We start from the raw sequence: 114,415 nt of genomic DNA on the forward strand, positions 1-114,415 counted from the left end.
CTTCCCGTGCTTGATGATTCCGTAGGCCTCGTCCATCACATCCCAAATGCCGGTCTTGATGTGCATGGGTGCGAGACACTGTCGACCGGCACCGCTGTCCGTCAGGCCGCCTCCGACACGAAGCGCCTCCACCCGTTGCGCCTCCTCCCGAATCTGCTGCGCCGTGTGATCGTCGTGGCGATGGCGCTCGGACAAACTCCCGGCGACTGACTCTGCCGCAAGCCCCCCGTCATAAATCGCGACCGCCAGACTTCCCGTCACGTGAGCCCCGACCCCGCCGGCCACCCACAATCCGGCCACACTGGTGCGCATCGAGTGCGGGTCCGACTCGATGCCGCCCTGCCGGTAATGCATCGTGGTGCGCGCTTCGACCTTGTCCCGCGTGATGTCGAGCCCCAGCTTCTCGAACGCCGAAGCGGCGTACTGGTAGCGACGCAGCACCTCCGCGTCGACATGGCGGTAAGACGTGTAGTAGCCGCCGCTGAAGCGCGCCTTTCCCGCAAGCACTTGTTGCGTGAGCCGCTTGACCTGAAGCGAATAGGGCGCGAGCGCGGCAGGTGCGTCGCGCGACTGCTCGAAGAAACACTCGCCCTGCGCGTTGTACACACGTGAGCTCTGGTCGGTGCCCACCAGCGGATTCGGATAGATATGCAGACGCTGCCATGTCGGCGGATTCGCAAAATCGCTGATGTGCCAGAACTGCATTTCCAGATTGGTCATCTCGGCGCCGGCGCGTAGGGCCAGCGCAATGCCGTCGCCGGTTTGTTCACGCGTGCCCGTGGAGCGACGCACCAGCCGGTCGGCGTGTCCCGTCGCCATGACGACTGCCTTCGCATACACCGCAAACATCTCGCCGCGCACATAGTCCAGCGCGGTCAGGCCGCAGACTTCACCGTTCGCGTTGCGCAAGAGTGCGGTCACGACACACTCCTCATGCATCGGAATGCCCCCGGCTTGCAGTTGCTTGCGCCGAATGTCCATCAGGAGGATGCCGGTCTGCCCCTGCATGGGAGCGACCGCCCAGCGCACGGGAGAATGGCTCATCGCGATGCCGCCGTCGGCGTCGCGCGTGAACAGCAATCCCAGCGATTCCATCTCCGGATAAAAAATGTTCTCGATCCAGTTTCCGGCAGCCGCCAGATACGACTGATCCACCAGGAAATGGCTGTAGTACTTAGCGAAGAACTCCAGCGAACTGGCAGCGTTCTGCTCGGTGCCGCCGAGCATCTTCGAGCCGACGATCACGGCGCCCGCCATGATCGATGCGCCGCTCTTGCCGACCAATCCCTTGGAGATCAGCATCGGCTTCAGGCCCAGATGGTGCAGACGCAAGGCGGCGTAGGTGCCCGCGCCGCCTCCGCCGACGACCACGACATCGCAATGGATCACCCTCATCGCAGCAGTGCCCTCCTCGGGTCAGTTGTGGGTCTGTGAGACCGCGGAATGCCATGGGTTCATTGTGGGCAGCGCGCCGGGCGCCGATGCAGCGATCGCGACACGCCATCCAGCAAAGCAGCCAAAGTGGTGGGCGGGCTGCGCGGTCAAGCCGGGCGAGCAGCGAAGACCGGCAAATGGATCGGAAGCCGCACGCGCCACCCGAGTGAAATTTTGTCCGCTTTGCGATATGTGTTGTCCCTTGCGCGGTGTGCGCAAGGGGAAGAGAGGCGCTAAGGTGAGTTGGGCCGTCAATCAAACAACAACGACCATCAGCTATCAGGAGACACACCATGGATGCGACCCTGCAAGCCGTCGCCCGCAACGAGCGCGGTTCGCCCGCAAAGTCGGTCATCTTGGGCGCGGGTATCGGCAACGCGCTGGAGTGGTACGACTTTGCCTCGTTCGTGCTCTTTTCCCGCTACTTCTCGACTCAGTTCTTCCACGCCGAAGATCCGACCGCCGCCTTTCTGTCGACGCTTGCCGTCTTTGCCGTCGGCTTTTTGTTGCGCCCCATCGGCGGGGTCTATTTCGGTTGGCTTTCCGATCGCCGAGGCCGCCGCAGTGCGATGGTGACCTCGATGGCTGTCACGGCAGCGGGTTGCCTCGTCATTGCGGTGTCGCCCACGTATGCGTCAATCGGGTTGATGGCCCCGGTGCTGCTCGTGTTCGGACGCTTGTTGCAGGGCTTCGGTCTGGGCGGCGAGATCGGTGCGTCGTTCACCTTCCTCGTGGAAAGCGCCCCTGTCCATCGCCGCGGCCTGTGGTCGAGTAGCATGTTCATCGCCATTACAGGTGGCTCGCTGCTCGCCACGGCCGTCGGATTGGTATTGACGCAAGTATTCTCGACCGAAGAGATGACACGCTACGGCTGGCGCATCCCGTTCTTCTTCGGCACCGCCCTTGGCGTGTACGCGCTGTTTCTGCGCGGCAGGCTCAAAGAAACGTCGGCATTCGAACAGGAACAAAGCGAAGCGCGCACCAGTGTGTCCCCACAACCGATGGCCCGGGCCATCTGGGAGCACCGCGCCTCGGTGCTGCGCATCATCGCGCTCACGGCCGGGCCGACTCTGACGTTCAACACCTGGATGTCCGGCGCGATCACGTTCGCCACGCACTTCAAAGGCGTCGATGCGCGAGACGGGCTTCTGGCGCTATGCATCGGCTGTCTGGTGTACATGGCGATACAGCCGGTCTGGGGCGCGCTCTCGGACCGCATCGGCCGCAAGCCCAACCTACTGATGGGAGCGGGTGGATCGGCGCTGGTCATCGTGCCGTTGCTCATGATCATCGATGCGTCCTTCGTGCGGCTAACGCTGGCGATCTGTCTCGGTCTGGCGGTCCTTGCCGCCTGGACTGCCATCGCGCCAGCGGTTTACGCTGAGTTGTTCCCCACACGCATTCGCGCCAGCGGCGTCGCCATTCCCTACTCGCTGACGGTGGCGATTTTCGGCGGCACGGCCCCCTACTTGCAGAACTGGCTGGCCGATCACGGGCATCTCGGGTGGTTCGCTGCCTATCTGATTGCGCTGAATCTGTTGACGGTTCTCGCTGTCATCTGGATGCCCGAAACGCGCGGTCGTGCGCTGGAATGAGACGCCTGAATGAGAACCCGGCGCCGGGGCGAGGCAACACAAATCGCCCCGAGCGTCGCCCTCTGGCCATCACAGGGCATTTTGTCCTGCCATACCCGAGTTAACCCCCATGTCGTGCATCTGAGGTTGAGGAAAGAATGAAACGGGCATTTCTTTCCCTTAGCGCCAAGGGGCACGTCATGCAGACACGGATCATCACCGCTCAGGATGTCGCGTTTTTCGAGTCGCGAATCTCGCCGGCCCCCATGGTCGGGCTAGCCTTCGCGTTTCCATCGGGCGGCGGTGTCGAACCCCATGTCCATCCCTATGGGCAGGTGTTGTTCGGTGGCGAAGGCATCATGTGCGTCGACACACCGCGCGGCACCTGGGTCGTGCCTCCACAGCGCGCCGTCTGGATTCCGCCAATGACACTGCATGCGGTGCGGCTGCGAGCCTCGTTTGGCATGCACAACCTGCTGATTTCGCCGCACGCCGTGGCGAACCTGCCCAAGACCTGCGAGCCGCTCGTCGTCTCCAATCTCATGCGCGAACTGATTCTGCGTGCGGCAAGCACCGAAGAGCCGCTGCAGCGCAAGCGTCACGTCGACAAGTTCTTCGAGATCATTCTCGACGAGCTCGAATTCAGCGACGAGATGCCGGTTAAGCTCGAAATCCCGCGTGAGCGACGCCTCGCGCGTCTATGTACCGAGTTTTCGCGCGAACCGTCCGATAACCGGACGCTGCAGGAATGGGGCGAACACGTCGGAGCCAGTGCGCGCACCCTGTCGCGACTCTTCACCCGCGAACTGAATCTCACCTTCGACGAATGGCGGCGCCATGTGCGCCTGCAAGAGGCGCTCTACCGCCTCGCGGAAGGCAGGGCTGTCTCCGCAGTGGCCAACGAACTGGGCTACGAAAGCACGACGGGCTTCATCGAAATGTTCCGTAAATCCCTGGGACGCACGCCCGGTCAGTATTTCGCCTAAGCCTAAGCCTGAGCCCGGTATTCCCCAATGAACTTTTCGTGCGCGCCACAACAAACCCTCCCGTTACCGATCTCCACGGGCCCGATACACACGGCCTGAGCCATCACCGAGCCGTCTCGCTGCGGAGCAACATTCGCCGTGTGCATCGGTGAGGCCAGCTTATCGCGGCAGTGCGGCAAAAGGTCTGTGAACTATCCGAGAGAATCGAGGCACGAATGCAATAGCGGGCACGTCCGAGCCATGCTTAAGACGAATACGATGCAAAAGATAGGACGACACCGTGAAATGTTGCGCGAAGCCCTCACAGCGCTGGTCACAGCTCGGCGTGCGGGCCGATAATGGTCACCAAATACATGGAGGACAAACTATGCGAGACATCACATTTCCCGGAGGCGAGGCCGTACCGGTGCTGGGTCAGGGCACATGGATGATGGGCGAGAAGCCGGAGCGGCGGCGCGAGGAAATCGATGCGTTGCGCCTGGGTGTCTCGCTGGGCATGACGCTTGTCGATACGGCCGAAATGTACGGCGAGGGCGCTACCGAACGTCTCGTGGGCGAAGCACTGGACGGGTTGCGCGACGAGGTGTTTCTCGTGAGCAAGGTCTACCCGCACAACGCCTCGCAACGTGGTGTGATCGCGGCTTGCGAGCGCAGCCTGGAACGCCTGGGCACCGATCGTCTCGATCTTTACCTGCTGCACTGGCGTGGCGAAGTACCACTCAGGGAAACGATTGCGGGCTTCGAAACCTTACGCCAGGCAGGCAAGATCCGGCATTGGGGCGTCAGCAACTTCGATACGGACGACATGGAAGAGTTGTTCGACACACCGGGTGGCAACGCATGTGCAACCGATCAGGTGTTGTACAACCTTTCGCGCCGCGGCCCCGAATATGACCTCGCGCCGTGGCTCGCCGAGCGCGGCATGCCGATGATGGCATATTCCCCCATCGAACAGGGACGGCTTCGGACCACGGGTGTACTGGCCGATATTGCGCGTGCACGTCACGTCGAGCCATTGCAGATTGCGCTTGCCTGGGTGCTGCACCGACCGGGCGTCATCGCGATTCCCAAGGCAAGCTCGCAAGCGCACGTGCGCGCCAACTATGCAGCGCACGACATCGATCTGACCGGAGAGGAACTCACGCAGCTCGATCACCACTTCGAAGCGCCCTGGCGAAAACGTCCGCTAGAGATGATCTAAGAACGTTCGCGAATTTTGAAGGTGCCCGGTCCCGCGCCTCCAACAAAGTACACTAGGCGCTTTCGCGCTTTTGCAGGACGGATTCATGAACGATTCACGTCCCGTCGTCGTTATCGGGGGCGGTTTGGTCGGCGTATGTACCGCCGCATATCTTCAACGTGCCGGGCATTCGGTAGTGATCGTCGACCGGCAGTCGGCGCGTCAGGCGGCATCGCTTGGCAATGCGGGCTGCATCAATGGCTCGTCGGTCGTCCCGATTGCGATGCCCGGCGTGCTCTGGCAAGTCCCCGGCTGGCTGATGCAACCGGATGGCCCGCTAGTGTTGCGATGGCGCTATCTCCCGCGCATGGTGCCATGGCTCATGCGCTTCGTCGCGGCGAGCCAACCCGCTCGGGTTGCCGCACAAGCCCACGCGTTGCGCGCGCTGCTCGGCCCCGCGCTCGACGCCTATCAGCCCCTGCTTGACGATGCGGGAGCGAACGATCTGGTCAAGCGCCGCGGTTATCTCATCGCGTACTCCAGCCCGAACGGCATGGCGGGCGACGAAGGCGGCATGGCGCTTCGCCGTGACAACGGCGTGCATATCGAGACGCTCGATGCGGCTGCGCTTCGTGAGTTCGAGCCGACGCTATCGCATGACTTCATCGGCGCACGATACATCAGCGAGACGGGGCATACCGGCGATCCGGGCGCACTTCTGGCGCGTCTGACCGCACAGGTGGTCGCACGAGGGGGGCGTGTCGTCGATGCGGCAGCCACGGCCATCGAGACCAATGGCGCACAGGCCGTCGCCGTGCACACCGACAAAGGACGTGAAGCTGCCAGTGCCGTGGTTATTGCGGCGGGGGCGTGGTCGGCACCCTTCGTGCGCCAGTTGGGAGACCGCATCGTCTTCGACACCGAACGCGGCTATCACGTGGAGATTCCGGCACCGGAAGAAATGCCGTCACGCCCCGTCATGTGGGCTGAGGGCAAGCTGTTCGCCACACCGATGAACGGCCGCCTTCGCGGCGCGGGTACGGTGGAATTGGCGGGGCTGCAAGCGCCGCCGAACTGGCGGCGTGCCGATCTGCTATTGGGTCAACTGCACAAGATGTTTCCGCGCGCCATGCAAGGCACGAAGCCGACGCGATCGGTCGACGGTGCGCGCTGGCAGGGCTTTCGCCCCAGCACCCCCGACTCGCTACCGGTGCTGGGCGCGGCGTCGAAAGTGCCGAATGCGTTTTATGCGTTCGGCCACGGTCACGTCGGCCTGACCGCCGCAGCGTCGACAGGTCGTACGATTGCCGGGCTGGTGGCTGGCGAACGGCCTGCTATCGACCTTTCGCCATTCTCGATCGGACGCTTTCGCTGAAGCACGCGAATGCGGCACGGCGCGCGCGGCGAGGAGTTGTCCGAGCGCGCCGTCATGCCGCCTCGCAAGCGCAACGCCCCTCAAGCCGTCAGGACCTGGCGACCGATGCAACGATGTCGCACGAGCGCAGTCGCAACGCGGGATCGTAGACATCGGTCACGAGCATCAACTCATCGGCCTGCGTGCGTTCGACCAGATCGGACAACCCTGCTTTCACTCGCTCAGGGCCACCCACGACGGACACGCCGAGGAAGGCTTCCACCGAATGCTGTTCGGCCGGGTCCCAACGCTCGTCCATATCGTTCACGGGGGGTTGCAGCTTCAGGCTTTGTCCGCGCATGAGCGCCAGAATCTTCTGTTGCGCCGACGTCGCGAGGAATGCCGCTTCCTCATCGGTCGGTGCGGCCACGACCGGCACACCGACCATCACGTAAGGCTTATCCAATACCGCAGACGGACGGAACAGCTCGCGGTACAGGCGTAGCGCATCGAACAGGAATCGCGGCGCGAAGTGCGACGCAAACGCGTACGGCAGCCCCAGATGCGCCGCGAGTTGCGCCGAAAACAGCGACGACCCCAACAACCACACGGGAATATCGCTGCCCGCACCGGGCGTGGCGACAAGCCGCTGCCCCGGCTGCGCCGGGGCGAGCAATGCGCGCAATTCGGCGACCTGCTCCGGGAAATCGTCGCCATTGGACAACCGATCGCGGCGCAGGGCGCGCATCGTCGCCTGATCGGCGCCGGGAGCACGTCCCAACCCCAGATCGATGCGTCCCGGATACAGCGCGGCAAGCGTACCGAAGTTCTCGGCAACGACCAGCGGCGGATGGTTCGGCAGCATCACACCGCCCGATCCCACGCGAATACGCGAGGTCTTGTCCGCAATGTGACCGATCAGCAGGGCAGTCGCCGAACTCGCGATGCCATCCATGTTGTGGTGTTCCGCCAGCCAGAAACGCTCGAAGCCTAGGCGCTCGACGTGCTGGGCCAGTTCCGTGGACTGTTTCAGGGCTTCGGCCACCGTGCCGCCGGCGCGTATCGGCACCAGATCCAGCATCGAGAGGGCCGTCTTCGACAAACTGCTCATGGGATTCTCCATTGTCCTGCGCGCACCTTTCCGGCTGTCGGGACCGCAAGGCCCTCTCACATCGGATGACGCGCACTACCGGCACAAAGTATAGTGACGAAGGGAAAAAATCCCCAGTAGGCACTCTTTAGTTGAATAGTTACCAATTGGTTACCATGAGCAAACCCGAACCGTTCGTTTTCGAAGAAACCTGCGTGCCGCGTCGCGTACTGGAACTCTTCAGCGTGAAGTGGACGAGCATGGTGCTGTACGCGTTGCAGTGTGGCACCACGCGCACGGGGGAGTTGCAGCGCCGCTTGCCGGGAATCTCCAAGAAGATGCTCACGCAGACGTTGCGCGAACTCGAGCGCGACGGACTGATTCATCGCGAGGTCTACGCCGTCGTACCGCCCAAGGTGGAGTATTCGCTCACGCCGCTCGGCGAGTTGTTCATCGAGCCCATCGAAATGCTTTACCGCTGGGGCAATCAACACGCTGATGTGCTTGCTCAACTGAGTCTTCGCCGCGGCAAACCCGTGCAGGTTGACTACGCCGACGCCGACATCGACATGACGCACGCCCCGGCCCCCGCAGGCACAACGCGCGCTGTCTGAACCGGCACGAACGTTCGCCCCGTCGGCTCGCCGGCCGACACGTTCTGACGGCCGCGACGCAGACCACCCGCAAACGAAACGGGCCGGCAAATTGCCGGCCCGCTGCCTAACCTCGGTGTCCCCGACGCTATCGTTGCGTCATCAGCGATCGAGCAAACGTCCCAGACGCATCATCGTGACGTTCACACCGAGATGGCGCATCGACGGCTGCACGATCACGCAGTTGTCGTAGGGCGTGACAATGACTTCGTCGCCATCGCGGGCAATCTCCGTCCCGGCCTTCTCGATCACTTCCAGGCCGGTGAACGGCTGTGAGAAGCGGAAGTCCATCGAGCGCGCCACGACCGGCTGCGTGATCTCCACAAACTTCTGACGTGCGGGCAACGCTTGCGTGAGGAACGGCGCCACATCGGCCTCGGCCACGACACCCGCGTGCAACAGGAACCGAGCGGCACTGTCGAGCGCCACGTCGCGCGCGCTCTTGGCGAAGTGCTGACCGGTTTCGATGAGCAGAGCGTTCTTCGGGCTGGCCGGATCGCCGAAGCCGCCGTAGTCGCGCATACGTGTGCCGTTCGCATGGCCCTTGTCGATGATGACGTGCTCCGGCGTGCCGAGTTCGGCGGCCAGTGCAATCGCCTTCTCGAGTGGCCCGGTCATCATCAACGGCGCGGAGGCTTCGTGCATCGAGTGGATGTCGAGCAGCAGATCGACCGTATCGATGAACGGGCGCATGGCGCGCGCACGCGACAACTCGCGGCTCTGGCGCTCGCCGTCGAGCGTCGACGGCGTCCAGACGCGGTTCATATCTTCGTCGAGGAAGCGAGTGGCATCGGCATTCTCGGCGCTGAATTGCTCGTACGCACCGATATTGCCGAAGCCCAGCGACAGGCGTCCTGCCGTGGGGCGCACACCGGCGGCGAGCAGCGCGTCGACGGCGATGGCGCCGCTCACTTCGTTGCCGTGCGTGAGTGCAAGAATCATCACATGTTTGCCGGGCTTGCCGCTATCGAACGAGTGCAGAAAGTCGATGCCGGTATTGCCTTCGCGCCAGCGGTTGATGTCGGGAAACGAGACTTCGATGGGGTACGCCGGCAGGGCGGCGCGAATCGCTTCGAGCGTGGTCATGAAAAATGCTCCGCAAGGGATGCCGAAAAAAGTGACGACGCCGCTGTAGGGGACAGCAGACGTCGTCGTTACGGCGAAAATCAGGTCATCGGATGAGGATGAGGTGCATTGTTGGCGGTTCGCCGTCGGCGCCGCTCAGGCGTTCGATGCGTGGGTCGAGCCATGCGCGATACCGGCAATCTTGCCGGCGCGCACACGGCGGCCCAGCGAAATCACGGCGGAAACACTGAGCACGGCGGTCGCCATCACGTAGAAGCTCGGTGCGAGCTTGTTTTGCGTGGCGTCGATGAGCCAGGTCACGATAAGCGGCGCGAACCCGCCGAAGACCGTCACCGAGAAGTTGTACGACAGTGCCAGCCCCGTGCCACGGGTGCTCGTCGGGAAAATGTCCGCCAGCAGGGCAGGCAGCGGCGCAAGGCTCACGGCGATGAGCAGCCCCACGAGCGCTTGCACCATGAGCAGCGTCTGGAAGGTCGGATAGCGGTTGAGCAGCACGAACAGCGGGTAGGTTGTCACGCCCACGAGAATCAGCGCCCAGAGCATCACGCGAATACGGCCGAACTTGTCTGAGAGATGGCCGACGACAGGCGCGGCGATCATCAGCATCACGCCGGTGACAACAGCGCCGATGAACGACGACGTCGCCGGAATATGCAGTTGCTTGACGGCATACGTCGGCATGTACAGCTTGTGAACGTAGTTGAATGCGGTCGCTGCGGCAACGACGCCGGCACCGAGCAGCATATTGGCGCGATCGCGGCCGAAGACTTCGCGCAGCGGCGACTTTTCGCGTTGCTTTTCGCCGAGCTTCTTGAAGTCGGCCGTTTCGTCGATGTTGCGGCGAATGTAAAGACCGACCGGGCCGATGAGCAGCCCCACGGCGAACGCGACACGCCATCCCCATGCGCTCAGTTGATCGGCCGTGAGCAGCATGCTCAGCAAGGCGGAAACGCCGGCGGCGAGCACCGTGGCGAGGCCTTGCGTGGACATTTGCCAGCTTGCGAAAAACCCGCGGCGCTTGGCATCGGCGTGCTCGACCATGAAGGCCGTGGCGGCACCGAACTCGCCGCCCGTCGAGAAGCCTTGCAGCATACGCGCGACGATGATGATGAGCGGCGAGGCAATGCCGATCTGTGCATAGGTCGGGGCGAACGCGATCATGGCGGTGCCGAGCATCATCAGGGCGATGGACACCGTGAGCGACGCTTTGCGGCCCGCGCGGTCGGCGTAGCTGCCGAGGACGATCGAGCCCAGCGGGCGCGTAACGAACGAGATACCGAAGGTGCCGACGGAGAGCAGCAGCGACGTGGTCGCGTCATGCGACGGGAAGAACAACTGGCCGATCACGATGGCGAAGTAGCCATAGATCAGCAGATCGTAGAACTCGAGTGCGTTGCCGATACTCGCGGCGCAGATTTCGCGCCACGGGTTGTGGGGTTTGGTGTTACTGGTCATGCCCTGCTCCTCTGGATCGCTGGCGTTGGGGATCAATGTGTGGCGGCCACGCGATACGCGCCCAAAGCGCGCCGAGGCCACCGGCCAGTCTCAGGAAGCGGAGTGTAGGCGGGAGAAAATCGAGCTTCGTGCCGATTCGGCACGCAAAGGTGCTGATTGAGGGAGGGGTGTCGCAAACGGTGATGCAAAACAATGAACTCCGTCACGGAACAATTAACTTCGTAACGGGAAGCCCGCTACGGCGTTCGCGGCCCGATTCATTGCAACGATATCGTCATGGCTGGGGTTCGGGCCGAGCTTCGCGAAAAGCTCGGGCATCCGATCTCGTTTCACGGAGGCCTCGCCCTTGATCGCAGCAGCGAGGCCTTTGCGCATCATCTCCGCACCGTAATCGCAGCAGTAGGCAGGTGTCGACGGCTCTTGTCTCCACGAATCTTCCAGCGAACCACCATTGACGGGATCGAAGCCGATTTGATTGACCAATTCCATGACGGTTTGCTTGCCATCGTCGTCATCGCCCGCAACAGCAACTGCCAAACGGTCGGGCGATCCTTCGGGCAGACCGAGATGCGCGAGTGAATACGCGAGAAGATTGTTGAAGGCCTTGATAACTGACCGGTCGAGTTGTCGGGATACCCACACACTCTCAGGCATCCCTTCGTCGATTTCGGGGATGCGCGAGTCACGCAGGCCGGGATAGTAGTTGCTGGTATCGATTACCGGAACATGTGAAGGAATCGAGTCGAACATGCCGGCCGGCAGTTTCGCCATTCCCGGTAGCGGGATCGCCAGGACGATCACGTCCGCGCCGGAAATCGCGCCCTTAACATCGGCCGCCGTCGCGCCGATTTCGTCCGCAAAATTCTCGACCGCTGCCAGCCCCTTCGAATTCGCGACGCGGATGCTGTGACCCGCGGCCTTCAGACGACGCGCAAGCGTGCCGCCGATATTGCCGGTGCCGATGATGCCGACTTCCATGATGTTGACCTCGTTTGTGAACTGGCTGTGCTTTCGAGTTTTATACTAAGGATTACCCCCCACATTGACAAGAACCTACCGAAAAGTGGGTAACACACCAAAAGGTATGTATGGGAAAAGTCCGGCAATGGAACTGCGACGATCCACAGCAACGCCTCGTATGGGCGAACGCGACCACGGAGGCGTTACAAGTGCTCGATGGGAAGTGGAAGATAATCATCCTCTGCCAGCTTTTTGCAGCCAAGGGCCCGATCCGCTTTTCCGAGCTGGAGCGGCTGATTGAGGGAGTCAATCAAAAGATGCTGATTCAACAGCTTCGCCAGCTAGAGAGAGACGGTATCGTCGAACGTACCGTCTATCCTCAGGTGCCCCCGAAGGTTGAATATGCGCTGAGCGAGATGGGGGTTGCGCTCGGACCATCAATGGAGGCGCTCATCGACTGGGCCGAGCTGAGGCGACAACGCTTGAGGAACGCTGGGACAAGGTAATGACGCGCCCGGGACCCCGATCACTCCGTACGGAGCCGCGCAGAAGCGCCTACCCGAGCCGGAATTTTTTCTGAGGCTTGCATCGGCCGCCCGCGATGCAGACACTGTCGAAAATGAGGCGGTAGATCGATTCGCTCACGTAGCGACCTCAGATCGAGGCAACGGACAGAACGTCCGAAATTGGCCGTTTGCTGTCGCTCATTACAGTCGACTTCCAACCCAAAGGGGCCGTTCTTTAGCAATAGATGGCAAGCGCATTCTTTCAACAAGTCTGGTCACCCCGCAGGATTGTCGCCATCATGCGCCTCACCTTGAACGGCTATGTACATGCACTTGAACAGCGCTCGTTCTGCGTTGCAGAGTCCGTCTTGCACCGGTGGGTCGACCACGACATCTTGACCTGATAGTCGAGTAGCGCGCGTGATGCCGAGCAGACCCGCAGGCTGGTCAAGGCGTTCCAGGATCGGTCGACGGTGCAGGCGGTGGCGTATCCGGTGACGGCGACAGCGAGGAGGATGCTTTCGTCGATATCGCCGCCGCGATTTGCGCGGCCGCGTCTTGCAGGGGCGGCACGAAGCGTCGCACGGCCTCTGCGGGACTCACGGCCTGATCGAGATAGATCACGTTCAGACTGGCGAGCACACGGCCTTCGGATGGGATAGCGACTGCCACGGCGCCGATCTTGCGCTGGTCGAGCCAGTCGCCGTGATTCGAGCCAAAGCCGTTGTCGCGCGTTTGTCGTACGAGGTTGCGGATAAAGGCGTCGTCGCAGGCGAAGCGCTGCTGCAACTCGCCACCAGCGCCTGTGCGCAGCAAGTCGAGAATGTCTTCGCGTTCCGTGTCGGGACACATGCCGAAGTATGCGCGTCCGGCGGCAGTGAACAGCATCGGCAGGCGACGGCCGACCATCGCACGATGAAACGACAGCGGGCTGAAGCGATGTGTTGTCTCGCGAATGATCATGGCGTCGCCATCGGGTGTGGTCAGGTCCGATGGCCATACGACGCGCTGCATTAACTGCCCCATGATCGGGGGAGCGACGGTCGCGACACGCTCGTCGTCGGTGAAGCCTTCGCTGAGTGAGCGCACGGCGAGTGCCAGCCGAAAGGTGTCGTCCGACGTGCTGCGTCTCACGAACCCGTCCTCCAGCAGGGTCTCGAGCAAACGCCGCACGGTCGTGCGATGCAGGCCGGTGGCTTCGCTCAGTTGCGCAGGCGTTGCGCGCCCCCGTTCCATGACGTTCATTGCTCGCAACACCAATAACCCGCGCGACAGTCCCCGCACATTCGAATACTTGTTCATCGAAAAATCCAATTAAATCAATGTTGTGCATTCTATGCACATTTTGGTGAAATTGTTGAGCGCATTTCGTGACCTGCCTAGACTCCACAGAAAATCAGAGCGCTAACGGAGACACCGTCCCAATCCGTCCGAACGACATTTGCCGAAGGCAAGTCGTTTGACAGCGGATCCCGCGGCCCGACCCGAGCCAACGAAGCGAAGACAAGCGGACACCACGATCCGCCGTCGATTGACCTACAGCAGCACGCCATCAGAACGCGCGAGACAGGCGCGGGGGCGCGCTTGTGCCCAAGAAAAGTAAAGGAGCGAGACACATGACTGTATCCGCCAATGCGTCCAATGCCGTGGCCGACATCACGACCGACGTCGCCATCGTTGGCGCCGGCCCCGTCGGGCTGATGATCGCCAACATCCTCGGCCTGCAAGGCGTGCGCGTCACAATCATCGAGAAGCTCGATCAGCTCATCGACTATCCGCGCGCTATCGGTCTCGACGACGAAGCGCTGCGCGTGTTTCAGGCGGTGGGCCTCACCGATGCCTTGCTCCCGCACACCACACCCGATCACTGGATGCGCTTTCTCACGCGCGACGGCCATTGCTTTGCGTCGATCGAGCCTCGCACCGACGAGTTCGGCTGGTCGCGTCGCAATGCGTTCATCCAGCCGCTGGCCGACCGCGTACTGTTCGACGGCCTGGCGCGCTTCGCGCACGTCCAGGTGCTGTTCGGTCATGGCGTGGAGGCCTGCACACAGGACGAGCGCGGCGTCACGCTGACCACGCGCATCAGTGATGGCGAAACGCGCACGGTTCGCGCGGCTTACGTCGTGGGCGCAGACGGCGGTAACAGCCTGATTCGCCGCCTGCTGCAAGTGCCGTTCGAAGGGCGCACCAAGCCGAACCAGTGGATCGTAGTCGACGTGCGTAACGACCCGGTTGGCTCGCCACACATATACATGCATTGCGACCACGAGCGCCCGTATGTATCGGCCGCGCTGCCGCACGGCATTCGTCGGTTCGAATTCATGGTGATGCCGGGTGAGACGGAAGAGGAATTGTCGAAGCCGGAAAATCTGGCGGCGCTGATCCGCAAGGTAGTCGCGTATCCCGACAAGGTCGACTACATCCGCAAACGGGTCTACACGCACAACGCGCGGCTGGCCGGAACGTTCCGTGTCGAGCGGGTGCTGCTCGCGGGCGACGCCGCGCACATCATGCCGGTGTGGCAGGGGCAGGGCTACAACAGTGGCATTCGCGATGCCAACAATCTCGGATGGAAGTTGGCGATGGTCGTGAAGGGCCAGTGCCACGGAGCGTTGCTCGACACCTACACGGCCGAGCGTCGTGCGCATGCCCGCGCCATGATCCATCTGTCCGAAGTGGCGGGAGACATCTTCGCACCGACCACGCGCTTCGGCGTGCGCTTTCGCGACGCCTTCGTACACAGCTTCAATTGGTTTCCGTCCGTCAAACGTTACTTCGTTGAGATGCGCTTCAAGCCGATGCCGCGCTACGAAGAGGGCGTGGTCCTGCTCCCGCCACCCACGAGCACCGGCGGATGGCTCGCGAGGCGGCTTGAGCGTTCGGGCAATTCTGCGCCGGGCCGCCTGCTCGGCCTGATGAGCCAGAAGCGCGAGTCCTGGCTCGGCAGGTGGGTGTACGGCCGAGATCCATCTGCCAACTCCCCGGCGGGGCGTCTCTTCATTCAGCCGCGAGTGCGAACCATCGACGGGGAAACTCAGCGACTCGACGACGTGATCGGCAATCACTTCGCCGTGATCGGCTGGGGGACCGATCCCACATTCGGTCTGACGCCGGAAGCACGCGCCGTCGCACAGAAGCTCGGCGTTCGTTTCGTGCTCGCCAAGCCGGACACCCAGCTCGGCTATATGGACGACGTGCCGGAAGGTGTCATCACGATCGGTGACGCGCAGGGTCGTCTCAAGGAATGGTTCAGTGCGCGCGCCCAGTCGGTGGTGTTGATGCGCCCGGACCGGTTCATTGCGGGGGTATGCGCGCCGCAGGAAGTCTCCGACTCGCTTGTGCAACTCGCCCGCAAGGCGGCGCTCGTCGACGACCCGATCCGTCTCGTGACGAGCGGACTCTCGCCGATGCCCCAGCGCGTCCAAAACGACATTGCCTTCGCCAAAGTTGCCGGAGCCTGAGAATGCCGATTCATCTCGAATGCCTGTCCCACACGCCGCTGCATGGCTATTTCGACCCTGCCGATGACGTGGTGTCGGAAGTGGGTCGCGTACAGGCGGCTGCGCGAGAGCGTGTGCGCCAGTTCGACCCGGAGCTCGTCGTCGTGTTCGCGCCCGACCACTTCAACGGCTTTTTCTATGATGTCATGCCGCCGTTCTGTATTGGCGCGCAGGCCACTGCTATTGGTGACTTCAAGAGCCTCGCAGGCACACTGCCCGTGCCGTCGAACACCGCGCACGCACTCACGGAGCACGTGTTGTCGGGCGATATCGACATTGCGCTGTCGTACCGCATGCAGGTCGACCACGGTTTCGCCTATGCACTGGAAGTCCTAACCGGCGGTCTCGATACCTATCCCGTCGTGCCGGTATTCATCAACTCGGTGGCGCCCCCGATGGCAACGCTTCGCCGCTCGCGGTTGCTTGGCGATGCGATCGGCCGCTTCTTCGCGCAAACGGACAAGCGCGTGCTCGTGGTCGGCTCGGGCGGCATTTCGCATGAGCCTCCCGTGCCCGAGCTCATCGGCGCAACCGAAGAAGTCGCCGAGCGTCTGATTGCCGGACGCAATCCGTCGGCCGAATTTCGTGCAGCGCGTCAGGCGCGCACCGTTGCCGCGGCGAAGGCCTTCACGGCGGGAGACAGCCATATGCACCCGCTCAATCCGCAATGGGACCGCGATTTCCTGCAAACCCTGACAGACGGCGACTGGCGCGCCGTCGACGCGATGAGCAACGACACCATTACGCGAGACGGCGGCAAGTCCGCGCACGAGATCCGCACGTGGGTTGCTGCATTCGCGATGCTCGCGGCCTACGGCGAGTACCGCGCGAGCGTCGACTACTACCGTCCGATTCCCGAATGGATCGCGGGTTTTGCTGCCATGCACGCGGTGCCGAAACCTGCGTTGGCCGCAGCGGCCTGATCACGAGAAACGGGACCAAACAAGAGGATTTCCCCGATGTCGAATGCCCAACTGATTCAAACGCTTGCTGACCGTCTTCGTCAGGCGGAAGCCTCACGTCAAGCCATTGCGCCCGTGCGCGGCGAGATCGCACTCGACGACATGGCCACCGCCTATGCGGTGCAGCAGCGCAATGTCGACGCACGAGTGGCCAATGGCGAGCGCATTGTCGGTCGCAAGATCGGCCTGACGTCGCTGGCCGTGCAAAAGCAACTTGGCGTGGACCAGCCCGACTTCGGCGCGCTGTTCGCGAGCATGGCATACGGCGATGCGCAGCCGATGCCGCTTACCAGCCTTATCCAGCCGAAGGTCGAAGCTGAAATCGCGCTTGTCCTTGAGCGTGACCTGACGTACGAGAAGCACACATTCGCTGACATTCTTCGCGCGAGCGCCTACGCCGTGGCGGCCGTGGAAGTCGTCGACAGTCGCATCGAGCAGTGGAATATCCGCTTCGTCGATACCGTGGCCGACAACGCGTCGAGCGCGCTGTTCGTACTCGGCAGCCGCCCCGTGAAGCTCTCGGACGTAGATCTCACGGCCTGCGCGATGACCGTGTCGCGCGACGGCGAGGTGTTCTCGCGCGGCAACGGCGCGGCGTGCCTCGGCAATCCGCTCAATGCCGCCGTCTGGCTCGCGGATCGCATGGCACAGCTCGGCACGCCACTGCGTGCGGGCGAAGTCGTGCTCACCGGTGCGCTTGGGCCGATGGTCCCCGTCACGGAAGCCGGCACGTTCGTCGCCGAGATCGAGGGACTGGGCAGCGTGCGTGCCGTCTTTGCGTGAGGCAGGTCGCGTCAGATATCCGATCCATCAGCGTTACAGGGCAACACCGGCATCACCCGCAATCAGGGTGATGTCGCCATCGACACCACGACCGCCATCAAGAGCGGACTTTGTGAATCTGGAGACTTAGCAATGAACGCATCATCCCAAGGCGTCGCGGCCTCGAAAGGAAGCCTCGCGACGATCGGTTTGTGTCTGGCCATCGCATTGCTCGAAGGCCTCGATCTGCAATCGGCCGGCGTGGCAGCACCGCGCATCGCAAAGGAGTTCGGTCTGAGCGTGGCGCAGATGGGGTGGGCGTTCAGCGCCGGCGCCATCGGACTGCTGCCGGGCGCGGCGCTAGGCGGACGGCTGGCCGATCGCTGGGGCCGCAAACGCGTGCTGATGTTGTCTGTCGCGTTGTTCGGCATCTTTTCGCTCCTCACGGCACACGTGTGGAATTTCGAATCGCTGCTGACAGCGCGCTTTCTCACCGGTCTGGGCCTTGGCGCTGCCATGCCCAACCTCATCGCGCTGTGTGCCGAAGCGGCGCCGCAGGGGCATCGCAACAGCGCCGTGGGCGCGATGTATTGCGGTATGCCGTTCGGTGCGGCACTCGCGGCCGTCATCGGCATCGTCAGCCCGAGCGAGGAGGGATGGCGTCATGTGTTCTACGTCGGCGGCTTCGGTCCGTTGCTGATGGTGCCGCTGCTCGGCCTGTGCCTGCGCGAGTCCGCGCAATTCGTCGAAACGCGACTCACACGGACATCGAGCGCCACACCCGGTGTAACGCACGCGCTGTGGAAGGAAGGCCGCATGCGCAGGACCATCGCGCTGTGGGTCAGCTATCTCGGCACGCTGATCGTGCTGTATTTCCTGATGAACTGGCTGCCGTCGATGGTCGTGGCCAACGGGTTGTCCCGCGAACAAGCGGGCGTGGCGATCATGATGTTCAACATCGGTGGCGGCCTCGGTGCCATCGGCATTTCGAACGTGATGGACCGCTTTTCGCCGCGCTTGACGGTGATCGGCATGTATCTCGGCATTGCGTTGTCGCTGGCTGGCCTGTCGAGCGCCATCGGTGCGTTGACGATGGCTTGCGGTGCGTTCTTCTGCGGCCTGTTTCTCGTGGGCGGACAGTCGGTGCTGTACTCGATGGCGGGACAGGCGTATCCCACAGAAGTTCGCGGAACGGGTGTCGGCGCAGCCGTTGCGATCGGCCGGCTCGGCTCGATTCTCGGGCCGCTGATCGCGGGGCAATTGTTTGCGTTGGGGCAGAGTGCGTCGATGCTCGTGTCGTCGAGCATTCCACTGATCGTGATCGCCGCCATCTCCGCGTTGACCGTCGTGGGCACGTTCGAGCCGCGCATCGTGGCGGGCGCAGTTCAGCCGGGACGTTAAATACGCGTTCCCGAAGTTTGCAATTTACAGGTTTTGAATTCTTGAATTTCTGAGTCTCGGATTCTCAGATTCTGATAAGGAAAGGTCATCATGACGGCAATCACTGAAGCGTCGACGAGTCGCTTCGTCACCATTCGCGACGCGGACACCGTGTTTCGCATTCATTACAACGACGCCGGCAGCGGTACGGAGACGGTCGTGATGCTGCACGGCTCGGGGCCCGGTGCCACGGGCTGGGCCAATTTCAACCGCAACGTCGAACCGTTGGTCGACGCCGGTTATCGCGTGCTGCTCGTCGACTGCCCTGGCTGGGGCAAGAGCGATCCCGTGGTCAACAGCGGATCGCGTTCGGAGCTCAATGCCCGTGTGCTTAAGGCCGTGCTCGACGAGTTGGACATCCAGCGAGTGCACATCATCGGCAATTCGATGGGCGGTCACAGCACGGTGGCATTTGCGTTGTCGAACCCGGCGCGCGTCGGCAAGCTGATTCTGATGGGCGGCGGCACTGGCGGTCCGAGCCAGTTCGTGGCAATGCCGACCGAAGGCATCAAGCTGCTCAACGGCTTGTACAAGGAGCCGACCATTGAGAATCTGAAGCGCATGATGAATGTGTTCGTCTTCGATGCCAGCGCGATCACCGACGATCTGATGCAGGCGCGGCTAGACAACATGCTCGCGTCTCGCGAACATCTCGAGAACTTCGTGAAGAGCCTCGCGGCGAACCCGAAGCAGTTCACGGACTACGGCGCACGTCTTGGCGAAATCGCTGCGCCGACGTTGATCGTCTGGGGACGCGAAGACCGCTTCGTTCCGATGGACGTCGGTCTGCGCCTGCTGGCGGGGCTGCCCAACGCCCAGTTGCACGTGTTCAATCGCTGCGGTCACTGGGTGCAGTGGGAGCACGCCGACGCGTTCAATCGCATGGTCCTCGATTTCCTGACGCATTGAAGTTGAGACGGTCAGCGCGGGCGCGATGCCCGCTTTTCGTCTCATATAACGCCGTGAAATTTCTGTGCCGCGACGCGCGACGGATCGTTACCGGAGTTCATTGGCAGCAGGGAGGACACTGGCAATGACATCCCCGGTGGGGACGAAAAATTGGCGATTCTGAAATGGCTCGCGACACCGGCCACGCATCTGTCGAAGATTCATGTGCGGATCGCGTCCAGGGACGACGGTACGTATGCAGGCCATATTCGCACGCTTAAGCCGAAATGGTGACCCTGCCACTCCGCTACCTGCCATTGAACCCGCGACAGCCGATCGGCGGCAATGGGTCGGGGCGGACGCTAGTGATCGACCGCAATCGGCCAGTTTGAGACGTTCGACGGTCGCGGCCAGACTGACAAGAGTCGTGGCATACGCAACCGCGAACCGGTCGATTGGACTGACAGCCGGAAGCACGCCTATTCGCCGACTGGCGGTTCTGACGAAGCGTTCCACTTCGCGCGTTATCTTGAAAATTTCCGATTCCTTTCCGAACGAACCGCTGGCTCGGATGCCAGTACTGGCCATACCAGTATCGGCCGTTGCCTTGTTCGCCGAGGTAAGCGTTGCGACAATCCTGATTCAATTCAAATATCAATGTTGCTCGCTATCCTTATTCTGAAAGGCATCCTCGATGAAAATTGGTAAATTCATCTTCACGTTTTTTGCCGGGCTGTTTGTCGTGAGCAATGCGATAGCAGGCGGTTTTGCAATCCAGAGCGATGACATTGCTGGCGGACACTTTGATAATGCTCAGATATCCGATGGCTTTGGGTGCCACGGCGGGAATATTTCGCCGGCTATCAGTTGGTCCGGTGAGCCGGCAGGAACCCAGAGCTTTCTTGTTACGATGTACGACCCCGATGCGCCTACCGGCTCGGGGTTCTGGCACTGGGTCGTAGCAAATTTGCCTGCGAGTGTCCACACTCTCGACCTTGGTGCCGGGAGCGAGGTCGGCAGACTTCCCAAAGGGGCAATGGCGGTCCGAAACGATACCGGCAAGGCAGCGTACCTGGGTCCCTGTCCTCCTGAAGGCGAGAGTCATCGCTACATCATCACGGTCGCGGCGCTCAAAGTTCCCAGTTTGCCCGTTGATAGCACTGCGACGCCGGCAGTGGTCGGCTTTGTCGCTCACTACCAGGAACTGGCAAAAGCGACAATTACGATCCAATACGCTCGCTAGCTCTCAGTCTGGAATGGCCGCTTCCGAGAGGAGCGAGGGGCCGGTTTGGGTTGTGGCTTCAACCGGTCGAAAGCTCAGCGGCGTTCACGGCGAACTTTTCGTTCGACATCCAAACTCACGCATCACCTCCACCACGGAAGCAAGTCGCGCACGTCAACAGTGACGGAGTTCATTGCTCCGTATCACACGAATGCGAGGCAGTCAGGTGCCGTCGCCAGCATCGACCAAGAGGCCTGCGCTGCCGCCAGCCGCCGCTTGGGTACCGGTTCGCCCTCCCATTCGTGGCCTTGCGCATGGTTGTCCGCAAAGCACCCGCGCCGTTTCGCATCGAGTTCGTGTGCGGCGCTCCCCGTTCAGTCGTTGACAGAGGGTCAAAACGAAAACGCTGCGGTGACGCTCACCGTCCTCGGCAAAGCCGGGATGACCTGGCCTCCCAGGAAGTAGGTGGAGGGCACGAAGGACTTCTTGTTTGTCAGATTGAAAATGTTCAGCCCGTAGCGCGCCCTTCCAATGGTGTAGGACGCCTGCGCGTCCCACACGGTGGTTGCCGGTGTAAAGAACGTGTTGGTCGAGTTGCCAGGAAGCTCCGAGTTGAACGTCATGCCGAGCCCCAGACCGAGACCAGCGAGCCACCCCGAGCGAAACTCGTAACGCGTTGCCAGTCGCGCCGTTTGCTTCGGCACATTGAACAACTGCTTGTCGACCAGTGCCGCAATGCCGTCGTCAACGATCTTCGCGGTTTGCTGGGAATACGCGGCAATCCACGTCCACGACGGCGTGGCTTGCCATCTCACGTCGATATCGATGCCTCGCGAGCGCTGCTTGCCTGCCTGGATGTAATAGCCTGCGTTGGCTGGATCGGCCACGGCAACGTTCTTGCGATTCAGGTCGAAGAGGGCCACTGTTGCGGTAATCCCGGCAAGATCCTTAAGACGCAGCCCAATTTCCTTCTGGTTGTACTCTTCGGGCTTCGGTGGCGACGCGAATAGATAGAACGCCGGCACTCTGATGCCTTCGCCGTAGCCTGCGAACGCCGATATCTTCGGTGTGATTTCGTAGACGGCGCCAACGCGCGGTGAGACCTTCGAATTGCGGCTCACGTTGTAGATCCCGTAAGCATAGTTGTTGTCGGTAATTCTGATGTCGGAATAGCGAACGCTACCCAGGAAGTGCCAGCGGCCTACGTCGATCTGGTCCTGCAGGTAGGCGACCGTCGAGATGTAACGGTTTTGCTGATCCGGTGTTAAAGGCGCAATGGGCTCGGACCAGGCCGGGTATACCGGATTGGTGAGATTTACGTTGTCGATCGACACAGGGCCGAGCCCGTTCGAATACGCCATGAATTCATCGTCGCGCGTGTACTCGTAATCCACCCCGAGATTCAACGTGTGCTTCAACGCGCCTGTCGCGAACTTGCCCGTGAGGCTTGGCGAGAGTGTGGTTGTCTTCAGATTTGCCCACATTCGCACGCCGCACATTGTGTTGTTGTACGGTGTCGCACTTCCGAAGGCGCCACAGCCCATCGGACTTCCCGAGTCCACCAGCCAAGTCCCTCGCTGATCGAGCCGCACTTCGTTATAAGCGCTCAACAGCGAGAAGCTCCAGACATCGGTCAGTCGCTGGGTCCATTGCAAATTGAGCCCCTTCGACATGCTGGTCGTATCCGGCTGCCCGGCGGCCGCAATATTGGTCTGCCTTGGCAGCGTGAAGATCGACGTATTCAGCGTGCCGTTCACCGGCAGCCCGCTATAGTCGAGCGTGCTGACATCGAGATAGCGGGCCCTGAGTACGACTTTGGTGTCGGCGCTCGGCGTCCACGACAGACTTGGGAATAGCGCTCGCTTCCTGAAGAAGACTCGGTCCGTCTCGCTGTCGCTGTTCGACGCCTCCCCCGTAATCCGAAGCGCCCAGACGGAATTCAGTGCCTGATTGATGTCGAAATCGATGGCCTTCTCGCCGTAAGAACCCGCTTTGAAGCCGACCTTTCGCACCGTCTCCAGCGTCGTCGGCTCGAGCGTGGTGATGGCGATGGTTCCTCCAGCGGTGTCGAACGCCCCCACCCCCTGCGCACCGAAGAGCGCGCCCGCCGGGCCTTTGACGACATCGATCCGGTCGACATTGACCAGACTTTCCTGATCCGTGAAATTCCCCTTCATCGCGACACCGTCAACGACCGTTCCCGAATGAAAGCCACGAATATTGAAGACCGTATTGTTGGCGTCGCGCGAGTCGATCGCATTCACGTTGCTGACGTTGCGCAGGGCATCGGAAAGCGTTCTCGCCCCCTGATCTTCGATCATCGTGCGAGGCACGGTCACAATTGACTGCGGAATATTCTCGATCGGCGTATCCGTGCGCGTCGCCGCGTTGCTCGACTCCACGTTGTAGCCATCGTCTCGCGCAGCGCTGACTTCGGTCGGCGCCAGTTGGACAACCTCTTCTGCTGACGCAATCGCAGAACATCCTGCCATCAGGGCGACGGCCAGCGTTGATTGCATCGCGATTCGAAACGCCGATGGATTGCTTCTTGCTCTTTCCACAGTATTCCCCGGTAGTTGACATTGAGCGCCACAACCAATTTCTATTAGGCTGACTTCCTATCTGGCCGCCGCTTGCGTCTCACCGGCTCCCTTGGCGCAGGCCGGTATAGCGCGTCGAACGCGTTGCGCAACCGGTGCATCTGACGTTCGTTTTTTCCGCTGTCGACGATCTCCCGGCAGGACAGAAGAGAAAGATAGGCAGCCACGCGAACGAGTTTTGCGATGTTCGGCAGCAAATGCGCGCCATCGAGCCGATCGGCCTTGATGCGCGCGAGTACCTCCTGGCGCCCGCCGTGACTGACATCGCACAGACCCGCCTGAAACGACGTGATCGCAGACTTTGCTGCCTTGCCGCCCCACACGCCGCTGCCGCCCAGATCACGGGAGATGACTGTGAACGCAGGCGGGCGCTGCTCGGCGCGCAGAAATCCGAGAACCTGCGCATCCGTGGCACAGCGCCGATACCACGCGCCCCGAGTGAAGGCGTCGAACTGCGCCTTGTAGATTGAGCATGCCGGGGCATAAGCCGCGTCCGATACCAGAGCCAGCAATCCCGAGAAGTGCTCAAGCGAAAGCCGCTGAAACGTTCCGAAGACACGTTTGCGCGCTGTGGCCCGCAGGTCGATATCCTGCAGCACCCCCTCACGTTGGGCGGTCCAGCGCAGGGCGAGCAACAACTCGTCATGCAGCGGCTGTGGGATCAATAACTGCGCGCCTGTGGCGTCGGCGCAAGCCGGCGTGGGCCGATGGCTTCGCACGTTCATCGCCATGCTCCGCCGCGCACGCCAGGGTGCATGCGGCGTCGCAAAAGGAAGCCTGTTGTCGAGTTCATGAGCGTTTCGATAAACAACCATGACGCCCGGCGCCAAACGCTGGGCCGGGAGTGAAAGCGGTCGATCAATCGAAACGCGGGGGCGCCCTGGGAAGCGGCGATGGCGGAAGGGCTTCGGCCAGTAATGTCGCCGGTGCTACGGAGAGCGAGCGTCGAAGCAAAAACCGCGCGGGTGAAATCGGGTCCGTGGTGCCCGGGACCGGCGAGAGATGGGTGGCAACCCAGCAATATCCGCAAGCCGGCGAAAGCAACCCATGATCTTGCGAACGACTATGTGCAGGCGAGAGCGAAACGTCCGCAACGCAAATCGCCGACGCCAATGCGTCGTCGAGCCCCGTTCGCTGCGCCTGACGCCATTGGCTAATACTTGGCGCAATCAGCACCAAAGCCATGGCGAACAACCCAAGCCAAGCGAGAAGACGGCGATGCCGCGAGCGGAGCATGCGAGACAGAGGAAATTAAGGGATGACCTGCTTACGGCCCGATGCAAATGGCAATTGCGACTGGGAAAACGCAAATTTACGGGCTATCCGGCAATGTTTGCATACTGATAAGTGCGGCATTTGGACGCAGGGTCTGGCACGCGTCAAAGCGTGAACGCCCCGGCGCGATTGAGATCCCGAGATACCCGAGCCCCAAATCCTCCAGGAATTGCAGGCCCGCCCCCTGGGGAGATATTCCCCGCCCACGTATAATGAAACTCATTATCGTTACCGTCATTGATCTCCATGCAATTGTCGGAATTGAAGAAGGGCGGCACCGCGACAGTCGTCGCTGTCGTCGACCGCGCGCCACCCGATGCTGTCGCTCGTCGTCTGCGCGAATTAGGTTTCGTGGCTGGCGAGCCGGTTCGTGTAGTCGCTCTCGCCCCGTGGGGAGGGAATCCGATGGTCGTGCAGATTGGCGCCACCCGCTTTGCGCTCCGACGCGACGAAGCCGCGCGTGTTCAGGTGCAACAGGGGTGAATCGAATGGCATCCACGTCGATGAGAATTGCGCTGATCGGCAACCCGAACTGCGGCAAAACGGCACTTTTCAATCAATTGACCGGTGCTCGTCAAAAAGTGGCGAACTATGCGGGGGTGACGGTCGAGCGCAAAGAAGGCGCCTTTGTCACCCCGGCCGGCAAGACGATCCGTGTGCTTGACCTGCCCGGCACCTATAGCCTTGCCCCGACCAGCCTGGACGAGAAGGTCACGCATGACGTGCTCCATGGCATCTACTCCGGGGAGTTGGCGCCCGAGTTGATTGTCTGCGTGGTGGACGCAACCAATCTGCGTCTGCATTTGCGTTTCGTACTCGAGATTCTTGCGCTGGGACGCCCAACGGTGCTCGCGCTGAACATGATGGATTCGGCTCGTCGCCGGGGCATCGAAGTCGATGTTCCCGCACTGGCGCGCGAGTTGGGCGTCCCCGTAGTCGAGACGGTGGCCATCGCGCGCCCGGGCGTGCGAGCGCTGACCGACACACTTGATGCCATTGCACAGGCTCGCGGCAGCTCGGATCATGCCGCCGTCCATAACACGACGCCTGACACACACGATCTGCATGCCGAAGTGCGACGCATCATGGGGATTGCGGTGCGGGTGCCCGACATGACCAACGGGCTCGACGAGCGGCTCGACAGAGTGGCTCTGCATCCAGTGATCGGGACGGTGCTGCTCGCCATCGTGATGTTCCTGATCTTTCAGGCCGTATATTTCATTGGCAAGCCAATGACCGACGCCATCGGTGACGGTTTCGGCTGGCTCGGCGAGCAAGCCGGTATTTATCTGCCCGATGGCCCCCTGCGCAGTCTGGTCGTCGACGGCATCTTCGGCGGTCTGGGCACGGTGCTTGGTTTCCTGCCGGAAATTCTGGTGTTGTTCTTCTTCATCCTCGTGTTGGAAGAGTCCGGCTATTTGCCGCGAGCCGCATTTCTGCTCGACCGAATGATGGTCGAAGTTGGTCTCACCGGGCGCTCCTTCATTCCCCTGCTTTCGAGCTTTGCGTGCGCGATTCCGGGCATTATGGGCACGCGCAGCATCGCCGACCCGCGACAGCGTCTCACCACGATCCTCGTCGCCCCCCTCATGACTTGCTCGGCACGTCTGCCAGTCTATGCACTGCTTATCGGTGCCTTCATTCCAAGTCGCCCGGTGCTCGGTGTCTTCAAGCTTCCCGGTCTGGTTCTCTTTGCGATGTACATCGCCGGCATTGCGGGGGCGATGGCGGTCGGCTGGGTCTCGAAGCGCCTGCGCGGCGCACGCTCGCAACCGCCGCTGCTTATGGAGCTGCCGTCCTACCGCATGCCGAAGGTGCGCAACCTGGCACTCGGCCTCTGGGAGCGGGGCTGGATGTTCGTGCGGCGACTCACGGGCGTCATTCTCGCGCTCACGGTCATCATGTGGTTTATCTCGACATTCCCATCTGCGCCCCCAGGGGCGACCGGCCCCGCGATCGACTATTCGTTCGCTGGTTACATCGGTCGCGCATTGCAAGTGATCTTCGGCACGCTTGGCTTCAACTGGCAAATCAGTATTTCGCTGGTACCCGCATTTGCCGCACGCGAAACGGCGGTCACCGCGCTTGCGACGGTCTATGCGGTGGCAGGCGGTGCCGACGACACAGCAGGACTGGCAGCGGCGTTGTCGTCGAACTTCTCCGTTGCAACGGCCCTCTCACTGCTGGCATGGTTTGCCTTCGCCCCGCAATGCATGTCGACGCTTGCCGTCATTCGGCGCGAAACGCGCTCCTGGCGCTACGTTCTGATCTCGTTCAGTTACATGTTTGGCTTGGCCTACTTCGTATCTTTCGTGACTTACCGTCTGGCGTCGTGGCTTCTATAGCGCCATGAGATGAATGCAATGTCACACGTCATTCAAAACGTTGTCATCGGTGCAATCGTCGCGGCGAGCGCGCTCAGCATCGTCAAACACCTGTTACCGAGACAGACGCGCCTGGTCACACAACGATCTTGGGACTGGCTCGCGCGGCGAGGCGTCGCACCTGCGCGTCGGATGCGCGACATCGCACCGCGCGCATCCGGTTGTGAAACCGGATGCGGATCGTGCGCATCGTCGCGCTGTGAAAGTCCAGCACGGGAGTCGCCTATCAGCATTCACAGACGAAATGCGAGCAAATCTCCTCGATGAGATCGGAAACGTTGCATCCATGCGTGCCTGAATGAGCGCCGGGAACACACCGAGCCATGGCTCGCCTCGCGGCATCAATGCGACGAAACATAGGTGGCACCGGCAAATGCCTCCGGAATGGCGAAGCTCTCGCGCATGCGCTTCGTCTCGGCACCAGGCGTCGAGCCGAAAAGGCGCTTGAACTCTCTGCTGGGCAGCGACGCGCTCAAACTCGTGCGGGAAAAGTGGTCGTTCATGGACGGAGATGTTGCACCGCGACTCAGTCGGACTTCTCGTGATCGGCCGCCTCGAACCCGGTCAAGTCTCGCGCGGCCCACTCCTGGGCCCATCCCTGTAGCGGCTGCAACGCGGTCCTCAGCCGTTTGCCCTCGGCACTCAGGCGATAACCGCCTTCGCCATGCTCGACCAGCCCCGACGCCTTAAGCTCAGTCAGTCGTGTATTGAGCAAGCGCGCATTCGTCTCGCATACGTCTTGCAGCGCCCGAAACGTCATCGGCGCACCGCGCAACTCCCACAGGATTCGCAACGCCGTGCGCCGCCCAAGCAAATCCAGCACGACCATGATAGGTCGTCCGGTCTTCGATCCGCGTACGGGCTTTCCGATTTTTGGCGTCGTCATGCTTTACAAAGTAAAGCGCTTTGCCTAAGCTGTCAATCGTTGGCACTCGCCAGTCCCCGTGCCGCTTCGTTCTGAAACAACGAAATTCATGCGCATCACTCATCGACGCCCAACGGCGGCACTTCAGCCGACCATCGACGGCATCCCGTTCGATACCGGGTGCCCTCTTCCCACAAACGAAGTTCGACGATGAACGCCACGCCGCTCACTGCCAGCCAAACCGCCGACAAAACCGCCGCACCGGTCGAATGCGCTTTGCCGCCCGCCAGCGAGCGCCTTGCGTATCGTTGTGCACAAATCGGCGAGCGCGCCTTTACCGCGGGAGACTACGGTGCCACCCCCATACGGCACATTGTGCTGCTGCGTTTTTCGAACGACGTGTCAATCGCTGCGCGGGAGCATATGATTGAGCGCTTTCTTCGCTTGAAGGACGAGTGCCTGCGCGATGGACGACCGTATATTCGCAGCGTCGAGCATGGCCGGCAGGAGAGCGGAGAAGGCAATGGGCTCGGTTTCGAACATGCGTTCCTCATGACGTTCGAATCCGAAGGGGATCGCAACTTCTATGTCGGCGAGCCGATCGTGCGCGACGCCACCTGCTTTGACCCCGTCCATCACGCCTTCAAGGCGGAGATTGGCCCGATGCTTGCGCCGCAGGGCGCACTCGTTTTCGACTTTTTTCCCGGCGTGCGGTGATGCGCCGGCTTGCCCGACCCGGAGTGGATGATGATCAGGCTGTTCCAACTCGCTCACTTGTTCGCACTGGCGAGCGCCCTTTTTCTGTCGACGGCGAGGGTCGCACACGCCGAAGAGATTTCCGTCACCCAATGGGGCAGCAGCCTATACGGACTGCCCTATGCGGTGGCCATGGACAAGGGCCTGTTCAAGAAGGCAGGCGTCGACATCACGGGCATCCTCAGCTCCGGCGGCGGCGGCACCACCGTGCGCAACATCCTGGCGAGCAAGACACCCTACGGTGAAGTTGCCGTCTCTGCTGCGTTGGCGGCCGCACGGCAGGGGCTGGACATCGTCATCGTGAACGTAGGCACGCGCAGCGTTGCCGAAGCGTCGATGGTCACGATGCCCGGCAGCGCCGTGCGCACACTCGACGATCTCGTTGGCAAGAAGGTCGCCATCACCTCGCCGAAGAGCGTGTCGGAAATGCTCTTTCTGATGGTCTTGCGCGAGAAGGGTATCGACGCATCGAAGGTCACGCGCGTGGCCTCCGGCGGCTATGTCAACGGCATGACCATGCTCGAACAAGGCGCGGTCGCCGGTGCGGTCGCCATCGAACCGCTGTCGATTCTGCGCAGGTCGCGATATCACACGCTCTATCGTGCCGGCGACGTACTCAAGCCGATGACCACGTCGGTCGGCATTACCACGCGTGCGTTCGCTCAATCGCATCCCGATACCCTGCGCGCGATCATTGCCGGGCGCCGCGCAGGCGTCGACGCCACCTACGCCGATCCGGCCGGGGCGGCCAAACGGCTTGCCGCACAGTTCAAACTCTCGCCGGAAGTCGCCACGGAAGCGGTCGACAACATGGTGCGCGCCCACATGTGGAGCCCCGGACAATTCGACCGCGCTGAACTGGACCGCGTCGCGAGCGGACTCAAACTGATCGGTGAACTCAAGGACGATGTCGACTGGGCGAAGCTGATCGATTCGCGTTTCCTGCCTGCCGACATTCGTGCGAAGGGTCAGCTATGACCTCCCATTGCCCGAGCCCGCATCTGCACCTGGTCGATGGCACCGAGACACCGCCTGCCGGTCGTGAGCCGCACGTCGTGCTCACAGGCGTGACGAAGGATTTCGACACGCCTGACGAAAAGACGACCGGAAAGACACGATTGCAGGCGCTCGGGCCCGTCGATCTGACGCTGCGCAAGGGTGAATTCTTCTCGGTGGTGGGGCCGTCCGGCTGTGGCAAATCGACGTTGCTCGAGCTGATCGCGGGACTCAGCGCACCGACTGCGGGGAACGTCAGTTTTGAAGGGCGAGCGGTCAGCGGCGTGCCCGAGGGCGTCGGCGTGGTCTTTCAGGAAGACGCCTCGTTCCCGTGGCTCACCGTGCGCGAGAATATCGGCTTCGGTCTTCGGATGGCGGGCGTCGACGGCGCAGAGATCGCACGCCGCGTCGGTTATGCCCTCGGCTTCATGGGGCTGCGCGATTTTGCCAATGCGCGTCCGGCACAACTCTCCGGGGGCATGCGCCAGCGCATGTGTATCGCACGCACACTGGTCATTGCGCCGCGTCTGATCCTGCTCGACGAGCCGTTCGGTGCGCTTGACCAGCAAACCCGCCTGCTGATGGGCGACGAGTTGCTGCGGCTTTGGCGAGAAACGTCCGCGACCGTGCTGCTGATTACCCACGCGCTCGACGAGGCGGCCGTACTGTCGGATCGCGTGGGCGTGATGTCGTCGCGTCCGGGCCGCTTCATCGACGTCATCGAGACGGGCTGGGAGCGTGAGCGTAACAGCCAGAGCGTTACCACACCCCGCTTCGGTGAAATCACCGCTCGCCTATGGGAGACGTTGCGTGCCGAGTCGCTCAAGGCCATGCAGGCCGACGAACGGCCCGGCGACCGTGACGACACGCGTTACCCGCGCGCTCGCGGCCGCTGATCGGGTGGTGAAAGACATCGTGATGATTCGCACCGAACGCTATCTGCGCCTGGCCATTGTCGCTGGCCTCGTGCTGCTCGTCGAAGGGCTGTGCCGGGCCGGCACGATTCCCGCTTCGGTCATGATGGCGCCCAGCGCGATGGCCGTCCACGCCATCGAAATCCTGCGGGAAGGGCGCTTCACAAACGATCTCGTCACGAGCTTCTCCAGCATCGTTATCGCCGCTGTGGGCGCCGTGGGACTGGGTTTCGCCGCCGGACTCGCGATACACGCCATGCCAGGGGTGCGCCGGGCGCTGGAGCCGCTCATTGCCAGCTACTACGCCGTGCCGACATTCGCGTTCTACCCCGTCTTCATCGTGTTATTCGGTGTCGGCTCGCTGCCGATCATCGCCATTGCCACCCTGCTTGCGATCGTCTCGATGATCACGGCGACAATGACCGGACTCGATCGGATTCCGCGCGCGTTCTCGAAAACCGCCCGGGTGATGCACCTGGATCGATGGCAAACCGTGTGGCACGTCAAACTGCCTGCCGCCTTGCCGCATCTCTTCAGCGGCGTGCGGCTCGCGGTGTCGCATGCATTCATCGGCGTCATTGCGTCCGAGTTCATTCTGTCTGGCTCAGGGATCGGTTATGCCATCAGCTACGCTTACAACAATTTCGAGAACGCCGACATGTACGCGCTGATGCTCCTGGTGCTGGTCACGGTGACGCTGGTCAACAGCGTGCTGAACCACGTCGATGCGCGCTTCCAGGCGCGCAGTCGCCGCTGACCGGATTCACGTCTCATGGAAACGAAGCAACCCAATCCGCTCGGCACGTTTGCCGTCCTGCTGGTGTTGATCGGGATCTGGCAGGCGGTGCACTTGCTCAACAGCGCCGCGCTCGGGTCGCCCGTGGCAACCGTGCAGGGGCTTTGGCAGATGATGGGCACGGCATCGTTCTGGGTCGACGCCACCGAGACCGGCCAGGCACTCGTCTACTCGCTGGTGATTGCGGTTGCCGGGGGTATTGCGCTGGGACTCGGACTGGGTGCGAATCAGCTCGCGGCGAAGGTTGCCGAGCCGATTCTCGTCAATCTGTATTCGTTGCCTAAGGTGACGCTGTATCCATTGGTCCTGTTGATCTTCGGGTTGGGACTCGCCTCCAAGGTGGCCTTCGGCGTCATGCACGGTTTGATCCCGATTCTGATCTTCACGATGAATGGTGTCCTGCAGATCAAGCCTGTTTATTTCCGTGCGGCGCAAGCGATGCATCTGTCCCGTCGACAGATCGCGTTGCGCGTTGTGCTGCCGGCGGTGCTGCCCGAGGTGCTATCGGGTGTCCGGCTGGGATTCTCGCTATCGCTGCTCGGCGTATTGATCGGCGAGATGTTCGCATCGCAGAAGGGTTTGGGACATCAGCTTTCCAACGCGATGAACCTGGGCAATATCGACACGCTCATGTCCATCGCACTCTTTCTCATGCTCTTCGCGTTGCTTGGCAATGCACTGCTATCGACGTTCAGCCGGCGCTATCGTACCGCTGGAGCATGAAGGGCTGGATGCTTTCCTGAAGCTATCGAAAGCACTCAGCTCACGCGCGAACTCCAGCGGATCATTCACTCGATTTTCCACGCCTATCGATGCGTCAAGCGTGACCCGATAGCCTCATTCAAGCCTCGTCAGCCGGCACTCGCCTCACCCGCCCTTGCGATCACCTTGATCTCGAACTGGAATCCGTAAAGCCACGTGACACCGACCGCCGTCAACGTCGGATGAGGCGCGCCGCCCCAATACTCCGGCACGACCTCCCAGATCCTCTCGAACGTCGCGGCCGGATCGACCATGAAAATGGTGACGTCGATCACGTCGTCGAACGAGCTGCCCGCCGCCGTCAGAATCGCGTTCAGATTGTCGAACGCGCGCCGGACCTGCGCCTTCAGGTCGGACTCAGGCGAACCATCGTCCCGGCTGCCGACTTGCCCGGAAACGAAAAGAAAGCCGTTGGACCGAATCGCCGGCGAATAGCGATTGCGCTCATAGAGCGCCTGACGCCCAGCCGGGAAGACAACATCTCGTTTTTCCATCGCAAAAACCTCTCAGTAAGCCGCCAAGCCGACATGGTGCTGGCGATGGAAACACTCTAAAGACACCTGGATTGCGAATAAACGCTCACATCTACCCTTCACTATTTGTAAAATCCAAACAATCCAAAGCCTATCCGGAGCCCCCATGGACCGTTTCGACGCAATGCAGGCCTTTGCCAGAGTGGTGGAGGCCGGCAGCTTCACCAAGGCGGCCGAGACCCTGCACATGAGCAAGACCACCGTCACGCAACTGGTCCAGCAGTTGGAGGCGAGGCTGCGAGTGAAGCTGCTGAACCGCACCACGCGCAAAGTCAACGTCACGGCCGACGGCGCGGTCTACTACGAGCGCGTCATCCGGTTGCTCGCCGACATGGACGACGCGGAGACCCACTTGCCCGGTGCGTCGGGGCTACCGAAGGGGCGTTTGCGCATAGACGTTCCCAGCCCGCTGGCCCGCATGATTCTGGTGCCCGCGCTACCGGCGTTCCATGCGAAGTATCCGGACATTCAATTCGATATGGGCGTGAGCGATCGCATCGTGGACCTGATCGATGAGAACGTGGACTGTGTCGTGCGCGGGGGCGAGCCAATCGATCAGTCGCTCGCGGCACGACATGTCGGCGACCTGCGGCTTGCGGTTTATGCTGCACCGAGCTACCTGAAACAGGCTGGCACGCCTACGCATCCGAAGGCATTGGAAGACGCGCGGCACCACGTCGTCGGTTTTCGCTGGGCGCGCACCGGCAAGCTCTTCCCGTACACCATGCATCGGGCGGACGAGCGCGTTGACGTGCAGGGCCACTACATCCTGGCGGTGGACGACGGGAACGCCTACCTCGCCGCCGGACTCGCCGGTCTCGGGGCACTCTGGCTACCGGACTACATGGCCAAGCCACACGTGTCGAGTGGCGAACTGGTACCCCTGTTTGAGGACTGGCAACTCCACCCGCTGCCGATGTACGTCGCGTATCCGCCGAACCGATACGTCAGCGCCCGCCTGCGCGTGTTCATCGACTGGGTGGTCGAACTCATGGCACGGCATGCACCGATCGCAGAACGGATCAAGGCTCGCGATGCGAAGGCGACCGATCGCGATAGCGTCGGGACAAACCCGAGGCCGCGCTGAGGACGCGCATGCCAACGTCACGCCGGACGGGCTTAAGCAGGCGCCGCAGTGCTAACCCCGATCGACCTCGGTGCAAATTGGGGTAGCGCGTTGCAAATGACTGACTACACTTCCTAAGTGCAGACGACGCGCTGAAACCGCGAAAGACGGTTCGTTATGCGAAGGTCGTGTGCGAAGGTCAAATGGGGCTGATGACGTAGCGTTTCCATTCCTTCACGGGAGGCATGTCCATGACGTGCCTAGGCAAATGGATGATCGGCGCATGTGTCCTCACGCTGAGCGGCGTGGCGATCGCTGATGGCGCCAATTCGAACTCATCCGAACAGATGATACTGGCCAATATTGGCCCAGCACCGCTCCCCATCAACGTACCGCCCCCCACCCCGCCGGTGTCTGTCGCTGTGGTTCCTGCCGTTCCCGTCACGTTGTATCCGTTCGGCCGCGAAGGTCTTGACACGACCGCCCGGCCCGACGACAACGCGCTTCTCTACACCCGCATCGAAGCGATCAACAGCGCCACGCTGATCGGCGAGAACCAGCATATGGGCTGGGTCGACACGTCGACCGAAAAGCCAGCGGTGCAACCTGCGCGAAGCTATCTGACCATCGGTCCATCCGTGACGCCGCGACTGTCTCTCGTGCAATGGGACAACGCCAACGACAAGCTCGGCTCCGATCCCAAACGCGGCCTATCGTTGAAGACCGACAACTGGTCCGTTTCGGCAACCGCCCGCGTACCGCTGCTGGGACAGCACAACATTGGTGCGACCGTGTACGTCAAACGCCGCTTCTGAACCCGCCTCCCGGCTCGGCTCGGGAGAGATGTGTGACCGGCGATAACGTGGCCACCCGGCCACGCATCGTGGTCGCACGGCTTATGCCGAACGGGTTACGCCGCCGGCTTCACCGCCGTGACGTCGATCTCGACGAGCCACTCCGGACGCGCCAGCGCCTGCACCACAATGCCCGTCGACACCGGGAACACCCCCTTGAGCCAGCGGCCCATCACGTTGTAGACGGTCTCGCGATAGCGCGGATCGACGATATACACCGTGACCTTGCAGATGTCCTCGAGTTGGCTGCCGCACTCGTCGAGCAGCATCGCCACATTTGCCATCGCCTTTTCGGTTTGCGCTGCAACATCGCCAATGCCCACGGACTCGCGCGTGTCGAGGTCCTGACCGATCTGTCCGCGCAAATAGATGGTATTGCCGGCGATCACCGCCTGACACAGGTCGTTGTCGAGCTTCTGTTCCGGATAGGTCTCGCGGGTGTTGAACTTTCGGATTCGGGTATGCGTCATGATGTTTCGGTATTAGCGTTGTGATGCGGGCGAAGCGCGCATTCAATGGGTCAGGATCTTCGAAAGAAAGCGTTTGGCGGCGGCACTGGCGGCGTCGTTGAAGAACGCATCGGTCGGACCGTCTTCGACGATGGCGCCGTCCTCCATGAACACCACGCGGTGGGCCACACGTCGCGCGAAACCCATCTCGTGCGTGACCACCATCATGGTCATGCCTTCCCGGGCGAGTTCCACCATCACGTCGAGCACTTCGTTGACCATCTCCGGGTCAAGCGCCGATGTCGGTTCGTCGAACAACATCGCCATCGGGTCCATCGACAATGCGCGGGCGATGGCGACGCGTTGCTGCTGGCCGCCCGAAAGCTGGCCCGGATACTTGTGCGCATGCGCCGACAGGCCGACACGATCGAGCAGCGCGCGCGCCTTGACGCGCGCCGCGTCGGCGTTCCTGCCCAACACGATCTGCTGGGCCAGCGTGAGGTTGCGCGTGATATCCAGATGCGGGAACAACTCGAAATGCTGAAAGACCATGCCGACCTTGCTGCGCAGCTTCGGCAGATTCGTCGTTGTGGCCGTGAGCGACGTCCCTGCCACGATGACGTCGCCCTTCTGAAACGGCTCCAATGCATTAACGGTCTTGATCAGCGTCGACTTGCCCGAGCCGGACGGTCCGCAGACCACCACGATCTCCCCCTTGCCGACATGCGTCGAACACTGCTTGAGCACGTGGTGTGTGCCGTACCACTTATCGACATCGCGGATTTCGATAATGGGTTGTGCGGTGCTCATTTGTCGAAGTACCCCGCACGAATCGACGCGCCGATCAGATTGAGAATGAGACGGCCGGCGGTCACGCACGAGATCAGGTTGGCGTCGTCCTTCTCGGGCTGAATCTCCACGATATCCATACCGACCACGCGCCCCTTGCGCACCAGCCCGTGAATCAGCTTGCGCGCCTGCACGAAGGTCACACCGCCCGGCGCCGGACCCGCCACGGCGGGCATCGTCGACGGATCGAGTCCGTCCGCATCGATAGTGAGGTAGTAGTTGCCGCCATCCGGGATGCGCGCAAGTACGGCGTCCATGCCGATGTCGTGCAGCTCGTACGCCGTCACCAGATCGGCGCCATAGGCACGCGCCGCGACGAGTTCTTCGTAACGGCCGCTGCCCTGCGCGCGCAGGCCGATCTGCACAATGCGATCGACGTGCGCCATCTCCGAGGCGCGGCGAATCGGGCTCGACAGCCCTTCGCGAACGCCGTTCACTTCGTCGCGCCAATCCAGGTGCGCATCGATATGCACGAGCGTAATCGGCCCCTTCTGATCCAGGCCTCGCAACACCGGCGTGGTGATGCCGTGATCGCCGCCAAGCACGATGGGCATTGCGCCACCGGCCACAATGCGCCGTACCGCCGCTTCGGCGCGGGCGTAATGCTCGCCCGGCCGGGTCAGGTCCGGGATGATGTCGCCGCAGTCGACAAAGCGAATATCCGTACGCCCCTGAAGCAGTGGGCCGTCGATGTCGAAGTCGTAATGGTCCGGACGGCGCGCCACGCGGTCCGTGGCCTGACGAATCGCGGACGGCGCGTTCGTCTGGTCGTTGCTGAAGTCCGACGGGGCGTAGGGCGCGCCATAAGGCATGCCCAGCACGGCGATGTCGGCCTTGAGATTGTCGATGTCGAGATCCAGCGCCGAGTACAGCAGGGTCGGATGCCCGATACGCGGTGCAACGGTATAAGTCGTCATGAGAGGGTCCTTTGGTGGGAGTCAGGGGGTCGTCAGGCGTGCCGGGTACGTCGCCCGACAACGGTTTCCAGACGTCGCCCCACGCCGGCCAGCAAAACGCTGCTGACCCAGTAGATCAATGCCGTCGTGCCGAGCACTTCGACGTATGCGAAGGTATTGGCTGTGAGCAGATTGCTCTGATAGGTCATCTCAGGCAGGCTCATCACCGAGAAGATGGCGGAGTCCTTGAACATCATGATCACGAGGCTGGTCGTCGGCGGAATCAGAAAGCCGAACAACTGCGGCGCGACGATGTGACGCTGGGTCTGCCAGTAAGTCATACCGAGCGAGAGTGCGGCGTGCGTCTGCCCGCGCGCCACGCTGCGCAGCGCCGCCCGCAGAATTTCGCAGAAATAACCGCCTGTGTAGAACGCCGTGCAGCCCACCGCGACCGCCATGGCCGACGCACTCACGCCGAGCTTGGGGAGTCCGAAGAACGATAGATAAACGAGGATCAGGTACGGGATGTTGCGCACCAACTCGACGTAACCCAGCGCGATAGGCCGCAAGACCGAGCGCGACTGCGCCGAATAGGCGGCGGCGACACCGATCGCGATACCGAGCGGAATGCCGATCACGCTCACGAGTGCCGTGACACGCAGGCCTTCGAGCAAGACGGGAATCGCTTCCCGGACGATGGAGACATCAATGGCCATGGGGCAGCATCCTCGAGACCCGGCGCTCGCACACACGCGATGCGGCCGAGATGCAGAACAGCAGGACGAAATACACGGCGGCGGTAATGGCGAACACTTGCAACGGCAGGTCGGTCTGCAACGTAGCATTGCGTGCGACGGTCGCCAACTCCGGTACGGCGATGATCGACATCAGCGACGACGCCTTGAGCAAGATCGTGAACTCGCTGGTGAGCGGCGGAATCGCCCGGTAGATGACCTGCGGCAACAACACGTGCCTCCAGACCTGCGAGGTTCGCATGCCCATCGCGTAAGCCGCCGCCCGTTGTCCGGACGAGATCGTGCCGAGTGCGCCGCGCAGAATCTCGACAATGTAGGCGCTGGTGTTGCACGCAAGCGCCGCGACCCCGGCCGTGATGGGCGAGATCGAAATGTCGAGCAGTGCCGGCACCATGTAGTACGCGATCAGCATGTGAATCAGTGCCGGCGTACCCCGGATCAGGCTCACCCACAACACGACGAGCGCGCGCAACGGCGCAAACGGCGAAATGCGTGCGAGCAGCAGCACGATGCCCAGCGCCAGACCAATGACAAAGGCGCCAGCCGAAGCGGCCAGCGTGATCGCCGTTCCGGACACCACACCTTCGAGAAACGGCGCGATCACGCCGCCCATACCGAGCCGGTCGAACATGGCGCCGGCCGTCAAATGGCGCCTTGCGGGAGATAGTTCTCGCGCGGCGTCTCCATCGGGCCGCCGAACCACTTCTTCTGCAGCGCCGCCAGCTTGCCGCTGGCACGGAATTCATCCAGCGAATCGTTGATGAATTTGCGGATCTCGAGATCGTTGGGATTGGCAACCCACGCCAGCAACTTCGGCTGTCCGATGGTGCTGGCGATGCGGAACACGTTAGGCTGCTTGCGCATCTGAACGGCCGCGATGTTCGACGGCATCAACGCCACATCGATGGTCTTGTTGGCCAGGGCGTTCGAAACGTCGGGATACGCCTGGAACAATCGCGTGCCCGCATAGCCTTTGCCCGTCTTTTCCTTCAATTCCTTCTCGAATTCATCTGCCACCGGCTGCGACGACGAGCCCATCTGCGTGCCGATGGTCTTGCCCGCAATGTCCATGTCCTGCTTGATCGCAACGTCGTCGGCGCGCACCATCAGGACTGAGCGCACGACACCCACCGGCTGGCTGAAGGCGAATCGCTTGGCGCGCTCCGGCGTAATGCCGACGCTCGTCGCAACGAAGTCGAACTTGTGCGACATCAAGCCGGGCAGCAGCCCCTGGAACGGCAGGTTCATCTGCTCGAGCTTCACGCCGAGCTTCGCCGCCATCAATTCCAGCACGTCGTGTCCATACCCGACCACCTGACCGTTCTCCACGAACTCGAACGGCTCGTAGGCCGCTTCCGTACCGACCGTCAGCTTGCCCCGCTTCTTGATGTCGGCGAGGGTACCGCCTTCGGCGTAGGCGAGCGTCGGCAGTGCCGGAAGCGCCAATGCGGCGCCGGATGCAAGCGTCGCCTTCACAAAGGATCGTCTGGACCAGGTCTTCATAGCTTGCCTCTCGCGTCGTGTGGGTGTCGAATGGGTCTGGTGCATCGGTGTGATGCGCCTGTGCAACCCAATGTATGCGGGCAAAAAGATCATGAAAAATGATTTTTTTATTGGTATGGTTTCAAAAAACGAAACCTTTTGAGACGAGCCATCCGCAACGGTTTGGGCGGTTCGTGTGGGAGTTAACCCTTGGCGAATCGTGACTTCAGCGAACGCGACCTGCGCTCGTTACGCATCTTCTGCGCGGTGGCGCAGGCCAGCGGCTTTGCGGCGGCAGAGAAGCAGTTGAACATGTCGAAGGCCTCAATCAGCCGGCACATCCGGGAGGTCGAGGAGACGTTGGGCACACGCCTTTGCGAACGCGGGCCGTCCGGATTCGTGCTGACACATGCGGGCAAGGTCGCGCTGGAGCTGGCGCGCGACGCACTGAAATCTCTGGAGCGAATTCGTCCCGAAATCGACGCGGTGCGAGGGGTACTGTCGGGCACACTGTCCATCGGTATGGTGGAGAACATCGTGTCCGACGTGGGCTGCCATATTCCCGAGGCGCTGGCAGCGCTCAAGGCGCGGGCCCCCGACGTGAAGGTCGAGCTGACCGTCATGACGTTCAACGAACTCGACCTCGCCTTGCGCGAGCGCCGGGTACAGATCGCGATTCGCGGCATGTACCGGCGCGAAGCCGGGTTTCACTACCAGCCGCTGTTCATCGAGCGTCATCAGTTGTACGTCGCGCGGCATCGGATCAAGGATGCGTCGACGTTACCGCTCGTGTATCGCACCCAGCCGTTCGTCCATGAAGCGCTGCACTCGCTGGGGTTGACGCGCGGGCCAACGGCGTCGGGACTGGAAGCGGTGGCCATGCTGGTGCTGTCCGGGCATTACGTCGGCCTGCTGCCGCAGTACTACGCGGCGTCGTTTCCGAAGCGCTACGCGCTCGCCCGGGTGCCGTCAGGCCCCGAGTATGAGAACTCGATCAGCGCCATCACCGAAGCCTCGCGCCCGAGAACGCGTGCGCTTGAGTTGTTTCTCGATCTACTCGCCCAGTTTCATACGAAGGTCTGACGGCCCCATCTGGCACGCGCCGGGCCTCGTGAGGACCTCACGACCACAAGGCCCGGCACTAAGCAAAGCAAAATCCATCGTTTGGGCCGACACCCCCAAGGCTTCTAGAATGGACGCGTCGTTCTTTCTCTGTTGGGAGCTGTCGTGTCTAGTCGTTCTGCCTCAGGCGCGCTAATCGCCGCCATTGTCGCCACCGCCGCCTTCCCCTGCCCTGCCTCCATCGCGCTGCCCCGTCGTCGGCGCACGGGAGGTCGGGCATGAGCCAGCTTCCCGCACCGGTGCTCGATCACGTTGTCATCAACGTCAAAGGCGAACTCGACGCCTCGGTGGACATCTACCGCCGTCTGGGCTTCGCCCTGACCGAGCGAGGCCACCATTCGCTCGGCACCAGCAATCATCTGGCGATCTTCGGGGAAAACTACCTCGAACTCCTCGGCTACGAGGCGGGCAAGTCGACGGCACGCCCAGACGTCACCCAAGCCCCTCTAGGTCTGACCGGGCTTGTGTTCAAGACGCAAGACTCGCACGGGCTGTTCGCCGGATTGCAGGCGCGCGGCGTCGGCGTAGAAACGCCCGCCGAATTCTTCCGCCCGGTGCGGTTGCCGGACGGCACCACGCAAGACGCCCGATTCCGGACGGTGCGTCTGGCCAGCGAACTCGTTCGCAACGGCCGCACCTTCTTCTGCCATCACTTCACCCCCGAGCACGTCTGGCGCGACGAATGGCGCGACCATCCGAACGGCGTGACCGACATCGTCGGCTTCGTGATCGCATCGCCGAACCCGGCGGTCACCGCCGCGCTTTACGACCGTGTCTTCGGCCCCGGCGTACTCTCGGCCACCGGTACGCTGGGCTATTCGTTCACGGCCGGCCGCGCACGTGTGCACTTCGTTACGCCCGCCGAGGCCGAGCAACGCTTCGGTAAGGTCGAGACGACCGACGACGGCAGCGAGCGCAACGTCGCCCTTATCCTGCGCACCCGTTCCCTCGCCCAGACCCAAGCCACGCTGCGAGAAAACGGCGTGCCGTGGACCATACTTCAGGACGGCGCCATCCTCGTGGCCGCTGCGGACGGCTTTCACGTGGCGCTCCAATTTGTCGAAGGGGATGACGCATGAGCGGACAACCGACCTGGTGGCAGGCGTTCGGCGTCGACTATGCTGATGCCCGCCAGCGCTTTCGTGCTGCTGCCGACCACGCAGGGGCCAGCCTGAGCACTTATGTTCACCCCGACGCCAAAGCCCCTGACGGCAGCGAACTGAGTATCGACGTCGCCCGGCTCGGTCCGGCTCACGCACCGCATCAACTGCTCGCCATCAGCGGCACGCACGGCCTCGAAGGCGGGGCTGGTTCTGCCGTGCAGACTGCATGGCTGGCACACGCCGCCAAGACCTTGCCCGCCGATGTCGCCGTGACCTTCGTGCATGCGCTCAATCCCTACGGTTTCGCGCACGCCACGCGCACCACCGAGCACAACGTCGATCTGAACCGCAACTTCATCGACCACGACCGGGCGCATCCGGCCAACGTTCACTACGCGTCGCTGCACGATCATCTGATCCCGGCCGAATGGACGACCGACGGTCTTGCCCAAAGCGCACTCGCCATCGACGCGTTCCGCAGCGAACACGGACCGGATGCGCTGTTCAATACGTTGGCAAGCGGCCAGTACACGCACGCCGATGGCCTCATCTACGGTGGACGCGCACGCGAATGGTCGAACGTCACGTTGCAGACCATCGTCGAGCGCGACCTGTCGCAAGCACAGCGTATCGGCCTGATCGACTGGCATACGGGCATCGGCGAGTACGGCGAACCGTTCTTCCTGTGTTTCAACGCCGAGGCCAGCTACGCGCAGCGCGAAGCCGCACGCTGGTGGGGCGCGCAGCGGGTGCTCGATCAACGGCCGCACGGCCTGCGCCGTCCCGACTACCAGGGGCTGGTGTTCCGTGGCGTCGAGCAGTTCGCGCAGGGGCGGCCGGTCATCGGCGCCGTGGTGGAATTCGGCACGCGAGGGTCGAACGCCAGCATTGCGAACCGTCTCGACCAATGGCTGCGCTCGCGCGCCAAGGCGCATCCCGACGCCGTGCGTGACCGCCAGTTGCGCGCCGACGTGCTCGATGCCTTCGTGCCCATCTCGTCCGTCTGGCGCAACAGCGTGCTCACGCACGGCTTGCAGATCACGGCGCAAGCATTGCAAGGACTTGCCACGGCGGCGTGAGCCGCATGAACGGCGTTAGCAGCGTTAGCGGCTAGCCGCACAACGCCCCAACCCACCCGTTTTTCAACTTGGATCGGCGACTGCCCGAGGGCGTCGCTCACCCTGAATTCGACTCTCGACTCAACATGAAAGCCATCGTATTGCGTGAACACGGCGACAACGACCGTCTGAAACTGGAAACCGACTTTCCCGATCCCGTTGCGGGCGAAGGCGAAGTGGTGCTGCGCGTGCGCGCGTCCTCGCTGAACTATCACGACGTGTTTACCCGCCGCGGCATGCCCGGCATCAAGCTGCCGTTCCCGGTCATCATCGGGCTGGACGTCGCGGGTGAAATCGCGAGCATCGGTCCCGGCGTGCAGGGCTGGTCGGTCGGCGATCGGGTGTTGGTCGATCCGATCAATCGTGTGACGGGTGGCCTCGTTGGCGAGACGACCCACGGCGGTCTGGCCGAACGGTGCCGCGTGCCCGAGCATCAACTCGTTCGTTTGCCCGACGGCGTATCGTTCGACGACGCCGCCGCGCTGCCTGTCGCCTACGGCACGGCGCTGCGCATGATGCATCGCATCGGTCAGGTCAAAGCCGGCGAGCGCGTGCTGATTCTCGGCGCGAGCGGCGGTGTGGGCGTATGCGCGGTGCAGCTCGCGAAGCTTGCAGGTGCCGAAGTCATCGCCTGTGCCGGGTCGCGCGAGAAGGGCGAACGCCTGCGCGAACTGGGCGCCGACGACATCATCTACTACACCGAGGAAGACTTCGTCGAGGTGGTGCGGGCGCGCTACGGCAAAGCGGCGCGCCGACGCGGGGCAGCAGTCAATGGCGGCGTCGACGTCGTTGTGAACTTCACCGGCGGCGACACCTGGACACGCTCGCTGCGCACGCTGCGTCAGGGCGGCCGCGTGCTGACCTGCGGCGCCACCGCGGGCTTCGATCCGAAGGAAGACCTGCGCTTCATCTGGACGTTCGAGTTGCAGATTCGCGGCTCGAACGGCTGGGAACGCGAAGACCTCCACGAACTGCTCGAACTGGTCGCCAGCGGCAAGCTGCGCGTGCTGATCGACAAGAAGTGGCCGCTGGAAGCAGGTGCGCAAGCCCTCGCCTCGCTGGAAAACCGCCAGATCGTCGGCAAGGTACTGGTGGGCGCATGAGCACGGCGACGACGACCCTGTCCGTCGAACAGGTACAGCAAGCCTTCGACAACTCGACCTTCATCGCCTGGCTCGGCATGCGCGTCACGGCGCTCGATCACGATGCCCAGACCATCGACGTCCATATCCCGTTTCAGGCCGCGTTCGAGCGCGGCGCCGGCACGCGTCAATGGCACGGTGGACCGCTCGCGGCCGTCATCGACACGGTCGGCGACTTCGCCGTGGGCATGCTCGTCGGACGCGGTCTGCCGACGGTCAATTTCCGCGTCGACTACCTGCGCCCGGCCATCGACACCGATCTGCGCGCCGTGGCCCGAGTGCGCCGTCTCGGCAAGAGCATCGGTGTAGCTGACGTCGACCTGTTCAACGCACAGGGCGCGCTGGTCGCCATCGGCCGCGCGAGCTACGCCACGTTGCCGCCCGCCTGAGACACGCGCGCGCGGCAACGATCACCGCTTTGAGTATCGAAGGCGCCGGCGGGAACGCACGGGCGCCGCGTTTTCCGGAGTTCATCATGCGTAATCCCCGGGGCCTTTCCCGACGTCAGTTCCTTTATCGCAGCGCCAGCGGTGCGCTGGCAGCCACCTCAGCCACCTTTGCGGGCACCGCGGGTTGGCTCGTCTCGCCTACCCAGGCGATAGCTGCGGATGCCGCGCCGCGTCGCGGCGGCACGCTCGTGGCGAGTTGGGGCGGACTGGAACCGCAGGCGCTCTTCGTGCCGGGCGGTGGCGGCTCCAGCCCGTTCATGACATCGACGAAGATTCTCGAGCGGCTGCTGAAGATCGACGAGAAGCTCGCGTTCCAGCCGGTGCTTGCCACGGACGTGCGGGCGTCGAGCGACTTCAAAACGTACACCGTCACGCTGCGCAAGAACGTGCAGTGGCACGACGGCAAGCCCTTCACGGCCGACGACGTCGTCTACAACGTGCAGGAGCACTGGAAGCCGATTGCCGCAGGTGTTGCACTCAAAGCGCTCAAGCGCGTGAGCGCGCCGGACGCGCACACCGTCAAGCTGGAATTCTCCACGCCGGTGCCGGAGTTCTTCTTCAAGTCGATTCTCGCCGGGCAGTATCAGGTGTTGGTGCCGAAGCATCTGTATGCCGGCAAAGACATCATTACGAACCCCCTGAACAACGCGCCCATCGGCACGGGCCCCTGGAAGTATGGCCAGTGGGTGCGGGGCAGCCACGTCGCGTACGCGCGCAACGAACAATACTGGAACGCCGCACAACCGTACCCCGACAAACTCATCATTCGCTGGTGGAGCGATCCGGCATCGCGCTCGGCCGCGCTCGAGACCGGTGAGCTGGGTGTCGCGTTTTCCAATCCGGTGCCAGCGCGCGACATCGACCGGCTCGTGAAGACGGGCAAGATCGCGGTGGAAACGAAGGGCTACGAGAATGCCGCGTGGACAGTGACGGTCGAGTTCAATCAGCGACGCGAACACGTCAAGCGGCGCGAAGTGCGTCAGGCGATTCTGCACGCCATCGACCGCAAGTTCATCATCGACACGATCTACTTCGGTCGCGGCAAGCCGGCCGTCTCGCCCATTTTCCGCAGCAACCCGCTGTTCTTCACCGACGACGTGCCTAAGTACCCGTTCGACCCCGCGAAGGCCAACGCACTGCTCGACGCCGCCGGTCTGCCACGCAAGAACGGCTCGCGCTTCTCGATCAATCTGGTGGCCGCCGCGTGGTTCGAAGAGAACGCCAAGCTCGGCCAGTATCTGAAGCAGGCGCTACAGGACGTCGGCATTACCGTGAAACTCGACTCGCTCGACCGCGCTACGTCGCTCAAGCGCATCTACAGCGATTACGACTACGACATCGCCGTGTCGAACTTCACCGCACCGCTTGAGCTGGTGCCGGTAGTCACGCAGCTTTATACGACGGACGGCATCGTCAAGGGCGCCGCTTTCCGCAATGCCACCGGGTATTCGAATCCGGCGATGGATACGCTCGTCGACCGTCTTACCGTCGAGACCGACAACACGAAGCGGCAGAAGCTCGCGCACGACTTTGCGCGTCTGGCCGCGACCGATGTGCCACTCGTGCCGCTGGTCGAGATGGAATCGTTCACGCTCTCGCGCACCAACGTGCGGCGTGCGACGACCAGCGCCAACGTGCAGGGCGACGCGCTGGCCGACGTCTGGCTCGCCTCGTGAGGAGACCGCTGTCATGGTGACGCGCTTGCTCTTGCGCCGAGTCGTGCAGGCGATTCCGCTGCTGCTCGGTGTGATCGTCATGAACTTCTGCCTGATCCAGTCGGTGCCGGGCACGCTGCTCGACGTCATGACCGCCGAACAGCAGGTCACGGACCCCGCGCTGATCGAACGTCTGCGCGTGACCTACGGCATGGACAAGCCGCTGTGGCAGCAACTGCTCCACTACATCGATGCGGTGGCGCATCTCGATCTCGGCTACTCGTATCGCCACAACCTGCCGGTGTTCGACGTCATCATGGCGCATCTTCCCGCCACGCTGGTGTTGATGTTGGCGAGCCTCGCCATCGCCGTGATCGTCGGCGTGACGGCTGGCGTCGTCGCTGCCGTCAACGTGAACACGTGGCGCGACACACTCGTGTCGGTCGCCGCCGTCGTGTGTTTCGCGGCCCCCAGCTTCTGGCTGGGGATCATGCTCATCATCCTGTTCTCGGTAAAGCTCGGCTGGTTTCCCGTAGGCGGCATGACGACCATCGGCATGGACTACGGCACGGGGGCCGCCGGCGCGTGGCACGCCTCGCTCGACGTGCTGCATCACCTTGCGCTGCCCGCGCTGACCCTCGGCCTGTTCTATGCCGCCACGTATGCACGCGTCATGCGCGCGTCGATGCTCGAAGTCGCTCGCCAGGATCACGTGCGCACCGCGCAGGCGAAAGGTCTCACGCGCCGCGCCGTGATTACCCGGCACATGGTGCGCAACGCGATGCTGCCGGTCATTACTCTGCTGGGGCTGCAACTGGGCACCGTGCTGGGGGGCAGCATCGTCGTGGAGGCCGTGTTCAGTTGGCCCGGCATCGGCGGGGTGCTCTTCGACAGCGTGATGAGCCGCAACTATCCCGTGGTGCTGGGACTGCTCGTGCTCAGCTCGGCGCTGGTCATCGTCGCGAACATCGCGGTGGATCTCGTCTACACACGGCTCGATCCTCGCATTCGCACGCACGCCTCTTGAATTTCCGCAGTGCTTTACCGTAACGAACCGGGCTGTCCCATGACGTCTTCCGCCGAACCCGCACACGACACACGCACTACGGGCGCATCGTCCGCCACGCTCGCCCTGCATCGTCCGTCACGGCGAAGGGCCGGCTTCTGGCGGCAATTCGCCCGCCACGGCGGCGCACTCGCGGGGGCGTTGTTGCTCGCCGTCGTTGTCTTCGTCGCGCTGTGCGCCGGATGGTGGTATCCGGGCGATCCGCTGCGCATCGTCGCTGCGCCCGAAATCTGGCCTTTCGAGCAATGGCAATACCCGCTCGGCACCGACGCGCTCGGCCGCGACATCGCTGCCATGCTCGTGCACGGTGCGCGCGCCACACTCGCCATCGGCCTCGTCGCGAGCGTGGCCGCTACCGTCATCGGTGTGTCCATCGGCGCCATCGCAGCCTGGTGGGGTGGCTGGATCGACGAAGTGCTCATGCGTCTGACCGAGTTGTTCCAGATCGTGCCGAATGTTGTCTTCGTATTGACGGTGGTCGCCATTCTCGGCCCGCACATCGAGAACACGATCATCGCCGTGGCGCTGGTGTCGTGGCCCGCCATCGCCCGCCTCACGCGCGCCGAATGTTTGTCGTTCAAGTCGCGCGAGTTCGCGCAGGCATGCCGCACCGTCGGACTCTCGCCGTGGCGCATCGCGCTGCGGGAGGTGTTGCCGAATGCGCTGCCGCCGGTACTGGTGATGGGCACGCTCGTGGTCGCAGGCGCGATTCTCTACGAATCGGTGGTGTCGTTTCTCGGACTAGGCGACCCGAACGTGGCGAGCTGGGGCCGGCAGATCGGCGAAGGCCGTACGCTGATCCGCTCGTCCTGGTACCTGTGTGCCGAACCGGGCCTCGCCATCATGCTCGCCGTTCTCGCGCTCAATCTCGTGGGCGACGGCCTGAACGACGCTCTGAACCCCGCGCTGCGAAAGCGCTGATTGCGCCTCCCGCGCCGGCCCCCATGTCCCTTTTTTTGCGCTTCCGATTCCTATGACTCACCGCTGGCATAACCTCGGCGATCTCGTCGACCGAACCCTCAACCTCGACTCGACGGCGATCATCGACCTTCGGGACGATCGTCAACCGCGTCACTACACGCACGCCGAGATCGATCGGCTGGCAGGCGGCGTCGCCACTGCGCTGCGCGCGCGCGGCCTGCCCGACGGCGCGCATGTGGCCATCGCATCGCTTAACCGCGCCGAATATCTGATCGCCTATTTCGGCATCATGCGGGCCGGGTACGTGGCCGTGCCGGTCAATATCAAACAATCGCGCGAGATTCTCGACTACGTGATCGACGATGCCGGTATCTCGCTCGCCTTTGTCGACGGTGCACGTCACGATGCGCTTGCCTCGCGCGTGCCGGTCATCGACTTCGACGACGACGGCCCCGAGGGCTTCGCTGCGCAGATTCCGCCGGCCGGCTTCGACTCGGTACGTCCCTCGCACGACGACGTCGCCCAAATGCTCTACACGTCCGGCTCGACCGGCAAGCCTAAGGGTGTGCCGCTCACGCATGCGGGGCAACTCTGGGCACTGGGCGCCACTTACATGCGCCCCGAAAACGCGGTGGATGAGCGCTATCTGCTTGCGCAACCGCTGTTTCATATGAATGGCCTTTTCATGGCGAAGCGCGCGTTTGCGGCGAACGGCACGCTCGTCATCCTGCCGTCGTTTGACGTGGCGTCGTATGTCGACGCGCTGGAACGCTATCGGATCACGGTGCTGACCGCCGTGCCGACGATGTTCGCCCGCCTCGTCAAAGATCCCCAGACGCTCGCCGGACGCGACGTGTCCGCTCTCAAACGCGTGATGCTCGGCTCCGCGCCGATGAGCGCTGCGTTGCTCGACCGGATTCAGGCCGCGTTCCCACATACGCACATCCACCATGGTTACGGCACGACGGAAGCCGGGCCGAGCATCTTCGGCCCGCACCCTGACGGCATTGCGCTGCCGCCGCTCGCGCTCGGCTACCCGCTCTCGCCAGACGCCGTGAAGCTCGTCGACGGCCCCGATGCGACTCAGGGCGTGCTGTGCATGCGCAACCCGGCGGTCATGCGCGGTTATCACCGTCTGCCGGAGAAATCGGCGCAGGTGCTCGACGACGGCTGGTACTACAGCGGCGACGTGATGCGGCGCGACGCCAACGGCTTCTTCTATTTCGTCGGGCGCGCCGACGACATGTTTGTTTGCGCGGGCGAGAACATCTATCCGGTGGAAGTCGAAAAGTTGCTCGAAGCGCACCCGGAAGTGCGGCAGGCCAGCGTCGTGCCGCTACCCGACGAGGAGCGCGCCGCCGTGCCCGTCGCCTTCGTGGTGCGTCAGTCGGGCAGCACGCTGAGCGTGGAAGCTCTCAGGCAACACGCGCTCGCCAACGGCCCCGCGTATCAGCACCCGCGCCGCGTGGCCTTCGTGGCCGAACTGCCGTGGGCGGGCACCAACAAGGTCGATCGCCACGCCCTGCTGCAACAGGCCCGCACGCTCGAAGCCTCTCGTGGATGGAGTGACGACCGTGACAACAACCTCGCACTTTCCGGAGCCCTCGCGTCATGAGTCTTCTGCCCGATACCACCGATCCGATCCGTCTCGACGGCAAGGTCGCGCTTGTGAGCGGCGCGAGCCGCGGCATCGGACGCGCCATCGCCACGGCACTCGCCGCTCGCGGTGCGACCGTCGGCGTGCATTACAACGCGGCGGCGAGCGACGCCGAGACACTCGTCGCACAACTGCGCGCGAGCGGTGCCCGTGCGTTTGCCGTACAAGCGGACCTGGCGTCTGTCGGCGGCGCGCTCGCACTGGTGGAGCGTTTCGCCGATACGCTGGCCGCCCATGACCTGCCCCCGCAGTTCGACATCCTCGTGAACAACGCCGGTGTGGGATTGCGCTCGCGCATCGATGGCGTGACGCCTGACGTCTTCGACCGCGTGCTGCAAGTCAACCTCAAGTCGCCCTTCTTTCTGATCCAGCACGCGCTGCGTCATCTGCGCGACGGCGGTCGCATCATCAACATTTCCTCGATGGGGACTCGCGCGGCTTACCCGGAGATGAGCGTCTATGCGCCTGCGAAAGCCGGCCTTGAAGCCCTCACGCTGCTGCTCGCCGCCGATCTCGGTGCACGAGGCATCACAGTCAATGCGGTGCTGCCGGGCGCCACGGCCACCGATCTGAACAAGCGCGCGAGCGATCCCGTCGCGCGCGAGGCCATTGCGCAGACCGTCGCATTGGGACGCGTTGGCGAGCCGCGCGACATCGCCGACATCGTGGCATTTCTCGCCAGCGATGCCGGCCGCTGGATCACCGGTCAATCCCTCGACGCGAGCGGCGGTCAGCGCCTCTGAGCGCCACGCTGCTTCGCTACCCGTTGCGAACCTTACGGACAGCCCACCATGACCACTCTGCTCGACGTCGAACATCTCACCCTCGACCTGCCGCCCAATGCAGATCGCCCGCAGGCACTGCGCGACGTCTCGTTCTCGCTCGCGCGCGGGGAGATTCTGTGTATGGTCGGGGAAAGCGGTTCGGGGAAATCGATGACCGCCAGCGCCTTGCTCGGCTTGCTGCCTTCAGGTGTGCAAGTCAGCGCGGGGCGGATCGCATGGGAGGGCGAAGGCAATCTTCTGACACTGGCCGAAGCCGAGCGCCGCCGCTGGCGCGGCGCGCGCATCGGCATGATCTTTCAGGAGCCGATGACCGCGCTCAATCCGCTGCGCACCATCGGCGACCAGATCGCCGAGGTGTATCGCACGCACACTCGCCTGCCGGGCAGCGCCATTCGCGCCCGCACGCTGGCGTGGCTCGACGCCGTGCACATTGCGTCGCCCTCGGAAGCCGCGAAGCGCTATCCGCACGAACTCTCCGGCGGTCAGCGTCAGCGCGCCATGATCGCGATGGCCCTCGCACTGGAACCCGAACTCCTGATCGCAGACGAGCCGACCACAGCGCTCGACGTCACCACGCAGGCGCAGATTCTCACCCTCATCCGCGAGCTTCAGCAACGCAAGGGCACCGGCGTACTATTCATTACGCACGACTTCGGTGTGGTGGCGGAAATCGCCGATCGCGTCGCGGTCATGCGGCATGGCGAGATCGTCGAGCAAGGTGCCGCAGATGCCGTCCTCACGCACCCCTCCCATGCCTACACACGTGCCTTGATCGCGGCGGTGCCTGCGTTGCCTTCCCCCTCGGGGCCGGTGAGTGCCACCACGACCCAACGGGACGACGGCACGCCACCCGTATTGCGCATCGAGCAGGTGCATAAGACTTACGCAAAGCATGGCTGGCTCGGCAAGAGGAAGCAGGCAGAGGCAGCGGCGTTGCGCGATGTCAGTCTCGAAGTGGGCAATGGCAAGACATTGGGGATCGTCGGCGAAAGCGGTTCGGGCAAATCGACGCTGGCACGCTCGATTCTCCGGTTGATGACGCCCGACGCGGGTCGCATCCTCTATCGCGACACCGATCTGGCCTCGACTGCGCTCGACGCCGGCGCGCGTCGTACGGCGCTCGATATCCAGATGGTGTTTCAGGACCCGTTCAGTTCGCTCAATCCGCGTCGCCGGGTCGGAGACATCGTCACGCAGGGACCGATTGCGCGCGGCGAACCGGCGCGCGTGGCGCACGAGCATGCGCTCGAACTGTTCGAACTCGTGGGCTTGAGCGCCGACGCGCTCGATCGCTTCCCCCATGAATTCTCGGGCGGCCAACGGCAGCGCATCGGGCTGGCACGTGCGCTGGCGATGCGTCCGAGAGTGCTGGTGGCGGATGAGCCGGTCTCTGCGCTCGACGTCTCGGTTCAGGCGCAGGTGCTGCGGCTGCTCGCCCGTCTGAAGGCAGAGCTGGGGTTGTCGATGATCTTCATCACGCACGACTTGCGCATCGCAGCGCAACTGTGCGACTCGCTCGCCGTCATGAAGTCGGGCAGCGTGGTCGAGTATGGCGACACTGCGGCGATTTTCCGCGCGCCGTCGCATCCTTATACGCGCACCCTGCTCGACGCCATTCCGGGCCGACGGCGGGAGCAAAGCGTACCGGCCGGCACGCGCTCCGCCGCATAAGGCGAATAGGGTGGGCGTACGGCCTGCCTATCGGCGAAGATCGGCAATCGAAAAGTACGGCAGCCAGGTGCCCGATGTCGAGAGACTGGCGAAAACCTGATCCTTGGTCTGCTGAAGAAAGGTCTCGATATGCTGCCGTGCGAGCGCTTCCGCGCGAGCGGCGTCACCCGTCACGAAGGCCGAGATGATGGCCCGGTGATCGTGCTCGATACGCGGGCGGATGCCCTGCACGCCGAAGCCGAGCGAGACAAGGCGCGCCATGTCGTCCATCAGCGCGGCCAGCGTGCGATAGAGCCGCGCATTTCCGCTCGCGGCGGCAATCGTCAGATGAAACTTCCGGTTGGTGTGCAGAAACCACTCGATCTGATGACCGATGGGTTCGTGGACGTGAGGCGCCTCGCAGGCGTCGTCCAGACGCTGGAGCAATTCGGTGTCCACGTTGCCGCAGGCGAGTCTTGCCGCCATCGGTTCGAGCTGTGCGCGCAAGGTGAAGATTTCCTCGACATCGGCCAGCGTGATCGGCGAGATGCGATACCCCTGTCGCGGAATTGCGCGCGCAAACCCCTCATGAACAAGCCTCACGAGCGCCACGCGGCAACTCGTGCGCGCGATGTCATAACGACGCATCAACTCGGCCTCGCTCACGATAGCGCCCGGCATGATGACGCAGGTCAGCACGTCATGCCGAATGCGTTCGTAAGCGTCGTCGCCGCGCGCTATCGCTGCGGTGTCATCGGTGTCGCGTGAGGCAGAGGGCATGGTGTCAGTACCCTCGCAGAGCGTCGTAGACGAATGGCAGCGGTGCGCCGCGCAGATGTGCACCCAGCACGTCGGCCACCTGACGTGCCCGCGCCGCATACGACACACTCGACGCGACGTGAGGGGTCACGAGAATTTTCGGGTGACGCCGCAACGCGTCGTCGGGCGGCAACGGCTCGATGTCGAACACGTCGACGACGGCCGAGCGCAGACGGCCGCTGTCGAGCGCGTCGATCAGCGCCTGCCGGTCGAGATGGGCCCCGCGCCCCACCTGAATCAGGCTGGCGCCAGCCGGCAGACGTGCAAACAGCTTGCGCCCGAGAATGCCTCGCGTCGCGAGCGTGTCGGGCAGCAGATTGACGAGAATATCGGTCTCGGCGAGCAAGGCGTCGAGTTGCGCCTGCCCGGCGAACACCCGCACATCGGCAAGCGCCTTCGGCGCACGCGCCCAGCCGCTGACCCGAAAACCATTGGCATGCAGACGGGTGGCGACGGCACGCCCCAGCTCCCCCAGACCGAGCACGCTCACACGCGTATCGCGGGCGAGGCGTCCGGTCAGCTCGTTGGCCCATCGGCCGTCTCGCTGCGCGGCAACGATGGCCGGCATGTCCCGCACGGCGGCCAGCGCGGCGAACGTCACGAAGTCGCTCATGCGCTCGCGTGTCTCCTGCGTCACCATCCGGACGATAGGGACGTCCGCCGGTAGCGCCGGGTCAGCAAGAATATGGTCGACGCCGGCGGCAGCGCTCAGGATCAGGCGCAGACGCGGATAGTGCGCAAGACGGCCATGCTCGGGCTGATAGACCAGCGCATACTTCACGCAGCGCGCATCGACGAACGGATCGTCCCATCCATATACGCGCAGGCCGGGCATCAGCCGCGCGAAATGGTGCTGCCACTCGGTCAGTGCGGCAGCGCCGCCCGACTTGATCAATAACGTATCGCCTTGCATGACTTCGGGAGGGGCGCCTCACGAAAAGGCGCGAGGCTTTGAGATATGCGGCCCCCGATCGTACCGGCCACGTGGTTCGCGTCTAAGCATTTCTTATCGAAATGCTTATGAATGCACCACAGAAATGCACACGACGTTCGCGCATAAGCCCACCGGCCCGCATGCGCCGTCGTGCATCCAAAAATATTTTTGCGGCTTTCAGAGGTCTTGGCCCGGCTATTGAAACGCCCCGGATGTTCGCGCAACCCGCCGTCCGGCGGGCACCATCACCATGCTGCGACGCAACAATCGACGCGATTATTTCAATATTCACAACAATCAATCCGGCATGCGGGCATTGTCGGCCCCCGCCGACACCCGCTATAGTGGCCCCGCCCCCGCGACGCGATAGTGGTTTGGTCATTCATATATGAAGTGCATATGAGGCAAACGCGACTCCGCGTCATGTTGCAAACGTAGTTATCAATGCGATACCCCATCGCCAGTAGAAATGAGAGACACAGCTACAGCCGAAGCCGCCATGGCCACCCAACCGCCCTCCCCGGAAGAAGTCCGCAAACGCGTGTTCGCGATTGTCGCGGCGTCGTCGGGCAATCTGGTCGAGTGGTTCGACTTTTACATCTATGCGTTCTGCGCGATCTACTTCGCCCCGGCGTTCTTCCCGAGTTCCGATCCCACCGCGCAGTTGCTCAATACGGCGGGGATTTTTGCGGCCGGCTTCCTGATGCGGCCTATCGGCGGCTGGATCTTCGGCCGGATCGCCGACCGCAACGGCCGCAAGAACTCAATGGTCATCTCGGTGACGATGATGTGCTTCGGCTCGCTGCTGATCGCGTCGCTTCCGACGTACGCCAGCATCGGCAACTGGGCTCCGGCGCTGCTGCTGCTCGCGCGTCTGCTGCAAGGCCTGTCGGTCGGTGGCGAGTACGGCACCACGGCGACGTACATGAGTGAAGTGGCGCTCAAGGGCCGTCGCGGCTTCTTCTCGTCGTTCCAGTACGTGACGCTCATCGGCGGTCAGCTCCTCGCCGTGCTCGTGGTCGTGATTCTCCAGCAACTGCTCGATGAGGCCGAACTCAAGGCCTGGGGCTGGCGCATTCCGTTCGTGGTCGGTGCGATCACGGCGGTCGTGGCCCTGATGCTGCGTCGTACGCTGCACGAGACGTCGACGAGTGCGAGCCGCAACAATCGCGACGCGGGCTCGATTGCCGGGCTGTTCCGCCATCACAAGGCGGCGTTCTTCACGGTGCTGGGCTACACCGCCGGCGGTTCGCTGATTTTCTACACTTTCACCACCTACATGCAGAAGTATCTGGTGAACACGGCCGGCATGCCGATCAAAACGGCCAGCTACATCATGACGGGCTGCCTGTTCGTCTACATGTGCATGCAGCCGATCTTCGGCATGCTGTCCGACAAGATTGGCCGCCGCAACAACATGCTGCTCTTCGGCGCACTCGGCGCGATTGCCACGGTGCCTATCCTCACGGCGCTCAAGACGGTGCAGAGCCCGACTGCGGCGTTTCTTCTGATCTGTCTGGCGCTCGCCATCGTGAGCTTCTATACGTCGATCAGCGGCATCGTGAAGGCGGAGATGTTCCCGATCGAAGTGCGGGCGCTGGGTGTTGGTCTGGCCTACGCGGTAGCCAACGCCATCTTCGGCGGTTCGGCCGAATATGTGGCGCTCGGCCTCAAGAAGGCCGGCATGGAGCCGACGTTCTACTGGTACGTGACCGGCATGATGATCGTGGCGTTCCTCGTGAGCCTGCGACTGCCGCGTCAGGCGAAGTACCTGCATCACGAGCATTGATCCCGATGGCCGGGGCGAGCGCCGCAGCGTCTCGCCTTCGCCATCTTCGCTTCACCTCGCGCGGGCACGCCCCACCGCCCGCGCGACGGCCCTGCGCTACCTCCCCCTCACCGTCTCACCGGCGCAAGCGCCGTTGCGCGAACTCAGGCGTCGTCGCCCGACGCCTGACGCGCACTCTGCCAGATGGCGTCGAGCACAGGGTGCGGCTGATGCCGGCGCCGGTAGAGCGCGATATCGAAGCCGATCTGCCAGTCCTTGCCGCCCACGATAGCAAGCGTGCCGCGGGCCACATCGTCTGCCACGAGCCGTTGCGGCAGCCACGCGATACCGGCGCCGCGTCGCGCCATCGCCAGAATGGCTTCGTAGGAGTCGGCCTGATAGACGGGCTTGAGCGTGGGCCGGTTCTGCATCTCGGCCAGATGACGGGCGAGCACCGCGCGCAACGTCAATGTGCGGGTGAACGCCAACCAGGGAATCGGTGACGGCCCGGCCGCCAGCCGATACTTCGCGCGGCCTTTGGCGTCGAGCGCACTCACCGGCACCAGGACCTCGCGCGCGACGCTCAGCCAGTCGTAGCGCTCCTGATCGATAAGCAACCGCGTGTGCGCGCTCGAATACACGATGAGCAGATCGGCCTCGCCGGCAGCGAGCCGCAGGATGGCCTCTTCCGCGCCGCTCGTGGAAAGCGTGGCCGTGAAGAAGCCGATGCGCGAAACCGTCTCGTCATACCAGTCGGGAAAGAACGTGGCCGCCAGCGTGCGGCCGGTCGCGATCTTCAGATTGTTTTCGAGCGTGGGCGCGGCGTCCTGCAATTGCGTGCGAGCGCTGTGAAGAATGTCGAGCGCGTTGGTGGCGGCGTCGAGAAACACCGTGCCGGCGGCGGTGAGTTCCAGCGGCTTGCTGCGCTCGACCAGTCGCGTGCCCACCCACGTCTCCAACGCTCGGATGCGTCGGCCGAACGCCGGGTGCGTGACGAAACGGTTCTCCGCCGCGCGCGTAAAACTGCGCGTGCGTGCGAGTTCGACAAAGTCTTCAAGCCATCGCAGTTGCATGCCGTTTCCTCACTGCCTGTTCGCGCCCACTTCCCGTGCGCGTCGCGTCGTCTTCACGTCCCGGCCGGACAGGCCGGCGCCTGTTGTGCTCAGGCCTTCGAGAGCGACTTGAGTGCGTGCTTGATACCGTCAGACACGCTCGTGCCGTCGGGCACGGACTTGACGGCGGCAAGCGCCTCCTTGTCGGAGTAACCCAACGCGAGCAACGCATTGACGACGTCGCTCTTGTGATCGTGCGGCGTCGCCGTGCCGGGCACCGTGCCGAGTTGCGCGCCCAGCTTGCCCTTGAGTTCGAGAAGCAGCCGTTCGGCCGTCTTCTTGCCGATGCCGGGAATCTTGGTCAGACGCCCCGACTCCTGCAACGTGACCGCCTGCGCGATGTCCGCCACGCTCATGCCCGAGAGAATGGCAAGCGCCGTCCGTGCGCCGACGCCGGAAATCTTGAGCAGTTCGCGGAAGGTATTGCGCTCGTCCGGCGAGCCGAAGCCGAAGAGCAGTTGCGCGTCTTCGCGCACGATGAATTGCGTGAGCAGCGTCACGCGCTCCCCCAGGTTCGGCAGGTTGAAGAACGTGCTCATCGGCACCGAGATTTCATAGCCCACGCCCTGGCAGTCGACCAGAATATGCGGCGGATTTTTTTCCAGCAAGGTGCCTGAGATGCGGCCGATCATTGATGCCCCGAGAGAGTGACTTCGACAGGCGGCAAGTGTAGCAAACGGCAGCCCGGCACTGGCGCCGGAGAATTCACCCTTCGCCGACGACGCCCGCAATCGCGTCGCCGGTCGAGCGCGTCGCCGCGCTGCGCAGGCATTCGAGTGCTGCCGCCACCGCCGCACGATTCGCGCCGTCGTCACGCCAGTACATCGAGATCGCGCCGAATCCGGCAAGTCGCAACGGCACGATGCGCAACGCGCCGAGCGCCTGCAAGCGGCTCGCCGTACGATGCGACGCCAGACCGATCATGTCGCTGTTGTTGAGCAACGTAAGGTTGAGAATCGTGGAGTTCGATTCGACGGTGTCGTTCGGCAGCGGATACCCGGCCTCCGCAAGCGCCGTCTCCAGCGCGTTGCGAATCGGTGTGCCGCGCGGCCAGACCACCCAGCGATAACGCTGCATGTCGGGCCAGTCCACCCGATCGAGCGTAAAGACAGGGTGGCGTGCCCGCGCGACGAAATGCAGCGGCTCGAGATACAGCGCCTCGGCGCGGACATTGCGGTCCTGTAATTCCGGGGCAGAGCGCCCGACGACAATGTCGATCTCGCTATGCGCGAGCTGATTCATCAGCCGGTCCATCGTGTTTTCGATCACCCGCGCCTGCACGCGCGGCATGCGTTGCAGGAGCAGCAACACCGCCAGCGGCACCGTGTCCGCCGACGATGCCCCCGACGTGCCGATCGCCACCAGCCCGCTGCCACCCTCGCGCATGGCGTCGAGATCGTCGCGCGCTGTGTCGAGTTGCGCTTCGATCCGCCGGGCATGTTCGATCAGGGCTTCCCCGTAGGCCGTCGGACGCAAACCGCGCGCCTGACGCTCGAACAACGGCAGGCCGATATCGTCCTCCAGATCCCTGAGCCACTTCGACAAACCGGGCTGCGTCGTATTGAGCAATGCCGCGGACTGGCTCATGTTGCCGGTCTCCGCGAGGGTCAGCAGCATCTGCAAATTGCGCAGACGCAGACGATGGGTCCAATCCATGCGCAGTCTCCGGGCACCCCTCAGGCACCCTCAAAATCGCCCTAGCCATACGTTTTTTCGTATGGATCCGATGATTTATTCATTTCAAAGAATATGTCTCGCCGAGTATAACGCTATCCATAGACCCGCAAGCCCCTGCTGGCTGAGCTTGTCCGACAAGCTGACCGGGCTCCCTACCGACACGGAGACACGCATGACCGAACGCGCCCCCAGCGCCGAGCGCGCTGCCTATTACGAGCACATCGGCCGCAATCACATGGCCCCGTTGTGGGAATCGCTGCACAGCCTCGTGCCGCCGCAGCCGCGCCCGCGCGTGGTACCCGCCATCTGGAAATACGACGAGGTGCGTCCGCTGGTGATGGAAGCGGGAAGCGTCATCAGTGCCGAAGAGGCCGTGCGCCGCGTGCTGATTCTGCAGAACCCGGGCACGCCGGGCTCGTCGAGCATCACCGGCTCGCTCTATGCCGGACTGCAACTGATTCTGCCGGGCGAGATCGCGCCGAGCCATCGTCACACCCAATCGGCCCTGCGTTTCATCGTGGAAGGCCGCGGCGCGTGGACGGCGGTGAACGGCGAGCGCACCACCATGCATCCGGGCGACTTCATCATCACGCCGTCATGGACGTGGCACGACCACGGCAACCCGGCGGACGGCGAGCCGGTCGTCTGGCTCGACGGCCTCGACATCCCGCTCGTGCAGTACTTTGATGCGGGCTTTGCCGAAAACTACCCCGAAGCGCAGCAGCCGGTGCAGCGCCCCGAGGGCGACAGCTTTGCGCGCTACGGATTCAACATGCTGCCGGTGCACCACAAGGTGAGCGATCCGACCTCACCGATCTTCAGCTATCCGTACGCCCGCTCGCGCGAAGCGCTCGACACGCTATATCGCAACGGCGAACTCGATCCGTGGGACGGCATCAAGCTGCGCTACGTCAACCCGGCGACCGGCGGCTGGCCGATGCCGACGATGGCGACGTTCATGCAATACCTGCCCGCCGGCTTCCAGGGCAAGACCTATCGCAGCACCGATGCGACGGTCTTCTCGGTGGTCGAAGGTCGCGGCACCGTGCGCATTGGCGACGAGGTGTTCCAGTTCGAGCCGCGCGATCATTTCGTCGTGCCGTCATGGGCGCCGGTGCAACTCGCCGCGCTCGAAGACGCCGTGCTGTTCAGCTACTCGGATCGCCCGGTACTCGCCGCCCTGAACCTGCTGCGCGAATCGCGCACCTGAGCCGGGCACGAACGCCCCCCTATACCGGCTGCGTGCCTCCGGCGTCTGACTGACCCGCGCACGTTGCCACCGTCTTTACCTTAATTCGTCGAGTCAAACACCATGTCCTTCGTCTTCGCTCCGCCCGCCACCGTCGCCATTCCCGTCGTCGGCAGCAACGATCAGTTCGCCGTGCGACGTGTGTACTGCGTTGGCCGCAACTACGCCGCCCACGCCCGTGAAATGGGCTTCGATCCCGACCGCGAACCGCCGTTCTTCTTCTGCAAGCCGGCCGATGCCGTGCTGCCGGTGGCCTACGGCGAAACGCTCGAGCTGAAGTACCCGTCCCAGACGTCGAACTATCACTACGAAGCCGAACTGGTCGCCGTCATCGGCAAGGCTGGCTCGGACATTCCGCTCGATCAGGCACTCGAACACGTATGGGGCTACGCCGTGGGTCTCGACATGACGCGTCGCGATCTGCAAATGAAGATGCGTGAAATGGGACGTCCGTGGGAAATCGGCAAGGCGTTCGACGCCTCGGCCCCCATCGGCCCGATCCATCCGGTGTCGAGCGTCGGTCACATCGAGAAGGCCGGCATCTCGCTCACGGTCGACGGCGTGCAGAAGCAGAAGAGCGACATCACGCATCTGATCTGGTCGGTGGCCGAGACGGTCTCGTATCTGTCGCAGTTCTTCCGTCTCGAGCCGGGCGATCTCATCTACACCGGCACGCCCGAAGGCGTGGGCCCGGTCAAGGCGGGCGAGACGATGGTCACTGCCGTCGAGGGGCTCGGCGCGATCACGGTGCGCGTGGTCTGAGGCATCGTCATGCAGCTCTATAGTTTTTTCAATAGCTCGACGTCGTACCGCGTGCGCATCGCGCTCGCCCTCAAGGGGCTGGCGTTCGACACGATTCCCGTGAACATCCGCGCCGGCGAGCATCGCGCCGGCGCGTATGTCGACGAGGTCAATCCGTCGGCCGCCGTGCCTGCCATCGTGGATGGCGGCGTTACGCTGGGCCAGTCCATCGCCATCATCGACTATCTCGATGCGAAGTATCCCGAGCCGCGCCTGGTGCCGCAGGACTTGGAAGCCCGCGCCCGCGTGCTCGAACTGTCGATGCTCATCAGTTGCGACATCCACCCGGTGAACAACCTGCGTGTCCTGAAGTATCTGCAAGGTGCGTTGGGCCTTAATGCAAAACAGAAAGATGCGTGGTACCGCCACTGGATCGACGAAGGCATGGCCGGTGTAGAGCGGTTGCTCGCCAAACATGGTCACGGCAGCTGGTGCTTCGGCGATGCGCCGACGCTTGCCGACATCTGTCTGATTCCGCAGATCGCCAATGCCCAACGCATGGGGTGCGACATGTCGGCATATCCGCGCGCGATGGCGGTGTTCGCACTGGCGAAAGCGCATCCGGCATTCCTCGCAGCAGCCCCCAACCGACAGCCGGATTACACGGCGTAATTGATATCCGGAACGGCTGGAAGGGCCGCAGGAGACAACCATGAGTCAAACCTCTCAACCCAAAGCCCTCGTCGTTGGCGGCGGCATCGGCGGTCTGGCCGCAGCGCTTGCGCTCGCCAACCGGGGCGTGCGCATCGAACTGCTGGAGCAGGCCGAGACCATCGGCGAGATCGGTGCGGGCATTCAGCTCGCCGCCAACGCGTTTGCGGCGCTCGATGCCCTCGGCGTCGGCGAAGCGGCGCGCGGCCGCTCGGTCTTCACCGACCACATCACGCTGCGCGACGCCATCGACCGCAGCATCATTGCGGAAGTCGACGTCGGTGCGCCGTATCGCGAGCGCTTCGGCAATCCGTATGCCGTGATCCATCGCGCCGATATTCATCTCTCGATTCTCGAAGCAGTACAGCGCAATCCGCTGATCCAGTTCCGAACCGCGACGCGTGTCGTGTCGCTGGAGCAAGACGACAACGGTGTGACCGTCGTCGACCAGCATGGCGAGCGCCACACGGCCGACGCAGTGATCGGCTGCGACGGCGTGAAGTCTGCCGTGCGTGCCGCCCTGATCGGCGACGAACCGCGCGTGACCGGACACGTGGTGTATCGCGCCGTGGTCGACGTCGAGAACATGCCGACGGACTTGCAGGTCAACGCGCCGGTCGTCTGGGCGGGACCGAACTGCCACCTCGTGCATTACCCGTTGCGCGGCGGCAAGCAGTACAACCTCGTGGTGACGTTCCACAGCCGCGAGCAGGAAGTCTGGGGCGTGCGTGACGGCAGCAAAGAGGAAGTGCTGTCGTACTTCGAAGGTATCGATGCGCTGCCGCACCAGATGCTCGACCGTCCGACATCGTGGCGACGCTGGGCCACCGCCGACCGCGACCCGGTCGCGCAGTGGAGCTTCGGTCGTGCCACGATCCTTGGCGACGCCGCGCATCCGATGACGCAATACATCGCGCAAGGGGCGTGTCAGGCGCTGGAAGATGCGGTCACGCTCGGTGCCGCGTACGCAGCCGCAAACGGCGATTTCATCGATGCCTTCCGCCGCTACGAATACGCGCGCATTCCCCGTACTGCCCGTGTGCTGTACGGCGCGCGCGACATGGGTCGCGTGTATCACGCGAAGGGCGTGGATCGCTGGGTGCGCAACTCGCTGTGGAAAGGCCGCACGCAACCGCAGTTCTACGACGCCTTGCAGTGGTTGCACGGCTGGCGCGCGGAGAACTGCCTGTCGCAAACCCCTTGGCTTGCCGGCGAATAAGCCCCAACGACACCGCGCGGCATCGCAATATCCGCTGTCCACTGTCATGAGTGGGGCCATTCCGCAGCGCAACGGCAGCACGCCGTCGCGCTGCGCACCGTCGCGTCGCATATGACGAACGACGGATTTTGACAACACGCATAACAACAATCACCGCAATGCGCTCTGGCGACGCGGGGCCTGCCCGCAACGCCGCTTCTGGCACCTTAGAGGAGACAACCTATGCCAGCCACCCCCATCAACGTAACGGCGTTCATCGACCGGCATCGCATCTCGCCGTTTCAAGTGATGATCGTCGTTCTGTGCTTTCTGATCGTCGCGATCGACGGCTTCGACACGGCCGCCATCGGCTTCATCGCGCCAGCGATTCGGGCCGAATGGTCGCTGACGCCGGCGCATCTCGCACCGCTCTTCGGTGCGGGACTGGCGGGCCTGATGGCCGGTGCCTTCCTGTTCGGACCGCTCGCCGACAAGTTCGGCCGCAAGACGATCCTGATCTTCTCCGTGCTGTTCTTCGGCGTGGCGAGTCTGGCGTCGGCGTGGTCGATGGAGTTGTGGCAACTGATCGCCCTGCGCTTTTTGACCGGCCTCGGTCTGGGCGGCGCGATGCCAAACGCCATCACGCTGACGTCGGAATATTGCCCCGACGCGCGCCGCTCGTTCCTCGTGACGACCATGTTCTGCGGCTTCACGCTCGGCTCGGCGCTGGGCGGTCTCGCGTCGGCCGGGTTGATCGAAGCCTTCGGCTGGCGCTCCGTGCTGGTCGTGGGCGGGGTGATGCCGCTCGTGCTCGGCGTGATCCTGATTCGTGCGTTGCCCGAATCGGTGCGCTACCTCGTGATGGCGGGCAAATCGCCGGAGCGTGTGGCGGCGTCGCTGCAACGCATTGCGCCGCATGAGGACCTGCGCGGCGCCACATTCAATATCGCCACGAAGGCGTCGTCCACGTCGCCCGTGGGGCATCTCTTCAAGCCGGAATTGCTGCGCGGCACGCTGCTCTTCTGGATCACGTTCTTCATGAGTCTGCTCGTGATCTATCTGCTCTCGAGCTGGCTGCCGACGCTGCTTCGCACCAACGGCCTGACGCTGCGCAACGCCGCCGTCGTCACGGCCATGTTCCAGGTGGGCGGCACGCTGGGCGCCATCGTGCTGGGCTGGCTGATGGATCGCTTCAATCCGCATTACGTGCTCGCAGCCGCTTATGTGCTGGCCGGCGTTTGCGTGGCGGCCGTCGGACCGCTTGCCAGTTCACCGGTACTCGCCTCCGTGGCGGTGTTCTGGGCGGGCTTCTGCGTGTCGGGTGGTCAGGTCGGTGCGAATGCGCTGTCCGCCGAGTTCTACCCGACGGACTGCCGCGCGACGGGCGTGAGCTGGGCTAACGGTGTCGGCCGCCTCGGTTCGGTCGTCGGCTCGGTCGGCGGGGCATCGATGCTCGCTATGGGCTGGTCGATGCCCGCCCTGTTCGCCACCATCGGCGTGCCCGCCGTGCTCGCCGGTCTGACGATGCTCACGCTCGGCCGTCTGCGTCATCGGCAGGCGGCGATGGCGGTGCGTGCCACGGCCTGAGTGTTTCGCCACTCGTAACGACCGCTCCAGGTCGAACGGGCGCCATCCGCGTTGCGCGATGGCGCCCGTTCGCTTTTGGGGCGAGGGTTTGGCGCCGAAAGCGCACGGCCGCGTGTTGCACCGCGCAAAGCGTCGCGGATAGGAATAAAGTGTCGGCTGACGGCGAAGTCGAAGTGCCTTCAGGGCACCCGCGTCATCCCGACGCCACGCCGCGAATCCAACTTCCCCTCCGGAGATTGAAGGTGTCGCTGCCCCCACTGCTGGTCGTTATCCCGATGCATCCCGAGCAGTTGTCCGAACTGCAAGCGCAGTTCGACGTGATCTACCGTCCGAGCCATCACCCTGTGCCGGAAGGCTGGGGCCCCGAAGGCGAGCAAGCGCGCTTCGTCCTCACGAATGGCGGGCGAGGTCTGAATGCTGCCGAACTGGCGCATTTGCCCAAGGTTGAACTGGTCAGTGCGCTGGGCGCCGGCTACGAGAATCTGGATCTCGCCACGATCCGTTCGCGCAACATCGCGGCCGTGAACGGCGCCGGTGCCAATGCGCCGACGGTCGCCGATCAGGGCTTCGCGCTGCTGCTCGCCGCTGTGCGTCGCATTCCGGAGTATGACGCGGCTTGCCGCAAAGGCGTGTGGCGCGACGCGCTGCCCATGCAGCCCGGCGTATCGAGCAAGAAGCTGGGGATCGTGGGGCTGGGCGCCGTCGGCCGTCAGTTCGCCAAGCGCGGTGAGGGCTTCGACATGCAGATCGGCTACCGGAATCGCCATCGTCGCGACGATTTGCCTGCGCACTATCAATTCTTCGACAGCGTGCTGGCGCTGGCCGAGTGGGCCGACTATCTCGTCGTCACGGCGCCGGGCGGCGCAGAGTCGTATCACCTCGTGAATGCCGACGTGCTGCGCGCGCTCGGCAAGCACGGCTTTCTCGTCAACATGGGACGCGGCAGTATCGTCGACACCGCCGCGCTGGCCGATGCGTTGCGCAACGGCACCATCGCCGGTGCCGGGCTTGACGTGTACGAGGGCGAACCGTCACCGCCTGCGGCACTGATCGACTTGCAGAACGTGGTGCTGAGCCCGCACGTCGCAGGGCGCTCGCCCGAGGCCGAAGCCGCCACGCTCGCCATGTTCCTCGAAAATACGCGTCGCTATCAGGCAGGGGAACCGTTGCTCACGCCGTTGTGATTGGCGAGACGCCTCAGTGATTGTCCAGCCCGTCGATGCTGCGCTCGGGCGACGACGTCAGCGTGACGCCGTCATTGACGGGCTCGAACTCGATGCTGCTCTTGGCGCTAGCCGTAGTGAAGGCTGTCTCGCATGTCGGACACCTGACTTCGGCATCCGAATGAAGATAGTCATAGAGCGCCTGAACGGTCGGCTGGCTCGCCGCGACGGCGAAGCGGGCTTTGCAGGTAGGGCAAACGACGAAACCAGTGTGGATCGACAGCATGGTGAGCCTCCCGTCGGCAATGTGATCGATTCTACAGCCTGTCGGTTCGTCTCGGGCCAGCGCGCGCGGCATCGCCTCCAGGGCAACGATCCGGCGCCTGTGCCGGCGATGACCGGTCGGCCGCAGCCGCCGCGTCGTTCCATCAAGGAAACCTTACGGAAGCGGGCAGTGCATTGAGAAAATCAATGCGGGGGAACCGGCCGGCGGTTCGATCGATCGCACCGACATGCGCAGTAACCGGGGCGGCAACGTGCGGCCCAGGCCACCTATACTGACAATTCGGCCCACGTCGTTTGCATCACCGGCGAATCCTGCACTGGGAGCACATATGGCTCGCGCGATCTGGAAGGGCGCTATCAGTTTCGGACTGGTCAACGTGCCCGTCTCGCTGTTTCCCGCATCGAGCACACACACGCTCGATCTCGACTGGCTCGACAAACGCACGATGTCGCCGGTCGGCTACAAGCGCGTCAACAAGGAAAACGGCAAGGAAGTGCCGCGCGAGCAGATCGTGCACGGCTACGAGTACGAGAAAGGGAATTACGTCGTGCTGAGTGACGACGAGATTCGTTCGGCAAATCCGGTGGCAACGCAGACCGTCGACATTCTGGCGTTCGTCGACGCGACGGACGTCTCGTTCATGTATCTGGAGACACCCTACTACCTCGTCCCGGAGCGAGGCGGTGCAAAGGCGTACGCGTTGCTGCACGCTGCACTCATCAAGGCGGGCAAACTCGGTATCGCGCGCGTAGTGATGCATACGCGCGCGCACCTGGCGGTGCTGGCACCGTCGGGCGATGCACTCGTGCTCGACACGTTACGCTGGCAGGAGGACATGCGTGACCCGGCCGAGGTCGGGCTGACGAAGGAGAAGCTCGGCAAGCTCGCCGCGCCGGGCGATCGCGAGCTGGACATGGCGATCCGGTTGATCGGCGAAATGTCCGGCCCCTGGCGCCCCGGCGACTATCACGACACGTTTCAGGACGACCTCAAGGCGCTCATCGATCGGAAGGTCGCCTCGGGACAGACCCGTGAAGTCGCGCAAATCGAAGCGAGCGCACCCAGGTTATCGAGCAACGGCAACGTCACGGACCTGATGGCGCTGCTCAGGCAAAGTCTCGGCACGAAGGGCAAACCCGGACAGAAGACGACAGCGAAGAAGACATCGGCCGGCAAGGCATCGGCCAAACGCGCCAAATCCGGATAACGGCGATCATGCCCAAGCGCGACTTGACTGCTACGAAAGCCACGCGACGCCGGGAATCCCGCGACTCGTTGGCCACCTACGACGCCAAACGCAACTTCACATCGACGCCCGAGCCGCGCGGCGAACCCGCGTCGCAAGGCAACGCGTTGCGATACGTCATCCAACGCCACGACGCGAGTCACCTTCACTACGACTTCCGCCTCGAACTCGACGGCACGTTGAAATCGTGGGCATTGCCGAAGCAGCCGAGTCCCGACGTCAGCCATCCTCGCCTTGCCGTTCAGGTCGAAGACCACCCGCTGGCCTATGCCGATTTCGAAGGCGACATCCCGGCCGGCAATTACGGCGCAGGTCACGTCGACATCTGGGACAGCGGTTCGTGGGAACCGGATGGCAACGCGCAACGCGACTATGCAAACGGCAAATTGTCGTTCACCTTGCATGGCGAGCGGCTGAACGGACATTGGACACTCGTTCGCACCGATAAACCTGCTCGCCAGCCCCAGTGGCTGCTGATTCATCGGCACGACGATAACGTGGCCGAAAACGTGGCGTCGAACGCTGCCGGGAAATCGACGGCCGCGCCGGTCGCCTTGCGAAGATCGCCGGCGAAACCGCCAGCCGACATGCAACCGATGCTCGCGACCCTTGTCGATGCCGCGCCCGCTTCCGAGGGCTGGCATGCCGAGATCAAGCTCGATGGCTATCGCGTGCTCATTCGTATTGCCGGCGACGACATTCGCGTCTTCACCCGTTCCGGGCAGGATTGGACGCATCGCTTTGGACCTGCCGTCGATGCGTTGCGCAAGCGAGGCTTGCCAAACGCATGGCTCGACGGCGAGGCCGTCGTGACCAACGAGCATGGTCTGCCCGACTTCCAAGCGTTGCAGCGCGCGTTCGACGAGAACGCGCAGGACGCCATCCTCATCTACGTTTTCGACTTGCCGTGGTGCAACGGCCGCGATCTGCGCGACTTGCCGCTGCGAGAGCGTCAAGCGACACTCGCCAGCCTTTTCAAAGGGCGCGAGACGGATGCCGTGCGGGTTCTCCAGCCGGTCAGCGGCGATCTCGAGTCGCTCTGGCACGGAGCCTGCGAGGCGGGTCTCGAAGGCATCATGATCAAGCGCGACGACTCGCCGTATATCGCAGGGCGCAGCGACGCATGGCGCAAGCTCAAGTGCTCGCAGCGTCAGGAATTCGTCGTGCTGGGGTTCACCGAGCCGGCCGGCTCACGACAGGGTTTCGGAGCGCTGTTGCTCGGGTACTACGATGACGACGGCAAGACGTTGCGCTACGCGGGGAAGGTCGGTACGGGTTTCGATGCGGATGCACTACGACGTATGAGAAAGCAATTCGATGCGCTCGAGACGGCGAAGCCGCCGCTCTCGCCCACACCTCGACCGGGAGGCCGGGCACTCGTGCACTGGCTTCGCCCCACACTCGTCGCCGAAGTGCGTTTCGCGGAGTGGACACGCGACGGCAACGTCCGCCAAGCCTCATTTCTCGCGATGCGACAAGACAAGGCCGCCAAGGACATTCGGCGCGAAGTCCGTCGTACCGGGCCCGCCATCGTCAATGCCCACAAGGAGACGCCACCCATGCAACGCACCGCTCAATCGAATGATGGAACATCCGTGCCGCCGGTGAAGATCAGCCACGGCGAGCGCGTCATGGACACGCATTCCGGCGTGACGAAAGCCGAACTGGCCGCGTATTACCACGCCGTGAGCCCGTGGATGCTCCCGCACCTCGCCGGACGACCGGTCGCGGTGTTGCGCGCCCCCGAAGGCATCGGTGGCGAGATGTTCTTTCAAAAGCATGCGGCGAAGACGATACAGGGCGTGCGCGCGCTCGATCCGTCACTCGATCCGGATCATGAACCGCTCATGCAGATCGACGACGCGCGGGGCCTCGCCGGTGCCGTGCAGATGGGGGTGGTGGAGTTCCACACATGGAACGCACGCAGCGATCTGATTGAACGCCCCGACCGGGTGATCTTCGATCTCGATCCCGGCAAGGGCGTGACGTTCACGCGCATCGTCGAGGACGCGCGACTGATTCGCGGCTTGCTGGAGGAACTTGGGCTGACGGCGTTCGTGAAGACGAGCGGCGGCAAGGGGCTGCATGTCGTGACCCCCTTGGCGCGGCGTCACGAATGGGACGTCGCCAAGGGATTTGCAGAAGGGGTGGCCAAGCACATGGCGCGCGTGTTTCCCGATCGCTTCACGGCGACGATGGGGGCGAAGCATCGCATCGGGAAGTGTTTCGTCGACTATCTGCGCAATTACCGGGGGGCGACGACGGTCTGCGCATACTCCGCCCGAGCCCGTGAAGGCATGGCCGTGTCGATGCCGGTGCGCTGGGAGGAACTGTCCGATTTACCCGGTGCCGACGCGTGGAATGTGCGCAACGCCGTCGAACGGCTCAATACCCTGAAACAAGACCCTTGGGCCGGCTACGAGAATGCCTCGCAGCAGCAGGTAACGAAGACGGTGCTGGAGCGGTTGGGGGATTGAGGTATCCGAAGTCCCTCACCCGCGAGTCGCGCCTCCTCCATCCCCATCCTGCAACCAACGGCGCTTGTCGCGCAGCGGGGCTTCGCCAAACACGCGCGCATATTCGCGGCTGAACTGCGACGCGCTTTCGTACCCGACAGCCTGCGCCGCAGCCGCGACGGCGATGTCTGCCCCGAAGATCAGCCGGCGGGCTTCCTGCAAACGCAATTGCTTTTGATACTGCACCGGGCTCATCGCCGTCACCAGCTTGAAATGGTGATGCAGCGACGACACGCTCATGTGCACCTCCTGCGCCAACGCCTCCACTCGCAACGGCTGCGCATAGTGCTCGCGTAACCAACGCACCGCGCGCGCGATGCGATTCATCTGGCTATCCTGCAATGCCATCTGGCGCAACAACACGCCCTGCCCGTTCATCAGCAAGCGGTACACGATCTCGCGCCTGATCATCGGCGCAAGAATCGGGATGTCGCGCGGTGTTTCCAGCAGGCGCAGCAGACGCAACACGGCATCGAGCAGCGCCGCGTCCAGCCGGTTTACGTACAGGCCCCGGCCGCTCGCCGATGGGGCGGGCGGCGGCAGATGTTCGTCACCGATGAGCGACGTCACGTCCTCAGCCGCCAGATTGAGCCGCAGCCCGAGATACGGCGATTGCTCGCTCGCCCCCGACACCTGCGCCACCACCGGCAAATGCACCGACGTCACCATGTAGTGCATCGGATCGTAGGCGTAATGTTCTTCGCCGATCTGCAAGCGCTTTTCGCCTTGCGCGATGACGGCAAACGCCGGCTGCTGCAACGCTGGCTTCGGGCCGCCCGGATGCAGGATGCGATGCACGAAGAGGCCATCCACTGCCGTCGGCGTGGTGCCCTCCAATGCGCGCGTGGCCCGCTCAAGCAGACCGACCAGCTCGTTGCGCGCGGTGAGCGACGGGTCGTCGGCGAACTCGCTCTGCGCCGCCTCACGTGGCGGATTCTTGACCAGATGCATGAAAGTGCCCTCAATTCGGATCAGCCGGTATGCGCATCATGTGCGTTATGCGCGGCGATGTTGCACAGCATACGCCTGCGACGGGAACTTGCCTGATCCTCCAGCTCAGAACAGGTACGATCAGGCAAAAATTCCAGAGAATCCGGCAAAATCCGGATGTCCTCACCGGTCGATCGCGCCGCCACGCCAAGTGGAGCCGCCATCTTCCTGCCATGTTCGGCAACGCTTTCCAGCCGCCGATCGCCGCTTTCAAGCGCATGACGCCGGCCGCGTGCAGAATCAGGCAGGAAATGTGCAGGAACAGGTACTGCTTGCCTGATGCCCCGCGACGCATAATGCATCCCATCCCGTGCACACCGTCTGCCCCCTGACGGTCACTTGCGACGGGCGGCAATTTCAACGGAGCGACGCAATGCGACAAAGGAAACTTGGCAACACCGGCCTTTTCGTCTCGGAACTATGCCTCGGCACAATGACCTTCGGCGGACAGGGCGACATGTGGAGCAAGATCGGCCAATTGCAGCAACACGATGTCGACACGCTCGTGGGCCGCGCACTCGACGCAGGCATCAACTTCATCGATACCGCCGACGTTTATTCGGAAGGTCAATCGGAAGTGCTCACCGGTCAGGCACTGCGCAATCTCAAAGTGCCGCGCGATAACGTCGTGGTCGCCACCAAGGTCTTCGGTGTGACGGGCGCACAAGGCACTAACTCACGCGGTCTGTCGCGCTATCACATCATGGATGGCATCAAGGCCAGCCTCAAGCGCCTGCAACTCGATCACATCGACCTGTATCAGGTGCACGGCTTCGATCCGGCCACGCCCATCGACGAAACCCTCAGCGCGCTCGACACACTGGTGCGTCAAGGGCACGTACGCTACATCGGTGTCTCGAACTGGGCTGCGTGGCAGATCGCCAAGGCGCTTGGCATTTCGGCGCGTCTGAATCTCGCGAGCTTCGCCTCGCTCCAGGCGTACTACACGGTTGCCGGCCGCGATCTCGAACGCGAAATCGTGCCGATGCTGCGCAGCGAAAACGTCGGCCTGATGGTGTGGAGCCCGCTCGCCGGCGGCCTGCTCTCGGGCAAGTACACGCGCGACGGTCAGACCGAAGCCGGCAGCCGCCGCCAGAGCTTCGACTTTCCGCCGGTCAACGTGGCGCGCGCTTACGACGTCATCGACGTCATGCGTGGCATCGCCGCCGAGAAGGGCGTGTCGGTGGCGCAGATCGCGCTTGCCTGGTTGCTCGCCCAGCCGGTTGTCTCGGCCGTCATCATCGGTGCCAAGCGCACCGACCAGCTCGACGACAACATCGCAGCCACGCGCGTCACGCTGAACGCGCGCGAGTTGTCGGCCATCGATGCCGCCAGCGCACTGCCGAGCGAATATCCGGGCTGGATGCTCTCGCGTCAGGGCGACCCGCGCCGCGCGCAACTCGCCGAAGCCGGCTTGCTTTGATGCCCTGTCGCTGTAGGTAGCGCTCAACCGCAGTCACGAAACACGGCGCATCGCGAAAGCGGTGCGCCGTGTTTGCATTGTCGACGGCCCTATCGCGTGCGGGGCACGCCGCGTCAGAAGGTGTGACGCATGCCGACGTTCACCCCCAATTGGCTCGTCCCCGCCGTCGGCGCGCCACCCGCCCCGCCCGAACTCACCGAATACGCCGCGTGCTCGCTATTCCCCAGCCACGCCACCTGCGTGTACACGGCCGTTCGCTTCGACAGGAAGTACGTACCTCGCAGCGTCGCCATGGTCGCCCGTGTGTTCTGACGAGCGTTGAGCATGCGGAAGACTTCGCCATCCACGGCAAATGCTGGCGTGAATTGATACATGGCGCCAACGTAGAACATGTCGGAGTTCACATCGGCCACCGCTGCGGACGCCGTTTGCACGCGACGGCCGAGCCATCCCGCCCCCGTCTTCCAGTTGCCCCCCTTGACATAGCCGTTCATCTGCCAGCGCGTGTCCTTGTCCGACGAACTCGTGAGCGGCACGGCCGCTGCGCCGTTGAAGAAGTTCGCGGCAGCACCGGCGCCGCCACGCTGTTCGTCCCACGCGAGCGCCACGCCGAACCATGCCGTGTCGTACTTGAGCATCGTCGAGATCTGGCGGCAGGACGTCATCTGTCCAGGCGTTTGTCCGGCGCATGTGCCCTGCCCCGGCGAGTTGCCGGTGCCGCCGCCGTCGCGTCCGAACGAATAGGTGGCGCCCACCGTCAGGCCCTGAAACACGCCCTTGTAGGCGACGGTGTTATCGCTGCGCGCGTTCGGGATGTAGCTGTCGAGCGATCCGCTGCCGAAGAGATCCGGGCCGAGAATGTCGGCGTCGTTCATGACCCAGAACGTCATCGAATACTGGCGGCCGAACGACAGCGTGCCGTAGGGATTCGACAGCCCCACCCACGCCTGACGGCCAAACAGCCGCCCGCCCTGATTGAGATCGCCCGCGCGAACATTGAATCCGCTCTCGAGCGCGAACACCGCGTGCAAACCACCGCCGAGATCCTCATCGCCACGCAGGCCCCAACGCGACGGCAGCGACCCGGTGTTGGCCGGCACGCGCACGAGCGAGCTGTTGTTGGCGCCGGCGTGCGAGAGGTATTCGATACCGGTGTCGAGAATGCCGTAGAGCGTCACGCTCTGGGCCGAGGCGGAAGTGTGGGCCAATGCGAGGCCGGCAGCCAGCGCGAGCGCGGGCAGTCCCTTGAGGGTCACGATGATGTCTCCATTGATTCATGTGGTAGTCCGGCCTGTGTCGACCGGTAGCTGGCAAATGCCTGCGGGGGCAGGCGCCGCGGCTTGCGCGTCGGGGAACGTTCAAGCCGCGGGGACAGCAAGGGCGAGCGTGTCTGGGCGCTCGCCCCGGGCACCGCTCAGACCGCCCCCGTGGCAGGCTGGGTGGCGGCTGCGGCAAGAGACCCCGTGCGTCCCACGCGACGGCGCATGACGAGCATCAGCGCCGCCGCAAGAAACGCAGGAATCGCGACGATCTGAAAGGCCTGCGCCGTGCTCGACGCAGTGGCGATCAGCACGCCGCCAAGGCTGGAGCCCAGGATCGAACCGAGACGTCCGACACCCAGCGCCCATGCCACGCCGGTCGCGCGCGACGCCGTCGGGTAGTACGCCGCTGTCAGCGCATTGGCCCCGGTTTGCGATCCGGCGACACCGAAGCCCGCGAGGAAGACAACCGTCATCAGCCAGCCAGCCTGATGCGTGACCGCTCCAAGCACACACAGTGCGATGCCGGCCATGACATACGACGCGGCCAGCACCCGATACGGACTCGTGCGATCCATCGCGAAGCCGATCAGCACCGCGCCGACGGTGCCGCCGAGCGGCAACATCGCGCCGATGCGAGCCGCTTCCGCCAACGTGTAACCCGAATCCTTGACGACCAACGGCAGCCAGCTCGTGAGCAGATAGAACGCGCACAGCGTGCAGAAGTACGTCGCCCAAAGCAGCAGCGTGCCCACGACGTACCGGCGCGCGAATAACCCGCCCACCGCAGAACTCGCAGCGCCGGCCGGCACCACTTCCGGATCGATGCGCGTGACCTGCGGATCGATGTGCCGTGCGATGGCCAGCAACCTGTCGGCACTGTCCGCGCGTGTGGCGAGGTAGCGCATCGACTCCGGCAACCAGCGCATGAGCACCGGCACGACGGCGAGCGGCACAACGCCACCGGCGATCAACACGCCGCGCCAGCCAATGTGCGGGAGCGTCTGCGCGACGATCTCGCCGCCGATGGCGAAGCCCAGCGTGAAGCCGCAGAACGTGGCCGTCACAAGCAGCGAACGCATGCGCTCGGCGCAATATTCCGAACTGAGGGTGATGGCGTTGGGCATGGCGCCGCCCAGGCCGATGCCGGTAAGGAAGCGCATGACGGCAAGCTCGGTCGGGCTGTGAACGAACGCCGACGCAATGCTGCCCAGAGAGAACAGGATGACCGAGAGAATCAGCACGCGTTTGCGGCCGATGCGATCGGCCAGCGGGCCGAAGATGAAGCAGCCGAGCATCAGGCCGCCAAGCCCCGCACCGAAGACCGTGCCGAGGCTGGTCGTCGCCATCGTCCATTCGCTACGGATGGCCGGTGCGAGGTAGCCGATGGCGGCAGTATCGAAGCCGTCCAATGTGACGATCAGGAAGCACAGGGCAATCACGCGCCATTGAAATGGCGTGATGCCCCTGCGGTTCATCAAGGCGGAAATTTCCATGTCTGTCTCCTGTGCGGTGGTGTCCGCTGACTGAGCGGCGGGCCGTGGCGTCTGTCGACGACGCTCTGCGAAGGCCGCACCGCCGGTTGGGGGCGATTACGTCAAAAAATCGGGCATGACGCTCCGGATCGCCGAGTCGCGATCACGCGGCAGGCGATGCGCTTGCGTCCGGCAATTCCGGATCTCCCGCCGAGAGGTATTCCCACATGCGCTCGATGATCCGGCCCGAGCGGGTGGCGCGCGCGCGGCAGGCGTCGGGATCGAGTACGGCTGCGGGATAAGCGGCTTCGAGCGCGAGCACGTCGAGGTCGACGCGGGCCGCGTCTTCGAGGTACCACGTAAGCGCCACCATCGCTTCGAGCGTGTCGGCGGCGACAACCGCGCCGTTGCCACGCATTACCACAGCGGCGTTCTCGCCCATCCCGGCGATGACCGCCTCGGCTTGCGCGTCGGAGCGAATCAGTTGCGGGTCGTCCCACAGCGGCACGCCGGGAGCGAAGTAAGTGCCCGGGCCGTGCAACGCGCGTGGCGTTCTGCGCAGTGTCGAGAGCGACATGGTCTTGGGCGGCATCGAGCGCGCTACAGCGCCAATATCGGAACGTGAGCGATAGATCTTCTGATGCAGACGGACTTCGCCGAGCACGCCGTCGGGCAGCGGGCCATCGACGGGCACCACCGTGCCCGCTTCGCCCACGCCGATGAGTCCCATCGGGCGGGCCGCGCATACGAGGAAGTGATCGGCGTCGAGACGCGCGCTGCAATGACCGTACGCGTGGGCCAGCCCTGCGCGGGCCAGCGTGCGCGCCGCTACGCGCACCGCGCGATCCAGCTCGGCGATGCGCCCGGCATCGAACGTGTGTTGTCTCATGGGGAATCCAGCGCTATTCAGTGTTATTCGGCGTTATCAGGCGTCATGACCGCAAGCCAATCGATGCATCGCGTCAGGCCGAAAACTCGGGGATCTCGGGTTTCGCGCCCCACATGCAGAACCCCGTCGGATCGAAGGGGAACTGACGCGGCACGTAGGTCGCTTCGTCTTCGGGCGCGATCTTGCGCACGCCCGTGGAGTACTCGTAGACCATGCCGTCCGGCCCCGCGAAGTACAGAAACATCGCGTGCGACGTGGGGTGACGTCCCGGACCGAAGCGAATCGGCACGCCTTGCTCGCGCAGGAAGTACCAGGAGCGCATGAGGTCGTCGATGCCGTTCACCTGAAAATTCACATGCTGGATGCCCGCGCGCTTGGCCGGGAACAGTGCGATCTTGTGATGCACGTCGTCGATGCGCAGCAGCGGTGCGTCGCCGATGCGATCCGACACACGGGCGTTGCACACGCTCGTCCAGAAGGCTTCGTCGCGGCGCGCGTCGGTCGTGCACAACCCAACGTGGCTGAACGAATCGATGCCCGCATCGCGCTCGCCGTGATACCGGCGGCCGGTCTGCGCGGCGCGCAACACCAGCTCGATCCGATTGCCGCTCGGATCGAGAAACGTCAGAAAATCGCCCACGCGACGCATGTCGGCTTCGTCGCGTGTGCCCCGCCGAAACTCGATGCGCATGCTTTCGAGCTGCGCGGCGGCGACATCGAAATGCGCGTCGCTCGCGACATCGAACGCGACCGTATGGTCGGCGGGATCGCCTTCGAAGTAGCACACCGAATGGTCGCGGCTGTCGCTGCGAAGGAATACGTAACCGGCCTCCCGGCGCACTTCCTGCAACCCGAGAATGGTGCGCGCATAGCGCGTGGCACCCTCGAGGTCGCGTGTGCCCAGCCGCACGTAACGAATGTCGTGCAGATTGATCACCGCTTGTCTCCTGCGGATATTGTTCGTGTTCCGGGCGAACGCCCGATGACTGCAATGTCGTGGGGATACGATAAGGACCGGCGCCGCATGACGCCAACAAATTGCGTAAATGCGCGGTATTTACGACGTGAATTGGGTGTGCAGCATGCGAGCGGCGACGTGTCACACGAACGAGGAAGAATGGCGGATCAGTCTTCGCCGTGGAACAGGCGAAAGAGGGTGCTGCGCAACCAGCGATGGCCGGCGTCGGTGTGAAAGCGCTCGTGCCAGAGTTGCGAGATATCGAACTCGGGGCCATCGAACGGCAACGCGTAGGTGCGTAGATCGGCGGCGGCCTTGAGCGCGCGTCCGAGCCGCGTCGGCACACAGACCACGAGGTCGCTCGCGGCAATGAGCGCCGAGAGTCCCATCGAATGCGCCATGCGCAACGCGACGTGGCGCTGGCGCCCCGCCTGTGCAAACCAATGCTCGACGGCCGTCTCGAAGACATCGTGATGACCGGCTGTCGGTCGATACACTGCGTGCGCCGCGCTCAGAAATGCTTCGCCGGTCAGTTGTTCGCGAATCGTGGGATGCCCGTCGCGCACGAGTGCGACGTAGTGCTCGCGAAACAAACGCTGCTGGTGGAAGCCCGACGAGAAGCGGGTGAAGAGTCCCAGCGTGAGATCGATATCGCCCATCGCCATGGCGTTCTGTGCCTCACGCGGCGTGGTGTCGACGGTGACAATGCGCACGCCCGGCGCCTCGGCCGCGAGCGTGGCCATCAGCTTCGGCATGAAGATCAACTGACCGATGTCGCTCAGGTAAAGACGGAACGTGCGTTGCGCGTTTGCCGGCACGAAGTCCTGCGGCGCCTCCACTGCACCACGGATCAGACCGAGACCTTCGGTGACCGGCGGCGCGAGCGCGAGGGCGAGATCGGTCGGCCACATGCCTTGCGGCGTCTTGACGAACAACGGGTCGCCAAACGCGAGACGCAGACGTTTGAGCGCGTTGCTCACGGCCGATTGCGTGAGGTTCAGTTCCTCTGCGGTGACGGTCGTGCTGCGCGTGCGCAGCATCGACTCGAACACGAGCAATAGATTCAGGTCGAGCGAGCGTAAGTTCATGCCCAGCCGTGCAGTCCTGCAAGAAGCATTTAGAGCGTCAGGGTCGAGGCCCCACAGGCGGGGCGGTCCCGCATTTTAGGCAACGTCCGGCAACATGGGCAGTGCGGGAAACCCCGCCCATTCGCCCTGTCGCGATCATGATATTTACGTGCGCGTGCTCGCACGCGCCGCTTCATGCAGACGCGCCATAACTTCCAGCACTTCGGGACGCTTCTCTCGCTTGGCCGTCACGATGTGGTACTTCAGCGGGCACGCCACTTCGACGCTCGACAAGCGCTTGAGACGGCTGCGGGCGATCCAGTCGTCGGCCAGCGGCGCACGGGCCATTGCAATGCCGAGTCCCGCTTCTGCGGCCGCAAGCACGACGGTGTAATCCTCGAAGCGCCGGTCCCGGGCTCGCGGGCGCAGCGAAACGCCTTGCGCGCTGCACCACGCGCGCCAGCCCGTCAGGTCGGAGTCGTGCAGCAACGGCATCGCGAGCATGTCGGCCGCGCTCGCGCCCTCGAGACGCTGCGCAATGTCCGGTGAGGCGATCGGGTACAGTGTCTCGTCCATCAACGGTTCGGCATCGACACTGGTCCAGCCGCCACGGCCATAGCGCAGCGCGATGTCGACTTCTCCCGCGCCCACATCTGCATTGCGATGTTCTGTGGTGACGTGAATGTCGATGAACGGCTGCCCCGCTTCGAGCGAACGCAACCTTTCGAGCAGCCAGAGTTTAGCGAAGGACGGCACCACGCTCAGACGCACGGCCGGCGCCTTGCGTGCCTGATGCCACTGGTCGGCAGCCGCATCGATCACGTCGAACGCATGCTCGATACGCCCCAGGAATCGCTGGCCGTCGCAGGTCAGGCTGACACCCCGGCCGTGCCGCTCAAACAGCGCGCATCCGAGCCAGTTTTCCACTGCCCCGACGCGGCGGCTGATCGCACCATGCGTGAGGCCGCTCGCGTCGGCCGCCGCCGTGAACGAGCCGTGACGAGCGACGAGGCAGACAGTCTCCAAATTGGCCAGCGGCGGGCGGGCGCGGTGCGAAGTGTTCATGAGACGGGGGGGGGGGCGAAGAAATCGGCGCAGAGAAAACCGGCGAGGTGTGAATCCAGATCACACCTCACTGGCGATTTTTGCAGTAGCTTATCACCGCGCGCTTGCGGCAAGATTGACGCTTGCGGGCCGTTGCGCCACAACATCGCATGCCGCTGCGGCGTGCGTCGCCGTTGCCCGCGCGTCCCCTTACAGGAGTCCGTCGTGTCAGCCGCTGCCCCCGCCTCGTTCACGCTCTATGTGGACGCTAAGTTCACGAGTCCCTACGCGCTTTCGGCTTTCGTCACGCTGCGCGAGAAAGGTCTGCCGTTCGATCTGCGCACCGTCGATCTCGAGCAAGGCGCGCATCACGACATCGGCTTCGCGGATCTGTCGCTCACGCGCCGCGTTCCCACGCTCGTACACGGCGAGTTCGCGCTATCCGAATCGTCGGCCATTACCGAGTATCTCGAGACGATTTCGCCCGAAGTGCCGGTCTATCCGCCGGATGTGCGCGAGCGTGCCCGGGCGCGTCAGGTGCAGGCCTGGTTGCGCAGCGATCTGGGGGCCTTGCGTGAGGAGCGCTCGACGGAAGTGATCTTCTATGGTCCGGCGGACAAGCCGCTCTCCGACGCGGGCTATGCCGCCGCAAGCAAACTGATCGCCATTGCTCAGAGCCTGCTGCCCGATGGCCGCATGTCGCTGTTCGACAAGTGGTGCATCGCGGACGTCGATCTCGCGCTGATGCTCAACCGCCTCGTGTACAACGACGACGTGGTGCCGCCCGCGCTGGCCGACTACGCCCGCCGTCAATTCACGCGACCGGCGATACAGGAATGGGCGGCGATGACGCGCCCGCCGCGTCCCGGCGATGTGGTCGACGACAAGGCCGCCTGAGCGGTCTTCCCTGTCAGGCCGCCACCAGCGCCAGGCGCTGACGGTGAATGCGGATGTAAAGCAAGACAAGCAGACGGTTCGGGCAGTCGTTGCGCAATGCGACGCTGGCCCGGCCGCGCGCGCCATGCTCGATGGCGTGACGGGACACGAGCGCCGCCTGATACGCCGATGCGGCGAGCGTGCGTGCCGCGAATACCAGCAGGAACAATGAGGCAGCCATCGCGATCTGGAAGTCGGCCGAGGTGAAGATTCGCTCGGGCACGTCGAACACCAGCATGGCCATCACGACGCAGGCATCAATGCAGGCGGCCCCCAACGAGGCCACTATCAGATACGCGCGCAACATCCGAATCGTTGACGATTTCATCTGCCTCCTCTCCCTTTGCTTTTATTGCGCAGGTACGTCCCCAGTATGTGGGCACCCACCGAAAGCATGGCCGTCGACAACGCTGCGGCGTTCCCGACATCATCCGCTTTTGATCTTAAATGTCGAGCACCTTCGGCCAGGTGTGCTGAAACGCTTTTTTACACACGGTTACCTCTGCGTACGATGGACTGGCTGCACGAATCGGTAAGCCGCACTTTTGCGAAATCTCGCACTTTTCTTCCAAAAACAGGCCAAATTCCGATGTTTTTTGGCGTGATTCCCGCGAAACCCCCGGCGTGACGGCTTGGACGGTGAATTCAGTCGACAGGCAGGGGCCGAAAGGAGGAAAATATCGCCACCTTGCCGTTTACGTTAACGACACTGACGACTGAAGCCACCTCTGCCGAGACATTGAAGAAACATGAGCGCCGATAATCAATTGCGTTTTGTCGTGGAGCCGCACGCCAACCCCACGCCCGCCGACCAGATCGCCGCCAAGCTGGCGAACCCGGTGTTCGGCCGCGTATTCACCGACCATATGGTCACGATCCGCTGGACCGAGGGCACGGGCTGGCACGATGCGAAGGTAGAGGCCCGCCGTCCGTTCGAGATCGATCCGGCATGCGCCGTGCTGCACTACGCGCAGGAGATCTTCGAAGGCATGAAGGCCTACCGCAGCGAAGACGGCAAGATTTCGCTGTTCCGCCCGCAAGCCAATGCCAAGCGCTTCCGTGAATCCGCCAAGCGCATGTCGATGGCCGAACTGCCGGAAGCCGTGTTCCTCGAAGCCGTGGAAAAGCTCGTCGACATCGACCGCGCATGGATCCCGGGCACCGAGGGCAGCAGCCTCTACCTCCGTCCGTTCATGTTCGCCTCGGAGAGCTTCCTGGGCGTGCGTGCCGCACATGAGTACATCTTCTGCGTGATCGCCTGTCCGGTCGGCCCGTACTTCAAACCGGGCAAGGCAGCCGTAACCGTGTGGGTGTCTGACCAGTACACGCGCGCGGCACCCGGTGGCACCGGTGCGGCCAAGTGCGGCGGCAACTACGCCGCAAGCCTGATTGCGCAGACCGAAGCCAGCGCGAAGGGCTGCGATCAGGTCGTGTTCCTCGACGCCGCACAGCATCGCTGGATCGAAGAACTCGGCGGCATGAACGTGTTCTTCGTGATGGACGACGGCTCGCTCCAGACGCCGCCGCTGTCCGGCACGATTCTGCCGGGCATCACGCGCGCCTCGATCATCGAACTGGCCAAGCGCGAAGGCCTGAGCGTCAACGAAACGCCTTACGAGTTTGCCCAATGGCAAGCCGACGCCGCCAGCGGCCGCGTGAAGGAAACATTCGCTTGCGGTACGGCGGCGGTCGTCACGGCCATCGGTCAGGTGCGTCACGCCAAGGGCGAATTCAACATCGCCGACGGCGGCGAAGGCCCGGTCACGAAGCGCATCCGCGATCAACTCACGGGCATTCAACGTGGCAAGGTTGCCGATCCGTTCGGCTGGGTGCACCACGTCGCGTAATCGCACGTTGTAACGCCTGGTTTTTCGACATAACAAGCTGTGAAGCTGCGCGTCGCCCGAGACAGCGACGCGGGAAATCGCCGGCGGCGCGCTACGACATCAGGAGAGTCGGGCGCGCCGTCTTGTTGTCCTTGACTTACAGATCATGAAACACGATTCGGGCGCCGTATCCGGCGCCATTGCGGCAACCGACACAATCGGCGTTCCGCACTCCGTGCTCGAAGACATCTACGCGATGGTCATCGGCATGGCATTTGTGGTGGTCGGTCTGGTGCTGCTCAAGGCTGCCGGGTTGGTCACCGGCGGCGTGGCCGGCATTGCACTGCTCGCCTCCTACGTCTTTCCCCTACCGGTGGGCACCATCTTCACGTTGGTGAACATTCCGTTCTTCCTGTTCGCGTACTTCACGATGGGTTTGCGCTTCGCGCTCAAGTCCACCGTCGCGAGCTTCGGCATCACCTTCGCCCTCGCGGCCATGCCGCAGACGTTCAACGTCGCCTTCGTCAATCCGCTGTTCGCGGCGTTCGTCGGCGGCACGCTGTGCGGCATGGGCATTCTGGCCCTCGCCCGTCACGGCGCCGGCGTGGGCGGCACCGGTATCGTCACGCTCTGGCTGCAACGCGAGCGCGGTATCAATGCCGGCATCTCTCAGGTGTGTATCGACGCGACAATCCTGCTCGTCTCGCTCACCACCATACCGGCAGGGCGCGTCGCCTGGTCCGCACTGTCCGCCGTGGCCATGAGCGCCATGGTCGTGGCGTGGCACCGGCCGGGGCGCTACACCGGACGTTAGGCCACGGTTAAGCCGCATCAAGCCGCGCCGGGCGCCCCGGCGCGTCCTTCCGGTTCTTCAGGCCGGTACGCGCTCGCCTGAGTCAGCAGCCACTCGCGGAACACGCTCAGTGGCTGCCCGTGCGTGAGTTCCGTCGGGTAGACGAGGTAGTAGGCCGACCCGGCCACGCTCTTCACGTCGAACGGAATCGTCAGGCCGAGGCTCGCCAATTGCCCTTCGACGAAGAACTTCGGTACCAGCGCGATGCCGAGCCCCGCGGCCGCCCCGGCGATCAGCATCGTGTGGAGCTCGTAGCGCACGCCTTGCAATGTCCGGTTGTCCTCGATGCGCTGCTCCGCAAACCATTGCGTCCAGGCGCTGGGACGGGTCGTCGAATGCAGCAGCGCATAGGTGAGCAGATCCGCCGCGTTGCGCACCGGCCCTTTCAGCAGCGACGGGTGGCACACCGGCACCACTTCCTCACCGAAGAGATAGTCCGACGAGGTGCCCGGCCACGTCGGTTGTCCGAAGTGAATGGCCGCTTCGAAGTGCGTCTCGTCAAACGTGAAGAGATCGGTGTGCACGCCCATGTTCACGCGAACGTCCGGGTGCCGGTCGTCGAAGTCTTTCATTCTCGGAATCAACCACTCGGACGCAAACGTCGGCAGCACCGCCAGCTCGAGATAGCCGCCACCGCTGCCGTGAGCCATGATCGCGAGCGTGTCACGGTCCAGTTGCTCCAGCGTGCGGCGCACTTGCGTGCCGTACAGGCGTCCGGCGCGCGTGAGCACGACCCGCTGTTTCGCCCGAACGAACAAGCGCACGCCAAGCTGCGTCTCAAGCGTGGCGATCTGGCGCGACACCGCGCTTTCCGTCAGGAACAGCTCGCGCGCCGCGTGGGTAAAGCTCTCATGGCGGGCGGCCGCCTCGAAGGCCAGCAGCGCCGCCGTGCCGGGGGTCTTGAATTTGCGCATATTGATTCCCAAAACGCATCAAGTGGCAATTTTATCTCGCTTTACGGGCGTAGCATCCGTTCCAATAATGCTGATACTGCAAGATGGCATGGGGTTACGCGCTTCATGCCATGCCCTGACACCCCTGCGGCGCCCTGAGACGGCGCCCCTCCCCTGCGAGACAATCCGATGCGCAATGCCAATGTGCAGTCCTTGCTGGTTTCCCTGATTGGGGAAGCGCGAACCGACGCGCTCTTTGCCACGCTCAATTCGCCGTCGATTCTGGCCGATTGCGAGCCGGGCCGCGTGACCCGCGCCGAACTGGCGCAGGCTATGAACATGGCGCTGTTCGAAGGGCTGCTGGCGCGTTCGCCGAACGGCCGCACCTATACCGAAGAAGCGATTGCCGGTGGTGGCAGCGTCTACTTCGATCACGGCGCGCTGCGCACGGTGCGCTGGGCGCAGAACGGTGCCCTGCCGCCGGGCGAAGCCGCCTTCACGCGCATTCTGCGTCCGCTGGGCTTCCGTCTGAACGGTCGCTATCCGCTCGATCGTCTCGGCATGACCGGCCGCGCCTATGCCCATGAAGACGCCCCCGAAGAGATTTCGCAATTCTTCGTGAGCGAGTTGCATCCGGAGCGATTCTCCGAGACGTTTCAGCAAGCCGTGTCGCGTGTCGTCGGTACGTCGAAAGACCCGCTCACGCCGGCGGCCGTCAGTCAGCTCTGGGAACTGGAACGCGACGGCACCCTGCCGCTCGACAGCGCACAGGCGCTGCTGCCGGTGATCGTCGGTGCGTTCGCCCGTCAGCACGACGTGCCGGGCGAAGCCGACTACGAACTGCTGCTGGCCGAATCCGCCGAAATGGCCTGGATTGCGACCGAAGGCAACGCGTTCAACCATGCGACCGACCGCGTCGAAGACGTGTTCGCGCTGTCCGACGCCGAGAAGGCCAAGGGCCGCCCGATGAAGCCCGAGGTCGAGCGCTCACGCTCCGGCCGCGTGTTCCAGACGGCTTATCGTGCCGACACCGTGCGTCGCGAGTTCCGCGGCAAGGACGGCGAGATCGTCGCACGCGAGGTGCCGGGTTCGTTCTACGAGTTCATCACGCGTCATCGCGAGTACGACACCGCCAAGCGTTGCTGGAAGATCGACCTGCGGTTCGACGCCGGCAATGCGCAAGGTATCTTCAAGATGACGGCCAACGCCAAGTAACCGAGCCGGGTGGCCTTCGGCGCACAATACGTCTTGTGCGCCTGTGCCGCCTCCTCACCTGCCGGCGCCGGTGAACGGCACCGGCGGCCAACACTGAATTCCATAGGGGTATCAACGTGAACGCGACTTCCATCCTCAACGAGTTGGGCATTGCCAAACTGGCCGAAGCCGGCGACATCGCCGTGCACTCGCCGATCGACGGCGCATTGATCGGCCGCGTGGCCAGCGCCTCGGTAGTCGACGCGCAAGCCGCGCTCGCCCGCGCGCACACCGCGTTCACCGCATGGCGCAATGTGCCGGCGCCGCGTCGCGGCGAACTGGTGCGCCTGCTCGGCGAAAAGCTGCGTGAGCGCAAGCAGGCGCTGGGCGCGCTCGTCACGCTCGAAGCCGGCAAGATCCTGCAAGAAGGTCTGGGCGAAGTGCAGGAAATGATCGACATTTGCGACTTCGCCGTCGGCCTGTCGCGTCAACTGTACGGCCTGACCATCGCGTCGGAGCGTCCCGGCCACCGCATGGCCGAAACGTGGCATCCGATGGGCGTGTGCACCGTCATCTCCGCCTTCAACTTCCCGGTCGCTGTGTGGTCGTGGAACGCGGCGCTCGCGCTCGTCTGCGGCAACGCCGTCGTGTGGAAGCCCTCGGAGAAGACCCCGTTGACCGCCTTGGCCGTCAACAAGCTGATGGAAGAGGTCATCGCCGAATTCGGCGACGCACCGGAAGGCCTGACCGCCCTCATCATCGGCGGTCGCGACGTGGGCGAAGCACTGGTTGCCGACCCGCGTTCGGCTATCGTGAGCGCCACGGGCAGCACGGAAATGGGTCGCAAGGTCGGCGTGGAAGTCGCCCGCCGCTTTGGCCGTTCGATTCTGGAACTGGGCGGCAACAACGCCGGTATCGTGACCGCCAGTGCCGACATGGAACTGGCCCCGCGCGGCATTCTGTTCTCGGCCGTCGGCACGGCCGGTCAGCGTTGCACCACGCTGCGCCGCCTGTTCGTGCACGAAAGCGTGTACGACAAGACCGTCGACCGTCTGAAAACGCTGTACGGCAAGGTCTCCATCGGCAATCCGCTCGAGCGCGGCACCCTGATGGGCCCGCTGATCGACGAAGGCGCGTTCAAGCGCATGCAGGGCGCACTCGATCAGGCACGCGCACAAGGCGGCAAGGTCACGGGTGGCGAGCGTCACACGGTCGCCGGCGCAGAGAACGGCTTCTACGTGAAGCCGGCCATCGTCGAAATGCCGTCGCAAACGGAAGTGGTGTTGACCGAAACGTTCGCCCCGATTCTGTACGTGCTCAAGTACAGCGACTTCTCGGAAGCCATCGACGGCAACAATGCCGCATCGCACGGTCTGTCGTCGTGCGTGTTCACGACCGATCTGCGCGAGGCCGAGCGCTTCACGTCGTCGGCCGGTAGCGACTGCGGTATCGCCAACGTCAACATCGGCCCGAGCGGCGCGGAAATCGGCGGCGCATTCGGCGGCGAGAAGGAAACCGGCGGCGGCCGCGAGTCGGGTTCCGACGCGTGGAAGGGCTACATGCGTCGTGCCACCAACACCGTCAACTACTCTTCCGCCCTGCCGCTCGCGCAAGGCATCGACTTCTCGATCGAGTGAAGTCGCGCTAGCTGCCGCCGGCGTCGCCCATCCCAATGGGCCACGCCGTGGGCGCTACCGCAAGTTCTGTCAGCGCCGGACGCCTCTTGCCAACATGGCGGATGCCTCCGGCGCCCTTCCCCAAGCCGCCGAATTCCGTCACGCTTTTTGCAGCGAGGCCCCCATGTACGCATTCACTTCTCCGTTCGCCAATCCGGCGGGCTCGCCGATTCGAGAACTGTTCAAATACCTGTCCGAGCCGGGCATGATCTCGTTCGCGGGCGGGTATCCGGCAAGCGATCTGTTCGACGTCGACGGTCTCGCAGCCGCGCAGACCCGCGCCTTCACCCAACCCACACGCTGCCTCCAGTACGGCCCAACCGACGGGCTCGCCGAACTCAAGGCCCAGCTCATCTCGCTGATGACCTCGCGCGGCGCGCCGTGCGCTGCCGAAGAACTGCTGGTGACGACAGGGTCGCAGCAAGGGCTCGACCTGCTGTTGCGTGTGATGGCCGCGCCGGGCGATGTCGTTGTGACCGAGCAGCCGGCGTATCCGGCGACGTTGCAGGCGTTGCGACTGCAACAGGCCAAGATCGTCACGGTGCCCGTGGACGCCGACGGCCTGAACGTCGACCACCTGAGCGCACTGCTGCGCGAGGGCAAGATTGCCGTGCCGAAGCTGCTGTACACCGTGCCGACATTTGCCAATCCGACGGGGGCGACGCTCTCGCGCGAGCGGCGCATCGCCCTGCTGAAGCTGGCGGTGGAGTACCGTTTCGTGATCGTGGAAGACGATCCGTATGGCGACCTGCGATTCGCGGGCGAGGCGGTGCCGACGTTGTTGGGTCTGACGGCCGAGGTGCCGGGATCGCGCGATTGGGTGGTGCACTTCTCGAGCCTGTCGAAGGTCGTCGCGCCGGGGTTGCGGGTGGGCTGGACGGTTGCGCCGCCGGAGATTGCGCGTCGCTGCGTGGTTGCCAAGCAGACCGTCGATCTGTGCAGCGTGCCGTGGACGCAAGCCATCGCGGCCGAGTATCTGGCAGACGGCGCGTTGACACGGCATCTGCCCAAGATCACCGAGGCTTATCGACGCAAATGCGACGCCATGTGCGGCGCGTTGCGCGACAAGCTGGGCGATGCCATCCAGTTCCACGCGCCGCAGGGCGGGATGTTCGTGTGGGCGCGTCTGGCAGCAGTGAAGACGAGCGACTTGCTGCCGCATGCGATTGCGCAGAAGGTGCTGTTCGTGCCGGGAACCGCGTTCTTCGCCGAGCACGCCGATGAGGCATCGCTGCGGTTGTCGTTCGCCGCACCTGCGGTCACGGCGATTGAGGACGGCGTTGCGCGATTGGCGCTCGCGATGGATGCGACGGGCAAGACGGCGGGGTAAAGACGCGCGCGTCCGGTCAACACCTGACGCTCAGGATGCCAATGCAACGACGAGGGCCTCGCTGGCCGCCCGAGAAGGGCGGGTCAGCGAGGCCCTTGGCGTTTACGCTCAGAGCTTCACGCAAACGTTGCGCAGTTCCGTATAGAACTCGAGCGAGTGCACGCCGCCTTCGCGGCCGATGCCCGATTGCTTTGCACCACCGAACGCCGTGCGCAGATCGCGCAGGAACCATGCGTTGATCCAGCAGACACCGACTTCAAGCGCCGCGCCCATGCGATGGGCACGGCTGACATCCGACGTCCAGACGGTCGCGGCAAGGCCGTAAGGCGTGGCGTTCGCCATCGCGATGACTTCCGCTTCCGTATCGAACGGCGCGATATGGCAGCACGGCCCGAAGATCTCCTCGCGGATGACCGAAGCCGTCTCCGGCAAACCGGTCCAGATGGTCGGCTGCACCCAGGCACCGTCTTTCATCGACGCAGGCATATCGGGCACGCCACCGCCCGTAACGACCGTCGCCCCCTCCTCGCGCGCCTTGGCGTAGTACGACAGCACCTTCTCGCGATGCACCTGCGAGACGAGCGGGCCGAAGTTCGTACCCTCGGCATACGGATCGCCCAGCTTCAGCGATTCGGCGCGCTCCTTGAGCGCCGCCACGAAGCGCTCGAAGATCGGCCGTTGCACGTACACGCGCTCCGTGCCCAGACACACCTGACCGCTGTTGTCGAAGCTCGAACGCGTAATGCCTGCCACCGCCTTGTCGAAATCCGCATCCGCAAACACGATGCCGGGATTCTTGCCGCCCAGCTCGAACGACACCGGACGCACACCGTTCGCAGCCGCCTTCATGATCGCTTCGCCGGTGCGCGTCTCGCCCGTGAACGTGATGCCGTTCACCCCCGGATGCTCGGTCAGGAACGCGCCCGCCGATGCCGGACCGAAGCCGTGCACCACGTTGTAGACGCCCGGCGGCACGCCGACTTCGTTCATCACCTCGCCAAGCAACGTGGCCGTGGCGGGGGTCTCTTCCGACGGCTTCACCACCACCGTGTTGCCGAACGCCAGCGCCGGGCCAACCTTCCACGTCATCAGTAGCAGCGGCAGGTTCCACGGGCACACCACGGCAATCACGCCACGCGGGGTGCGCACACCGTAGTTCAACGCGTTGCCGCCGTCGGGTGTCGTCATCGCGAACGACTCCGTGGGCACGTTCTTGATCATGTCCGCGAACACCTTGAAGTTCGCCGCGCCGCGCGGAATGTCCAGATGGCTCGCCAGACCATGCGGCTTGCCGGTATCCGCAATCTCTGCGGCAAGGAAGTCGTCGAAGCGGCGATTGATGCCGTCGGCCACGGCGTGCAGCAGCGCCACGCGTTGCGCGACCGTCATCGTGCCCCACGGGCCTTGCAGCGCGGCGCGTGCGGCGCGAACGGCAGCATCCACCTCGGTGCGCCCGGCTTCGTGCACGTGGCCGATCACGCTGTTGTCGACCGGATTGCGGTTCTCGAAGGTGCGGGGGCTCGACACCCACTCACCATTGATGAAGTTCTGGAAATCCTTCATGTCTCACTCTCGTTGTGTCGGTTGCTTCGGAACGGATCGCCCTGCCGGAACGCGCAAGGCGTCTCCTGGCACGCCCTCGATGCCGGGGGCGGCGGTATGCAGCACACGATAAATCCGCCGCCGGGTCCGCGTCAATATTTTCTCGAGAATTTTTATTTATCTCGATTTTTTGTCAATTTTGCGAAAATCACTGCGAAGCTGCTTATAATCTCGGCACCTTCACCCGAGCCACCGCGCGCATGCATAGCCCGACCCCGTCTTCCGCCCAGACTGCCGACACCACGCTGGCGCAAAGCGCGTACATGCGCCTGCGCAGCGACATCGTCGAGGGACGGCTCGCGCCGGGCGAGAAGCTGCGCGTCGAGCATTTGAAGGATCGTTACGAGGTTGGTGCGGGAACGCTGCGTGAAGCGCTGGCACTGTTGGTGGCCGACGCTCTCGTCGTCCAGCATGGTCACCGGGGATTTCGGGTCACACCCATCTCGCTGGCCGACTTCATCGACATTACCGAGACGCGCGTGCAGTTGGAGACCGAAGCGTTACGTCAGTCCATTGCGTTGGGGGACGACACCTGGGAAGCCGATCTCACGAGCGCATTTCACCTGCTCTCGCTCGCCGAAGAACGGCTAGGGAACGGGCAGGGGCAGCGCGGCGACGGCAGCCAGTTCGCCCAATGGGAAGCGCGCAATCGCACATTTCATGAAGTACTGATCCGGGCCTGCCCCTCGCGCTGGTTGCATCACTTTCTGGCGATTCTCTATCGTCAGTCCGAACGCTACCGGCGTTTGTCGATCACGCACCAGCCGGTGCCGCGCGACGTACACGAAGAACATCAGGCCATCTTCGACGCCTGCCTCGCCCGCGATGCCGACAAGGCGTCGGCACTGCTCGCGGCGCACATTCGCAAGACGCTCGAAGCCGTGCGCGAACTGCCCGACACTATCGTCAACGCCGGAACCGTACCGCTCGCGCCGGTTCGGTGAGCGACCGGCGCGACGATCAACGTGGCAAACTGTCGCGCACGATCTGCGCGAAGTAACGTGCGCCGAGCGGCAGAATCGCGTCGTTGAAGTCGTAGCTGGCGTTGTGCAACGGGATAGCACCGGGCTCGTCGCCGCTGCCGTTGCCGATGAACGCGAAGTTGCCCGGCACGTGCTGAAGAAAAACGCCGAAGTCCTCCGACGCCATCACCGGCGCTACCTCCGCATCGACCATCGCTTCACCGGCAACCGTCTGCGCTGCACGAACCGCGAGCGCCGTGTTGTCTGCCCGGTTCACCGTGGGCGCGAATTCATGCGTGTACTCGAATTCGCAATGCGCGCCGTGCATCGCGCACAGGCCCATGCAGATGTCTCGCATGCGCGTCTCGAGCAGTTGCTGAACGTCCCGTGTATAGCTGCGCGTGTCGCCCTTGATGACAACGTTCGTCGGAATGGCGTTGCGAATCCCGTCCGTGATGAATTCCGTGCACGACACGACCGCCGACAGCCCCGGATCGACGTTACGCGACACCACCGTCTGAAGTGCTACTACGATTTGTGCGCCGATCACCAGCGGATCGATCCCCATCTGCGGACGCGCCGCATGCGTGCCCTTGCCGCGAATGCGGACGACGAAGTTGTCCTCGCTCGCCATGATGCTGCCGGGGCGTGTTGCAATGCGCCCCACTGGAATGCCCGGCATATTGTGAGCGCCATAAATCGCATCGATGGGGAAACGCTCCAGCAGCCCGTCGGCAATCATCGCCTTCGCGCCGCGCCCATGCTCCTCGGCGGGCTGGAAGATGAAGCGAACCGTGCCGTTGAAGTCGCACGACTCGGCGAGCAACTTCGCCGCGCCAAGCACCATCGACATATGGCCGTCGTGCCCGCACGCATGCATCTTGCCCGGCACCTGCGATGCATGGTCGCGTCCCGGCGCTTGTTCGGCGATCATCAACGCGTCCATGTCGGCCCGAATGCCGATAGCGCCGCCGCCATCTCCGACACGCAGGTTCGCAACAAGCCCTGTGCCGCCGATGCCCCGATGCACGTCCAGTCCGAGGCTCTCCAGAATCGTCGCAACCGTTTGCGACGTGCCGACTTCCTCGAAGCCGGTCTCCGGTTGACGGTGGAACGCGTGCCGCCAGCCCGTCAGCGCCTTGGCGAAATAGATGTCCTGTGTCATGCAAAGCCCCCTGTCGGTTGTGTGTTCGATGCTCCCTCCTAACGGTTGAATTGCGCCGCTCCGACGAATGACTCGCGAACGCTGGGAGATATTTCGTCTCGCAGCAGATCAAGGTACGCGCGCATCGTCGCGATGCGTTGCTCACCGATGCGTTGGGCCTTCGGTGTCGTCAGGCCGGCGGTCAAACGAAGCAGTTTGGTTTCGAAATGGTCGAGCGCGAAGCGACGGTCGTCGAGGCCGCGGCTTGCCGCAAACGGATCGAGCGGATCGTATAGACGCGAGCCAGTGCGACCGGCTACATAGAACGTCCGCGCGATGCCGATGGCGCCGATCGCGTCGAGGCGATCCGCGTCGCGCAGCACACAGGCCTCGCGCGATTGAGGCGCAACACCCGCCGAAAAGCTATGCGCCTCGATGACGTGCGCCGTGGCAGCGATCCGCTCGGCAGTCCATCCGAGCGTGCGCAGAATACCGCTCGCCCTCTCGGCCGAGAGCCGCGATGCCTGAGCACGGCGCGGGTCCGTCTTTTCGATCTGAACGCAATCGTGCAGCAGCGTCGCTATGGCCAGCATCTCCAGATCGACAAAAGACTCGTCGGCCGCGATCTCCGTCACAAGCCGCCACACACGAATCAAATGCGACCCGTCATGCGAACCGTCTTCACGAGCGTCGTTACCCTCACGCTCATCCGCCTTTGCCGATGACGCGCCCAATGTCTCGAGCACGGCGGCAACGACCTCGCCATAGGGGGAGAAGGTTTGCGCCAGTTGCGTGGTCGATAAATTCATGACAATCAAATTTCCATTGTGCCTGTCTGGTCTTTGGCGATCGCCTCACCTCACTGCGGCAAAGGCGGCCGGCGCGATTTTACGAACGGACTTCCCGGATGCCTGCGGGCCTCATTCTGAACGAATAGACAGGATTCGTCAGAACGGGACCGCGGCTACCCTAGACGCAAGACTCGCAAGGAGCCTGGTATTCCATCCACGGTCGTGGTACTGGCGATGCTGATGATCCATCCGCCGGCAGTAGAATGTCGCAGCGTCATGGAGGCGGATTCCGACGCCCGAGACTCAACGCGGATTTAGCAGGAAATTCGCGAGGAATTGGACGGGCGATGGAGAAGGCGCTCGACAGCGCAAAGTTAACCGAATCGTGACCCCCACATTACATTTTTGAAAGGTTAGTACGCGAGCCTTGGGGGACGCCACACAACCGTCCGGGTAGCGCATACAATCCGGACAAACCGACAGGGGATCGACGACAATGCGTGTGCTCGTAATCGATGACGAACCGAAAACCGGTGCGTACGTCAAGAAGGGGCTGGAAGAGTCCGGCTTCGTCGTTGATGTCGCCAGCGACGGCGCCGAGGGCCTGATTCTCGCCAACGACGTGACGTACGATGTGATCGTGCTTGACGTCATGCTGCCTGCGATGGATGGCTGGTCAGTCCTCAAAACCCTGCGCAAAACCCACAGCACCCCGGTATTGTTCCTGACGGCTCGCGACGACATCACCGATCGGGTCAAGGGGCTGGAGTTGGGCGGCGACGATTATCTGGTGAAGCCGTTCGCCTTTGTCGAATTGCTCGCGCGCGTGCGGACGCTGGCACGTCGCGGCCCGCCTCGCGACAGCGACATCATTACGCTTGGCGACCTCGAGATCGACGTCACACGTCGGCGAGTACGTCGCGGTGCGACACGCATCGACCTCACACCGCGCGAGTTCTCCTTGCTGCAACTTCTCCTGCGTCGTCAGGGCGAAGTGCTCACCCGAACGCAAATCGCTTCCTACGTGTGGGACATGAACTTCGACAGCGATACGAACGTGGTGGAAGTTGCCATCCGACGCCTGCGTGCCAAGGTGGACGACGAATTCCCCGTCAAGATCATTCACACCGTGCGCGGCGTCGGCTATGTCGCCGAGATCAAAACGTCCAACTGATGGCTACTCGCCCGCTCTCCACAACACTGGCACTCTGCTTTGCAGGCACCACGCTGGCCGTGTTCGCCCTGGTGGGCACGACGCTCTACTTCACGCTGGGGCGTGAGATCCGTCAGCAGGACGATCTCGACATCGTGCTGAATGCCCGCCACACGCGTCGCCTCGCCGAAGAACTGCGCAACGGCGACGACCTTCGTGACCATTCCGTACGCCTCAAGAGTCAGGTGCTCGGAAATCCATCGTTCGCAATGGAGATACGTGGGCAAGACGGCGTCACGCTGGTCGAACACAATACGGACCGGGTCATCGATACGTCGTTTTCGTCGCGAGCAATCTCCTCAAGGCTTGGTGCGGCGCAACGCATCACCCAAGGCGACGTATTGGAGTGGCGCAGCCCGCAGGGTTTGCCGGTGCGCGGGCTGGCCACTGACGCCAGACTGGCTGACGGTTCGCTGGTCACGGTGGTGATTGCCCGGGACATGACAGACCGGTGGCGCGTGCTCGATCATTACCGGGAGCGGCTCTACGCGTACGGACTCTCCGGCATGCTGCTCTCGTTTCTGATCAGTTGGCTGTTGGTACGCGCAGCACTGCAACCTTTGCGCGACCTGGATTCGCAAGTGGAAGCGGTCACTGTCGACAAGCTCGATACGCAGATCAAAATCGAAGGCGCCTCGAGCGAGGTCGAGGTCGTTGCGACGTCTTTGAATTCGATGATACGGCGTCTGCATGACGGCTTCGAGCGCATGTCGCAATACACGGCTGATCTCGCCCACGACATGCGAACGCCTCTGGGCAATCTGCGCGGCGCCACGGAGGTCGCGCTGGCGCGACCGCGAAGTGTGCCCGAGTATGAGGCGCTGCTCGAATCAAATCTGGAGGAATGTGCCAGGCTCTCGCAGATGATCGAAAACGTCATTTTTCTTTCACGTGCGGAACATCCACAGTTCATGACGGCAATGGTGGAGTTCGATGTCGCCCACGCCCTCGCTCAAATCGCCGATTACTTCGAGGGGCTGTCCGACGAAGCCGGCGTCACCCTTCGCGTGACGGGCGAAGGTCGCGTCCGCGCAGACAAGGAGTTGTTCCGCCGCGCGGTGAGCAACCTGCTCGCGAACGCACTGCGCTACACGCCCCGTGGCGGCGAAATCACGCTGCATGTCGAATCCACCGCAACGTCGCTCGATGTCAGCGTGCGCAACCCGGGGCCTCAAATTGACGCTGCCCTGCTGGAACGGATTTTCGACCGGTTTTATCGTGCGGACGCTTCACGCCACAATACGCCCCAGGCCAGCGGGGCGGCCGGACTGGGGCTTGCGATCGTGCGCACCATCATGACCCTGCACGGTGGGACCGCGCGTGCCGAGAGCGATGCCGCCGGCACGCGATTCATCCTTTCCTTCGCACGTCACTGAGCAGCGATCGTCTCGCTGGCCGGCGAGGCATCGTCTTGCAGTGCCTTGCGGTCCCAGCCGCCGCCGAGCGCCTGAAGCAATCGGACGCTCGCGTCGAGTTGCCGCTGTCTGATCTGCTCAAGCGTGCGCTCGTTCTGCAGGGCGATGGATTGCGTTGCGACGACGTCGAGATAGCTCACGGCCCCTGCCTCGTAACGATGGTTCGCGAACGTGAGCGCCAGTTCGGCACCGGCCGCCGCGCGTTGCTGACTTCGTGCCTGCTCAGCGAGCGAGTTGAGTTCGCTCAGATCGTCCTCTGTCTGTTGGAACGCCATGAGCACTGTCTGCCGGTAGCCAGCGACAGCTTCGTCGTACCGCGCACTGGCGCCTTTGAGGGTTGCGTCTCGCCGACCGCCATCGAACAGCACGCTCGCAACTTGTGCCCCAAGGGACCAGAAGAGACTCGGCGCAGACAACCAGGGGGCGAAGAATGTGCTTTCCAGCCCGGTCGACGCCGAGAGGACAAGCGACGGGAAATACGCAGCGCGCGCCTGTCCGATTTCAGCATTGGCGGCGGCCACGCGTCGCTCCGCAGCCGCAATGTCCGGACGGCGTTGAAGCAGGGCAGAAGGCACGCCGGCAGGGATCGACGGCAACACGACCGCGGTCGCGTCCTGGGGCAGCGAGAACGACGATGCCGGCGTGCCGATGAGTGTTGCGATGGCATGCTGAAGTTGCGCGCGCTGCGCCTCGATTTCCTGATTCGCCGTTCGTGCACTCTCGAGCTGCGTTCGCGCCTGGGAGAGCGCGGAGGCGTCGATAGCGCCATCGGCGAGCTGTTGCTCGACGATGCGCAGACCGGCCTCGTAGGTCGTCACCGTGCGCCCGAGAAGCTGTTGTTGGCGATCCAGCGAGCGCAAGTCAAGGTATGCAGAGGCGAGTTGGCTCGCGACCGACAGGCGCACCGACTCCAGATCGGCCTGACTCACCTGAACGTTGTCACGTGCGGCCGTGGTGGCGTTCCTCACCCGTCCGAACAGGTCCGGCTCCCAACTCACTCCCGCCCCGACCGAATAGTCAGGGATGGTCTTTCCAGCAAGCGCACGGTCCACGAGGCTCTGAGACGTTCGATAACGCTGTGCCCCCGCGCCGGCGGTGACGGTCGGCGCCAAGGCGCTCTGTTGATACCCGAGCGCGGCCCGTGCCGCTTCCAACCGCGCCACGGCCTGGCTCACCGTCTGATTGGAGACGGCGACGCGTGCCTCCAACCGATTCAACGTTTCGTCATTGAAGACGCTCCACCACGGCCCTCTGGACTTGCCGTCGGCGGGCGCGGCGGTGGCCCAGCCGGCGCCGAGATGGGGGGCGCTTGCGTAGTGGGCGGGTACGGCGACATCGGGGGCATGGTAGGCAGGAATTGTCGAGCAGGCGCTCAGCGCCGTTCCGACGCAAACGAGCGTACTGGTGCGTGCCAGGATGGCTTTCATATCGATCATGGCGAGCCTCACTTATAACTTGCCCGCAGTCGCGGCAGGCGTGGAGGTCACCGGTGCGGCCGGGCCGGGATTGACGTTCTTGCCGGTCATGCCGGCCTCACGGCTCTCGCCTGCATTGTTTGCGGCATACGTCGGGGCGATGCTCGACCGAACGCGCTGGCCGTCGGAGATGGCATCGCCGGGATTGGCGATCACGCGATCGCTTTGCGAGAGTCCCGTGGCAATTTCCACGTAGGTGCCGAAATCCCGGCCGATGCTGACGCGTCGAAGCGCCACCTTGTCGTGCGCATCCACGGTCGCGATGCTCACACCGTCAGGGCGAAACAGCAGCGCGCTCACGGGAAGTTCGAGTCCGGGCGTGTCGGATTTCAGCGTGAGGTGTACCTGCGTGTAAGCCCCCGGCAACAAGGCGCCGTCACGGTTATCGACATCGATCTCCACGCGCAACGTCCGGCTCACCGGATCGATCGCGTTGGCATCGCGGGCGATGGTCCCGGTGAAGCGCCGGCCGGGAAACTGCTCCGTCGCGATCCACGCCTGTGTGTCGGGCGTCATCCGATTGGCGTCGTCTTGCGGAACATCGACATATACGCGCAGACGGTCGGTCTGCTCGATGTGGAAGAGTTCGCCGGACATCGACGGTAGCCCTGGTGCTCCCCCCGCCGTGACCAGCGCGCCCACTTGCACGTTGCGTGCGCTCACCACGCCATCGAACGGTGCCGTCACACTCTGATATGCCACCAGTTCGGCCAGTCGGGACACGTTGGCCTGCGCCGCCTGCAATGCAGCCAGCTTGGCGGCGGCGTCGCTGGTCTTTGCATCGGCATCCTGCGGGGAAACCGACTGGGTTTGCAGCATGGTCTGCCATCGTTGTGCTGTGCTGCTGGCAAAGCGGTAATTGGCCAGTGCCGTGGCTTCGTCAGCGCGAGCCTGACGCAATTGCGCATCGAGTTCCGGGGTATCGAGTCGTGCCAGCACCTGAGTGGCCTTCACATGCGCGCCGATATCGGCGAACCACTGCTTGACATAGCCGCTGGTACGCGCGTAGATCGCCACGTCGGCCCACGGCATGACGGCGCCGGGCAGCAACAGCTCCTGCGTTGCCGGGGCCGGCGTCGGCGTAATCGTCGAGACGCTCAGTTCACGCTGCGCCTCCACTTGCGCGGCCTGTGCCTGTCTCGCCACAATGCGCGGCACAATGCCGGCACACAGCAGCAACAGAGCCAAGGCACCGAGGCCAAGTCCCCACGAGCGCCGCGCGCGCGAGGAAATCTGCGCCGCATCGGGCGCGGCGTGAAGCGGCAACGGGGCGGACACCGGCTTTGCCGTGGGCTCGGGAGTTCCGACGCGGTCGTCGGGCGGTGTGTGCATGCTCATTGGAAATCCTTGTTGACGTTGGAGAGCGTGGCGGCTTGCTCATCGTTCGGGCGTGTCGGGCGTCGTTTGGCGAGCCAGCCATGTACCGTTGCAAATACGACAGGAACGAACACGAGCGTCGATAACGTGCCGAGTGCGAGTCCACCGATGACGGCCCGCCCGAGCGGTGCGTTTTGCTCCCCGCCGTCACCGAGTCCGAGCGCCATGGGCAACATGCCGATCAGCATCGCGAGCGCGGTCATCACTACCGGGCGAAAGCGGTTGAAACCGGCATCGAGCGCTGCGTCAATGGGTGCCATGCCGCCCGCCAGCGACTCGCGTGCCGAATTGACGACAAGGATGCTGTTGGCCGTGGCGATGCCGATGCACAGGATCGTGCCGGTCAGTGCGGGTACGGACAGCGTCGTCTGCGTGACAAACAGCATCCATGCGATGCCGGCCATCGATGCGGGAATGCCGCAAATGATGATGAACGGGTCGACCCACGATTGAAAATTCACGACCATCAGCAGATACACCAGCACGATCGCAAAGACGATACCGAGCGCCAATCCGCTGAATGAGGCATTCATCGACTGCACCTGTCCCCGGATCGCGATCGACGATCCGGAGGGCAAATGGGCGCGGGCCGCATCGACCAGACGGGCAACGTCCGATGCCACGTCGCCGAGATCTCGACCTTGTGTAGACGCGAAGATGTCGAGTACGGGCTGCACGTTGTAGTGAGAGACGACAGCTTGTTGCTCGCTGCGCGCAAGTGTGCCCAAAGAACCGATCTGATTTTGCGGATCAACGGCGATCGAGGGCGTGCTCACCGGCACGTTGGCCAGCTTCTGCAGGGAGTCGATGTTGTACTGGGGCACCATGGTGGTGAGCGGGTAGCTCACACCGTTTTTGGGGTCGAGCCAGAAGTTCGGGGTGGTCTGGGAGCTGCCGGATAGCGCAATGAGCAAGTTCTGGGAGATATCGCGCTGCGTGAGTCCGGCCTGAATGGCCTTGGTGCGATCCACGTTCACGTTGATCGTGGGTTCGTCGCCGGGTTGCTGGATATGGGCGTCGACAAGCCCCCGAACGCTGCGCAACTGATCGAGAAGTTGATTAGCCACCGCCCGGTTCTGTGCCAGATGGTTGCCCACGATCTGGACGTCGATGGGGGCCGGCAGGCCGAAATTGAGGATCTGGCTTACGATGTCGGCCGGAAGGAACGAGAATGTGACCCCCGGGAATGATGCGTTAAGCACATCGCGCAGTTTCGCGACATATCCGGCGGTGGATGAGTGATTGGGCTTGAGGGTGACCAGAATATCGGCATCCTCCGGGCCGATCGGGTCCGACGAGTCGTAAGTGAGGTTGATGCCACTCACCGGCAGGCCGATGTTGTCGAGCACCAGGCTTACTTCCGCCGGAGGAATGACCGTCTTTATTTTCGTTTCCACTTCGTCCGTGATGCGGGCGGTCTCTTCGATGCGCGTGCCGGTCGGCGCACGCAAATGCAGACGTATTTCACCGGCATCCACAGACGGGAAGAAATCGCGCCCGACGAACGGTGTCAAAGCAAGGGAGCCGAGGCAAATGGCAAGCCAGACTGCCACGAAGCGCGATCGCTGGCCAACAGCCACCCGAAGCGCCGAAGCGTAGCGGCGACGCAAGGATTCGAAACCCGCCTCGAAGCGAGCCTGAAAGCGCGAGAATCGCACGGACCATCCGCCGGCAGGCTGCGCATTTTCGGATTTGGCTCGCAGCAAATACATCGCGAGCGTGGGAATCAGCGTGCGCGAGAACAGGTATGAGGCGCACATCGCAAATACGACAGCTTCAGCCATCGGCACGAACAGGTACCGTGCGACGCCGGAGAGCAGGAACATCGGCACGAACACGATGCAGATGGAGAGGGTCGAGACGAAGGTTGGCACCGCAATCTCGCCCGCGCCATTGAGAATCGCGTCGTGCAACGGCGCTCCGCGCTCCAGGTGATGTGTAATGTTCTCGATCGCGACGGTCGCATCGTCTACGAGTATGCCCACGGCCAGTGCCAGCCCGCCGAGCGTCATGATATTGATGGTCTGACCCAGCGCCGAGAGGGCAATGAGCGAGGTGAGCGCCGAGAGCGGAATCGTGATGGCGATAATGAGCGTGGCGCGCCAACTGCCGAGAAAAAGCAGGATCATCGCTGCGGTGAGGCATGCGGCAATGAGCGCCTCGCGCACGACGCCGGAAATCGCCGACTTGACGAATAGCGATTGGTCCGAGAGAGGTGTGATCTTGAGCGCGCTCGGCAGACCTGCCGTGATCTTCGGTAACAGATGCTTCACTTGATCGATGATCGTGAGGGTGGATGCGCTACCCGTCTTCTCCACAGTCAACAGTGCGCCGCGCTGACCGTCCGCCCGCACGATGTTGGTCTGTGGCGCGTAACCGTCGATCACATGCGCGACGTCGCGCACATACACGACCCCACCTTTCTCCGTCTTGATAGGCAAATCGTTGAGCGCGTCGACACTTTGTGTGCTTCCATTCATCCGGACGTTGTATTCCCGCGCACCGATCTTGGCCGTGCCTCCGGGCAGGATCAGGTTCTGCGCATTGACGGCGTTGACCACGTCAATCGGGGCAAGTCCCTTGGCCTGAAGCGCCCGGGTGTCGAGTTGCACCATGATCTGACGGACTTTGCCGCCATAGGGGAGCGGCACTGCGGCGCCCTGCACCGTGGCCAGTTGTGTCCGGATGAAGCTGTTGCCCAGGTCATACAAGGACTGCTCCGGCAGCGTCTTGCTTGAGAGCCCGAGTTGCAGCACCGGGACCGTCGAGGCGCTGTAGGTGATGATGTTCGGCGGCAGTGTGCCGGGCGGCATGACACGCAGGATGGATGCGGAGTTTGCCGCGGCTTCGGCAATCGCCCGATTGATGTCGGCGCCCGGATGGAAGAAGACCTTCACTACCGACACGCCATTGAGCGATTGGGATTCGATGTGATCGATGTCGTCGACATCGGTCGTTAATGCGCGCTCGTAGTTCGACGTAATCCGATGCGCCATGTCCTCGGCCGAAAAGCCGTTGTATGACCAGACGATACTGACGACAGGAATGTCGATGTTCGGAAAAATATCCGTCGGCGTGCGCATGATGGCAAGGGGGCCGAGGATAAAGATCAGCACGGCGAGCACGATGAACGTGTAGGGGCGTCTGAGCGCCAATCTGACGATCCACATGAAAATATCCGGAAATGAGGTGACCACGGCAGGGGGAGAACCCGCTGCGCCCGGACAGTGGAATTCCGGCGAACGCGGGCGTCCGAGATGCAGGCAAGTATGTGGATGGGCCGTTTACCTTGTGCTGACCGTTGCATTACGGATTTGTCATCTGTACGGATAACAAAATCGTAATCGGGAGGTCACCTTCAGGTCAGCCGCGAAAGACCAGAATGCATTCAACCTTCGCGACATTGTCGAAGGCTGGCTGAACTGCCCCAGTTCCGGGAGCAGATGCCACTTATGCAAAGGTGAATATCATGAAAGCAATTGTCTCCGCCCTTCTCGTTTCCTGCGCCCTGGCCGCGCCGTTCTCCGCATTCGCCCAGTCGACCGGCAACAACGACGCGTCGCTCTCGCGTGCCCAGGTCCAGGCCGATCTCGTTCGTGTTGAACAGGCAGGCTACCAACCGTCCGGCTCGCAGGCCAACTACCCGGCCAACCTCGAACGGGCCGAGGCTATCGTTGCAAAACAGGACGGCAGTGCGAGCCTGATCAACACCTCCGGCACGGTCGCGATGACGGGGGTAAGCACAGGCAACCAGCCCGTAAGCCACGCCAGTCGCCAATCGGTTTATTTTGGCGATTGAGTCTGGCGATTGCCCCGCCAACTCGCATGCCGAGGCAAATTTGGCGTATCCGAGAAAGTGCGAGGGCAGCCTGCCAAGCTCACCGAGCTTGCTCAGGTTGCTCTCCGCTCGAGATGACGCAGCAGGCGTTCCTAGGACGCTGCGAGCTCATTCACGGGCTTCGGCAAAGCTGCCCAATGGCTTTTTGAAGCCGGTCTTGCCATCGGCAGGGATACCTAGAGACAAGATTCGTGGCCGTGCGAGCTTAAGACGGCGACAACCGCGGCTAAATGCTCTTGAGCGCGTGGATGCTGATGAGGACGCAGTTGATGCCTTAGTCAGCGAACAAGAGCCCCCGGATTAGCATTGCGCTTCATAGCGAACGATCTTCGAATTGCCGACGCCCACGACTCCATTGGCGGGTCGCTCCAGAGGTGGCAAAAAAGCAAGGGGGTGATACCGGTACATTTGTCGGAGATCGCCGTCAGGATCAAATCTCGCTTGCCGAGATACAAAGGCAATCTTTTGGCGCAGATCGAGCTGTACCGCAGCGGCGCGATGACAAGCACGCCAAATACATCCGCACATATCGTAATCTCGTGGCGGCAACATTTGGCGCGGCCACAGCAACGCCGGACCTTATCAAACCCCGTCTGGCTTTCTCGAGACTCAGTATCTTGACGACTTTTGGATCATCTCCGTACTCGCTCGGAAATGGCTCCGTAAGCTCCCATGGACAAAACCGAGCAAGGTCTCCGACCTCTCCCGAAGTCAATAACCTCCCGCCGAGCCATTCGTCGTTTGATGTCGATACTTCGACTATCCAGGATAAGCAAGAGCACCGGCAAACGTTCTCCGGTGCTCATAAAGCGTGTCTTGACGCGGTAGCCATTGATCGTCGTTGACACTATTTTCTTGTCCGCAATAGTGAGCACCATGGGTAAACGTTGGAAAAACCGTCAACAAGAAAAAACCCGGCAAAGCACAAGGCTTGCCGGGTTTGGTTGACAACGCTGTGTCAGGTGCTTTCTAGAACGGAATATCGTCGTCCATGTCGTCGAAGCCGCCGCCCGACTGCTTGGCCGGGGCTTGCTGACGAGCGCCGCCGCCACCAGCGCCACCGCCGCGCGAATAACCGCCACCACCGCCTGCGCCGCCACCCTCATCACCACCACCGCGCGAGTAGCCACCGCCACCGCCGCCGCCCTCACCGCCACGGCCACCCAGCATTTGCATCTGGTCAGCCACGATTTCCGTGCTGTAACGGTCCGTGCCGTCCTGCGCCTGATACTTGCGCGTGCGGATGCGGCCTTCGATATACACCGACGAGCCCTTCTTCAGGTACTCGTTGACGATCTCGGCGAGACGGCCGAAGAACGACACGCGGTGCCATTCCGTCATCTCCTTGAACTCGCCGGATTGTTTGTCCTTGTAACGGTCGGTCGTCGCCAGACGAATGTTCGCGACCGCATCGCCGCTCGGCAAGTAGCGGACTTCGGGGTCGGCGCCAAGGTTACCGACCAGGATCACTTTGTTGACTGATGCCATAAAACTTTCTCCGGTATTGCTGAAATCCGATCAGGATTGACGAGGCGCTGGCGTCCTCATCGGTGCGGCGATTATAAGCCACACGAAAGCCCCGGCTGCGCATGTGAGGAATATTGCGTTTTGACCGTAGTGGGTCATAAGAAAACCCCCTAGTGCCCCGCCGCAGAACAACCCAAGTGCCTGTGTCGTATTGTAGACACCCACCGCCGCGCCCTTGCGATGCCCCGGCGCAAGCTTCGATACCAGCGACGGCTGCGAGGCTTCCAGCACGTTGAAGCCCAGGAAGTACACGAACAGCACCGTCGTGATCACAGCCACCGTCGGCGGCAAGCCGCCCAGCGCCGCCTGCGCTATCGCCACCAGCGCAATCGCCGAGAGCAGCACGATCTTCATCTTCCCGCGCTTCTCGGCCGCAATGATCGCCGGCACCATCGCCACAAACGACAAGCCCATCACCGGCAGATAGATCTCCCAGTGCTGCGCCACCGGCAGCCCTGCGGCGACCAGCATGCGCGGCATTGCCACGAAAAGCGCCGTCTGCGTGGCGTGCAACACGAATACCCCGAAATTCAGACGCAACAGTTCCGGGTTGTGCAGCACCTCGGAAAACGGCGCCGGGCCAGCCTTCGGATGCACGGGCGGCGTCGGCACGACCCACAACACCACGAAAATCGCCAGCACCGCCAGAATGCCGATGGCCGAGAACAGGCCACTCATGCCCAGCCAGTGATACAGGAACGGCGCACACACGATCGCCACGGCGAACGACACGCCAATGCTGCCGCCAATCATCGCCATCGCCTTCGTGCGATTCTCGTCGCTCGTCAGGTCGGCCACGCAGGCCATGACCGCCGAAGAAATTGCCCCGGCGCCCTGAATCGCCCGGCCAACGATGATCCACGTCAGATCGTGCGCCAGCGCCGCCACGAGCGAGCCGATCGCGAACACGATCAGACCAAAGATGATGACCGGCTTGCGCCCCAGCCGGTCGGACGCCCAGCCGTAGGGGATATAGAGCAGCGACTGCGTGAGGCCGTAAATGCCGATCGCCAGTCCGACGAGAAAGGTATTGTTGCCGCCCGGAATCGTCTGAGCGAACACCGAGAACACCGGCATGATCAGGAACAGGCCAAGCATGCGCAGCGCAAAAATGCCCGCGAGCGACGCACTCGCGCGCACTTCTAGCGGGGTCATGCGGCCACCGCGGCCGCGTGTCGTGGCAGGGGAAGCGGAAGTCACGGAATCAGTCGACATTACGTCCTGGGAGATGAAAAAAACGCGTGCTGTCTCGGGGTTTTCTGATGATTGCCGCCCGGCCCTGCGGCATGCCTGCCACCCGGCGGGCGCGTCGATGGCGGGTCTCGCCGACGCTCGGACGCCAGCCTCTGGAAATCGGGCGGTTCGTCCCCATCTGTACACTCGTGCCGGTGTGCCGCCCGAGACCGCCAGTCAGCAGGTTCAGCCCCGGCAATCAAACTTAGGTATATTAGCAGGTTTAGCCGCCCGGATTTCCCCCCCAGCGGCCCGTCCCGACCGCTCCCGCCGCCATTCGCGTCGACGCCGGCCAACGCCGTGCCGACTCGGTCCGACGTCCCGGGAAACTCGGACACTCTTGGGGGCCGGAACCCGCCCCGCGACAATTCGCCGCGCGGATTCCTCGGCGACGACCCGGAACCGTCAATGGAAACCATTCGTATTCGTGGGGCTCGTACCCACAACCTCAAGAACGTCAATCTCGACTTGCCGCGTCACCAGCTTGTGGTGATCACCGGCCTGTCCGGCTCCGGCAAATCGTCGCTCGCCTTCGACACGCTTTACGCGGAAGGTCAGCGGCGCTACGTCGAGAGTCTGTCGGCGTATGCTCGTCAGTTCCTGCAATTGATGGAGAAGCCTGACGTCGATCTGATCGAAGGTCTCTCGCCCGCGATCTCCATCGAACAGAAGGCCACGTCGCATAACCCGCGTTCGACGGTCGGCACGGTCACGGAAATTCACGATTACCTGCGTCTGCTCTACGCCCGCGTCGGCACACCTTACTGCCCCGACCACGGGCTGCCGCTCGAATCGCAAAGCGTCTCGCAAATGGTCGACGCGGCGCTTGCGCTGCCGGAAGACACCAAGCTCATGATCCTCGCGCCGATCGTCGTCGATCGCAAAGGGGAGCACGCCGATCTGTTCGAGTCGATGCAGGCCCAGGGTTTCGTGCGCTTTCGCATCCGCTCCGGGGGCGGCGCCGCCAATGAAGGCCGCGCGCGCGTGTACGACATCGACGCCCTGCCCAAGCTCAAGAAGACGGAGAAGCATTCGGTCGACGTGGTGATCGACCGCGTGAAGGTGCGTGCCGATCTGAAGCAGCGTCTGGCGGAATCGTTCGAAACGGCGCTGCGTCTGGCCGATGGCCGCGCCATTGCGCTGGAAATGGATACCGACAAGGAACACGTCTTCAGTTCGAAGTTCGCGTGCCCCGTGTGCTCGTATTCGTTGCAGGAACTCGAGCCGCGCCTGTTCTCGTTCAACAATCCGATGGGCGCCTGCCCGACCTGCGACGGTCTGGGCCAGATGACATTCTTCGATCCGAAGCGCGTCGTCGCCTTCCCGGCGCTCTCGCTCGCGTCCGGCGCGATCAAGGGTTGGGATCGTCGCAATCAGTTTTACTTCCAGATGCTGCAAAGCCTCGCGGCGTTCTACGACTTCGATGTCGATACCGCTTTCGAGGACCTGCCGGAAGACACGCAGAAGATCGTGCTCTACGGCTCCGGCGAGCAGAGCATTCCCTTCACCTACGTGAACGAGAAAGGCCGTACGTCGGTACGCGAGCATGCATTCGAGGGCATCATTCCGAATCTGGAGCGGCGTTATCGCGAAACCGATTCCGTCGCGGTGCGCGAAGAACTCGCCAAGTATCAGAACAATCGCGCCTGCCCCGATTGCGAGGGCAGCCGCCTGCGCCGCGAAGCCCGTTTCGTGAAGGTGGGCGAAGGTCCGCAAGCGCGCGCGATCTACGAGATCGGCAATCTGCCGCTGCGCGAAGCGCTCGGCTACTTCCACGAATTGGTGTTGCACGGCGCCAAGCGCGAAATCGCCGACAAGATCGTGAAGGAAATCGTCGCGCGTCTCACGTTCCTGAATAACGTCGGTCTCGACTATCTTTCGCTGGAGCGCAGCGCCGATACGCTCTCGGGCGGCGAAGCACAACGTATCCGTCTGGCGTCGCAAATCGGCTCGGGTCTGACCGGCGTGATGTACGTGCTCGACGAGCCGTCCATCGGGCTGCATCAGCGCGACAACGATCGTCTGATCGGCACGCTCAAGCATCTGCGCGATCTCGGCAACTCGGTGATCGTGGTCGAGCACGACGAGGACATGATTCTCGCGAGCGACTACGTCGTCGACATGGGGCTCGGCGCGGGCATTCACGGCGGGACGGTGATTGCCCAGGGCAGCCCTGAGCAGATCGAGCAAGCGCCGGAGTCGCTGACCGGGCAGTACCTGTCGGGGGCGCGGCGCATCGAAGTGCCGACGCAGCGCCACGCGCCGCGCGAGGAACGTCTGCGGATTTTCGACGCGACGGGCAACAACCTCAAGAGCGTCAATCTGGATCTGCCGGTCGGCTTGCTGACCTGCGTGACGGGCGTGTCCGGCTCGGGCAAGTCGACGCTGATCAACGACACGCTGTATCACGCCATCGCACGCCACCTCTATGGGTCGTCGGCCGAGCCCGCACCGTATGACCAGATCGAAGGGCTGGAACACTTCGACAAGGTCATCAACGTCGACCAGTCTCCCATCGGACGCACGCCGCGCTCGAACCCCGCCACTTACACGGGCGTGTTCACGCCGATTCGCGAACTCTTCGCCGGCGTGCCCGCAGCCAAGGAACGTGGCTACGACCCGGGCCGCTTCTCGTTCAACGTGAAGGGCGGACGCTGCGAAGCCTGTCAGGGAGACGGCGTCATCAAGGTTGAAATGCACTTTCTGCCGGACGTGTACGTGCCTTGCGACGTCTGTCACGGCAAGCGCTACAACCGCGAAACGCTCGAAGTGCAGTACAAGGGCCGCAATATCTCGGAAGTGCTCGACATGACGGTCGAGCAGGCGCATGAGTTCTTCAAGCCTGTTCCTGTGGTGGCGCGCAAGCTCAAGACGCTGCTCGACGTGGGCCTGGGCTACATCCGCCTCGGCCAGTCGGCCACCACACTCTCGGGCGGCGAAGCGCAGCGGGTAAAACTCTCGCTCGAACTGTCCAAGCGCGACACCGGCCGAACGCTGTACATCCTTGATGAGCCGACAACCGGGCTGCACTTTCACGATATCGAGCTGCTGCTGACGGTGATTCACAGGCTGCGCGATCAGGGCAATACTGTCGTCATCATCGAGCACAATCTGGACGTGATCAAAACAGCGGATTGGGTGATCGATCTCGGGCCGGAAGGCGGCGCGGGCGGCGGACAGATCATTGCACAGGGTACGCCCGAGCAAGTGGCGGCGAACAAGGCCAGCTTCACCGGCAAGTACCTCGCCCCGCTGCTCAAGCACGAGAAGTAAGACGCACTGCCCAAGCCGTCACGGCATCGTTTTTTTTGAAGGACGTCATTGCATGGAACCGCGCTCTGGCTGGAATCCGGATCGGAATTTCTGGATCGAACTGGCGAGTTATGTCTTCGCCGCCGTGGCCCTCTGGCTGATTCTGAGCATCCACCTGCTTTCGGTGGTGCTCTCGGGAATGGTCGTCTATCAACTCGTGCATGTGCTCGGGCCACGCTTGCAACTGCGGATCTCCAGCGAGCGCGCACGGCTGGTTGCGGTTGCGCTGCTGTCGGCGGTGATCGTCGCGCTGATGACGGCACTCATTTTCGGCATCATCACGTTCTTCCGCAGCGATGCGGGTCACTTGCAGCACATCAACGGAAGGATGATGGAAGTCGTCGAGCAAGCGCGTGCGCAATTGCCGGCATGGATCACGGCACGGCTGCCGGCCGACATTGACGACATTCACCAGTCGATCACCGGCTACCTGAAAGACCACACGCAAGAGATGTCGCTGGTCGGCAAGGAAGCGCTCAACGCGATGGTGCACATCGTGGTGGGGCTTGTGCTCGGTGCCCTCGTGGCGCTCTCCACCATTCGGCCCGTGCACAGCATGCGGCCGCTCGCGGCCGCGCTCACGCGCCGTGTCACGCTGTTTGGCGATGCCTTTCGCCGCATCGTGTTCGCGCAGGTGAAGATTTCGGCGATCAATACCGTCTTTACCGCGATCTTTCTGATCGGCGTGCTGCCGCTGTTCGACGTTCACCTTCCGCTACGCAAGACGATGATCGTGGTGACGTTCGTCGTCGGGCTGCTGCCGGTCGTGGGCAATCTGATCTCGAACACGTTCATCGTGGTGCTGGGTCTGTCGGTGTCGCTGTCTGTGGCCATCACGGCGCTGGTCTTCCTGATCGTGATTCACAAGCTCGAATACTTCCTCAACGCCCGTATCGTTGGCACGCAGATCCAGTCCCGCGCCTGGGAACTGCTGCTGGCCATGATCGCGATGGAAGCGGCATTCGGGCTGCCAGGGCTTGTCGCCGCACCGATCTATTACGGATACATCAAGAGCGAACTGGCGGAAAAAGAACTCGTCTGAGCGCACCCCGGTCGCCCGCTGTCCGCTGCCTCCCCCTTGGCAGACGGGCACCGGGCGATGTTTTTGGCCGAAATTTGACATTTCGTCATTGATCGACATAATGTCAACTCATGAAATCTACCAAATCTCCCGCCACGGGCAAGCTCGACGAGAACACGCTGTTGTTGCGCGAAGGGCGCAAGATCGTCGAGGCGCTCGGCCAGACGTTCGCGCCGCTGGTCGAAGTGGTGCTGCACGACCTGACCGATCCCGACCACTCCATCGTGGCAATCTCCAACAATTTGTCGGGGCGTGGGCCGGGTGACGCCGCCACGGAGATGGGGCTTGCGCGCATCGCCGATCCGGCGTTTCCCGAGGTCATCGCCAACTATGCGAACCGGTTTCCGGACGGACGACCGGTCAAGAGCACGTCCATCGGGCTGAAGAACAGCAGCGGCGAGTACGTCGCGGCCATCTGCCTGAACATGGACATCTCGATGCTCACCGCAGCGGCGGCCAGCATGCAGCAATTGGTGAACGTACCGAATCGCGCCCCGGCGCCGGTTCGCGAGACGCTGTCCAACCGGCGGCTCGACGACATCTCCCCGCTCATCACCGACTTTGCCGCGCAGCGCAACACGACCCCGCAGGGCCTGACGCTCGCGCAACGCCGCGAGGCCATCCGTCTCATCGAAGGCCGCGGCCTGCTCGACCTGCGTCACGCTCACGCCGAAGTCGCGCGTGCGTTGGGTATCGCTCGCTCAACCGTCTACACCTACCTCTCCGACCCGAAAGACGCATCATGACCGTTCCTCCTCTCGCAATTACGTATGGCGACGTCGTCGCCGCCCACGACCGGATTCGCGAAGCGGCACATCGCACGCCGGTGCTCACGTCGCGCACCGCCGACGCCATGACCGGCGCCAGCCTGTTCTTCAAGGCAGAGAATTTCCAGCGCATGGGCGCCTTCAAGTTTCGTGGCGCGTTCAACGCGATCTCGCAGTTCACGGCCGAACAGAAGCGTGGCGGGGTGCTGGCATTCTCGTCGGGCAACCATGCGCAGGCGATTGCCCTCTCGGCGCGCGAGCTGGGCGTGCCCGCAGTGATCCTGATGCCGCAGGATGCCCCGCAGATGAAGATCGACGCGACACGTGGCTATGGCGCGGAGGTCATTCTTTTCGATCGCTACAAGGAAGATCGCGAAGCGCTTTCCAGGCAACTGGCGCAGGAGCGCGGCATGACGTTGATTCCGCCATACGACCATCCACATGTCATGGCGGGACAAGGCACGGCGACCAAGGAATTGATCGAGGACGTGGGCGAGCTAGACACCCTCGTGGTGTGCCTCGGCGGCGGCGGACTGCTCTCGGGCAGTGCCGTTGCAGCGCGCGCGCTGCATCCCGAGATCGAGATTTTTGGTGTCGAGCCGGAAGCGGCCAACGATGCTCAGCAGAGTTTTCGAACGGGCAAGATCGTGCACATCGAGACGCCGCGCACGATTGCAGACGGCGCGCAAACCCAGCATCTGGGTGAGCTCACGTTCCCGGTGATTCGTTCGCTCGTGGACGACATCCTGACCGTCACCGACGACGAACTGGTGCAAACGATGAAGTTCTTCGCCAGCCGCATGAAGATCGTGGTCGAACCGACGGGCTGTCTGGCTGCGGCGGCGGTCCTGCAAGGCAAGTTGGATGTACGAGGCAAGCGCGTGGGCGTCATCGTGTCGGGCGGCAACATCGATATGGAACGCTTCGCCAAACTCACGCTCGGAGAAGCCGTATGAGTGCACAGGAACGTGGTATCGAAGCGGTCAACGTACCGGCGCTGCAACCGCCGCGCGGTCACTATTCGCATGGCGTGTGCGCGGGCGGTTTCGTGTTCGTGTCCGGCCAGTTGCCGGTCACACCGGACGGCGAACGCCTCGTCGGCGCGCCGTTCGCGGTGCAGGCGAAGCAGGCACTGGATAACGTTGCCGCGATTCTTACCGCTTGCGGCACGCGCATCGACCGGCTGGTGCAGGTGCGCGTGTACATCACGAACGTCGACGATTGGGGGCCGTTCAACGAGGTCTACGCCGCCTGGGCAGGCGACGCGAAACCCGCTCGCGCCGTCGTGCCGGTGCCCGCGCTCAGCCACGGCGTCGCCGTGGAGATCGAGGCGACCGCGTTGGCGGGGTGACGCAAAAAAAGGCGCATATCGCGGCAATTGGCGAGGCGGCTTCCCAAAAGATTACACGCGGAAGCCAAAGAATCCCCCCGCACATAGCCATTTACGAAAAACCCCGCTACGCTAGGGGCTTTTGAGAGACTGGCGTCTGCGCTTAGTCGCGGCACGATACAAAGTCGCGGTCGTCGACGTTGGTCAATTCTGATTGCCCATGACGACTCCGCCCATCTCCCAGCACGATTCTGCCGACCCCACGCCCGCCCCGGACGTGTCGACATCGCCGGAAAGCGCCCAAGCAACGCCGCGGCCGATGGCCGACGACGAACCCATGCAGTTGATCACGAGCTTCAACGACGTATTCGTTGTGGTGGCGTCGGCGCTGCTCGTGTTCGGCACGGTGTGGCTGACGAACACGCTGCCGCCATGGCTCATCGCCCTGATTTGTGCAGCACTGTTCTGGGGACTGTCGGAGGTCTTCGTGCGGCGCCGGCGCATGGCATTGCCTGCACTTTTCTATAGCTTCGGGTTCATTGCCGCGCTCGCCTGCGCCGGGTTTGCAGCAATCCCCTCGATGCATGGGTACAGCGGCGCTTCCGACGTACACATCGAAGCCAGAGGGCTCGCGTGGTACCTTCCGCAACTGCTCGCGAGCTACGCCGGCATCGCCATCGGCTCCGTAACTTTTTGGCGACGCTTTCGGGTGCCGGCCACCATCGCATTGGGGGTTGGCGGTGCGGTCTGCCTGACGTGGTTCCTCGTGCTCGTTGCCGGCCAGGACTATATCGGCCCGATGCGGGTGGCGAACATCGTCGCCGGTCTCGCCATCTTCGTCTGGGCACTGCGCTGGGATGCGCAAGATCCGCAGCGTAAGACCCTCCGCTCGGACGTCGCCTTCTGGCTACACCTACTCGCCGCCTGTATGGTCACGCACCCGATCTTCTGGGCGCTCATGCCCGGCTATCCGATCGCGGTCATCGCCGTCTTTGTCCTGCTGACCGGCATATCGCTCGCCATCGATCGCCGCGCGCTGATGATGTCGTCGTTGCTGTATGTGATCAGTGCGATTCTGAGCGTTGTCGTGACTTCGGCAGCCACCCATGCACTGGCGGTGGTCGCCGTCGTTGTGGGGGGCGCGTTGTTGCTGTTGTCCGCACTCTGGCGTCCTGCACGCGCCGTCGTGCTGAAGTTGCTTCCTGCTGGCTGGCGTGCGCGTTTGCCTCAGTAGTTCCCAGGCAAACGCACTCAGTCCCCACGCTGGGGAGGGCCACGCCCTCCCCGGTCGATGAATCGGCGCACTGCGGCGCACTTACCGCACGTCAGTGCGGTTCCGCCCTTACTGCCGCGCCCCCCGTTCCAACACCTTCATGTAGTGATCGAGCGACGGCGTCGCCATGCCGGCAACCTTTGCCCGATCGTCCCAGCGACGCAACCGCAGCGCCGCCCCGGCATGCTCGCGAGCGAGGAACGTCTTCGCTTCGTCATCACTGAATACCCCGCCCTGTAATGCCAGACTGCGCACCGAATCGGCCGAGAGCTTGGCGTAGTACTCGGGATCAATAGCGCACAGGCAACGCTTGGCGTCTACGTGCAGACGAATCGGATCGAGCACCGCGTCGCTGAACAACGGACGCAGGAAAGGCAGCGCGAAATACTGGTGCAGATCGTCGATGCCGCGCTCGGTGGGCGTCTCGCCCTGAAGATTGAGCAGATGGCCGAGATCGTGGAGGAAACTGGCCGCGACGAGCGCCTCGTCGGCGCCTTCGCTCTCGGCGAGCGCGCCGCTTTGCAGCGCGTGCTCCAGTTGGGTGACAGGCTCGCCGCTGTAGGCAAGCGAGCCGAATTTATCGAACAGGGTGCGGATGTCCGGCAGGCTCAGGGCCATCGTGTGAACTCTCGTTATCGTCGCGAGAACTTGGGGCAGCGGCCGCCGCGACATCGGCAAGCGCCGCCAGCTTCGACACCTTCGTTTCCTTCAGTGTCTTGGTGTCCTTCATCTCCTTGCCGTCCTTCGGCTTGTCTCGCATGCGGCTCTTGCGCAATGCGCCGGCGTCGTCGAGCACCGGGTACGCCGTCGAGCAGAACAGCGAATTAAGACGCTTCATGTCGCTGATGATGTCCAGATGCAGCGAACTCGTCTCGATACTCTGCACCGACTGGCCCGCCAAACGGTTCAGGTGCGTGTACGAATAGGCGCGCTCCAGATCGCGGAAGCTCTCCTTCTCGGCCATGAGCCGCTGCGCACTCTTGAGGTCCGTGTTCAGAAACACCGACAACCCGAGTTGCAGGTTCGTCACCAGGCGCGCGTGCATGTCGCAGATTTCCTGCAACCCCGCCTCGGAGAACGACAGCTTGTGCGAGATCTTCTTCTCCTCGACCTCCGTCACCATGCGCTCGATGATATCGCCCGCATGCTCCAGATTGATCGTGAGCGAGATGATGTCCGTCCAGCGCCGGCTGTCCTGCTCGCTCAGGTTCTCGCGCGACACGCGCGTGAGGTACATCTTCACCGCGGTATAGAGATGATCGACGTCGTCGTCCATCCGGCGCGTCTCGCGTGCCCGCGCCACGTCGTTGCTGCGAATGACATCGAGCAAACCATTGAGCATCTGCTCGACGATATCGCCCATACGCAACGTTTCGCGCGTGGCATTGGCCAGCGCCACCGACGGCATCTCCAACGCGCTCTCATCCAGGTGGCGCGCACGTGTCACACCGTCTGCCTCCGGCTTGTCGGCAAGCAGTCGAACGCACAGGCGCGCCATCGGCTCGGTGAACGCGAGGAACACCACGCAGCGCGCCAGGTTGTAGAGCACATGGAAGTTGACGACGGCTTGTGCGGGGGCGTCCGAGAGCCAGTTCACGAGCATCGGCGCATAGTCGACGAACGGCAGCACAAGCAGGCAGCCGATCAACTTGAAGAGCAGGCTGCCGAAGACCACCCGACGCCCCGCCGCGTTCTGTCCGGCAGAGGTCAGCATGGCGAGCATGCCACTGCCCAGATTCGCGCCGATCACCAGGCACAGGGCCACCTTGAGCGAAATCACGCCCGACGATGCCAGCGTCGCCGTGAGCAGCACCGCTGCCAGACTCGAATACGACACCATGGCAAAAAGCGCGCCGATCAGCGTGTCGAGCATCACGTCGCCCGTTAGCGAGCGGAACAACACCTTCACGCCCGCCGCTTCGGTCATTGGCGTGGTGGCGCCCACGATCAGTTGCAACGCCAGAATGATCAGGCCCAGTCCGATCGACACGCGGCCGAGTTGACCGGCGCGGGTCTGTTTGCGCGACAGAAAGAAGATGACGCCGAAGAAGATCAGCAGCGGCGAGAGCCAATGCAGATCGAACGTCAGGATCCGCGCCATGAGCGCCGTGCCGACGTCTGCACCGAGCATGATCGACAGTGCGGGGGCCAGCGCGATCAAACCCTGCGCGCCGAACGAGGAGACGATAAGTGCCGTCGCGTTACTGCTCTGCACGAGGCCCGTCACGAGCACTCCCGCGGCGAACGCGAGGAAGCGATTCGAGATGCTGTGCGACAGAATGCGCCGCAGGTCGGCGCCGTAGACGCGCAGGACCCCGGTACGCACGATGTGCGTACCCCAGATCAGCATCGCCACGCCGGAGAGAAGGTTGAGCAGTGTCAGCATGCCAGTGTTCCGTGATCTTATTGTCGACGGGACAGGCAGCGCTTCGCGCCGCCGACATGACGCACCCACTGGTTTGCCAAACCGGCATCCCGCGTCAGTCCAACACTGGCGTCGGGATGCGTATGAAGTTCACGCGTCATGCGTATCCCCAATCGACACACCGTACACCAAAACGACCATTGCAACAATCGTGTCATGAATTTGTCACAATTTTTTCTCTGATTCTGCTAAGCCTTGTTGCGTAAGGGGGACAGACCGAGGCAACCGGCCGTGCAGCGCCTCCTTCCAGCCCATTTCATCGTCCCCGGCCGCCGCTGTCGCAGCCTGAATCCGGCCTCAGATTCCCCACGGCAGCGTAAAGGTTTTGGTGTTGGTGAAGCTCTTCATCGCTTCCTGCACGCCTTCCTTGTAGCCCAGACCGGAATCCTTGATACCGCCAAAAGGCGTCAGTTCGATGCGATACCCCGGCACCTCCCAGACATTGACCGTGCCCACCTGAAGCTCGTTGGTGAAACGCGTGACATAGTCGAGGCGGTTCGTACACACCCCCGACGACAGACCGAATGCCGTGCCGTTCGACATGGCGATGGCTTCGTCGATGCTGCCGAACGTGAGGATCGGCGACACCGGCCCGAACGTTTCTTCACGCACGACGGTCATCGACGGATCGACACGATCGATGACGGTGGGCGAGTACAGCGCGCCGTCGCGCTTGTTGCCCACGAGCAAACGCGCCCCCTGCGAAACCGCCTCATTCACGCGCGCCTCGAACAGACGGGCAGCCGCTTCGTCGATGACCGTGCCCATGTCGTTCGCCCCATCGGCCGGATCACCGTATTTCCAGGCACGGGTCTTCTCCACGACCAGTTCGGTGAAGCGTGTCGCAACGTCACGGTGCACGAGCATCCGCTTGA

102 protein-coding genes and 2 pseudogenes (2 of these 104 cut by a window edge) are annotated in these 114,415 nt (G+C 63.3%); 59 read left to right on the forward strand and 45 right to left on the reverse strand.

Annotated features, from left to right (window positions below; translation table 11 throughout):
- Window positions 1–1,395: the 5' portion of an FAD-binding protein gene (locus tag PCO31110_RS01605; RefSeq protein ID WP_150689475.1), read on the reverse strand. Its footprint begins 348 nt before the window's first position; 1,395 of the gene's 1,743 nt are visible here — the first part of the coding sequence; it begins with the start codon at window positions 1,393–1,395; its stop codon lies off the left edge, out of view.
- A gap of 332 nt (window positions 1,396–1,727) precedes the next feature.
- On the opposite strand from PCO31110_RS01605, the gene PCO31110_RS01610 reads away from it, so the two are divergent.
- The 4 genes from PCO31110_RS01610 to PCO31110_RS01625 all read left to right on the forward strand — a co-directional run bounded on the left by PCO31110_RS01610 (window position 1,728) and on the right by PCO31110_RS01625 (window position 6,549).
- Window positions 1,728–3,029: an MFS transporter gene (locus PCO31110_RS01610; protein ID WP_010804942.1), complete on the forward strand. Its 1,302-nt coding sequence runs from the start codon at window positions 1,728–1,730 to the stop codon at window positions 3,027–3,029.
- Between the two features lie 179 nt (window positions 3,030–3,208).
- Entirely contained in the window at window positions 3,209–3,994 is a 786-nt protein-coding gene (locus PCO31110_RS01615) for an AraC family transcriptional regulator (RefSeq protein ID WP_174979271.1), read from the forward strand.
- A gap of 367 nt (window positions 3,995–4,361) precedes the next feature.
- Complete coding sequence (locus tag PCO31110_RS01620; protein WP_010804940.1) at window positions 4,362–5,195, forward strand: aldo/keto reductase; 834 nt, start codon at window positions 4,362–4,364, stop codon at window positions 5,193–5,195.
- A gap of 85 nt (window positions 5,196–5,280) precedes the next feature.
- On the forward strand, window positions 5,281–6,549 hold the full coding sequence (locus PCO31110_RS01625; RefSeq protein WP_150689477.1) for an NAD(P)/FAD-dependent oxidoreductase: 1,269 nt from the start codon (window positions 5,281–5,283) through the stop codon (window positions 6,547–6,549).
- Between the two features lie 88 nt (window positions 6,550–6,637).
- Here PCO31110_RS01625 and PCO31110_RS01630 read toward each other — a convergent pair whose 3' ends face one another.
- A complete protein-coding gene (locus tag PCO31110_RS01630) occupies window positions 6,638–7,639 on the reverse strand; it encodes an LLM class flavin-dependent oxidoreductase (RefSeq protein ID WP_010804938.1) in 1,002 nt (333 codons plus the stop codon).
- Between the two features lie 155 nt (window positions 7,640–7,794).
- Here PCO31110_RS01630 and PCO31110_RS01635 point away from each other — a divergent pair, with 155 nt between their 5' ends.
- Window positions 7,795–8,232, forward strand: coding sequence for a winged helix-turn-helix transcriptional regulator (locus tag PCO31110_RS01635; protein ID WP_010804937.1), 438 nt, complete (start codon window positions 7,795–7,797; stop codon window positions 8,230–8,232).
- A 141-nt stretch (window positions 8,233–8,373) separates the two neighbouring features.
- Here the strand turns inward: PCO31110_RS01635 and PCO31110_RS01640 are convergent, their stop codons facing one another.
- From PCO31110_RS01640 to PCO31110_RS01650, 3 genes and pseudogenes are all read right to left on the reverse strand, one after another.
- Window positions 8,374–9,357 carry a M14 family metallopeptidase gene (locus tag PCO31110_RS01640; protein ID WP_150689478.1) on the reverse strand — a complete coding sequence of 328 codons (984 nt, stop codon included), beginning with the start codon at window positions 9,355–9,357 and terminating at the stop codon, window positions 8,374–8,376.
- Between the two features lie 135 nt (window positions 9,358–9,492).
- Entirely contained in the window at window positions 9,493–10,812 is a 1,320-nt protein-coding gene (locus tag PCO31110_RS01645; protein ID WP_150689479.1) for an MFS transporter, read from the reverse strand.
- 213 nt (window positions 10,813–11,025) lie between these two features.
- Window positions 11,026–11,808 (reverse strand): annotated as a pseudogene (locus PCO31110_RS01650) (NADPH-dependent F420 reductase); the annotation flags it as partial.
- A 92-nt stretch (window positions 11,809–11,900) separates the two neighbouring features.
- On the opposite strand from PCO31110_RS01650, the gene PCO31110_RS01655 reads away from it, so the two are divergent.
- Entirely contained in the window at window positions 11,901–12,278 is a 378-nt protein-coding gene (locus PCO31110_RS01655) for a winged helix-turn-helix transcriptional regulator (protein ID WP_150689481.1), read from the forward strand.
- A 447-nt stretch (window positions 12,279–12,725) separates the two neighbouring features.
- On the opposite strand, the gene PCO31110_RS01660 is transcribed toward PCO31110_RS01655, so the two are convergent.
- Window positions 12,726–13,580, reverse strand: a complete 855-nt coding sequence (locus tag PCO31110_RS01660) for a DNA-binding transcriptional regulator (RefSeq protein WP_051126391.1) — start codon at window positions 13,578–13,580, stop codon at window positions 12,726–12,728.
- Between the two features lie 314 nt (window positions 13,581–13,894).
- Between PCO31110_RS01660 and PCO31110_RS01665 the strand changes: the two genes are divergently transcribed.
- From PCO31110_RS01665 to PCO31110_RS01690, 6 genes are all read left to right on the forward strand, one after another.
- Window positions 13,895–15,742: a bifunctional 3-(3-hydroxy-phenyl)propionate/3-hydroxycinnamic acid hydroxylase gene (locus tag PCO31110_RS01665; RefSeq protein WP_150689482.1), complete on the forward strand. Its 1,848-nt coding sequence runs from the start codon at window positions 13,895–13,897 to the stop codon at window positions 15,740–15,742.
- A gap of 2 nt (window positions 15,743–15,744) precedes the next feature.
- Window positions 15,745–16,704, forward strand: coding sequence for a 3-carboxyethylcatechol 2,3-dioxygenase (locus tag PCO31110_RS01670; RefSeq protein WP_010804930.1), 960 nt, complete (start codon window positions 15,745–15,747; stop codon window positions 16,702–16,704).
- Between the two features lie 36 nt (window positions 16,705–16,740).
- The gene (mhpD, locus tag PCO31110_RS01675) at window positions 16,741–17,526 is read left to right on the forward strand and encodes a 2-keto-4-pentenoate hydratase (RefSeq protein WP_150689483.1); all 786 of its coding nucleotides are present in this window, start codon (window positions 16,741–16,743) and stop codon (window positions 17,524–17,526) included.
- Between the two features lie 132 nt (window positions 17,527–17,658).
- Window positions 17,659–18,906 (forward strand): 3-(3-hydroxy-phenyl)propionate transporter MhpT, encoded by a 1,248-nt coding sequence (gene mhpT / locus PCO31110_RS01680; RefSeq protein WP_150689484.1) that lies wholly within the window; start codon window positions 17,659–17,661, stop codon window positions 18,904–18,906.
- Window positions 18,907–18,996: 90 nt separating this feature from the next.
- Window positions 18,997–19,854: an alpha/beta fold hydrolase gene (locus PCO31110_RS01685; RefSeq protein WP_150689485.1), complete on the forward strand. Its 858-nt coding sequence runs from the start codon at window positions 18,997–18,999 to the stop codon at window positions 19,852–19,854.
- Window positions 19,855–20,527: 673 nt separating this feature from the next.
- The gene (locus tag PCO31110_RS01690; protein WP_010804926.1) at window positions 20,528–21,076 is read left to right on the forward strand and encodes a YbhB/YbcL family Raf kinase inhibitor-like protein; all 549 of its coding nucleotides are present in this window, start codon (window positions 20,528–20,530) and stop codon (window positions 21,074–21,076) included.
- A 371-nt stretch (window positions 21,077–21,447) separates the two neighbouring features.
- Here PCO31110_RS01690 and PCO31110_RS01695 read toward each other — a convergent pair whose 3' ends face one another.
- From PCO31110_RS01695 to PCO31110_RS26230, 3 genes are all read right to left on the reverse strand, one after another.
- The gene (locus PCO31110_RS01695) at window positions 21,448–23,574 is read right to left on the reverse strand and encodes a TonB-dependent siderophore receptor (RefSeq protein ID WP_150689486.1); all 2,127 of its coding nucleotides are present in this window, start codon (window positions 23,572–23,574) and stop codon (window positions 21,448–21,450) included.
- Between the two features lie 86 nt (window positions 23,575–23,660).
- Window positions 23,661–24,485, reverse strand: a complete 825-nt coding sequence (locus PCO31110_RS01700) for a DUF6988 family protein (protein ID WP_150689487.1) — start codon at window positions 24,483–24,485, stop codon at window positions 23,661–23,663.
- A 28-nt stretch (window positions 24,486–24,513) separates the two neighbouring features.
- Window positions 24,514–24,891: a DUF2946 family protein gene (locus tag PCO31110_RS26230; protein WP_150689488.1), complete on the reverse strand. Its 378-nt coding sequence runs from the start codon at window positions 24,889–24,891 to the stop codon at window positions 24,514–24,516.
- A 285-nt stretch (window positions 24,892–25,176) separates the two neighbouring features.
- On the opposite strand from PCO31110_RS26230, the gene PCO31110_RS01710 reads away from it, so the two are divergent.
- From PCO31110_RS01710 to PCO31110_RS26235, 3 genes are read left to right on the forward strand one after another with little or no spacing between them, the layout of a single operon-like run.
- Window positions 25,177–25,413, forward strand: a complete 237-nt coding sequence (locus PCO31110_RS01710) for a FeoA family protein (RefSeq protein ID WP_036663438.1) — start codon at window positions 25,177–25,179, stop codon at window positions 25,411–25,413.
- Window positions 25,414–25,418: 5 nt separating this feature from the next.
- Window positions 25,419–27,275, forward strand: coding sequence for a ferrous iron transporter B (gene feoB, locus PCO31110_RS01715; protein ID WP_150689489.1), 1,857 nt, complete (start codon window positions 25,419–25,421; stop codon window positions 27,273–27,275).
- Window positions 27,276–27,293: 18 nt separating this feature from the next.
- Window positions 27,294–27,581, forward strand: coding sequence for a DUF6587 family protein (locus tag PCO31110_RS26235; RefSeq protein WP_370855801.1), 288 nt, complete (start codon window positions 27,294–27,296; stop codon window positions 27,579–27,581).
- 74 nt (window positions 27,582–27,655) lie between these two features.
- Here PCO31110_RS26235 and PCO31110_RS01720 read toward each other — a convergent pair.
- Window positions 27,656–27,787, reverse strand: a pseudogene (locus tag PCO31110_RS01720) (AraC family transcriptional regulator); the annotation flags it as partial.
- Between the two features lie 53 nt (window positions 27,788–27,840).
- Window positions 27,841–28,143: a winged helix-turn-helix transcriptional regulator gene (locus PCO31110_RS01725; protein ID WP_246189696.1), complete on the reverse strand. Its 303-nt coding sequence runs from the start codon at window positions 28,141–28,143 to the stop codon at window positions 27,841–27,843.
- 246 nt (window positions 28,144–28,389) lie between these two features.
- Here PCO31110_RS01725 and PCO31110_RS01730 point away from each other — a divergent pair, with 246 nt between their 5' ends.
- Genes PCO31110_RS01730 through PCO31110_RS01750 form a run of 5 tightly spaced genes read left to right on the forward strand, consistent with a single transcriptional unit; the run spans window position 28,390 to window position 32,364 of the window.
- Window positions 28,390–28,896: a Dabb family protein gene (locus PCO31110_RS01730; RefSeq protein ID WP_010804917.1), complete on the forward strand. Its 507-nt coding sequence runs from the start codon at window positions 28,390–28,392 to the stop codon at window positions 28,894–28,896.
- A 27-nt stretch (window positions 28,897–28,923) separates the two neighbouring features.
- A complete protein-coding gene (locus PCO31110_RS01735) occupies window positions 28,924–29,913 on the forward strand; it encodes an ABC transporter substrate-binding protein (protein ID WP_010804916.1) in 990 nt (329 codons plus the stop codon).
- A complete protein-coding gene (locus PCO31110_RS01740) occupies window positions 29,910–30,827 on the forward strand; it encodes an ABC transporter ATP-binding protein (RefSeq protein WP_150689491.1) in 918 nt (305 codons plus the stop codon). Before PCO31110_RS01735 ends, PCO31110_RS01740 begins: the two co-directional genes overlap by 4 nt.
- A complete protein-coding gene (locus tag PCO31110_RS01745; RefSeq protein ID WP_010804914.1) occupies window positions 30,790–31,602 on the forward strand; it encodes an ABC transporter permease in 813 nt (270 codons plus the stop codon). Before PCO31110_RS01740 ends, PCO31110_RS01745 begins: the two co-directional genes overlap by 38 nt.
- A 15-nt stretch (window positions 31,603–31,617) precedes the next feature.
- The gene (locus PCO31110_RS01750; RefSeq protein WP_010804913.1) at window positions 31,618–32,364 is read left to right on the forward strand and encodes an ABC transporter permease; all 747 of its coding nucleotides are present in this window, start codon (window positions 31,618–31,620) and stop codon (window positions 32,362–32,364) included.
- Between the two features lie 128 nt (window positions 32,365–32,492).
- Here PCO31110_RS01750 and PCO31110_RS01755 read toward each other — a convergent pair whose 3' ends face one another.
- Entirely contained in the window at window positions 32,493–32,897 is a 405-nt protein-coding gene (locus PCO31110_RS01755) for a RidA family protein (protein ID WP_010804912.1), read from the reverse strand.
- A 145-nt stretch (window positions 32,898–33,042) separates the two neighbouring features.
- Here PCO31110_RS01755 and PCO31110_RS01760 point away from each other — a divergent pair, with 145 nt between their 5' ends.
- On the forward strand, window positions 33,043–34,023 hold the full coding sequence (locus PCO31110_RS01760; RefSeq protein ID WP_150689492.1) for a LysR family transcriptional regulator: 981 nt from the start codon (window positions 33,043–33,045) through the stop codon (window positions 34,021–34,023).
- A 230-nt stretch (window positions 34,024–34,253) separates the two neighbouring features.
- A complete protein-coding gene (locus tag PCO31110_RS01765; RefSeq protein WP_144265863.1) occupies window positions 34,254–34,817 on the forward strand; it encodes a hypothetical protein in 564 nt (187 codons plus the stop codon).
- Window positions 34,818–34,912: 95 nt separating this feature from the next.
- Here PCO31110_RS01765 and PCO31110_RS01770 read toward each other — a convergent pair whose 3' ends face one another.
- Genes PCO31110_RS01770 through PCO31110_RS01795 form a run of 6 tightly spaced genes read right to left on the reverse strand, consistent with a single transcriptional unit; the run spans window position 34,913 to window position 39,308 of the window.
- The gene (locus tag PCO31110_RS01770) at window positions 34,913–35,326 is read right to left on the reverse strand and encodes a RidA family protein (RefSeq protein WP_010804909.1); all 414 of its coding nucleotides are present in this window, start codon (window positions 35,324–35,326) and stop codon (window positions 34,913–34,915) included.
- 42 nt (window positions 35,327–35,368) lie between these two features.
- A complete protein-coding gene (locus PCO31110_RS01775) occupies window positions 35,369–36,097 on the reverse strand; it encodes an amino acid ABC transporter ATP-binding protein (protein WP_144265892.1) in 729 nt (242 codons plus the stop codon).
- 14 nt (window positions 36,098–36,111) lie between these two features.
- A complete protein-coding gene (locus tag PCO31110_RS01780) occupies window positions 36,112–37,071 on the reverse strand; it encodes an agmatinase (RefSeq protein WP_010804907.1) in 960 nt (319 codons plus the stop codon).
- A gap of 32 nt (window positions 37,072–37,103) precedes the next feature.
- Window positions 37,104–37,766 (reverse strand): amino acid ABC transporter permease, encoded by a 663-nt coding sequence (locus PCO31110_RS01785; protein ID WP_010804906.1) that lies wholly within the window; start codon window positions 37,764–37,766, stop codon window positions 37,104–37,106.
- The gene (locus PCO31110_RS01790; protein WP_150689493.1) at window positions 37,756–38,436 is read right to left on the reverse strand and encodes an amino acid ABC transporter permease; all 681 of its coding nucleotides are present in this window, start codon (window positions 38,434–38,436) and stop codon (window positions 37,756–37,758) included. Before PCO31110_RS01790 ends, PCO31110_RS01785 begins: the two co-directional genes overlap by 11 nt.
- 11 nt (window positions 38,437–38,447) lie before the next feature.
- Window positions 38,448–39,308 carry a substrate-binding domain-containing protein gene (locus PCO31110_RS01795; RefSeq protein ID WP_010804904.1) on the reverse strand — a complete coding sequence of 287 codons (861 nt, stop codon included), beginning with the start codon at window positions 39,306–39,308 and terminating at the stop codon, window positions 38,448–38,450.
- Window positions 39,309–39,497: 189 nt separating this feature from the next.
- Between PCO31110_RS01795 and PCO31110_RS01800 the strand changes: the two genes are divergently transcribed.
- From PCO31110_RS01800 to PCO31110_RS01850, 11 genes are all read left to right on the forward strand, one after another.
- Window positions 39,498–40,370 (forward strand): LysR family transcriptional regulator, encoded by an 873-nt coding sequence (locus tag PCO31110_RS01800; RefSeq protein WP_010804903.1) that lies wholly within the window; start codon window positions 39,498–39,500, stop codon window positions 40,368–40,370.
- A 257-nt stretch (window positions 40,371–40,627) separates the two neighbouring features.
- Window positions 40,628–41,488 carry a VOC family protein gene (locus PCO31110_RS01805; RefSeq protein WP_150689494.1) on the forward strand — a complete coding sequence of 287 codons (861 nt, stop codon included), beginning with the start codon at window positions 40,628–40,630 and terminating at the stop codon, window positions 41,486–41,488.
- Window positions 41,485–42,591: a M14 family metallopeptidase gene (locus tag PCO31110_RS01810; protein WP_150689495.1), complete on the forward strand. Its 1,107-nt coding sequence runs from the start codon at window positions 41,485–41,487 to the stop codon at window positions 42,589–42,591. Before PCO31110_RS01805 ends, PCO31110_RS01810 begins: the two co-directional genes overlap by 4 nt.
- A 125-nt stretch (window positions 42,592–42,716) precedes the next feature.
- Entirely contained in the window at window positions 42,717–43,733 is a 1,017-nt protein-coding gene (locus PCO31110_RS01815) for a quinone oxidoreductase family protein (protein WP_010804900.1), read from the forward strand.
- Window positions 43,730–44,161: a PaaI family thioesterase gene (locus PCO31110_RS01820; RefSeq protein WP_010804899.1), complete on the forward strand. Its 432-nt coding sequence runs from the start codon at window positions 43,730–43,732 to the stop codon at window positions 44,159–44,161. The genes PCO31110_RS01815 and PCO31110_RS01820 overlap by 4 nt, the downstream gene beginning before the upstream one ends.
- 86 nt (window positions 44,162–44,247) lie before the next feature.
- Window positions 44,248–45,897, forward strand: a complete 1,650-nt coding sequence (locus tag PCO31110_RS01825) for an ABC transporter substrate-binding protein (RefSeq protein WP_150689496.1) — start codon at window positions 44,248–44,250, stop codon at window positions 45,895–45,897.
- 13 nt (window positions 45,898–45,910) lie between these two features.
- Window positions 45,911–46,903 (forward strand): ABC transporter permease, encoded by a 993-nt coding sequence (locus PCO31110_RS01830; RefSeq protein ID WP_010804897.1) that lies wholly within the window; start codon window positions 45,911–45,913, stop codon window positions 46,901–46,903.
- Between the two features lie 39 nt (window positions 46,904–46,942).
- A complete protein-coding gene (locus tag PCO31110_RS01835; RefSeq protein WP_010804896.1) occupies window positions 46,943–47,863 on the forward strand; it encodes an ABC transporter permease in 921 nt (306 codons plus the stop codon).
- A 52-nt stretch (window positions 47,864–47,915) separates the two neighbouring features.
- Window positions 47,916–49,478 (forward strand): class I adenylate-forming enzyme family protein, encoded by a 1,563-nt coding sequence (locus tag PCO31110_RS01840; RefSeq protein ID WP_150689497.1) that lies wholly within the window; start codon window positions 47,916–47,918, stop codon window positions 49,476–49,478.
- Complete coding sequence (locus tag PCO31110_RS01845) at window positions 49,475–50,263, forward strand: SDR family oxidoreductase (RefSeq protein WP_150689498.1); 789 nt, start codon at window positions 49,475–49,477, stop codon at window positions 50,261–50,263. Before PCO31110_RS01840 ends, PCO31110_RS01845 begins: the two co-directional genes overlap by 4 nt.
- 48 nt (window positions 50,264–50,311) lie before the next feature.
- Window positions 50,312–51,976 (forward strand): ABC transporter ATP-binding protein, encoded by a 1,665-nt coding sequence (locus PCO31110_RS01850; RefSeq protein WP_150689499.1) that lies wholly within the window; start codon window positions 50,312–50,314, stop codon window positions 51,974–51,976.
- Window positions 51,977–52,003: 27 nt separating this feature from the next.
- On the opposite strand, the gene PCO31110_RS01855 is transcribed toward PCO31110_RS01850, so the two are convergent.
- Both PCO31110_RS01855 and PCO31110_RS01860 read right to left on the reverse strand, forming a co-directional pair.
- On the reverse strand, window positions 52,004–52,735 hold the full coding sequence (locus PCO31110_RS01855; protein ID WP_010804892.1) for a GntR family transcriptional regulator: 732 nt from the start codon (window positions 52,733–52,735) through the stop codon (window positions 52,004–52,006).
- A gap of 4 nt (window positions 52,736–52,739) precedes the next feature.
- Window positions 52,740–53,687, reverse strand: coding sequence for a 2-hydroxyacid dehydrogenase (locus PCO31110_RS01860; RefSeq protein ID WP_010804891.1), 948 nt, complete (start codon window positions 53,685–53,687; stop codon window positions 52,740–52,742).
- A 520-nt stretch (window positions 53,688–54,207) separates the two neighbouring features.
- Here PCO31110_RS01860 and PCO31110_RS01865 point away from each other — a divergent pair.
- Window positions 54,208–55,497, forward strand: a complete 1,290-nt coding sequence (locus PCO31110_RS01865) for an MFS family transporter (protein ID WP_010804890.1) — start codon at window positions 54,208–54,210, stop codon at window positions 55,495–55,497.
- 143 nt (window positions 55,498–55,640) lie between these two features.
- On the opposite strand, the gene PCO31110_RS01870 is transcribed toward PCO31110_RS01865, so the two are convergent.
- The 3 genes from PCO31110_RS01870 to PCO31110_RS01880 form a co-directional block, all read right to left on the reverse strand.
- Entirely contained in the window at window positions 55,641–56,549 is a 909-nt protein-coding gene (locus PCO31110_RS01870) for a LysR family transcriptional regulator (RefSeq protein WP_010804889.1), read from the reverse strand.
- Between the two features lie 89 nt (window positions 56,550–56,638).
- Window positions 56,639–57,220 (reverse strand): Holliday junction branch migration protein RuvA, encoded by a 582-nt coding sequence (ruvA, locus tag PCO31110_RS01875; RefSeq protein ID WP_150583279.1) that lies wholly within the window; start codon window positions 57,218–57,220, stop codon window positions 56,639–56,641.
- Window positions 57,221–57,293: 73 nt separating this feature from the next.
- A complete protein-coding gene (locus tag PCO31110_RS01880; protein WP_010804887.1) occupies window positions 57,294–58,244 on the reverse strand; it encodes a LysR family transcriptional regulator in 951 nt (316 codons plus the stop codon).
- A gap of 193 nt (window positions 58,245–58,437) precedes the next feature.
- Here PCO31110_RS01880 and gtdA point away from each other — a divergent pair, with 193 nt between their 5' ends.
- The 6 genes from gtdA to PCO31110_RS01910 all read left to right on the forward strand — a co-directional run bounded on the left by gtdA (window position 58,438) and on the right by PCO31110_RS01910 (window position 64,935).
- Window positions 58,438–59,475 (forward strand): gentisate 1,2-dioxygenase, encoded by a 1,038-nt coding sequence (gene gtdA / locus PCO31110_RS01885; protein WP_010804886.1) that lies wholly within the window; start codon window positions 58,438–58,440, stop codon window positions 59,473–59,475.
- A 102-nt stretch (window positions 59,476–59,577) separates the two neighbouring features.
- Entirely contained in the window at window positions 59,578–60,276 is a 699-nt protein-coding gene (locus tag PCO31110_RS01890) for a fumarylacetoacetate hydrolase family protein (RefSeq protein WP_010804885.1), read from the forward strand.
- A gap of 9 nt (window positions 60,277–60,285) precedes the next feature.
- Window positions 60,286–60,927 carry a maleylacetoacetate isomerase gene (maiA, locus tag PCO31110_RS01895; RefSeq protein ID WP_150689500.1) on the forward strand — a complete coding sequence of 214 codons (642 nt, stop codon included), beginning with the start codon at window positions 60,286–60,288 and terminating at the stop codon, window positions 60,925–60,927.
- A 40-nt stretch (window positions 60,928–60,967) separates the two neighbouring features.
- Complete coding sequence (locus PCO31110_RS01900) at window positions 60,968–62,185, forward strand: 3-hydroxybenzoate 6-monooxygenase (protein WP_150689501.1); 1,218 nt, start codon at window positions 60,968–60,970, stop codon at window positions 62,183–62,185.
- 222 nt (window positions 62,186–62,407) lie between these two features.
- Window positions 62,408–63,751, forward strand: a complete 1,344-nt coding sequence (locus PCO31110_RS01905) for an MFS transporter (RefSeq protein WP_150689502.1) — start codon at window positions 62,408–62,410, stop codon at window positions 63,749–63,751.
- A gap of 275 nt (window positions 63,752–64,026) precedes the next feature.
- Window positions 64,027–64,935, forward strand: a complete 909-nt coding sequence (locus tag PCO31110_RS01910) for an NAD(P)-dependent oxidoreductase (protein WP_036663728.1) — start codon at window positions 64,027–64,029, stop codon at window positions 64,933–64,935.
- Window positions 64,936–64,948: 13 nt separating this feature from the next.
- On the opposite strand, the gene PCO31110_RS01915 is transcribed toward PCO31110_RS01910, so the two are convergent.
- Window positions 64,949–65,200, reverse strand: coding sequence for an MJ0042-type zinc finger domain-containing protein (locus PCO31110_RS01915; protein WP_036663448.1), 252 nt, complete (start codon window positions 65,198–65,200; stop codon window positions 64,949–64,951).
- A gap of 328 nt (window positions 65,201–65,528) precedes the next feature.
- Here PCO31110_RS01915 and ku point away from each other — a divergent pair, with 328 nt between their 5' ends.
- Together ku and ligD are read left to right on the forward strand one after the other, a co-directional pair.
- Window positions 65,529–66,407 (forward strand): non-homologous end joining protein Ku, encoded by an 879-nt coding sequence (ku, locus tag PCO31110_RS01920; RefSeq protein WP_010804879.1) that lies wholly within the window; start codon window positions 65,529–65,531, stop codon window positions 66,405–66,407.
- Between the two features lie 8 nt (window positions 66,408–66,415).
- The gene (gene ligD, locus PCO31110_RS01925) at window positions 66,416–68,923 is read left to right on the forward strand and encodes a DNA ligase D (RefSeq protein ID WP_150689503.1); all 2,508 of its coding nucleotides are present in this window, start codon (window positions 66,416–66,418) and stop codon (window positions 68,921–68,923) included.
- Between the two features lie 15 nt (window positions 68,924–68,938).
- Here ligD and PCO31110_RS01930 read toward each other — a convergent pair whose 3' ends face one another.
- Window positions 68,939–69,913: an AraC family transcriptional regulator gene (locus tag PCO31110_RS01930; RefSeq protein WP_010804877.1), complete on the reverse strand. Its 975-nt coding sequence runs from the start codon at window positions 69,911–69,913 to the stop codon at window positions 68,939–68,941.
- Window positions 69,914–69,933: 20 nt separating this feature from the next.
- Complete coding sequence (locus PCO31110_RS01935; protein WP_150689504.1) at window positions 69,934–70,254, reverse strand: hypothetical protein; 321 nt, start codon at window positions 70,252–70,254, stop codon at window positions 69,934–69,936.
- Window positions 70,255–70,325: 71 nt separating this feature from the next.
- Here PCO31110_RS01935 and PCO31110_RS01940 point away from each other — a divergent pair, with 71 nt between their 5' ends.
- On the forward strand, window positions 70,326–71,375 hold the full coding sequence (locus PCO31110_RS01940; protein WP_150689505.1) for an aldo/keto reductase: 1,050 nt from the start codon (window positions 70,326–70,328) through the stop codon (window positions 71,373–71,375).
- Between the two features lie 113 nt (window positions 71,376–71,488).
- Here the strand turns inward: PCO31110_RS01940 and PCO31110_RS01945 are convergent, their stop codons facing one another.
- The 6 genes from PCO31110_RS01945 to PCO31110_RS01970 all read right to left on the reverse strand — a co-directional run bounded on the left by PCO31110_RS01945 (window position 71,489) and on the right by PCO31110_RS01970 (window position 78,088).
- Window positions 71,489–72,616, reverse strand: coding sequence for a porin (locus PCO31110_RS01945; protein ID WP_150689898.1), 1,128 nt, complete (start codon window positions 72,614–72,616; stop codon window positions 71,489–71,491).
- A gap of 173 nt (window positions 72,617–72,789) precedes the next feature.
- Window positions 72,790–74,130, reverse strand: a complete 1,341-nt coding sequence (locus PCO31110_RS01950; RefSeq protein ID WP_150689506.1) for an MFS transporter — start codon at window positions 74,128–74,130, stop codon at window positions 72,790–72,792.
- Between the two features lie 142 nt (window positions 74,131–74,272).
- Window positions 74,273–74,998, reverse strand: coding sequence for a class II aldolase/adducin family protein (locus tag PCO31110_RS01955; RefSeq protein WP_150689507.1), 726 nt, complete (start codon window positions 74,996–74,998; stop codon window positions 74,273–74,275).
- A gap of 73 nt (window positions 74,999–75,071) precedes the next feature.
- Window positions 75,072–75,935 carry a VOC family protein gene (locus PCO31110_RS01960; protein ID WP_150689508.1) on the reverse strand — a complete coding sequence of 288 codons (864 nt, stop codon included), beginning with the start codon at window positions 75,933–75,935 and terminating at the stop codon, window positions 75,072–75,074.
- Window positions 75,936–76,123: 188 nt separating this feature from the next.
- Window positions 76,124–77,044 (reverse strand): LysR family transcriptional regulator, encoded by a 921-nt coding sequence (locus PCO31110_RS01965; protein WP_010804871.1) that lies wholly within the window; start codon window positions 77,042–77,044, stop codon window positions 76,124–76,126.
- A 144-nt stretch (window positions 77,045–77,188) separates the two neighbouring features.
- A complete protein-coding gene (locus tag PCO31110_RS01970; protein ID WP_010804870.1) occupies window positions 77,189–78,088 on the reverse strand; it encodes a LysR substrate-binding domain-containing protein in 900 nt (299 codons plus the stop codon).
- A gap of 204 nt (window positions 78,089–78,292) precedes the next feature.
- On the opposite strand from PCO31110_RS01970, the gene yfcF reads away from it, so the two are divergent.
- Entirely contained in the window at window positions 78,293–78,964 is a 672-nt protein-coding gene (gene yfcF, locus PCO31110_RS01975; protein ID WP_010804869.1) for a glutathione transferase, read from the forward strand.
- Between the two features lie 13 nt (window positions 78,965–78,977).
- Here the strand turns inward: yfcF and PCO31110_RS01980 are convergent, their stop codons facing one another.
- Window positions 78,978–79,331: a hypothetical protein gene (locus PCO31110_RS01980; RefSeq protein ID WP_150689509.1), complete on the reverse strand. Its 354-nt coding sequence runs from the start codon at window positions 79,329–79,331 to the stop codon at window positions 78,978–78,980.
- Between the two features lie 421 nt (window positions 79,332–79,752).
- On the opposite strand from PCO31110_RS01980, the gene PCO31110_RS01985 reads away from it, so the two are divergent.
- Together PCO31110_RS01985 and PCO31110_RS01990 are read left to right on the forward strand one after the other, a co-directional pair.
- The gene (locus PCO31110_RS01985; protein ID WP_010804867.1) at window positions 79,753–80,850 is read left to right on the forward strand and encodes a branched-chain amino acid aminotransferase; all 1,098 of its coding nucleotides are present in this window, start codon (window positions 79,753–79,755) and stop codon (window positions 80,848–80,850) included.
- Window positions 80,851–80,995: 145 nt separating this feature from the next.
- Window positions 80,996–81,643 (forward strand): YitT family protein, encoded by a 648-nt coding sequence (locus PCO31110_RS01990; protein ID WP_010804866.1) that lies wholly within the window; start codon window positions 80,996–80,998, stop codon window positions 81,641–81,643.
- 17 nt (window positions 81,644–81,660) lie between these two features.
- Here PCO31110_RS01990 and PCO31110_RS01995 read toward each other — a convergent pair whose 3' ends face one another.
- On the reverse strand, window positions 81,661–82,596 hold the full coding sequence (locus PCO31110_RS01995; protein WP_150689510.1) for a LysR family transcriptional regulator: 936 nt from the start codon (window positions 82,594–82,596) through the stop codon (window positions 81,661–81,663).
- 168 nt (window positions 82,597–82,764) lie between these two features.
- On the opposite strand from PCO31110_RS01995, the gene PCO31110_RS02000 reads away from it, so the two are divergent.
- From PCO31110_RS02000 to PCO31110_RS02010, 3 genes are all read left to right on the forward strand, one after another.
- Entirely contained in the window at window positions 82,765–83,790 is a 1,026-nt protein-coding gene (locus PCO31110_RS02000; protein ID WP_010804864.1) for a DUF1338 domain-containing protein, read from the forward strand.
- A 116-nt stretch (window positions 83,791–83,906) separates the two neighbouring features.
- A complete protein-coding gene (gene amaB / locus PCO31110_RS02005; RefSeq protein ID WP_010804863.1) occupies window positions 83,907–85,406 on the forward strand; it encodes an L-piperidine-6-carboxylate dehydrogenase in 1,500 nt (499 codons plus the stop codon).
- A 163-nt stretch (window positions 85,407–85,569) separates the two neighbouring features.
- The gene (locus PCO31110_RS02010; protein WP_150689511.1) at window positions 85,570–86,775 is read left to right on the forward strand and encodes an aminotransferase-like domain-containing protein; all 1,206 of its coding nucleotides are present in this window, start codon (window positions 85,570–85,572) and stop codon (window positions 86,773–86,775) included.
- A 108-nt stretch (window positions 86,776–86,883) separates the two neighbouring features.
- Here PCO31110_RS02010 and PCO31110_RS02015 read toward each other — a convergent pair whose 3' ends face one another.
- Entirely contained in the window at window positions 86,884–88,338 is a 1,455-nt protein-coding gene (locus tag PCO31110_RS02015) for a 2-hydroxymuconic semialdehyde dehydrogenase (RefSeq protein ID WP_010804861.1), read from the reverse strand.
- A gap of 239 nt (window positions 88,339–88,577) precedes the next feature.
- Between PCO31110_RS02015 and PCO31110_RS02020 the strand changes: the two genes are divergently transcribed.
- Entirely contained in the window at window positions 88,578–89,321 is a 744-nt protein-coding gene (locus PCO31110_RS02020; protein WP_150689512.1) for a GntR family transcriptional regulator, read from the forward strand.
- A 16-nt stretch (window positions 89,322–89,337) separates the two neighbouring features.
- Here PCO31110_RS02020 and PCO31110_RS02025 read toward each other — a convergent pair whose 3' ends face one another.
- On the reverse strand, window positions 89,338–90,504 hold the full coding sequence (locus tag PCO31110_RS02025; protein WP_150689513.1) for a M20 aminoacylase family protein: 1,167 nt from the start codon (window positions 90,502–90,504) through the stop codon (window positions 89,338–89,340).
- Between the two features lie 38 nt (window positions 90,505–90,542).
- Window positions 90,543–91,292, reverse strand: a complete 750-nt coding sequence (locus tag PCO31110_RS02030; protein ID WP_150689514.1) for an HD domain-containing protein — start codon at window positions 91,290–91,292, stop codon at window positions 90,543–90,545.
- A 478-nt stretch (window positions 91,293–91,770) separates the two neighbouring features.
- Here PCO31110_RS02030 and PCO31110_RS02035 point away from each other — a divergent pair, with 478 nt between their 5' ends.
- Together PCO31110_RS02035 and PCO31110_RS02040 are read left to right on the forward strand one after the other, a co-directional pair.
- On the forward strand, window positions 91,771–92,448 hold the full coding sequence (locus tag PCO31110_RS02035) for a heavy metal response regulator transcription factor (protein WP_010804857.1): 678 nt from the start codon (window positions 91,771–91,773) through the stop codon (window positions 92,446–92,448).
- Window positions 92,448–93,863: a heavy metal sensor histidine kinase gene (locus tag PCO31110_RS02040; protein WP_150689515.1), complete on the forward strand. Its 1,416-nt coding sequence runs from the start codon at window positions 92,448–92,450 to the stop codon at window positions 93,861–93,863. The genes PCO31110_RS02035 and PCO31110_RS02040 overlap by 1 nt, the downstream gene beginning before the upstream one ends.
- On the opposite strand, the gene PCO31110_RS02045 is transcribed toward PCO31110_RS02040, so the two are convergent.
- Genes PCO31110_RS02045 through PCO31110_RS02055 form a run of 3 tightly spaced genes read right to left on the reverse strand, consistent with a single transcriptional unit; the run spans window position 93,857 to window position 99,924 of the window.
- Window positions 93,857–95,338, reverse strand: a complete 1,482-nt coding sequence (locus tag PCO31110_RS02045; RefSeq protein ID WP_150689516.1) for an efflux transporter outer membrane subunit — start codon at window positions 95,336–95,338, stop codon at window positions 93,857–93,859. The two genes, PCO31110_RS02040 and PCO31110_RS02045, sit on opposite strands and share 7 nt — an antisense overlap.
- A 12-nt stretch (window positions 95,339–95,350) precedes the next feature.
- Window positions 95,351–96,715: an efflux RND transporter periplasmic adaptor subunit gene (locus PCO31110_RS02050; protein ID WP_150689517.1), complete on the reverse strand. Its 1,365-nt coding sequence runs from the start codon at window positions 96,713–96,715 to the stop codon at window positions 95,351–95,353.
- Window positions 96,712–99,924: an efflux RND transporter permease subunit gene (locus tag PCO31110_RS02055; RefSeq protein WP_150689518.1), complete on the reverse strand. Its 3,213-nt coding sequence runs from the start codon at window positions 99,922–99,924 to the stop codon at window positions 96,712–96,714. The genes PCO31110_RS02050 and PCO31110_RS02055 overlap by 4 nt, the downstream gene beginning before the upstream one ends.
- 299 nt (window positions 99,925–100,223) lie before the next feature.
- Between PCO31110_RS02055 and PCO31110_RS02060 the strand changes: the two genes are divergently transcribed.
- Complete coding sequence (locus PCO31110_RS02060) at window positions 100,224–100,553, forward strand: DUF4148 domain-containing protein (protein WP_010804852.1); 330 nt, start codon at window positions 100,224–100,226, stop codon at window positions 100,551–100,553.
- Window positions 100,554–101,561: 1,008 nt separating this feature from the next.
- Here the strand turns inward: PCO31110_RS02060 and PCO31110_RS02065 are convergent.
- Both PCO31110_RS02065 and PCO31110_RS02070 read right to left on the reverse strand, forming a co-directional pair.
- Window positions 101,562–102,080: a single-stranded DNA-binding protein gene (locus PCO31110_RS02065; RefSeq protein WP_150689519.1), complete on the reverse strand. Its 519-nt coding sequence runs from the start codon at window positions 102,078–102,080 to the stop codon at window positions 101,562–101,564.
- Window positions 102,081–102,110: 30 nt separating this feature from the next.
- Window positions 102,111–103,334 carry an MFS transporter gene (locus tag PCO31110_RS02070; RefSeq protein WP_370855802.1) on the reverse strand — a complete coding sequence of 408 codons (1,224 nt, stop codon included), beginning with the start codon at window positions 103,332–103,334 and terminating at the stop codon, window positions 102,111–102,113.
- Window positions 103,335–103,760: 426 nt separating this feature from the next.
- On the opposite strand from PCO31110_RS02070, the gene uvrA reads away from it, so the two are divergent.
- The 6 genes from uvrA (at window position 103,761) to PCO31110_RS02100 (ending at window position 111,076) form a co-directional block, all read left to right on the forward strand.
- The gene (uvrA, locus tag PCO31110_RS02075) at window positions 103,761–106,625 is read left to right on the forward strand and encodes an excinuclease ABC subunit UvrA (protein ID WP_150689521.1); all 2,865 of its coding nucleotides are present in this window, start codon (window positions 103,761–103,763) and stop codon (window positions 106,623–106,625) included.
- Window positions 106,626–106,677: 52 nt separating this feature from the next.
- Complete coding sequence (locus tag PCO31110_RS02080; RefSeq protein ID WP_150689522.1) at window positions 106,678–107,706, forward strand: AI-2E family transporter; 1,029 nt, start codon at window positions 106,678–106,680, stop codon at window positions 107,704–107,706.
- A 110-nt stretch (window positions 107,707–107,816) separates the two neighbouring features.
- Window positions 107,817–108,491 (forward strand): helix-turn-helix transcriptional regulator, encoded by a 675-nt coding sequence (locus PCO31110_RS02085; protein WP_010804847.1) that lies wholly within the window; start codon window positions 107,817–107,819, stop codon window positions 108,489–108,491.
- The gene (locus tag PCO31110_RS02090) at window positions 108,488–109,468 is read left to right on the forward strand and encodes a threo-3-hydroxy-L-aspartate ammonia-lyase (protein ID WP_150689523.1); all 981 of its coding nucleotides are present in this window, start codon (window positions 108,488–108,490) and stop codon (window positions 109,466–109,468) included. Before PCO31110_RS02085 ends, PCO31110_RS02090 begins: the two co-directional genes overlap by 4 nt.
- On the forward strand, window positions 109,465–109,863 hold the full coding sequence (locus PCO31110_RS02095) for a RidA family protein (RefSeq protein WP_010804845.1): 399 nt from the start codon (window positions 109,465–109,467) through the stop codon (window positions 109,861–109,863). The genes PCO31110_RS02090 and PCO31110_RS02095 overlap by 4 nt, the downstream gene beginning before the upstream one ends.
- 199 nt (window positions 109,864–110,062) lie before the next feature.
- A complete protein-coding gene (locus PCO31110_RS02100; protein ID WP_150689524.1) occupies window positions 110,063–111,076 on the forward strand; it encodes a hypothetical protein in 1,014 nt (337 codons plus the stop codon).
- Between the two features lie 108 nt (window positions 111,077–111,184).
- On the opposite strand, the gene PCO31110_RS02105 is transcribed toward PCO31110_RS02100, so the two are convergent.
- From PCO31110_RS02105 to phnY, 3 genes are all read right to left on the reverse strand, one after another.
- Window positions 111,185–111,733 carry a phosphonate degradation HD-domain oxygenase gene (locus tag PCO31110_RS02105; RefSeq protein WP_150689525.1) on the reverse strand — a complete coding sequence of 183 codons (549 nt, stop codon included), beginning with the start codon at window positions 111,731–111,733 and terminating at the stop codon, window positions 111,185–111,187.
- On the reverse strand, window positions 111,693–113,501 hold the full coding sequence (locus tag PCO31110_RS02110) for a Na/Pi cotransporter family protein (RefSeq protein ID WP_010804842.1): 1,809 nt from the start codon (window positions 113,499–113,501) through the stop codon (window positions 111,693–111,695). Before PCO31110_RS02110 ends, PCO31110_RS02105 begins: the two co-directional genes overlap by 41 nt.
- A gap of 336 nt (window positions 113,502–113,837) precedes the next feature.
- On the reverse strand, window positions 113,838–114,415 hold the final stretch of the coding sequence (phnY, locus tag PCO31110_RS02115; RefSeq protein WP_150689526.1) for a phosphonoacetaldehyde dehydrogenase. Its footprint extends 877 nt past the window's final position; the window shows 578 of its 1,455 coding nt (coding positions 878–1,455); the start codon falls outside the window, past its right edge — the gene reads right to left on this strand; its stop codon occupies window positions 113,838–113,840.

This window comes from Pandoraea communis, from assembly GCF_902459745.1.
GTDB lineage: Bacteria > Pseudomonadota > Gammaproteobacteria > Burkholderiales > Burkholderiaceae > Pandoraea > Pandoraea communis.

Excerpts from the sequence above, each read along its gene's own strand:
- PCO31110_RS01610 (WP_010804942.1), top strand. The coding sequence starts at position 1,728 with ATGGATGCGACCCTGCAAGCCGTCGCCCGCAACGAGCGCGGTTCGCCC.
- PCO31110_RS01615 (WP_174979271.1), top strand. The coding sequence starts at position 3,209 with ATGCAGACACGGATCATCACCGCTCAGGATGTCGCGTTTTTCGAGTCG.
- PCO31110_RS01620 (WP_010804940.1), top strand. The coding sequence starts at position 4,362 with ATGCGAGACATCACATTTCCCGGAGGCGAGGCCGTACCGGTGCTGGGT.
- PCO31110_RS01625 (WP_150689477.1), top strand. The coding sequence starts at position 5,281 with ATGAACGATTCACGTCCCGTCGTCGTTATCGGGGGCGGTTTGGTCGGC.
- PCO31110_RS01630 (WP_010804938.1), bottom strand. The coding sequence starts at position 7,639 with ATGAGCAGTTTGTCGAAGACGGCCCTCTCGATGCTGGATCTGGTGCCG.
- PCO31110_RS01635 (WP_010804937.1), top strand. The coding sequence starts at position 7,795 with ATGAGCAAACCCGAACCGTTCGTTTTCGAAGAAACCTGCGTGCCGCGT.
- PCO31110_RS01640 (WP_150689478.1), bottom strand. The coding sequence starts at position 9,357 with ATGACCACGCTCGAAGCGATTCGCGCCGCCCTGCCGGCGTACCCCATC.
- PCO31110_RS01645 (WP_150689479.1), bottom strand. The coding sequence starts at position 10,812 with ATGACCAGTAACACCAAACCCCACAACCCGTGGCGCGAAATCTGCGCC.
- PCO31110_RS01655 (WP_150689481.1), top strand. The coding sequence starts at position 11,901 with ATGGGAAAAGTCCGGCAATGGAACTGCGACGATCCACAGCAACGCCTC.
- PCO31110_RS01660 (WP_051126391.1), bottom strand. The coding sequence starts at position 13,580 with ATGAACAAGTATTCGAATGTGCGGGGACTGTCGCGCGGGTTATTGGTG.
- PCO31110_RS01665 (WP_150689482.1), top strand. The coding sequence starts at position 13,895 with ATGACTGTATCCGCCAATGCGTCCAATGCCGTGGCCGACATCACGACC.
- PCO31110_RS01670 (WP_010804930.1), top strand. The coding sequence starts at position 15,745 with ATGCCGATTCATCTCGAATGCCTGTCCCACACGCCGCTGCATGGCTAT.
- mhpD (WP_150689483.1), top strand. The coding sequence starts at position 16,741 with ATGTCGAATGCCCAACTGATTCAAACGCTTGCTGACCGTCTTCGTCAG.
- mhpT (WP_150689484.1), top strand. The coding sequence starts at position 17,659 with ATGAACGCATCATCCCAAGGCGTCGCGGCCTCGAAAGGAAGCCTCGCG.
- PCO31110_RS01685 (WP_150689485.1), top strand. The coding sequence starts at position 18,997 with ATGACGGCAATCACTGAAGCGTCGACGAGTCGCTTCGTCACCATTCGC.
- PCO31110_RS01690 (WP_010804926.1), top strand. The coding sequence starts at position 20,528 with ATGAAAATTGGTAAATTCATCTTCACGTTTTTTGCCGGGCTGTTTGTC.
- PCO31110_RS01695 (WP_150689486.1), bottom strand. The coding sequence starts at position 23,574 with ATGCAATCAACGCTGGCCGTCGCCCTGATGGCAGGATGTTCTGCGATT.
- PCO31110_RS26230 (WP_150689488.1), bottom strand. The coding sequence starts at position 24,891 with ATGCTCCGCTCGCGGCATCGCCGTCTTCTCGCTTGGCTTGGGTTGTTC.
- PCO31110_RS01710 (WP_036663438.1), top strand. The coding sequence starts at position 25,177 with ATGCAATTGTCGGAATTGAAGAAGGGCGGCACCGCGACAGTCGTCGCT.
- feoB (WP_150689489.1), top strand. The coding sequence starts at position 25,419 with ATGGCATCCACGTCGATGAGAATTGCGCTGATCGGCAACCCGAACTGC.
- PCO31110_RS26235 (WP_370855801.1), top strand. The coding sequence starts at position 27,294 with ATGTCACACGTCATTCAAAACGTTGTCATCGGTGCAATCGTCGCGGCG.
- PCO31110_RS01725 (WP_246189696.1), bottom strand. The coding sequence starts at position 28,143 with ATGGTCGTGCTGGATTTGCTTGGGCGGCGCACGGCGTTGCGAATCCTG.
- PCO31110_RS01730 (WP_010804917.1), top strand. The coding sequence starts at position 28,390 with ATGAACGCCACGCCGCTCACTGCCAGCCAAACCGCCGACAAAACCGCC.
- PCO31110_RS01735 (WP_010804916.1), top strand. The coding sequence starts at position 28,924 with ATGATGATCAGGCTGTTCCAACTCGCTCACTTGTTCGCACTGGCGAGC.
- PCO31110_RS01740 (WP_150689491.1), top strand. The coding sequence starts at position 29,910 with ATGACCTCCCATTGCCCGAGCCCGCATCTGCACCTGGTCGATGGCACC.
- PCO31110_RS01750 (WP_010804913.1), top strand. The coding sequence starts at position 31,618 with ATGGAAACGAAGCAACCCAATCCGCTCGGCACGTTTGCCGTCCTGCTG.
- PCO31110_RS01755 (WP_010804912.1), bottom strand. The coding sequence starts at position 32,897 with ATGGAAAAACGAGATGTTGTCTTCCCGGCTGGGCGTCAGGCGCTCTAT.
- PCO31110_RS01760 (WP_150689492.1), top strand. The coding sequence starts at position 33,043 with ATGGACCGTTTCGACGCAATGCAGGCCTTTGCCAGAGTGGTGGAGGCC.
- PCO31110_RS01765 (WP_144265863.1), top strand. The coding sequence starts at position 34,254 with ATGACGTGCCTAGGCAAATGGATGATCGGCGCATGTGTCCTCACGCTG.
- PCO31110_RS01770 (WP_010804909.1), bottom strand. The coding sequence starts at position 35,326 with ATGACGCATACCCGAATCCGAAAGTTCAACACCCGCGAGACCTATCCG.
- PCO31110_RS01780 (WP_010804907.1), bottom strand. The coding sequence starts at position 37,071 with ATGACGACTTATACCGTTGCACCGCGTATCGGGCATCCGACCCTGCTG.
- PCO31110_RS01785 (WP_010804906.1), bottom strand. The coding sequence starts at position 37,766 with ATGGCCATTGATGTCTCCATCGTCCGGGAAGCGATTCCCGTCTTGCTC.
- PCO31110_RS01790 (WP_150689493.1), bottom strand. The coding sequence starts at position 38,436 with ATGTTCGACCGGCTCGGTATGGGCGGCGTGATCGCGCCGTTTCTCGAA.
- PCO31110_RS01795 (WP_010804904.1), bottom strand. The coding sequence starts at position 39,308 with ATGAAGACCTGGTCCAGACGATCCTTTGTGAAGGCGACGCTTGCATCC.
- PCO31110_RS01805 (WP_150689494.1), top strand. The coding sequence starts at position 40,628 with ATGAGCCAGCTTCCCGCACCGGTGCTCGATCACGTTGTCATCAACGTC.
- PCO31110_RS01810 (WP_150689495.1), top strand. The coding sequence starts at position 41,485 with ATGAGCGGACAACCGACCTGGTGGCAGGCGTTCGGCGTCGACTATGCT.
- PCO31110_RS01815 (WP_010804900.1), top strand. The coding sequence starts at position 42,717 with ATGAAAGCCATCGTATTGCGTGAACACGGCGACAACGACCGTCTGAAA.
- PCO31110_RS01820 (WP_010804899.1), top strand. The coding sequence starts at position 43,730 with ATGAGCACGGCGACGACGACCCTGTCCGTCGAACAGGTACAGCAAGCC.
- PCO31110_RS01825 (WP_150689496.1), top strand. The coding sequence starts at position 44,248 with ATGCGTAATCCCCGGGGCCTTTCCCGACGTCAGTTCCTTTATCGCAGC.
- PCO31110_RS01830 (WP_010804897.1), top strand. The coding sequence starts at position 45,911 with ATGGTGACGCGCTTGCTCTTGCGCCGAGTCGTGCAGGCGATTCCGCTG.
- PCO31110_RS01835 (WP_010804896.1), top strand. The coding sequence starts at position 46,943 with ATGACGTCTTCCGCCGAACCCGCACACGACACACGCACTACGGGCGCA.
- PCO31110_RS01840 (WP_150689497.1), top strand. The coding sequence starts at position 47,916 with ATGACTCACCGCTGGCATAACCTCGGCGATCTCGTCGACCGAACCCTC.
- PCO31110_RS01845 (WP_150689498.1), top strand. The coding sequence starts at position 49,475 with ATGAGTCTTCTGCCCGATACCACCGATCCGATCCGTCTCGACGGCAAG.
- PCO31110_RS01850 (WP_150689499.1), top strand. The coding sequence starts at position 50,312 with ATGACCACTCTGCTCGACGTCGAACATCTCACCCTCGACCTGCCGCCC.
- PCO31110_RS01855 (WP_010804892.1), bottom strand. The coding sequence starts at position 52,735 with ATGCCCTCTGCCTCACGCGACACCGATGACACCGCAGCGATAGCGCGC.
- PCO31110_RS01860 (WP_010804891.1), bottom strand. The coding sequence starts at position 53,687 with ATGCAAGGCGATACGTTATTGATCAAGTCGGGCGGCGCTGCCGCACTG.
- PCO31110_RS01865 (WP_010804890.1), top strand. The coding sequence starts at position 54,208 with ATGGCCACCCAACCGCCCTCCCCGGAAGAAGTCCGCAAACGCGTGTTC.
- PCO31110_RS01870 (WP_010804889.1), bottom strand. The coding sequence starts at position 56,549 with ATGCAACTGCGATGGCTTGAAGACTTTGTCGAACTCGCACGCACGCGC.
- ruvA (WP_150583279.1), bottom strand. The coding sequence starts at position 57,220 with ATGATCGGCCGCATCTCAGGCACCTTGCTGGAAAAAAATCCGCCGCAT.
- PCO31110_RS01880 (WP_010804887.1), bottom strand. The coding sequence starts at position 58,244 with ATGGATTGGACCCATCGTCTGCGTCTGCGCAATTTGCAGATGCTGCTG.
- gtdA (WP_010804886.1), top strand. The coding sequence starts at position 58,438 with ATGACCGAACGCGCCCCCAGCGCCGAGCGCGCTGCCTATTACGAGCAC.
- PCO31110_RS01890 (WP_010804885.1), top strand. The coding sequence starts at position 59,578 with ATGTCCTTCGTCTTCGCTCCGCCCGCCACCGTCGCCATTCCCGTCGTC.
- maiA (WP_150689500.1), top strand. The coding sequence starts at position 60,286 with ATGCAGCTCTATAGTTTTTTCAATAGCTCGACGTCGTACCGCGTGCGC.
- PCO31110_RS01900 (WP_150689501.1), top strand. The coding sequence starts at position 60,968 with ATGAGTCAAACCTCTCAACCCAAAGCCCTCGTCGTTGGCGGCGGCATC.
- PCO31110_RS01905 (WP_150689502.1), top strand. The coding sequence starts at position 62,408 with ATGCCAGCCACCCCCATCAACGTAACGGCGTTCATCGACCGGCATCGC.
- PCO31110_RS01910 (WP_036663728.1), top strand. The coding sequence starts at position 64,027 with ATGCATCCCGAGCAGTTGTCCGAACTGCAAGCGCAGTTCGACGTGATC.
- PCO31110_RS01915 (WP_036663448.1), bottom strand. The coding sequence starts at position 65,200 with ATGCTGTCGATCCACACTGGTTTCGTCGTTTGCCCTACCTGCAAAGCC.
- ku (WP_010804879.1), top strand. The coding sequence starts at position 65,529 with ATGGCTCGCGCGATCTGGAAGGGCGCTATCAGTTTCGGACTGGTCAAC.
- ligD (WP_150689503.1), top strand. The coding sequence starts at position 66,416 with ATGCCCAAGCGCGACTTGACTGCTACGAAAGCCACGCGACGCCGGGAA.
- PCO31110_RS01930 (WP_010804877.1), bottom strand. The coding sequence starts at position 69,913 with ATGCATCTGGTCAAGAATCCGCCACGTGAGGCGGCGCAGAGCGAGTTC.
- PCO31110_RS01935 (WP_150689504.1), bottom strand. The coding sequence starts at position 70,254 with ATGCATTATGCGTCGCGGGGCATCAGGCAAGCAGTACCTGTTCCTGCA.
- PCO31110_RS01940 (WP_150689505.1), top strand. The coding sequence starts at position 70,326 with ATGCGACAAAGGAAACTTGGCAACACCGGCCTTTTCGTCTCGGAACTA.
- PCO31110_RS01950 (WP_150689506.1), bottom strand. The coding sequence starts at position 74,130 with ATGGAAATTTCCGCCTTGATGAACCGCAGGGGCATCACGCCATTTCAA.
- PCO31110_RS01955 (WP_150689507.1), bottom strand. The coding sequence starts at position 74,998 with ATGAGACAACACACGTTCGATGCCGGGCGCATCGCCGAGCTGGATCGC.
- PCO31110_RS01965 (WP_010804871.1), bottom strand. The coding sequence starts at position 77,044 with ATGAACTTACGCTCGCTCGACCTGAATCTATTGCTCGTGTTCGAGTCG.
- PCO31110_RS01970 (WP_010804870.1), bottom strand. The coding sequence starts at position 78,088 with ATGAACACTTCGCACCGCGCCCGCCCGCCGCTGGCCAATTTGGAGACT.
- PCO31110_RS01980 (WP_150689509.1), bottom strand. The coding sequence starts at position 79,331 with ATGAAATCGTCAACGATTCGGATGTTGCGCGCGTATCTGATAGTGGCC.
- PCO31110_RS01985 (WP_010804867.1), top strand. The coding sequence starts at position 79,753 with ATGAGCGCCGATAATCAATTGCGTTTTGTCGTGGAGCCGCACGCCAAC.
- PCO31110_RS01990 (WP_010804866.1), top strand. The coding sequence starts at position 80,996 with ATGAAACACGATTCGGGCGCCGTATCCGGCGCCATTGCGGCAACCGAC.
- PCO31110_RS01995 (WP_150689510.1), bottom strand. The coding sequence starts at position 82,596 with ATGCGCAAATTCAAGACCCCCGGCACGGCGGCGCTGCTGGCCTTCGAG.
- PCO31110_RS02000 (WP_010804864.1), top strand. The coding sequence starts at position 82,765 with ATGCGCAATGCCAATGTGCAGTCCTTGCTGGTTTCCCTGATTGGGGAA.
- PCO31110_RS02010 (WP_150689511.1), top strand. The coding sequence starts at position 85,570 with ATGTACGCATTCACTTCTCCGTTCGCCAATCCGGCGGGCTCGCCGATT.
- PCO31110_RS02015 (WP_010804861.1), bottom strand. The coding sequence starts at position 88,338 with ATGAAGGATTTCCAGAACTTCATCAATGGTGAGTGGGTGTCGAGCCCC.
- PCO31110_RS02020 (WP_150689512.1), top strand. The coding sequence starts at position 88,578 with ATGCATAGCCCGACCCCGTCTTCCGCCCAGACTGCCGACACCACGCTG.
- PCO31110_RS02025 (WP_150689513.1), bottom strand. The coding sequence starts at position 90,504 with ATGACACAGGACATCTATTTCGCCAAGGCGCTGACGGGCTGGCGGCAC.
- PCO31110_RS02030 (WP_150689514.1), bottom strand. The coding sequence starts at position 91,292 with ATGAATTTATCGACCACGCAACTGGCGCAAACCTTCTCCCCCTATGGC.
- PCO31110_RS02035 (WP_010804857.1), top strand. The coding sequence starts at position 91,771 with ATGCGTGTGCTCGTAATCGATGACGAACCGAAAACCGGTGCGTACGTC.
- PCO31110_RS02040 (WP_150689515.1), top strand. The coding sequence starts at position 92,448 with ATGGCTACTCGCCCGCTCTCCACAACACTGGCACTCTGCTTTGCAGGC.
- PCO31110_RS02045 (WP_150689516.1), bottom strand. The coding sequence starts at position 95,338 with ATGATCGATATGAAAGCCATCCTGGCACGCACCAGTACGCTCGTTTGC.
- PCO31110_RS02050 (WP_150689517.1), bottom strand. The coding sequence starts at position 96,715 with ATGAGCATGCACACACCGCCCGACGACCGCGTCGGAACTCCCGAGCCC.
- PCO31110_RS02055 (WP_150689518.1), bottom strand. The coding sequence starts at position 99,924 with ATGTGGATCGTCAGATTGGCGCTCAGACGCCCCTACACGTTCATCGTG.
- PCO31110_RS02060 (WP_010804852.1), top strand. The coding sequence starts at position 100,224 with ATGAAAGCAATTGTCTCCGCCCTTCTCGTTTCCTGCGCCCTGGCCGCG.
- PCO31110_RS02065 (WP_150689519.1), bottom strand. The coding sequence starts at position 102,080 with ATGGCATCAGTCAACAAAGTGATCCTGGTCGGTAACCTTGGCGCCGAC.
- PCO31110_RS02070 (WP_370855802.1), bottom strand. The coding sequence starts at position 103,334 with ATGTCGACTGATTCCGTGACTTCCGCTTCCCCTGCCACGACACGCGGC.
- uvrA (WP_150689521.1), top strand. The coding sequence starts at position 103,761 with ATGGAAACCATTCGTATTCGTGGGGCTCGTACCCACAACCTCAAGAAC.
- PCO31110_RS02080 (WP_150689522.1), top strand. The coding sequence starts at position 106,678 with ATGGAACCGCGCTCTGGCTGGAATCCGGATCGGAATTTCTGGATCGAA.
- PCO31110_RS02085 (WP_010804847.1), top strand. The coding sequence starts at position 107,817 with ATGAAATCTACCAAATCTCCCGCCACGGGCAAGCTCGACGAGAACACG.
- PCO31110_RS02090 (WP_150689523.1), top strand. The coding sequence starts at position 108,488 with ATGACCGTTCCTCCTCTCGCAATTACGTATGGCGACGTCGTCGCCGCC.
- PCO31110_RS02095 (WP_010804845.1), top strand. The coding sequence starts at position 109,465 with ATGAGTGCACAGGAACGTGGTATCGAAGCGGTCAACGTACCGGCGCTG.
- PCO31110_RS02100 (WP_150689524.1), top strand. The coding sequence starts at position 110,063 with ATGACGACTCCGCCCATCTCCCAGCACGATTCTGCCGACCCCACGCCC.
- PCO31110_RS02105 (WP_150689525.1), bottom strand. The coding sequence starts at position 111,733 with ATGGCCCTGAGCCTGCCGGACATCCGCACCCTGTTCGATAAATTCGGC.
- PCO31110_RS02110 (WP_010804842.1), bottom strand. The coding sequence starts at position 113,501 with ATGCTGACACTGCTCAACCTTCTCTCCGGCGTGGCGATGCTGATCTGG.